At 49.3% G+C, this 115,343-nt stretch carries 101 protein-coding genes, 2 tRNA genes and 2 pseudogenes (2 of these 105 cut by a window edge); 31 read left to right on the forward strand and 74 right to left on the reverse strand.

Features of this window, described 5'->3' with window-relative positions; genetic code table 11:
- The 3 genes from I2I11_RS00245 to I2I11_RS00255 all read left to right on the forward strand — a co-directional run.
- Positions 1-107, forward strand: the final stretch of a protein-coding gene (locus I2I11_RS00245; protein WP_196265663.1) for a T9SS type A sorting domain-containing protein. 2,119 nt of this gene lie to the left of the window's left edge; only the last 107 of its 2,226 coding nucleotides appear in the window; its start codon lies off the left edge, out of view; its stop codon occupies positions 105-107.
- Positions 104-493: a hypothetical protein gene (locus tag I2I11_RS00250; protein WP_196265664.1), complete on the forward strand. Its 390-nt coding sequence runs from the start codon at positions 104-106 to the stop codon at positions 491-493. The genes I2I11_RS00245 and I2I11_RS00250 overlap by 4 nt, the downstream gene beginning before the upstream one ends.
- Positions 494-910: 417 nt before the next feature.
- Entirely contained in the window at positions 911-1,621 is a 711-nt protein-coding gene (locus I2I11_RS00255; protein ID WP_196265665.1) for a toxin-antitoxin system YwqK family antitoxin, read from the forward strand.
- 33 nt (positions 1,622-1,654) lie between these two features.
- Here I2I11_RS00255 and I2I11_RS00260 read toward each other — a convergent pair whose 3' ends face one another.
- The 7 genes from I2I11_RS00260 to mfd all read right to left on the reverse strand — a co-directional run bounded on the left by I2I11_RS00260 (position 1,655) and on the right by mfd (position 10,496).
- Entirely contained in the window at positions 1,655-2,434 is a 780-nt protein-coding gene (locus I2I11_RS00260) for an amidohydrolase (RefSeq protein WP_196265666.1), read from the reverse strand.
- 82 nt (positions 2,435-2,516) lie between these two features.
- The gene (locus tag I2I11_RS00265; RefSeq protein WP_196265667.1) at positions 2,517-3,665 is read right to left on the reverse strand and encodes a methionine aminotransferase; all 1,149 of its coding nucleotides are present in this window, start codon (positions 3,663-3,665) and stop codon (positions 2,517-2,519) included.
- Positions 3,666-3,711: 46 nt separating this feature from the next.
- Positions 3,712-4,299 (reverse strand): uracil-DNA glycosylase family protein, encoded by a 588-nt coding sequence (locus I2I11_RS00270; RefSeq protein WP_196265668.1) that lies wholly within the window; start codon positions 4,297-4,299, stop codon positions 3,712-3,714.
- 396 nt (positions 4,300-4,695) lie between these two features.
- The gene (locus I2I11_RS00275) at positions 4,696-5,133 is read right to left on the reverse strand and encodes a hypothetical protein (RefSeq protein ID WP_196265669.1); all 438 of its coding nucleotides are present in this window, start codon (positions 5,131-5,133) and stop codon (positions 4,696-4,698) included.
- Between the two features lie 181 nt (positions 5,134-5,314).
- Positions 5,315-6,124 (reverse strand): hypothetical protein, encoded by an 810-nt coding sequence (locus tag I2I11_RS00280; protein ID WP_196265670.1) that lies wholly within the window; start codon positions 6,122-6,124, stop codon positions 5,315-5,317.
- Positions 6,125-6,498: 374 nt separating this feature from the next.
- Positions 6,499-6,909 (reverse strand): response regulator, encoded by a 411-nt coding sequence (locus I2I11_RS00285; RefSeq protein ID WP_196265671.1) that lies wholly within the window; start codon positions 6,907-6,909, stop codon positions 6,499-6,501.
- A gap of 215 nt (positions 6,910-7,124) precedes the next feature.
- On the reverse strand, positions 7,125-10,496 hold the full coding sequence (gene mfd / locus I2I11_RS00290; protein ID WP_196265672.1) for a transcription-repair coupling factor: 3,372 nt from the start codon (positions 10,494-10,496) through the stop codon (positions 7,125-7,127).
- Positions 10,497-11,039: 543 nt separating this feature from the next.
- On the opposite strand from mfd, the gene I2I11_RS00295 reads away from it, so the two are divergent.
- Positions 11,040-11,552 carry a hypothetical protein gene (locus I2I11_RS00295; protein WP_196265673.1) on the forward strand — a complete coding sequence of 171 codons (513 nt, stop codon included), beginning with the start codon at positions 11,040-11,042 and terminating at the stop codon, positions 11,550-11,552.
- A gap of 415 nt (positions 11,553-11,967) precedes the next feature.
- Complete coding sequence (locus tag I2I11_RS00300) at positions 11,968-12,564, forward strand: transposase (protein ID WP_196265674.1); 597 nt, start codon at positions 11,968-11,970, stop codon at positions 12,562-12,564.
- A 2-nt stretch (positions 12,565-12,566) separates the two neighbouring features.
- Here the strand turns inward: I2I11_RS00300 and I2I11_RS00305 are convergent, their stop codons facing one another.
- A complete protein-coding gene (locus tag I2I11_RS00305) occupies positions 12,567-13,034 on the reverse strand; it encodes a VOC family protein (protein WP_196265675.1) in 468 nt (155 codons plus the stop codon).
- Between the two features lie 259 nt (positions 13,035-13,293).
- On the opposite strand from I2I11_RS00305, the gene I2I11_RS00310 reads away from it, so the two are divergent.
- A complete protein-coding gene (locus I2I11_RS00310; protein ID WP_196265676.1) occupies positions 13,294-14,175 on the forward strand; it encodes an SGNH/GDSL hydrolase family protein in 882 nt (293 codons plus the stop codon).
- On the opposite strand, the pseudogene I2I11_RS00315 reads toward I2I11_RS00310, so the two are convergent.
- Positions 14,169-14,468 (reverse strand): annotated as a pseudogene (locus I2I11_RS00315) (hypothetical protein); the annotation flags it as partial. The gene I2I11_RS00310 and the pseudogene I2I11_RS00315 overlap by 7 nt on opposite strands.
- A 133-nt stretch (positions 14,469-14,601) precedes the next feature.
- Between I2I11_RS00315 and I2I11_RS00320 the strand changes: the two are divergent.
- Positions 14,602-15,546 carry a ketopantoate reductase family protein gene (locus I2I11_RS00320; RefSeq protein ID WP_196265677.1) on the forward strand — a complete coding sequence of 315 codons (945 nt, stop codon included), beginning with the start codon at positions 14,602-14,604 and terminating at the stop codon, positions 15,544-15,546.
- Positions 15,547-15,629: 83 nt separating this feature from the next.
- On the opposite strand, the gene I2I11_RS00325 is transcribed toward I2I11_RS00320, so the two are convergent.
- From I2I11_RS00325 to I2I11_RS00335, 3 genes are all read right to left on the reverse strand, one after another.
- Positions 15,630-16,265, reverse strand: a complete 636-nt coding sequence (locus tag I2I11_RS00325) for a hypothetical protein (protein ID WP_196265678.1) — start codon at positions 16,263-16,265, stop codon at positions 15,630-15,632.
- Between the two features lie 387 nt (positions 16,266-16,652).
- Positions 16,653-17,204 carry a lipocalin family protein gene (locus I2I11_RS00330; protein ID WP_196265679.1) on the reverse strand — a complete coding sequence of 184 codons (552 nt, stop codon included), beginning with the start codon at positions 17,202-17,204 and terminating at the stop codon, positions 16,653-16,655.
- A gap of 12 nt (positions 17,205-17,216) precedes the next feature.
- Complete coding sequence (locus I2I11_RS00335) at positions 17,217-17,648, reverse strand: GNAT family N-acetyltransferase (RefSeq protein ID WP_196265680.1); 432 nt, start codon at positions 17,646-17,648, stop codon at positions 17,217-17,219.
- Between the two features lie 223 nt (positions 17,649-17,871).
- Between I2I11_RS00335 and I2I11_RS00340 the strand changes: the two genes are divergently transcribed.
- From I2I11_RS00340 to I2I11_RS00350, 3 genes are all read left to right on the forward strand, one after another.
- Entirely contained in the window at positions 17,872-18,369 is a 498-nt protein-coding gene (locus I2I11_RS00340; protein WP_196265681.1) for a YajQ family cyclic di-GMP-binding protein, read from the forward strand.
- Positions 18,370-18,442: 73 nt separating this feature from the next.
- Positions 18,443-19,240: a TerC family protein gene (locus tag I2I11_RS00345; RefSeq protein ID WP_196265682.1), complete on the forward strand. Its 798-nt coding sequence runs from the start codon at positions 18,443-18,445 to the stop codon at positions 19,238-19,240.
- 367 nt (positions 19,241-19,607) lie between these two features.
- On the forward strand, positions 19,608-21,926 hold the full coding sequence (locus I2I11_RS00350; protein WP_196265683.1) for a M28 family peptidase: 2,319 nt from the start codon (positions 19,608-19,610) through the stop codon (positions 21,924-21,926).
- A gap of 54 nt (positions 21,927-21,980) precedes the next feature.
- Here I2I11_RS00350 and I2I11_RS00355 read toward each other — a convergent pair whose 3' ends face one another.
- The 5 genes from I2I11_RS00355 to I2I11_RS00375 all read right to left on the reverse strand — a co-directional run bounded on the left by I2I11_RS00355 (position 21,981) and on the right by I2I11_RS00375 (position 27,491).
- Complete coding sequence (locus I2I11_RS00355; RefSeq protein ID WP_196265684.1) at positions 21,981-22,637, reverse strand: hypothetical protein; 657 nt, start codon at positions 22,635-22,637, stop codon at positions 21,981-21,983.
- Positions 22,638-22,766: 129 nt separating this feature from the next.
- Positions 22,767-22,952: a hypothetical protein gene (locus I2I11_RS00360; protein WP_196265685.1), complete on the reverse strand. Its 186-nt coding sequence runs from the start codon at positions 22,950-22,952 to the stop codon at positions 22,767-22,769.
- A gap of 120 nt (positions 22,953-23,072) precedes the next feature.
- Positions 23,073-24,074 carry a dipeptidase gene (locus I2I11_RS00365; RefSeq protein ID WP_196265686.1) on the reverse strand — a complete coding sequence of 334 codons (1,002 nt, stop codon included), beginning with the start codon at positions 24,072-24,074 and terminating at the stop codon, positions 23,073-23,075.
- Positions 24,075-24,199: 125 nt separating this feature from the next.
- The gene (locus I2I11_RS00370) at positions 24,200-26,662 is read right to left on the reverse strand and encodes a TonB-dependent receptor (protein ID WP_196265687.1); all 2,463 of its coding nucleotides are present in this window, start codon (positions 26,660-26,662) and stop codon (positions 24,200-24,202) included.
- A 289-nt stretch (positions 26,663-26,951) separates the two neighbouring features.
- Positions 26,952-27,491, reverse strand: a complete 540-nt coding sequence (locus I2I11_RS00375; RefSeq protein WP_196265688.1) for an RNA methyltransferase — start codon at positions 27,489-27,491, stop codon at positions 26,952-26,954.
- A 530-nt stretch (positions 27,492-28,021) separates the two neighbouring features.
- On the opposite strand from I2I11_RS00375, the gene mutS reads away from it, so the two are divergent.
- The 5 genes from mutS to I2I11_RS00400 all read left to right on the forward strand — a co-directional run bounded on the left by mutS (position 28,022) and on the right by I2I11_RS00400 (position 33,019).
- A complete protein-coding gene (mutS, locus tag I2I11_RS00380; protein WP_230679812.1) occupies positions 28,022-30,649 on the forward strand; it encodes a DNA mismatch repair protein MutS in 2,628 nt (875 codons plus the stop codon).
- Positions 30,650-30,973: 324 nt separating this feature from the next.
- Positions 30,974-31,046, forward strand: a tRNA-Gly gene (locus tag I2I11_RS00385).
- An 84-nt stretch (positions 31,047-31,130) separates the two neighbouring features.
- A tRNA-Leu gene (locus I2I11_RS00390) sits at positions 31,131-31,214 on the forward strand.
- Positions 31,215-31,439: 225 nt separating this feature from the next.
- Positions 31,440-32,402, forward strand: a complete 963-nt coding sequence (locus I2I11_RS00395; RefSeq protein WP_196265689.1) for a hypothetical protein — start codon at positions 31,440-31,442, stop codon at positions 32,400-32,402.
- A gap of 137 nt (positions 32,403-32,539) precedes the next feature.
- Positions 32,540-33,019 (forward strand): hypothetical protein, encoded by a 480-nt coding sequence (locus I2I11_RS00400; RefSeq protein ID WP_196265690.1) that lies wholly within the window; start codon positions 32,540-32,542, stop codon positions 33,017-33,019.
- Positions 33,020-33,142: 123 nt separating this feature from the next.
- On the opposite strand, the gene I2I11_RS00405 is transcribed toward I2I11_RS00400, so the two are convergent.
- Both I2I11_RS00405 and I2I11_RS21485 read right to left on the reverse strand, forming a co-directional pair.
- Positions 33,143-33,424, reverse strand: a complete 282-nt coding sequence (locus I2I11_RS00405) for a hypothetical protein (RefSeq protein ID WP_196265691.1) — start codon at positions 33,422-33,424, stop codon at positions 33,143-33,145.
- A gap of 1 nt (position 33,425) precedes the next feature.
- The gene (locus I2I11_RS21485) at positions 33,426-33,650 is read right to left on the reverse strand and encodes a type II toxin-antitoxin system HicA family toxin (RefSeq protein WP_196265692.1); all 225 of its coding nucleotides are present in this window, start codon (positions 33,648-33,650) and stop codon (positions 33,426-33,428) included.
- A gap of 278 nt (positions 33,651-33,928) precedes the next feature.
- Here I2I11_RS21485 and I2I11_RS00415 point away from each other — a divergent pair, with 278 nt between their 5' ends.
- A complete protein-coding gene (locus I2I11_RS00415) occupies positions 33,929-34,966 on the forward strand; it encodes an SMP-30/gluconolactonase/LRE family protein (RefSeq protein WP_196265693.1) in 1,038 nt (345 codons plus the stop codon).
- Positions 34,967-35,097: 131 nt separating this feature from the next.
- Here the strand turns inward: I2I11_RS00415 and rodA are convergent, their stop codons facing one another.
- The 30 genes from rodA to I2I11_RS00565 form a co-directional block, all read right to left on the reverse strand.
- Entirely contained in the window at positions 35,098-36,420 is a 1,323-nt protein-coding gene (gene rodA, locus I2I11_RS00420) for a rod shape-determining protein RodA (protein ID WP_196265694.1), read from the reverse strand.
- Complete coding sequence (mrdA, locus tag I2I11_RS00425; protein ID WP_196265695.1) at positions 36,384-38,210, reverse strand: penicillin-binding protein 2; 1,827 nt, start codon at positions 38,208-38,210, stop codon at positions 36,384-36,386. The genes rodA and mrdA overlap by 37 nt, the downstream gene beginning before the upstream one ends.
- On the reverse strand, positions 38,211-38,738 hold the full coding sequence (locus I2I11_RS00430; protein WP_196265696.1) for a hypothetical protein: 528 nt from the start codon (positions 38,736-38,738) through the stop codon (positions 38,211-38,213). It lies immediately after the preceding gene.
- Positions 38,728-39,594, reverse strand: a complete 867-nt coding sequence (gene mreC / locus I2I11_RS00435; RefSeq protein ID WP_196265697.1) for a rod shape-determining protein MreC — start codon at positions 39,592-39,594, stop codon at positions 38,728-38,730. Before mreC ends, I2I11_RS00430 begins: the two co-directional genes overlap by 11 nt.
- A 9-nt stretch (positions 39,595-39,603) precedes the next feature.
- Positions 39,604-40,629, reverse strand: coding sequence for a rod shape-determining protein (locus I2I11_RS00440; RefSeq protein WP_196265698.1), 1,026 nt, complete (start codon positions 40,627-40,629; stop codon positions 39,604-39,606).
- Between the two features lie 500 nt (positions 40,630-41,129).
- Positions 41,130-42,653: a bifunctional phosphoribosylaminoimidazolecarboxamide formyltransferase/IMP cyclohydrolase gene (gene purH / locus I2I11_RS00445; protein WP_196265699.1), complete on the reverse strand. Its 1,524-nt coding sequence runs from the start codon at positions 42,651-42,653 to the stop codon at positions 41,130-41,132.
- An 18-nt stretch (positions 42,654-42,671) separates the two neighbouring features.
- Positions 42,672-43,277, reverse strand: coding sequence for a phosphoribosylglycinamide formyltransferase (purN, locus tag I2I11_RS00450; protein WP_196265700.1), 606 nt, complete (start codon positions 43,275-43,277; stop codon positions 42,672-42,674).
- 72 nt (positions 43,278-43,349) lie between these two features.
- Complete coding sequence (locus I2I11_RS00455) at positions 43,350-43,877, reverse strand: YcxB family protein (protein WP_196265701.1); 528 nt, start codon at positions 43,875-43,877, stop codon at positions 43,350-43,352.
- 76 nt (positions 43,878-43,953) lie between these two features.
- Complete coding sequence (locus I2I11_RS00460; protein WP_196265702.1) at positions 43,954-44,337, reverse strand: SRPBCC domain-containing protein; 384 nt, start codon at positions 44,335-44,337, stop codon at positions 43,954-43,956.
- 275 nt (positions 44,338-44,612) lie between these two features.
- On the reverse strand, positions 44,613-45,329 hold the full coding sequence (locus I2I11_RS00465; RefSeq protein WP_196265703.1) for an SGNH/GDSL hydrolase family protein: 717 nt from the start codon (positions 45,327-45,329) through the stop codon (positions 44,613-44,615).
- Positions 45,330-45,551: 222 nt separating this feature from the next.
- The gene (locus I2I11_RS00470) at positions 45,552-46,013 is read right to left on the reverse strand and encodes a hypothetical protein (RefSeq protein WP_196265704.1); all 462 of its coding nucleotides are present in this window, start codon (positions 46,011-46,013) and stop codon (positions 45,552-45,554) included.
- Between the two features lie 164 nt (positions 46,014-46,177).
- Entirely contained in the window at positions 46,178-46,684 is a 507-nt protein-coding gene (locus I2I11_RS00475; protein WP_230679813.1) for a PaaI family thioesterase, read from the reverse strand.
- A gap of 163 nt (positions 46,685-46,847) precedes the next feature.
- Positions 46,848-47,756 carry a geranylgeranylglycerol-phosphate geranylgeranyltransferase gene (locus tag I2I11_RS00480; protein ID WP_370582911.1) on the reverse strand — a complete coding sequence of 303 codons (909 nt, stop codon included), beginning with the start codon at positions 47,754-47,756 and terminating at the stop codon, positions 46,848-46,850.
- 58 nt (positions 47,757-47,814) lie between these two features.
- Positions 47,815-48,009: a cold-shock protein gene (locus tag I2I11_RS00485; RefSeq protein ID WP_196265706.1), complete on the reverse strand. Its 195-nt coding sequence runs from the start codon at positions 48,007-48,009 to the stop codon at positions 47,815-47,817.
- Between the two features lie 119 nt (positions 48,010-48,128).
- Positions 48,129-48,626, reverse strand: a complete 498-nt coding sequence (locus I2I11_RS00490) for a KdsC family phosphatase (RefSeq protein ID WP_196265707.1) — start codon at positions 48,624-48,626, stop codon at positions 48,129-48,131.
- Between the two features lie 419 nt (positions 48,627-49,045).
- A complete protein-coding gene (iscX, locus tag I2I11_RS00495) occupies positions 49,046-49,288 on the reverse strand; it encodes a Fe-S cluster assembly protein IscX (RefSeq protein ID WP_196265708.1) in 243 nt (80 codons plus the stop codon).
- Positions 49,289-49,386: 98 nt separating this feature from the next.
- Positions 49,387-49,716, reverse strand: coding sequence for a 2Fe-2S iron-sulfur cluster-binding protein (locus I2I11_RS00500; protein ID WP_196265709.1), 330 nt, complete (start codon positions 49,714-49,716; stop codon positions 49,387-49,389).
- 116 nt (positions 49,717-49,832) lie between these two features.
- Positions 49,833-50,615 carry a Rossmann-like and DUF2520 domain-containing protein gene (locus tag I2I11_RS00505; protein ID WP_196265710.1) on the reverse strand — a complete coding sequence of 261 codons (783 nt, stop codon included), beginning with the start codon at positions 50,613-50,615 and terminating at the stop codon, positions 49,833-49,835.
- Positions 50,612-51,142 (reverse strand): glycosyltransferase, encoded by a 531-nt coding sequence (locus I2I11_RS00510; RefSeq protein ID WP_255531264.1) that lies wholly within the window; start codon positions 51,140-51,142, stop codon positions 50,612-50,614. The genes I2I11_RS00505 and I2I11_RS00510 overlap by 4 nt, the downstream gene beginning before the upstream one ends.
- A 108-nt stretch (positions 51,143-51,250) precedes the next feature.
- Positions 51,251-53,851 (reverse strand): cytochrome c biogenesis protein CcsA, encoded by a 2,601-nt coding sequence (gene ccsA, locus I2I11_RS00515; RefSeq protein WP_196265712.1) that lies wholly within the window; start codon positions 53,849-53,851, stop codon positions 51,251-51,253.
- Positions 53,852-53,955: 104 nt separating this feature from the next.
- Positions 53,956-54,378, reverse strand: a complete 423-nt coding sequence (locus tag I2I11_RS00520; RefSeq protein WP_196265713.1) for a cytochrome c maturation protein CcmE domain-containing protein — start codon at positions 54,376-54,378, stop codon at positions 53,956-53,958.
- Positions 54,379-54,486: 108 nt separating this feature from the next.
- Complete coding sequence (locus tag I2I11_RS00525; RefSeq protein ID WP_370582894.1) at positions 54,487-54,753, reverse strand: CcmD family protein; 267 nt, start codon at positions 54,751-54,753, stop codon at positions 54,487-54,489.
- On the reverse strand, positions 54,740-55,405 hold the full coding sequence (ccsA, locus tag I2I11_RS00530) for a cytochrome c biogenesis protein CcsA (RefSeq protein WP_196265714.1): 666 nt from the start codon (positions 55,403-55,405) through the stop codon (positions 54,740-54,742). The genes I2I11_RS00525 and ccsA (I2I11_RS00530) overlap by 14 nt, the downstream gene beginning before the upstream one ends.
- Before the next feature lie 229 nt (positions 55,406-55,634).
- Positions 55,635-56,282 (reverse strand): heme exporter protein CcmB, encoded by a 648-nt coding sequence (locus I2I11_RS00535; RefSeq protein ID WP_370582912.1) that lies wholly within the window; start codon positions 56,280-56,282, stop codon positions 55,635-55,637.
- Between the two features lie 375 nt (positions 56,283-56,657).
- Complete coding sequence (gene phoU / locus I2I11_RS00540) at positions 56,658-57,335, reverse strand: phosphate signaling complex protein PhoU (RefSeq protein WP_196265716.1); 678 nt, start codon at positions 57,333-57,335, stop codon at positions 56,658-56,660.
- 260 nt (positions 57,336-57,595) lie between these two features.
- A complete protein-coding gene (gene pstB, locus I2I11_RS00545; RefSeq protein ID WP_196265717.1) occupies positions 57,596-58,360 on the reverse strand; it encodes a phosphate ABC transporter ATP-binding protein PstB in 765 nt (254 codons plus the stop codon).
- A gap of 8 nt (positions 58,361-58,368) precedes the next feature.
- Positions 58,369-59,226: a phosphate ABC transporter permease PstA gene (pstA, locus tag I2I11_RS00550; protein WP_196265718.1), complete on the reverse strand. Its 858-nt coding sequence runs from the start codon at positions 59,224-59,226 to the stop codon at positions 58,369-58,371.
- Positions 59,219-60,094 carry a phosphate ABC transporter permease subunit PstC gene (gene pstC / locus I2I11_RS00555; RefSeq protein WP_196265719.1) on the reverse strand — a complete coding sequence of 292 codons (876 nt, stop codon included), beginning with the start codon at positions 60,092-60,094 and terminating at the stop codon, positions 59,219-59,221. The genes pstA and pstC overlap by 8 nt, the downstream gene beginning before the upstream one ends.
- Positions 60,095-60,248: 154 nt before the next feature.
- Positions 60,249-61,259, reverse strand: a complete 1,011-nt coding sequence (locus tag I2I11_RS00560; RefSeq protein ID WP_196265720.1) for a PstS family phosphate ABC transporter substrate-binding protein — start codon at positions 61,257-61,259, stop codon at positions 60,249-60,251.
- A gap of 182 nt (positions 61,260-61,441) precedes the next feature.
- A complete protein-coding gene (locus I2I11_RS00565) occupies positions 61,442-62,626 on the reverse strand; it encodes a porin (RefSeq protein ID WP_196265721.1) in 1,185 nt (394 codons plus the stop codon).
- Between the two features lie 490 nt (positions 62,627-63,116).
- Between I2I11_RS00565 and I2I11_RS00570 the strand changes: the two genes are divergently transcribed.
- The gene (locus I2I11_RS00570) at positions 63,117-65,918 is read left to right on the forward strand and encodes a TonB-dependent receptor (protein WP_196265722.1); all 2,802 of its coding nucleotides are present in this window, start codon (positions 63,117-63,119) and stop codon (positions 65,916-65,918) included.
- A 37-nt stretch (positions 65,919-65,955) separates the two neighbouring features.
- The gene (locus tag I2I11_RS00575; RefSeq protein WP_196265723.1) at positions 65,956-67,314 is read left to right on the forward strand and encodes a T9SS C-terminal target domain-containing protein; all 1,359 of its coding nucleotides are present in this window, start codon (positions 65,956-65,958) and stop codon (positions 67,312-67,314) included.
- Between the two features lie 605 nt (positions 67,315-67,919).
- Here I2I11_RS00575 and I2I11_RS00580 read toward each other — a convergent pair.
- From I2I11_RS00580 to I2I11_RS00620, 9 genes and pseudogenes are all read right to left on the reverse strand, one after another.
- Positions 67,920-69,512 (reverse strand): glycoside hydrolase family 43 protein, encoded by a 1,593-nt coding sequence (locus tag I2I11_RS00580; RefSeq protein ID WP_196265724.1) that lies wholly within the window; start codon positions 69,510-69,512, stop codon positions 67,920-67,922.
- A 95-nt stretch (positions 69,513-69,607) separates the two neighbouring features.
- The gene (locus I2I11_RS00585; RefSeq protein ID WP_196265725.1) at positions 69,608-70,129 is read right to left on the reverse strand and encodes a VOC family protein; all 522 of its coding nucleotides are present in this window, start codon (positions 70,127-70,129) and stop codon (positions 69,608-69,610) included.
- Positions 70,130-70,403: 274 nt separating this feature from the next.
- Positions 70,404-71,234: pseudogene (locus I2I11_RS00590) on the reverse strand (alpha/beta hydrolase); the annotation flags it as partial.
- Positions 71,235-71,318: 84 nt separating this feature from the next.
- Positions 71,319-72,449: an alpha/beta hydrolase gene (locus I2I11_RS00595; protein ID WP_196265727.1), complete on the reverse strand. Its 1,131-nt coding sequence runs from the start codon at positions 72,447-72,449 to the stop codon at positions 71,319-71,321.
- 76 nt (positions 72,450-72,525) lie between these two features.
- Complete coding sequence (locus I2I11_RS00600; RefSeq protein WP_196265728.1) at positions 72,526-74,271, reverse strand: glycoside hydrolase family 43 protein; 1,746 nt, start codon at positions 74,269-74,271, stop codon at positions 72,526-72,528.
- 678 nt (positions 74,272-74,949) lie between these two features.
- On the reverse strand, positions 74,950-77,292 hold the full coding sequence (locus I2I11_RS00605; protein ID WP_196265729.1) for a DUF7133 domain-containing protein: 2,343 nt from the start codon (positions 77,290-77,292) through the stop codon (positions 74,950-74,952).
- 371 nt (positions 77,293-77,663) lie between these two features.
- Positions 77,664-79,457: a RagB/SusD family nutrient uptake outer membrane protein gene (locus I2I11_RS00610; protein ID WP_196265730.1), complete on the reverse strand. Its 1,794-nt coding sequence runs from the start codon at positions 79,455-79,457 to the stop codon at positions 77,664-77,666.
- Positions 79,458-79,488: 31 nt separating this feature from the next.
- Complete coding sequence (locus I2I11_RS00615; protein WP_230679814.1) at positions 79,489-82,956, reverse strand: TonB-dependent receptor; 3,468 nt, start codon at positions 82,954-82,956, stop codon at positions 79,489-79,491.
- Positions 82,957-83,107: 151 nt separating this feature from the next.
- The gene (locus I2I11_RS00620) at positions 83,108-84,136 is read right to left on the reverse strand and encodes a FecR family protein (RefSeq protein WP_196265731.1); all 1,029 of its coding nucleotides are present in this window, start codon (positions 84,134-84,136) and stop codon (positions 83,108-83,110) included.
- Between the two features lie 252 nt (positions 84,137-84,388).
- On the opposite strand from I2I11_RS00620, the gene I2I11_RS00625 reads away from it, so the two are divergent.
- The gene (locus I2I11_RS00625) at positions 84,389-84,919 is read left to right on the forward strand and encodes an RNA polymerase sigma factor (RefSeq protein ID WP_196265732.1); all 531 of its coding nucleotides are present in this window, start codon (positions 84,389-84,391) and stop codon (positions 84,917-84,919) included.
- A gap of 505 nt (positions 84,920-85,424) precedes the next feature.
- On the opposite strand, the gene I2I11_RS00630 is transcribed toward I2I11_RS00625, so the two are convergent.
- The 4 genes from I2I11_RS00630 to I2I11_RS00645 form a co-directional block, all read right to left on the reverse strand.
- Entirely contained in the window at positions 85,425-86,417 is a 993-nt protein-coding gene (locus tag I2I11_RS00630; RefSeq protein ID WP_196265733.1) for an AAA family ATPase, read from the reverse strand.
- A gap of 98 nt (positions 86,418-86,515) precedes the next feature.
- A complete protein-coding gene (locus tag I2I11_RS00635) occupies positions 86,516-87,001 on the reverse strand; it encodes a hypothetical protein (protein ID WP_196265734.1) in 486 nt (161 codons plus the stop codon).
- Between the two features lie 299 nt (positions 87,002-87,300).
- Positions 87,301-87,687: a hypothetical protein gene (locus I2I11_RS00640; RefSeq protein ID WP_196265735.1), complete on the reverse strand. Its 387-nt coding sequence runs from the start codon at positions 87,685-87,687 to the stop codon at positions 87,301-87,303.
- Between the two features lie 279 nt (positions 87,688-87,966).
- Positions 87,967-89,070 carry a hypothetical protein gene (locus tag I2I11_RS00645; protein ID WP_196265736.1) on the reverse strand — a complete coding sequence of 368 codons (1,104 nt, stop codon included), beginning with the start codon at positions 89,068-89,070 and terminating at the stop codon, positions 87,967-87,969.
- A gap of 41 nt (positions 89,071-89,111) precedes the next feature.
- Here I2I11_RS00645 and I2I11_RS00650 point away from each other — a divergent pair, with 41 nt between their 5' ends.
- From I2I11_RS00650 to recO, 4 genes are all read left to right on the forward strand, one after another.
- Positions 89,112-89,429: a 2Fe-2S iron-sulfur cluster-binding protein gene (locus I2I11_RS00650; protein ID WP_230679815.1), complete on the forward strand. Its 318-nt coding sequence runs from the start codon at positions 89,112-89,114 to the stop codon at positions 89,427-89,429.
- Positions 89,430-89,523: 94 nt separating this feature from the next.
- Positions 89,524-90,117, forward strand: a complete 594-nt coding sequence (locus I2I11_RS00655; RefSeq protein WP_196265738.1) for a thymidine kinase — start codon at positions 89,524-89,526, stop codon at positions 90,115-90,117.
- A 302-nt stretch (positions 90,118-90,419) separates the two neighbouring features.
- Positions 90,420-92,741, forward strand: a complete 2,322-nt coding sequence (gene porZ, locus I2I11_RS21385; protein ID WP_196265739.1) for a type IX secretion system anionic LPS delivery protein PorZ — start codon at positions 90,420-90,422, stop codon at positions 92,739-92,741.
- A complete protein-coding gene (gene recO, locus I2I11_RS00665; protein WP_196265740.1) occupies positions 92,742-93,455 on the forward strand; it encodes a DNA repair protein RecO in 714 nt (237 codons plus the stop codon). It begins immediately after the preceding gene.
- A gap of 27 nt (positions 93,456-93,482) precedes the next feature.
- On the opposite strand, the gene I2I11_RS00670 is transcribed toward recO, so the two are convergent.
- From I2I11_RS00670 to I2I11_RS00685, 4 genes are all read right to left on the reverse strand, one after another.
- Complete coding sequence (locus tag I2I11_RS00670; RefSeq protein ID WP_196265741.1) at positions 93,483-93,953, reverse strand: OsmC family protein; 471 nt, start codon at positions 93,951-93,953, stop codon at positions 93,483-93,485.
- A gap of 223 nt (positions 93,954-94,176) precedes the next feature.
- Entirely contained in the window at positions 94,177-94,755 is a 579-nt protein-coding gene (locus tag I2I11_RS21175) for an FKBP-type peptidyl-prolyl cis-trans isomerase (protein WP_230679816.1), read from the reverse strand.
- Between the two features lie 31 nt (positions 94,756-94,786).
- Positions 94,787-95,731: an FKBP-type peptidyl-prolyl cis-trans isomerase gene (locus I2I11_RS00680; protein WP_196265742.1), complete on the reverse strand. Its 945-nt coding sequence runs from the start codon at positions 95,729-95,731 to the stop codon at positions 94,787-94,789.
- 31 nt (positions 95,732-95,762) lie between these two features.
- Positions 95,763-96,785, reverse strand: a complete 1,023-nt coding sequence (locus I2I11_RS00685; protein WP_196265743.1) for a DHH family phosphoesterase — start codon at positions 96,783-96,785, stop codon at positions 95,763-95,765.
- Between the two features lie 231 nt (positions 96,786-97,016).
- On the opposite strand from I2I11_RS00685, the gene I2I11_RS00690 reads away from it, so the two are divergent.
- A complete protein-coding gene (locus I2I11_RS00690) occupies positions 97,017-97,436 on the forward strand; it encodes a nucleoside-diphosphate kinase (protein WP_196265744.1) in 420 nt (139 codons plus the stop codon).
- Between the two features lie 246 nt (positions 97,437-97,682).
- Here the strand turns inward: I2I11_RS00690 and I2I11_RS00695 are convergent, their stop codons facing one another.
- Positions 97,683-98,060 (reverse strand): LysM peptidoglycan-binding domain-containing protein, encoded by a 378-nt coding sequence (locus I2I11_RS00695; protein ID WP_196265745.1) that lies wholly within the window; start codon positions 98,058-98,060, stop codon positions 97,683-97,685.
- Between the two features lie 217 nt (positions 98,061-98,277).
- Between I2I11_RS00695 and I2I11_RS00700 the strand changes: the two genes are divergently transcribed.
- Positions 98,278-98,691 (forward strand): hypothetical protein, encoded by a 414-nt coding sequence (locus I2I11_RS00700; protein WP_196265746.1) that lies wholly within the window; start codon positions 98,278-98,280, stop codon positions 98,689-98,691.
- A gap of 194 nt (positions 98,692-98,885) precedes the next feature.
- Here the strand turns inward: I2I11_RS00700 and I2I11_RS00705 are convergent, their stop codons facing one another.
- Both I2I11_RS00705 and dxs read right to left on the reverse strand, forming a co-directional pair.
- Positions 98,886-99,662: an alpha/beta fold hydrolase gene (locus I2I11_RS00705; RefSeq protein WP_196265747.1), complete on the reverse strand. Its 777-nt coding sequence runs from the start codon at positions 99,660-99,662 to the stop codon at positions 98,886-98,888.
- A 187-nt stretch (positions 99,663-99,849) separates the two neighbouring features.
- Positions 99,850-101,766 (reverse strand): 1-deoxy-D-xylulose-5-phosphate synthase, encoded by a 1,917-nt coding sequence (dxs, locus tag I2I11_RS00710; RefSeq protein WP_196265748.1) that lies wholly within the window; start codon positions 101,764-101,766, stop codon positions 99,850-99,852.
- Between the two features lie 647 nt (positions 101,767-102,413).
- On the opposite strand from dxs, the gene I2I11_RS00715 reads away from it, so the two are divergent.
- Positions 102,414-103,184 (forward strand): segregation and condensation protein A, encoded by a 771-nt coding sequence (locus tag I2I11_RS00715; protein WP_196265749.1) that lies wholly within the window; start codon positions 102,414-102,416, stop codon positions 103,182-103,184.
- 127 nt (positions 103,185-103,311) lie between these two features.
- A complete protein-coding gene (locus tag I2I11_RS00720; RefSeq protein WP_196265750.1) occupies positions 103,312-104,373 on the forward strand; it encodes a lysylphosphatidylglycerol synthase transmembrane domain-containing protein in 1,062 nt (353 codons plus the stop codon).
- Between the two features lie 227 nt (positions 104,374-104,600).
- On the opposite strand, the gene nhaA is transcribed toward I2I11_RS00720, so the two are convergent.
- Complete coding sequence (gene nhaA / locus I2I11_RS00725) at positions 104,601-105,785, reverse strand: Na+/H+ antiporter NhaA (protein WP_196265751.1); 1,185 nt, start codon at positions 105,783-105,785, stop codon at positions 104,601-104,603.
- A gap of 489 nt (positions 105,786-106,274) precedes the next feature.
- Between nhaA and I2I11_RS00730 the strand changes: the two genes are divergently transcribed.
- A complete protein-coding gene (locus tag I2I11_RS00730) occupies positions 106,275-107,417 on the forward strand; it encodes an FAD-dependent monooxygenase (protein WP_196265752.1) in 1,143 nt (380 codons plus the stop codon).
- A gap of 105 nt (positions 107,418-107,522) precedes the next feature.
- Positions 107,523-108,044 carry a hypothetical protein gene (locus I2I11_RS00735; RefSeq protein WP_196265753.1) on the forward strand — a complete coding sequence of 174 codons (522 nt, stop codon included), beginning with the start codon at positions 107,523-107,525 and terminating at the stop codon, positions 108,042-108,044.
- Between the two features lie 408 nt (positions 108,045-108,452).
- Here the strand turns inward: I2I11_RS00735 and I2I11_RS00740 are convergent, their stop codons facing one another.
- The gene (locus I2I11_RS00740; RefSeq protein WP_196265754.1) at positions 108,453-108,728 is read right to left on the reverse strand and encodes a hypothetical protein; all 276 of its coding nucleotides are present in this window, start codon (positions 108,726-108,728) and stop codon (positions 108,453-108,455) included.
- Between the two features lie 185 nt (positions 108,729-108,913).
- Positions 108,914-109,903 carry an aspartate-semialdehyde dehydrogenase gene (locus I2I11_RS00745; RefSeq protein WP_196265755.1) on the reverse strand — a complete coding sequence of 330 codons (990 nt, stop codon included), beginning with the start codon at positions 109,901-109,903 and terminating at the stop codon, positions 108,914-108,916.
- Positions 109,904-110,147: 244 nt separating this feature from the next.
- Here I2I11_RS00745 and I2I11_RS00750 point away from each other — a divergent pair, with 244 nt between their 5' ends.
- On the forward strand, positions 110,148-111,977 hold the full coding sequence (locus I2I11_RS00750; protein ID WP_196265756.1) for a lamin tail domain-containing protein: 1,830 nt from the start codon (positions 110,148-110,150) through the stop codon (positions 111,975-111,977).
- A gap of 200 nt (positions 111,978-112,177) precedes the next feature.
- On the opposite strand, the gene I2I11_RS00755 is transcribed toward I2I11_RS00750, so the two are convergent.
- A complete protein-coding gene (locus tag I2I11_RS00755) occupies positions 112,178-113,386 on the reverse strand; it encodes an alpha/beta fold hydrolase (RefSeq protein ID WP_196265757.1) in 1,209 nt (402 codons plus the stop codon).
- A 236-nt stretch (positions 113,387-113,622) separates the two neighbouring features.
- On the opposite strand from I2I11_RS00755, the gene I2I11_RS00760 reads away from it, so the two are divergent.
- A complete protein-coding gene (locus I2I11_RS00760) occupies positions 113,623-114,444 on the forward strand; it encodes a sulfite exporter TauE/SafE family protein (RefSeq protein ID WP_196265758.1) in 822 nt (273 codons plus the stop codon).
- 110 nt (positions 114,445-114,554) lie between these two features.
- Here the strand turns inward: I2I11_RS00760 and I2I11_RS00765 are convergent, their stop codons facing one another.
- A protein-coding gene (locus I2I11_RS00765) for a lipase family protein (protein ID WP_230679817.1) crosses the window boundary here: on the reverse strand, positions 114,555-115,343 show its 3' portion. It continues 330 nt past the right edge of the window; the window shows 789 of its 1,119 coding nt (coding positions 331-1,119); its start codon lies beyond the right edge, outside the window; the stop codon is at positions 114,555-114,557.

Here is a 115,343-nt window from a genome sequence, read left to right on the forward strand (position 1 = left end):
GCCGCATACACAGTATTCCGCTGCAGCATCTGAAAGCAGGCTTGTATGTGGTGCGCGCCACGGCCCCATTGGGCAAGCATGCTACGGCTAAACTGCTGGTGAGATGATGCAAGCTTTCCTGCTCCTGGATTTAACCGCAACTACCGCTTTCCGGCAGCCACTTCTGGCGCAGGTAAAACAGGTATGGCCGGAGGTGGCAGCACTGGATGCAGATGCAGCATCTGGGGAGTTGCTGCTGCACTATGCCCTGAGGTTGCTGCGCGATGCTGATAAAGCGGTGGTGCTGGTGCAGGCAGACGAAAGTATGCTGGGCTTTGGCAACGCGATGCCGCTGATAGAGGAACTGCTGCTGCCACAGGATGGAAGAGTTATTTTGCTGCTGGGCCGCTACCCGCGCCTCGAACGCATGCTGCAGGCGCGGCCTTACCTTGTTTTTAAACAAGTGGAGGATGAGGCAGAAGCTTTGGAAGAATTAGCGTTATACCTGTCGTAACTGGGTTGCTACTGAAGCGGGTGAATGTACAAGCAACTCTGCTATTAGTTTATACTTCTGCAGCCAACTACTTTTCATCTTAAACACCTCCCGGAGCGCCTGTCACGGTTTCAGGGCACAATGCTGAACAGCATCTTTAGCGAGGATGATACAGGCAAGCCGGGTTTACTGTATCTCCGTACTTGCTGCCCCGGCTCATACTTATTCCCGGGGAATAGTACAAAACAATATGGCGCAGTGTTTATTAGTCTTTCAACTTAAAATTCTATATATTTAAAATGTTAAAACAGGAGACAAATATGTCTCTCAAACAGGCTGCTGGGACCATACCGCTTTGCATTGGGTTTTCTTTCGCACACAGTCAAAACGATTTATCAGCCATAACAGAACCCTGTACCTCACTATAAAACCGCAGCTATGAACAGCGCCGTAAAATTTGTTTGTGTGTTTTTTGTTTTGCTTCTCCCGCTTGCAGGGTTCGCTCAGAAACTGAAAAAGAAGAAGATTTCTACAACGCTGACCGAATCATACAATGTGCCGGAAGATGATAAAAAGACAAAGCAGGGGCCTTATGTTGTGATGAATGAAAAGGACGTGGTGCTGGTGCAGGGGCAGTATAAGGATGGTATGAAAGATGGCATCTGGACATATTTTAATGAGAATGGGCAGGTAGTGCAGAAATATGACTTCAGCCACGCCAGGTTGTTGTACGATGCCAGAGATTCTGTTTCTATAGTGCGTACCGGCTTTGAGCTTATGCAGAAAGCAGCAAAAGGAGATACCATTCAGGTGCCCTACAAGATTGGAGGTTCCAACTATGGCTTCTATCTGCTCTACGACCGCAAGGATTTGCCCGAGGAAGTGACCAGGCAGGTACAAGGTATGGTGATGACCTATGCTTTTACTATCTCAGAAACGGGCAAGCTTGAAGACTGGACAATCAATTATACAGGCCCTTATTACAACAAAACGATAAAGCAATCCCTCAAAAACCTGCCCGACGATGCCTACGAATTTTCTGCGGCTAAATTAAACGGGCAGCCGGTGAGGAGCAAGCTTTATTATGCCATCAGCCTCGACGTAAATGTGCATGTGGTCAGGAGGTTTAACGACGTGGTTACTTATTAACGGGCTTCCCGGAAACGCTTCTTCGTGTTTTGTTTAGCTGCCAAGGGTAAAGCTATCAGCATCCAGGTGCGCCGGAAAAGCCTCGCGATATTCTTTCAATTCCTCTCTGTTTAAAGCTATAGTATAGATGCCTTCTACTTCAGAGGCTTCCAGCAAAGTATGGCCTTTGGGGTGGATGATAGCAGAGCCGCCGGAGTAAGGGTGTCCGTTGCCATCAGTGCCCACGCGGTTCAGGCCTGCAACATAGGCGAGATTCTCGATAGCGCGTGCTTTGAGCAGTGTGCGCCAGGCCTGGTGGCGTGCCTTTGGCCAGTTGGCTACGTACAACAGCAGGTCATAGGCTTTGTCGCCCGTGTTGCGGCTCCACACCGGGAAACGCAAATCGTAACAAACCAGCGGACACACTTTCCAGCCGTTTAAATCCACTATCAACTGCTCGCTACCGGCAGCATAGGTATGGTGTTCTTTTGCCATCCTGAACAAATGCCGCTTGTCATACCTGGCATAGCTGCCATCGGGGCGCACCCACAGCAGGCGGTTGTAGTAGTTGCCCTTTTCCTTTACGATTACGCTTCCTGTGATTACGGCCTGATGTTGTATGGACAGCTGCTGCATCCAGGCCAGCGTTGGACCTTCGGCTTCCTCGGCCAGTTCGGCAGCGTTCATACTAAAGCCGGTGGTAAACATTTCGGGCAGCACAATCAGGTCGGTGGCGGGAGCGGCAGCAGCCAGTTTCTCCGAAAACATCCGGCGGTTAGCTTCCGCCTCCTGCCAGTGCAGCGTGGTTTGAACAATAGTAACGCGTAAATCCATTTTAATCGTTAACTGCTTTTCGTGCTTAGGTGTGATGGAGTATAGAGGAGCCCTCAGCAATTTAACAACCGTCAATTGATCATCAAAGGCTGCTTAACCGTTCTGCTGCAGTGCGCAACGTGTCCTCGCTTTTGGCAAAGCAGAAGCGCAGATACTTATGGTCGGTTTTGTCGTGGTAAAAAGCGGAAACCGGTATGGCTGCCACGCCGGCCTCCTGCACCAGCCGTTTGGCATACGCCACATCGTACTCGTCCGTAATTTTATCATACTTTGCCAGCTGGAAATAAGTGCCGGCAGAAGGCGTCATCTCAAACCCGGAATCCTGCATTTGCGCACAGAAGAAGTCACGTTTCTGCTGATAGAAGTCCGGCAGCGTCCGGTAGTGTGCCTCATTGTCCAGGTATGCGGCAATGGCCATTTGCAGGGGGGTAGCCGTGGAGAAGGTGATAAACTGGTGCATTTTACGCAGCTCGGCGGTGAGTGCCGGTGGCGCTATGGCGTAACCAATCTTCCAGCCGGTGGTATGATAGGTTTTCCCGAAAGACGAAATCACAAAGCTGCGTTCACGCAATGCGGGTAGCTGCAGTGCACTGAAATGCGCCTGTCCGTCAAAAACCATGTGCTCGTATACTTCGTCGCTGATTACAAGTATGTCGGTGCCGTCAATCAGGTTGGCCAGTTTTTCCATGTCGGTCTTCTGCATCACAGCACCGGTCGGGTTATGGGGCGTGTTGATGATGATCAGGCGGGTACGGGAAGATATGCGCTGTTTCACCTGGTCCCAGTCCACACTAAAGTCCGGGAGCGCAAGCGGTACATAAATCGGGGAGCCGCCGCTCAGCCGGATGGCGGGCGCATACGCATCGTAACAGGGCTCCAGCACCACCACCTCGTCACCGGTTTTTACCACAGCCATAATAGCGGCAAACAGCGCTTCTGTCGCGCCGGAAGTTACAGTTACTTCGTTGCCCGGGTCAGGCAGCCAGCCATACATCTTTTCTGTTTTCAGGCTGATTTGTTCGCGCAATACCGGCATACCGGCCATGGGCGCATACTGGTTAAAGCCTTCACGCATGTACCGGGCTACCAGTTCTACAAGTGGCTCCGGACAGTTAAAGTCCGGGAAACCCTGTGATAAGTTAATGGCCTGGTGCTCCTGGGCAAGTGCCGACATTACCGTAAAAATACTGGTGCCAATATCGGGTAGCTTGCTGCCAGGATAATTTATCATAAGTTCAGGTTAAATGCGAATTAAGATACAGTGAAGATAGCATACTTTAACTTTGCTGCAACAGTTCCCGCACCAGCTGCTGCAGGGCGGGCACGGCGTCGGCCTCAAACCAGGGGTTACGCCGGAGCCAGAACTGGTTGCGCGGCGAAGGATGCGGCAGCGGCATATAGCGTGGCAGGTACTCATGCCAGTTTGCTACTGTTTCGGTTAGGTTGGCCTTCGCAGACTTTTTCAGAAAATAGTCCTGCGCATACTTGCCGATGAGGAGTGTAAGCTCAACGTCGGGCAGCAACGCCAGCAACTGCTGATGCCAGTGCTGCGCACATTCGGGGCGCGGCGGCAGATCGCCGCTCCTGCCTTTGCCGGGGTAGCAGAAGCCCATCGGTATAATAGCCACCTTTGATGCATCGTAAAACAGCTCAGGCCCTATGCCCAGCCACTCGCGCAGGCGCTTGCCGCTCTGATCGTCCCAGGGTTTGCCGCTGGCGTGTACTTTGGTGCCCGGCGCCTGCCCTACCAACAGCAATTTGGCTGTAGCACCGGCACGCAGCACCGGCCGTGGTCCCAGGGGCAGGTGCTCTGCGCAAATGCGGCAGGCCTGCACCTGCTGTAGTAAATCCTCCAGTGCGTCCATAAGTATAAATCGAAGGGGCAAAGGTACAAAGTATAGCTGATGTATAGCAACAGCTTTTGCCGCTACGCGTGATGTATGGGATGCCTGGCCAGCTTTGCCGGATGTTACTGCGGAAGATACATGTAAAGGAAGAGAGGTAATAAGGCAGTAAGCTATTCTCAAGTACAAAACAGCAGCAACAAAGCTTTGTCGCTCACATCCTGCCATTCTGAAAACAGCCTGTGCATTACCGGTTGTCCGCCCGAAGTATGATTTTCAGGATTACAGAATTAAAAAACATATACCTGCCTGATGTTACCGGCACTTACCAGGCAGCAACAGCGGCTCAAGTATAAACCAGTGCCTTACAAACTGCCCCACTCATAATTATGAGCAGGGCAGCGATGTATGTATCTCTTATCTACGGCGGCGTTCATCATCCCAGTACTCGTCGCGGGGTGGACGGCGATCATTCCGGTGGTGTGACATAGAGGGGTCTTGTTGCCAGCGATCGTTGGCATGCTGGTTACTGCTATGGAAATGCACATCCTGCTGCCGCCATATAGGTGGCCTGTCCTGATGCTCCTGCTGCCGGTCATCATACTCCTGCCTGCGCTGATCGGGTTGCCACTCGTGGCGGTTGTGCAGGCGTCCTTCTCCGGGCGGATGGTTTTCCTCGTGCGAGCGCCACTCATTCCGGCGTGAAAATAGCGGTGCCGGATCACCCCAGCGGCTCCTGAAATCATGAAAATGATCATCCTCATATGGTTGCCGTTCATCTCTTCTTTGCTGCTGCTGGTATTCCCAATGACGTGGGTGGCGTGGATCGCGTGGATCGTTTTCGTGGTACTGCATGTGTGTTAGATTAGGTACAACAATACTTTTGGTGATTTATACTTGTTTGTACGACATGACAGGGAGGATGTTTGAGTGAACGGGCAGCAGTGCATAAAAAGGAAAGCCGGCTCTACGCCGGCTTTCCTTTTTAATTTAAAATCTACTATCAAAATTACCTAATCTGAGGTGCTATACGGTATTACCTGCGGTAACGTTGGTTCCGGTCGGTATCGTTGTAATAATTGTCGTTTCCGGAGTCCGTTTCATCAGCCCAGCGCGGCCCGTTCTCATAACCTTTGTTATAGTTGCGGTCGCGGAACACCTCAGAGCCGCGGCGCTCCCGATCAAAGCGGTCGTGCCGGGCGTGGCTGTGCGGGGTGTAACCGGGCTCATCAGAATGCATAATGTCGTTCCAGCCATCTTTTACGCGCTGGAAAAAGCCACGCTGATCGTGCTGGTGATCAGGCCTGTCAGGGGTATAGCGGCCCTCGCGGTACCAGTTATGCGAACCGCTGCCGTAGCGGTAATCATCTTCTTTGTAACGGCTGCGGGTGCCCGGGCCTTCACGTCCGGCAGTATCGTTGTTGTAATTGTTCATGTCGCTGTAGTTGCCCGGTCTTGATCTGTCATCAAAGCTGCCCTGATAGTTATAGCTGCTGCCGTGGCCGGTGCGGTTGCCATGGTTGATCATAGACTGCTCGTTGCGGTAAGGGCTGTCTGGACGGTTGCCGTAATGCTCGTTCTGGTTGCGGGAACGCTCATAAGTGGGGCGTTGCTGGTTTTCGCGGCTATAGTTGTTGCCGTACCGCCGCTCCGGTGCGTCCTGTGCGCCATGGCTGCTGGGCCCGGTATGGAAAAAGTTGCCCGCATCCCATTTCCGGTTGTTGTCGCCACGGTAGCCGTAGCGTTGCGAAGACTGGCTTTGCTCTTTGTCCTTTTGGTATAGCTCGCGGCCAATACGTTGGTTTTCACCGCCTATGTTGCCGTTTTCTTCTGGGTTATCTGTCATAGCTCTGGGTTTGTTAGATTGAATAGTACAAATGAAATGTTGCCGCTGCCGCGGATTTATTTGTACGATGTTCTGTGGCTATAGTTGGTTCGGCGCCCTTTGAGCGGCAAAACCACAGGAATCTTCCTGTATACTTTAACTATAGTTGTTGTGGCAGATTTGTGAGAAATTTATACCTGTGCAGGCTGGAGAGAGGCGGAGGAATTCTGGGGTAACAACTAACTCTGCCCGGTAGAACTGCATTGCCGTATAGGCCGTTGTTTAGCGCTTACTGGTGCTTTTACAGGCAAGCCATATTGCGGCAGCTATTGTTAGCTGGTGAAAACATACTTACGGACGAAAGTACCCGCAAATTCTGCTTTGCTGCATACCGGTTAATCGAAATACTCGCGTAGCAATTCGCGCACGTCGGGCTCTGTCAGGGGTTTGGATACGTGCCGGCGCACATCCGGAAAGGCCTTCAGTCTTTCCAGATCATAAAAGCTGGCAGAAGAAGTCAGCATCAGCATGATGCTCTGCTGCTTCTGCGCCTCTGGTAACAGCTGGTATTGCTCCAGAAACTCAAAGCCATCCATTACAGACATTTTGATGTCTACAAAGATCAAATCCGGGTAAGCATAATCGTCCAGGCTGGCATATGCTTTTTCCAGGTACTCAAGCGCCTGTTCCCCGTTCGTTACTACCCTGATGTCAGAAGCTACATTCATGCGCGACAGCAACCGGTGGTTCAGGTAGTTGGTTGTTTCATCGTCGTCGATCAGTAGAATCGTATGCAGTGTTTTCATATTTAACTGGCTAATACTGCTTTCATTTTTCTCAAATATAAGTATAATTTTTTTGCCGGTATTCGATGCGCCTGTTGTCTTAAAGCATGTGCCGGCTTTTATCCTTATACCTGGTCTGCCGATGTTTTATCCCTTTTTCTGGTACCGTTTGGCCCTGTATAGTGCCTCCTGGCATGATAAGAATTTGCATCCTTTTCGGGCAACTATGGCACTAATCACGCTGATGTAACAGCTGCCACACCCAAGCCTTCAAATACTTCCTTCGCCTCCTGTATACTTCGGATGTCCTCCACGGTCACGACCAGTTTGTGCTTGGCTTCTTTCAGGCGGGAGCGGCGCGAATGCTGCTGCACATACTTGAGGATGTTGCCAAACGTGTCGGACTGGAAGTAGGCATCGTTGTTTTCGGACGGAATATAGCCTTTCATCACTTCTTTTTTGATGGTAAGCTTTTCGAAGCCAAGTTGCTGGGCCTGCCAGCGCAGCTTTACAATATCTACCAGCTTCTGCACCTCTTCGGGCAACGGACCGAAGCGGTCTACGATGCTGTCGCGCAGCTTCTCCAGTTCCTGCAAATCTTTGGTGCTGTCGAGTTTGCTGTAGAGACTCAGGCGCTCGGAAATATTGCTCACGTACCAGTCCGGTATCAGCACTTCCATATCGGTTTCAATACTACACTCACGCACCGGTTCAATAAACTGCTCCAGGTTGTCTTTCAGGAACAGGTCTTTGAATTCAGTTTCTTTGAGTTCTTTGATGGCATCGTCGAGCACCTGGTGGTACATCTCAAAACCGAGGTCGGTGATAAAGCCGCTCTGCTCGCCACCCAGCAAGTTACCCGCTCCCCGGATGTCCAAATCGCGCATCGCAATCTTAAAGCCTTCGCCCAGGTCCGAAAATTCTTCGAGCGTGCTTAGGCGCTTGCGGGCATCGCTTGGCAAACCGGCCACCGGCGGCGTGAGCAAATAGCAATACGCCTTTTTGTTGGAGCGCCCCACTCGGCCGCGCATCTGGTGCAGATCCGAAAGTCCGAACATGTGTGCGCGGTTGATGATAATGGTGTTGGCGTTTTCGATATCAAGGCCCGATTCGATGATATTGGTACTGACCAGCACATCATACTCGCCGTTCACGAACTTCATCATGCGCTTTTCAAGCTTCTCGGGTTCCATCTGGCCGTGCGCGTAGGTTACCTTGGCATCGGGCACGTGGCGCAAAATCATGGCGGCAATCTCTTCGATGTCTTTGATGCGGTTGTGCACGAAAAAGACCTGTCCGCCGCGCTTCATCTCGTACACCACGGCATCGCGAATCAGTGTTTCGTCGAACACGTGCAGCTCTGTTTTGACCGGCTGGCGGTTGGGTGGTGGCGTGGCAATCACGCTCAGGTCGCGGGCGCCCATCAGCGAGAAGTGCAGCGTACGCGGAATCGGTGTGGCCGTGAGCGTGAGCGTATCCACGTTGATTTTCATCTCGCGCAGCTTTTCCTTTGTCTTCACGCCGAATTTCTGTTCCTCGTCCACAATCATCAGCCCCAGGTCTTTGAACTGCACATCTTTGCTCACGATGCGGTGCGTGCCAATCAGAATGTCGATTTTGCCTTCTGCCAGTTTCTTTAGCGTTTCTTTGGTATCCTTGGCGGTTTTAAAGCGGTTGATATAATCCACGGTTACCGGAAACTGCTCGAGCCGTTGGTGGAAGGTGCGGTAGTGCTGCATGGCCAATATGGTCGTGGGCACGAGCATGGCGACCTGCTTGCCGTCGCAGGCGGCTTTAAAGGCAGCACGTATGGCCACCTCGGTTTTGCCGAAACCCACGTCGCCACACACCAGGCGGTCCATCGGGTGTGGCTGCTCCATGTCGGCCTTCACATCTTCAGTGGCTTTGCCCTGGTCGGGGGTATCCTCGTAAATAAACGACGACTCCAGCTCCGCCTGCAAAAAGCCATCGCGGGTATACGCATAACCTGGCGCGGCTTTGCGCTTGGCGTATAAGCTAATCAGCTCGTGCGCAATGTCTTTAACCTTGCTCTTGACCTTCTTCTTTTTGTTTTCCCACTCCGGCGAACCCAGCTTGCTCATACTTGGCGGACCGCCTTCTTTGCCGCTATACTTGCTTATTTTGTGCAGCGAGTGGATGCTGACATACAGCAGGTCATCGTCGCGGTACACCAGCCGGATGGCTTCCTGCAAACGGCCACCCACTTCCACTTTCTCCAGCCCGGCAAAGCGGCCGATACCGTAATCCACGTGGGTTACATAGTCGCCGGGCTGCAGCGAACGCAATTCTTTCAGCGTCATCGCCTTGGATTTGGAATGTCCTTCTTTGGCCTTGTGCTGGTAAAAACGGTCGAACAGCTGGTGGTCGGTGTAACAGGTAATTTTTAGCGTCTGGTCGATGAAGCCTTCGCGCAATGAAACCGGCAGGTGCTGAAACCGCACGTCGTGGTCCAGCTCATCAAAAATCATGGTGAGGCGGTTTATCTGGCGCGGCGAATCGGTGGCGATGATATTCACAAAGCCATCGCCCTGCTGCTCGTGCAAGTCCTTCACCAGCCGCTTAAAATCTTTGTTAAACGAGGGTTGCGGCTTGGCCTGCAACTGTATAACCTCGGCACTTTTAAAGTAAAAACGCTTGCCGATTTCGATGACGTTGAAGTTATCCAACAGCTTTTTAAACTGCTTTTGCGTCTGAAACAATTGCTCCGGGTCCGACACAATCTGGGTACCACCGCTGCCGGCCAGCATCTTTTCAAACGCAAACGAAGCCTTTTCAAAATATTCCTCAATCACGTCCAGCGTCAGGCGAATATCCTTGAACCAGATGTTCGTGTTTTCGGGCAGGTAATCCAGGAAAGCCTCACGGGTTTCCTGCAAGAGCTTAGTTTGTACGTTTGGTATAATCGAAATCGCTTTCTTCGTCTCCACGCTCAGCTGCGTATCGGGGTCGAAGGTGCGGATGCTTTCAATCTCATCGCCGAAGAGTTCGATGCGGTAGGGTAGGTCGTTGGCGTAAGAGTATACATCTACGATGCCGCCGCGTACGGCATACTGGCCGGCCTCGTACACAAACTCGGTGCGCTCAAAGCCATACTCGGCCAGCATCTCGCTCAGGAAAGCCGTATCCAGTTTTTCGCCCACCTTGGCCCCCAGCGTATTCTCCACCAACGATTTCTTATTGATCACTTTCTCCGTCAGCGCCTCCGGGTAGGTCACGATGATTTCGCCTTTGCCGGTTTTCTGGTTCAGGCGGTTGAGCACCTCGGCCCGCATGAGGATGTTGGCGTTCTCAGTATCGTCGAAGCTGTATGGCCGCTTGTACGAAGTCGGGAACAGCAGTACCTCCTTCTGGTCGCCGAGCAGGTTTTTGAGGTCTGTATAAAAATAAGCCGCCTCCTCTCTGTCGTGCAACACATAGAGTTGGTGCTGTTTATTTATCGTATACACCGCCGAAGCCAGCACCGCATCCAGGCTGCCTGCCATGCCTTTTAGTTGCAGGCGGTACGCTTTGTTGGCTTTCAGCCGTTCGGCAATGGTTTGCACCACGCTGTCGAGGCGGTACAGCTCTAAGAAATCTTTAACTTTCATTCAATTATATAACAAAACAGCAAAGGCAGAATAACAAAACAGCAAAGGCAGAACACAGGGCTATCGTATAGCCGTGCTCTGCTGTTTCTTTTTACAAAGATACTACAAGATAATGTTTTATCAGAACTGTAATGAGGGGGAGAAGGTTGCGTAGTGCTAAAAGAAGGATTGTTGATTTAAATAATCATAAACATATTACCGGTTAACTCAGAGTTATCTTAACAATATATAGGAGTTGAGCCTAGTTGTTAACAGTGTCTTGCCTCTATTTATGTGTCTTAGTTTATCTTCGTGTTTCCCTCTTGGCTTTCCTTTGTGTTTTCATCTTGTCTTACCTTGTATGTAATGTAATATCATAAGTTGTCTTGAGAACATGCTCTAGATAAGACTTATTATCTAATTATTTCTTATAGTCTTGTATGAAGCAGGATAGATGTATATGACACGGGTTTTGGGGCGGCCTATTTTTTAATAAAATCTTCTTCCCGTCTTGTTTCCTATTCATATGCCTTATATCTTTGTGATACATTAATGCATTGTTCTATGAACGCGGAGATTAGACAAGAACTAGAAAGGTTAAAGGAACTAATAAAGAAGGATCTAATAGCCAAGATAGAAAGTATAGATGATATGGTTGATTTGATGCAACTGTATAACTCTATGTCAAATATTCATGCTGAAGATTCCATATCCTCGACTGAAGATATACTTTCAGATAAGCCTGAAAAATATCAAGCTTATAACAACCCAAGTAGCTATAGACATAAAGTTGTTAGTGTTCTAAAAATAGAGAATAAGTTTCTAAATATTAATGAGATTAGTAACATTATACATAAGCTGGAACCAGACATTTCATTTGAACAAATAAAAAAAGGTGTTAGTAGTGCTAAGTCTAATCTAATCAGTAGTGGTGCGATAGTGAAGTATGTTGTAGGATCGTCTAATCAAAATAGCTTTTATGGAAGTAGTAGTTGGTTAGACGAAGATGGAAATCCTAAGCCTGAACATATGTATAATGAAGAAAGCTTGGTTGTAAAAGAAGAAGTGAAGATATAAAAATGGGTAGCTGTAGCTACCCATTTAAAACACTGAGAAAGGTGGTTAAATGTGAATTAAGCATATGACTCATGCCACATTAGAGTAGCAGATCGCTAAAATAGCCTCATTAACTATTTTGGAAAGTTGCCATTACCCACTCTTTCTTTAGTACAGGTTTGGTGTCCGCCTTTAAAAGGCTGTCTCTCTGAGACAGCCTTTCCTGTTTAATATCACAAAGATAACTATGTTACACTAAATATACAATATACTTATTCCCTCCCATGCCGCAAGTTTAGCGTCAGTGCAATTTGTGGATTTACAAACTGGTGTTATCAGTAGTTCAATTTTACAAGCTAGTCATACATTACGGCCCTCGTAGGGACAGGTCGCGACCTGTCCCTACAAACATGGTTTGGTGTCGTATACTTCATACATGACACGCCCAGATCGGAAACTGAACAGGTTATGTGATTTTGACTACAGCCAGGATGCTTTATACTTCGTGACTTCATGTGTGAAGGACAAAATATGCGTTTTCGGCGAAGTGGTTGACGAGGAAATGCAGGTGAACGAGCATGGACATATTGCAGAACGGCAATGGTACTGGTTGGCAGAGCAATATCCGTATGTTATTTTACACGCCTTTGTGGTGATGCCAAACCACATGCACGGCATCATCGAAATTGACAGGGAAAATAGTCCTGTAGGGACAGGTCGCGACCTGTCCAATCGTGCACCGATAACAAACCATGAGAAAACAACAACTGGTGCTTTGCCAACACAGAAAATCAAGTCCCTGTCAGCACTGATGGGCGTGTATAAAACTACGACATCGAAATTGGTACGCTTGGCGGGCTTGCCCGACTTTGCCTGGCAGCGCTCCTTTCACGATCACATCATCCGGCACAACAGCGCCTATATTCATATAAGGAATTACATCCAGGAGAATCCGGCGAAATGGCAGCATGATATGTTTTATCTGCCGGAGAAGCAGAGACGCCACGGCAAGTTAAAGCCATCATCAGGATAGCGCTATTTGCCGGGCCTGTCGTTGTTGATTTCAATCCAGTGGCCGTCCGGGTCCTGGAAGTAAATCTGCTTCACGCCGTCTACGCGGATGGTAGGGGCTTTTTCGGTTCCGGGCCAGTTCGTGTATGCCACTTTATGTTTGTCGAGGTTCGCGATAAAGTCCTCCATAGATGCGACGCTGAAGCACAGGTGGTCGTTCTTATCGCGCTTTATGTTTTTTTCTGCGCCCTGTATCAGGTGCAGCTGACCGGCGTCTCCGATGGTGAACCAAGTATGGCGTCCGTCGTGAAACGGCTCCGGTATTTCTTTGAGCTGCAGTACATCTTTGTAAAAGGCCGTGCTCGGCCCCAGGTCGTGCACGTAAATGGCGATGTGATTGAGCATCAGGGGCGATGAACTTGTCTGGGCGTTTGCGGTATGTGCCGCAAAACCGAGCAGGCAGAGAATTAAAAGATTAGAGAGGATTCGCATATAGTGTATAAAGTAAGGATACGGGATAATCCGACAGCAAGAAAGCAAAAAAGTAGGAAACCCGTTGGCAGTAGTATGGTTTTTATGTGCTGCCCTTGATGCAGCCGGATGATTATGGTGTTTTCTAAGCTAAAAAATAAAAATCAATTAGCAGAGAATCAGGTATAAAAATGAAGTTTATACTGTAGCATAGAGCGAAGTATAACTAATTTGGTAAGCAGCAGTTTATCAAATTAATACATCAGCAAATTTACTTGGTATGGAAAGTATAAACGAACTCAAAATTGACCTGGAGGAACAATCGCTGCGGGCTTTGCTGAATACGCAAACCCATAAAGACTGCAAACTGGTGGCAGAGGGCGACTCGTGGTTTGCTTACCCGCTTGTGCAAGACATCATCGATCACCTCCGGCAGATGGGCTACGCCATAAAGAACCACAGCAAATCGGGCGATACGCTGGAGAACATGGTGTATGGCACCGGCTTCAGTATAGCAGACCGGGTACACCGCGCTATCAACTATGGCCCGATTAGCCTGATTGAAACCCTGCGGTCGGTTAAAAACCTGCAACCCCGGTTTGTGCTGCTCAGCGCGGGCGGCAACGATGTGGTGGGCCCCGAGTTGACGCAGTACCTGAACCACAAAAGATCAGGGCTGCCGCTCTTTCGCGAGAGCTTTTTCCGGGGCAGCATAGATGGCTATATCAGAAGCGCTATCATTACTTTTATGGAGAAAGTATGGTCGGTCGATCCGCACATACATATTATCATGCACGGCTACGACTATGCCATCCCGAACGGAACGCAGTATGAATTTGCAGGCATCAGCTTTGCGGGACCCTGGGTGCTGCCGGCCTTCGCCAGAGAAGCGATAACGGACAGGGCGGAGCAGGACCAGATTATACGCCAGCTGGTAGATATTTTTAACGAACTGCTCATCAGCCTCGACAACAGCCACCCCAATTTCCACCACATAGATTTAAGAGGAATGTTTCCGGACGAAGCCCAATGGCACAACGAAATCCATCTGAAGAGCGAAGAGTATGCCCAGGTAGCGGCCTTGTTTCATAAAAAGATAGTGGAGATACTGAACTACAATCCTGTTACCGTGTGGGGCAATGCAGCAGCTCCAGGTCAGTAAGGGGCAGGCGAAAAAGTTATACGATACACGCGGAAGCTGCGCATACTACGGATTTTTGCTGTTATTGGATCTAACTTGCGCTCGCCTATCTGCTGGCGCCACATGGCGTAGTATAAGCCTTTTTGAGCCAGCAGCTCGTTGTGGCTGCCTTGCTCCACAATCTTTCCTCTCTCCAATACATAAATAATGTCGGCGTACATGATGGTGGAAAGACGATGGGCAATCAGGATGGTGATTTGCTCGCGCAAAGCAGATATCTCGCGTACAGTGGCGGTTATTTCTTCTTCGGTGAGGCCTTTGGGCTGTGGTTTGCATTTCAAAATTACCAGCTTACCTGCTGAGCCTGTAAATCAAACCGGCTTATACCTGATGCACGTAGTATAAAAGTTAGTATGCGCAAAGATAAGCGCCATACAATACAATAGAATGGAAAACAGGCACACAGACAAGTATAAGATTCTAATTCTCGGGATTGGCGGCATTGGTGGCTACTTTGGCGGGAAACTGGCCGCACATTACAGGGATTCTCCGGAAGTGGAAGTCGGCTTTTTTGCCCGCGGCGCCCATGCCGATGAAATAGCGAAAAACGGCCTGCAGCTACACACCACGCAGGGCAACCTGACAGCCCGGCCGGCTTATGTCACCGATAATCCGGATGCTCTTCACCCTGTTGATTTGCTGATCTGCTGCGTGAAAAGTTATGATCTGGAGGACAGCCTGCAGCGCGTGCGCCCCTGCATCTCTGAGAATACCATTATCCTACCGCTGCTGAATGGTGTGGATGCGCCGGCCCGCATCCGGGAAATGTTTCAGGGCACGGAAGTATGGGAAGGCTGCGTGTACGTGATAGCACGGTTAGCAGCACCCGGCATCGTAAAAGAGAAAGGCGGCATGGGCCTCTTATACTTTGGATCTTCAGAAGCGAGCCCGGATAAACTGCGCCGGGTAGAAAGTGTTTTCCAGGCCGCAGGTGTCAGGGCAGAGGCGGCGGTAGATATACTGCACACCATCTGGGCCAAGTTCCTGTTTATTTCTGCCGTCGCAACGGCCACCTCTTACCTGGATACCAGCATGGGCGCCATCCTGGAAAAGGAAGACAGCAGACAATTGCTGCTGCGCTTGCTGGGAGAATTGCAGGCGGTAGCAAAGGCAAAGGGCATTATACTCTCAGACGATATGATTCCGGCGATGCTGCAGCGGATGGCTTCCCTGCCTTATGGCACGACATCATCCATGCACAGCGATTTTCAGAAGGGCGGCAAAACAGAGCTGGAGTCTTTAACCGGCTATGTGGTGCGCGAAGGCGAAGCGCTTGATGTGCCGGTGCCCACGTATGCAAAGCTGTATGCAGCTCTAAAGGGGAGAAGCTAACAATACAGCATGCGGGTAATCCGGGATCTTTTATACTTGCAGAGCTGTAATATTTTGCATTGTAGCAGTATACACCCTGGAGCTTACTCGGCCTGGCCTGGTATAAAGTTGAGCGCATTGTCCAGGGTATAAAAAATAGTGCGTGTGCCGCCGGAGGGGCAGCAGTTGGCATCCGTATCGAGGTAAACGGGGAAGGTGCGGACAAGGCGGTTGCCGGCTACCTGAAATTCGTCGTGGCCCATGTACCCCTGCTGCTGCTCAGGTGTTAGTTCGGGCATGTGGAGTTCGCCCCAATACTGGTTGTCGAACTCATAGCCGTAAACTTTGCCATAGCTGCCTGTGCCACCGCCGTTCAGAAAGACCAGCAGTTCCGGCTTTTTGTTGCCGTTCAGGTCCGTTATTACACTGTTGGTAACGGTGCCTTCAATGTCCTCATCGATGCGCGACGGCTGCTGTCCTTCACGCTCCAACTGGATGGTGAGGTGGCGCATGCTGCCTTCGCCGGTAGTGGTTACCAGAAAATGCATACTGCCGGACTCCAGTTTCTTTTCATAGCTGATGATATCGCTGGCTGGTTTGGGTGCCGGCTGCTGCGCTAAAGTGTCAACTGTTTCGGCAACAGGAGCTTCAGTATTCGTTTCCCTGGCTGCGTTGTCGCTGCTGCAGGCTGAAAAGAGCGCAAGAGAGAGGTAAAGTATAATCCGGGAGGTTGTTTTCATAAGGGGTGCTTCTGATGCTTTAATTCTAATTCATCAATTAAATATACAGGAATATCAATGTTTCTGCTGTCTGCGTAGAAGCTAATCTCAAATTTACCATCAGGACGTTTACTGCTTCCAGAGATGTCAATATAGTTTCTATAGTCTTTCGTTTTTTTCTTTAAATGCATCTGCAATATTTCTGAGTCCGGCAATGCATACTTAGAAATAAGTGCTCGGATGAATTCATGAATACCCTGCCCTGTTATCAGCCCGGTAGATAATCTTGCCGTAAAAAGGTTTTAGCCCTTCGCAACAGTCAATTTGCCAAAGCTCAGATGCCATCGAAATACAAATTAGACCAGAACGTTTAATGCTTTTCGGGAAAATACAGCCTTGTTGCTGCCTTTAAGTATGGCAGCTCTGGTCAGTTATTTCCAGCTGTTCTACCGGGAAGCCTTCCTGCCGGGCCTGCTGCACTAAGCGGTGGTAAATGTCGTGATTTAACACAGGCGTACGGGATAATATCCAGAGGCTTTCACGGTCTGGAGCACCTACCAGCACATGTTGATAGTCTGGGTCCAGTTCCAGGATCCAATAGTCGCCTTTAAAGGGCCAGAAGAACTGTACTTTCAGCTTACTGCCGCCGCTGCCTTTTACCGGGAAAGCTTTGCCATGTGCTTGTTTCACTTTGCCGCCGGCACCGCCTTTGCGGCAGGAGTTAAGCACGTCCACATAGCCATCCGGATTTTTTGTATACTCGGCATACACGCAGTGGCACCCTTTCTCAAAGCGTTGCGGCAGTTTGGCAATCTCGTACCAGCGGCCCTGGTAGCGGTCCAGATCTACGGAAGGTACGGTGCGCAGCGGGGCATTTTTGCGTTGTTTGTCGCTGGTAAGTACAAGGGCGGCCAGCAGTACAGTGCCAGCGCCAAGTATGGTTTTCGTGTTTTTGTTCATAGCAAAACAGGCTTAAAGCTGTTTGGCCATTTTGTAGTGTTGGATGGTGCCAAACAGCAGGTATGATTCTTCTACTATCTCATACCCGTTGCGGCGGTAAAAGTTTACGGCATAGTCGCGGGCGTGCAGCACCATGGTGGTGGCTCCCATCTGGCGGGCGCGGTCGTTCATGTACGTTAGCAGCAGGTTGCCCAGGCCCTTGCCCTGCTGGTCGGCGCGGATGCCCATAAAGCGGATTTGCCCCTCCTGCGGCGTGTTCAGGTGCAGTCGGCAAACGCCCAATGCTTGTCCTGCCTCATCTACGAGCATGGCGTGCACGGCGGTGGCATCGTCCTCCACGCGCTCACTGCCTTTGGGTTGGCCCCAGGGCTCACGCAGCGTCTGGTGGCGCAGCAGGTAATATTGCTCAAATTCTTCGGGAGAGGCGGGTTCTTTTATTTTCATTTCTTCAAAAGGCTGAACTATTGAATGGCTTAATGGTTAGCTTCACGGTTTTGGTTTTCCTTGCATCCCGGAAAAAGTAATTCCGCTTATCATCAACCGTGCAGCAATTTAGCCATTCAACCATTTAATAATTTAGCTTTTTACGCCTTTAACCATCCAACAATTAAATAACTTTGTTGTCTTTAAACCGTGTAATCTAAATTTAAGCTTAAACGACAAAACTATGGCATCTTTCGACATTGTAAGCAAAGTGGACCCGCAGATTATGGACAATGCCGTAAACACTGCCCGCAAGGAAATTATGAACCGCTATGATTTCCGCGACACCAAAGGCAGCCTGGAGTACGACAAAAAGGCCAGCGAGGTGCACATCTCTATGGAAAACGACATGCGCGTGCAGCACACCGAAGACGTGTTGATCGGTAAAATGGTGAAACAGGGGCTGGATGGCACTGCCCTGGACTTTTCGAAAGAAGCATACCAGTCGGGCGCGATGATAAAGAAGGACATCAAAGTGAAGGCGGGCATCGACAAGGAAACGTCGAAGAAGATTATGAAGCTGATCAAAGACAGCAAAGTGAAAGTATCGGCTGCCATTATGGAGGAAACAATTCGCGTAACCGGCAAAAAAATAGATGACCTGCAGGATATTATCGCCGTGCTGCGTGCCAATACCGAAGAAATAGGCATGCCGCTCCAGTTCGTAAACATGAAATCTTAATGGTTGCGTCGTTTGCCGCCAACCATTTAACAACCAACAACTAACAATCCATCAATAACTAATAACTACTACTATGGAGATTTTTGCTAATCCCGATACCTGGATAAGCCTGCTGACACTAACTTTTATGGAGGTGGTGCTCGGGATAGATAACATCGTGTTTATCTCGATTGTGGTAGGCCGCCTGCCCCGCGAGGAACAGGCCCGCGGCCGCACCATCGGCCTGATGCTGGCGCTGGTATTTCGTATTATACTGCTGCTGGCCATCTCCTGGATTGTGAGCGCCAACACGCCGTTGTTCACTATTGATGTACCTTTTGCTGCAGAAGATTTTGCTGTGTCGTGGCGCGACATTATTCTCTTTTGCGGGGGCTTGTTTCTGCTGGCTAAGAGCACCACCGAAATCCACAACAAACTGGAAGGCGCCGAAGAAGAGCATGGCGGTGGCAAGGTGCATACCACACTCTCGAAGATACTGGTGCAGATTGTACTCATCGACATCGTGTTTTCCTTCGACTCCATCCTGACCGCCGTGGGACTGGCGCAGGAGGTGCTGGTGATGATTATTGCTGTGATTCTGGCCATGGGCATTATGCTGGCTTTTGCCAGGTATGTGAGCGATTTCGTAAACGAGCACCCGACGGTAAAAATGCTGGCGTTGTCGTTCCTGATTCTGATTGGCTTTATGCTGGTGGTGGAGGCCTTCCATGGGCACATCCCGAAAGGCTATATTTACTTTGCCATGTTCTTCTCGCTGGTGGTGGAGATGCTAAACCTGCGGCTCCGCAAAAAGACTCAGCCGCCGGTGCATCTGCGCCAGAACGAAGTACTGGAGCCAGATACAAAACAGCCTGCAGAGCGGAAGGTATAGCGTGCCCCTGTGCTTGTTGAAGTATAACCACCGCAGTATTTGCGGATTGTAATGCTATCTTATACGCCGGTGCAAGCTTGTAGCTCGCATCAGCCATACGGTTCCGTTTTCCCCTGCAAGATTAATCTCGCAGGCATTAAGTACAGTACATATTCTCAAGTATAAAGCAGAAAGCGGCGTTGCCTATAGCAGGTAACGCCGCTTTCTGCTTTATCAGAAATAATTTATATATTGGATGGATAGTAAGCAGGTAAATTAATTCGATGTTCTTCGGTTTAGTAAAAAGTTGATATCAGTAGTTCATCTTCAAATTTATACATCTTCAGATTCTCAAATCTACATATAGCTGCTATAAACCATCTTTCTTATGCGCAACAGGAGTAACGTGCTTGCGGCTTTTCTGCTGATTACGCTTACCGGACTAGCCTGGCTGAGCTTATACCTGCTGCAGCCGCCCGAAGCCAAACCTACAGATGCGCCTGCTACAGAGTTTTCAGCGGCAAGGGCCATGCGCTATGTACGGCAGATTGCACAAGCGCCTCATGCCATGGGTACCACCGCCCACGCCAAAGTACGCGGCTACCTGGTGGGGCAAATGCAGGAACTCGGGTTGCACCCGCAGGTGCAGGAAACGAATGTGGTAAACAATGTCGGTGCCGTCTCATACGTCGGGCATGTATACAACATCATCGGGAGGCTGGACGGCAGCGGCGGTGATGAACAAGCCATCCTGCTGATGGCCCATTACGATTCGCAACCCAATGCGCTGGGCGCCGGCGATGATGGCGCGGGCGTGGCCGCGCTGCTCGAAACTGCCCGCGCACTGCAACAGGGCGCGCCGCTACAGCATGACGTCATTTTCCTGCTGACCGATGGCGAAGAGTATGGCTTGTATGGCGCACAAGGTTTCCTGAAACATCCGTGGGCGAAGCAGGTGGCGCTGGTGCTGAACCTGGAAGCACGCGGCAACAGCGGCCCCAGCATGACTTTCGAGATGAACCCGGAGAATGGCTGGATAGCCCGGCAGTTTGCAGAAGCGGCGCCTTACCCGTTTGTCAGTTCGCTGGCTTACGAGATTTACAGCCGCATGCCCAACGATACAGATTTTACCGTTTTTAAAGAGGCCGGTTACTCGGGCCTGAATTCTGCTTTTATTGATGGATTAATGCACTACCACAAACTGACAGATTCTCCCGAAAATCTAAATCAAAACAGCCTGCAGCAGCACGGCAGCAATCTGCTGGCGCTCACGCGGCACTTCGGCAACATCTCATTAGCGCATACCAAAGCGCCCGATGCCGTATTCTTTAATTTTATAGATGGCTGGGTGATCAACTATAAAAAAGACCTGAACATACTTTGGCTGGCCCTCACGACGCTGCTGCTGGTAGTAACCTTTATTGTAGGCAAGCGGCGTACCGCGCTTACAGTGTGGCAGGTGGCCGGCGGATTCTTTTTATACCTGCTGATGCTGGTCATAGTGGTGGGATTGTTCATTCCTGTCAACAACATGGTGCTGGGCCTGCTGCCATACTCCCATCCGTTTAATGGCGTGTTGTATAGCGCCAATGCATTTTTTATTGCTTACCTGTTGCTGGCGCTGGGTCTGTTTCTGCTGCTGAGCCGGGTGGCCTTGCGCTGGCTGCGGCTGTTCTCGCTGCTGATGGGTGTGTTTATACTTTGGTTTGTGTTGCTGCTGGCGCTGTTCCTGGCGGCACCGGCGGCCGGTTACCTGCTAATGTTTCCGCTGTTGTTTGCGCTGGGCGGCGTGCTGGTGGTGTTTCTGCTGGATCTGCATCAAAAGCCCAAAAGTCCTGGCTATAGTATGGTGCTGCTGCTATCGGTGGTGCCGGCTGTTTTTTTGCTGATGCCAATCGTGCAGGTGGTGTTTGTGGCTTTTTCGCTGCAGCTGTCTGTGGCCATGGTAGCCTTGTTCGTGCTGCTGCTGGGTCTGCTGCTACCTTTGCTTGCCACCATTGGGCGTGGCTTTAACTGGCGCGGCCTGCCAGTGCCGGCACTGGTGCTGCTGTTGCTCGGAAGTATAGAAGTAGCCTTGGCTGCAGCACATGAAAAACCTACGCCTGAACGCCCGCTGCACAGCCATATCAGCTATTTCCTGAACGCCGACACCAACAAGGCGCTCTGGATATCAGCCTTCCGGAAAACAGATGACTGGAACAGGCAGTTTTTTCCGAATCCGGCTATGGGCACCTTGAAAGAACTATACTCGATGGCCGGTATTCCTTACCTGAAAAACGAGGCCAAAGCGTTACCATTGGCTGTTCCGGTAGCTGAGGTGGTGCAGGATATTACAGCAGGAGATACACGTGTATTGCGTTTGCATCTTTCTTCGCCACGCGGCGCGGCACACCTGGAAATGGTATTGCAGCCGGAAAATGCAACAGACCTGGTTTCGGCAGAAGTAAACGGGGAGCCACTGTCCCTGCAGCCATCTTCAACAGAGGAGGGCCCGGCTTATTTTGTGCGATTGCATGGGCTTCCGCCTTCTAAAGATGCTATGCTGGTCCTGCGCTTAAAGGCGGGCGGCAACATCCGGCTGCTGCTCTACGACCAGACAATAGGCCTGCCACAAGAATTGATAAAGCAACCGAAGCCCGCTTACATCATCCCTGAGCAGGGCCGCGATAATAACCTGACAGTGGTGCGGAAGAGTTATACTTTCTGAAAGCGGGATGCTGGTTATGTATGAATTCAGTAAGGCCGGCTTCTCAGATAAAATTTATTTCCAGAGCTCAGCAGCTTTATGGGCCATCCGGAAAAATAGATCCTTCTCCAGGCCAGCTACCTGACGGGCCTGCTCTTCGGTGTAGCCGTTTTCCACAGCATTCAGATAGTCATAGTATAGCTGGGCCAGTTCCAGAGAGTCGTCCTCGAAGCAGTCTGCCAGTTCTTCCCGCTCCAGCTTTTCAGGCTCAAAAACTTTAGAAGGATACAGCTTGTCGAGCTGATAGATAAAGTATTTTTGCTGCGTTTTGTCGGGCCTACCGCCCAGAAGCTGATCCAGTGGCAGATCCTCCTCGTCATCATACTCCTCCAGGTCATCTTCCACAGCCACGGGCTCATACACAATCAGGTCGTGGGTAGTCAGTTCCAGGTACTCATTAAACTGCTCTTTGATGGGAATAAGCGTAGGAGCCTCGTAGGGCTGGTTCAGGACGTTGGCTACGTGCAGCGCAATTTCATCGCCCTTGTCGCCGGCCGCAATCAGGATCTGGTTAAACTGGGTGAAATCACAACCCAGGTATACGAATTTATACTCATCGTCGAGTACCGTAAAGCACCACAACGTGATAAACTCCGTGTCGTCAATGACAACGGTGTCGATGTAAAGCTCATTTATCTGTATGTAGTGCGGCGCGTATTCCTGAGCATCCATGGGCTGACCGGGTTATATATCACAAAGTATTGAAAAGCGTCCTGACTGGTGCAGTGCAGGTGCAGTTAAAAGCGTATACGGCAGTTTGCCGCGTAAGGAAATTTTCTGTACATAAAATTCGGCAACGGCTTAATCGTCGTGGCGGCAGGCATAATAAATGATGCCGCCAACTACAGTCACTGCCACGCGGATAATCCAGCCAGTGGTTTCACCCCACTGGTTTACCCAGTTAAGCACCACCAGGTTAGCACCCGTAAACTGCAGTAAAAGCGATACAAGCCCGGCCAGAAAAAGAAGTAATCCGAGGAATTTCATAAAAACGGTTTAAATATTACATTACCGGTACAGCCTTAACAAGAAACTATAAATATAGGTTTTTGCTAATTAAGACAGGAGTACGGTTATCCTGGTAAAAAAGTTGTTACGCGGGCAACACTAAGCCCAGATACGCTCTATGAAAGCTTGCACATTTCTGTAAGCCAGCTTCCTGAGCTGCTCTGATGGCAGTTGCTCCTGCAGGCGGTTCAGGATGTACGTATAGCTGGCGCCGGCCTGCTCGTGCTCTTTAAAATAGAACGGAATGCGCGACAGATCCGGGTTGTCGAGGGTATAAAAATAATCGGCCCCAAAGCACAGGCAGTCCTGTGCGCCCTGCTCCAGGCCATACCTGATGTGGTGCAGCAGCGCTTCCGGGTCTTCGTTGTGCAGGAAAGCACGCAGAAAGTTTATGCCGATAAGCCCTTGGCGGTGAATGATTTCCTGTGTCAGTTCGTCGGGCAGGTTGCGGTTGTGCGCCCAAACCGGCCGGAAATTGGAGTGGCTGGCGATGACGGGAATGGCCAGCTTTTCGGTGTCGATGTGCGTCAGGATATCGTGTGCCAGCGCATCAGACGTATGCGAGAGGTCTACGGCAATGCGGCGGCCGTGCAGGTAATCGAGCAGCATCCGGCCATCGGGCGTAATCCCTTGTGTCGTGTTATTACCACCGCCGAAGCGATTGGCCGCATGATGGGTAAAGCTGATGTACAACAGGCGGCCGCAGTCTTCAATTATCTTCTCCAGGCGCTTAAAGCCATCCTCCAGCGGCTCGCTTTCTTCGCAAAAGCCTGAGGCATTCTCGATAGCAGCTATCATACTTGTGTTGGTCTGACTTTGAAGCGCCTCGTGCAGACTGGTCACATTCGTTACTGCAGTCAGGCAGTTTCCGGCTGCAGCCAGCTGTTTAAACATCTCGCTTTGCAAAGCGGCGTAGCGGGTGCTGCCAATCTCAGTAGCCGTGTAAATGGCCATCACCTGTAGCTTTACATTTCCCTCGGTTAGCGCAGGCAGGGCACAACCGATATCGGTTACTTTGTTGATGTCCGGTTCGGGGACATCTGTCAGGTACACGAGCAGATCGCAATGTGTGTCGATGATGGGAAGGCGGGCTGGGTGCATGTTTGCTTGTTTTGGTTAGCTGTTGATACGCAGCAAAAGGCTTTACGGCAACAGAAGTTTATTTTTGTTTCGCCGCAGTGCCATACTTGTTTCCGGATAAAAACAGAGCTACCCGAATCCATTGCTCAATACTCCATTTCTTCATCCGGCCCTTCCTGCTGGTTGTTCTGTTGTCTGCGGTTTTGCGGGTTGTTGTCGCTGTTGAGGCGGTATGTGAATCCGAGGTAAATAATGCGGCTCTGGCGTCGGTTTTCGCTCTCCGTCCTGAACCCCGGGCCATAGCTTAGAAAGTTGAACTGGCGGGTATTAAAAATATCTGATACGCGCAGCGAAATGGTGCCGTTCCCCTTCAGTACATCTTTCTTCACGCCCAGGTCTGTGCTGAACATTTGCTCCATACGCCCTTGTATGTCAGCAGATGGCGCGCGGTAAAAGGCGGAAAGCTGTATGTCCATATCTTTCCACACGGTCATGTTGGAGTTTGCTTTTGCGTTCCAGCTCAGCTGGCTGTTGCTCAGTTCGGTGTCTCCCTGGGTAGTGCTCAACTGCGTTCTGAAACCCGACACGCTGCCGTTCAAGCGCCACCAGTTGGTTACCGGGTAATTAATACCCAACTCCACACCGTAAGAGGCATTGCTCGAGAGATTAAGAAAAGTAGTTTCGGTGCCGGGTATAGAGTCGCCATTGGACACAATGATGATTGGCGTCCTGAACCGTTCTATCTCGTCGGTGGTGTGCCGGTAAAAGACGGTGCTGTTTAACGAAATATTGCCCCAGTACCTGATATAGCCAAGCTCCAGCGAATTGACAAACTCCGGCTTCAGGTTGGGGTTGCCGTAATCAACGTTAAACCTGTCCGACCTGTCGACAAATGGATTGAGGAAACGGCTCCGGGGCCGGTTGATGCGGCGACTGTAGCTAAACTGCACCTTGTTGTTCGCATCAAAGTCGTTGGTGATAAACAGTGTCGGGAACAGGCTGAAGTAGTTGTTATCTGTAACGATGTCCTGGGTGCGCTGGTCGGAGGTGGTAAAAGTCTGCTCCGCGCGCAGGCCAAACTGGTAGCTGATGGTTTTAAACTTATTGCTATAGTTGGCATACACGGCGTGTACCATTTCGTCATACACAAAGTGGTTGCTCTGGTTCAAATCATACTCCAGGGCGCCTGTGGCATTGTTCAGGTTAAAGAACCGCGAATCCTCGTCCAGCCGCTCGTACGTGCTCCGGAAACCGGTTTCGAAGCGGCTGTCTTCTGAGAGAGGGTGCACATAGTCTGCCTTGGCCACAAACTCAGTATTGCTGTCGTCTACGAGCGTTTGTTGTACTTCCGTGAGATCCTCAAACCCTGTTTCGCTGAAGTTGCTTTCTTCGTCATCCACATTGGTATTAAACACCAAATCAGCGGTGAGTTCCTGCCCTTTCCGCTCAAATGTCTGCCGGTAACCCAGCGTCAGGTCCATGGCTTGTTCATCCTCCACCTCATCGGTGTTGCGCAGGCTGGTTCCCGTTACGAGGCTGTTCGCATCTAAAAAGCGGTAGTAAATGTTGTTGGTGCCTTCGTCTTTGCCAAAGCGGTACAAAGCCGATGCAGAGATGGTATGCCGGGGAGTAAGATAGTAATCGGCGCCAAAGCGGAAGTTGTGCGAAATATCTGTACTATTCCGGTCGCCTTCCTGCTGGCGGTAACTGGTGCTGTCTACCAGGCCGGCTTCATCAAAGTAAGAGTTGGTGGTAAAGCTGTTGCTAAAGCCCGGCCGGGTGCGCTGCCTGAAATCATACCCGCCGTTGAGCGACCATTTGTAGTAGCGGTAATTCAGGTTAAGGGACGTGTTGTAGTTGTCGTAGGTGCCGGCCGTAACGGAGGCAGAGCCGTAAAAGCCGGGCTTCTTTTCTTTTTTGAGCACCAGGTTAATAATGCCCGAGGTGCCCTCCGGGTTATACTTGGAAGACGGATTGGTGATAATCTCAATGCTCTCGATGAGGTTGGCCGGTATCTGATCCATCGTCAGGTTCGACAGCGCAGAACGTTTGCCATCTACCAGTATGGTTACGTTGGAGCTGCCCCGCATACTTACGTTACCGTCGATATCCACTGTTACGGAGGGGATATTCTGCATCACTTCGGCCACAGAACCGCTTTGCGCTGCAATGTCCTGGCTCACGTTTACTACCTTTTTATCAAGGTTATATTCCACCAGCGCCCGCTCCGTTGTAACCTCCACTTCGCTGAGCCTGGTTGCGGAGGCTTTCATAGCGATACTACCGAGTGCTACTGCGGTGTTGGCGGCTGTAACAGCTATGTCCGGAACAAAGCGGGTCGGGTAACCTACCAGCGACGCCCGAAGTATAAACCGGCCCAAGGGCACACGTTCCAGCACAAACCTGCCTTCCACATCGGAAGTGGCGCCCGTTACAAGACTGGAGTCTGAGGCGGAGAGCAGCACCACGTTGGCAAAGCCGATGGGCGTGTTGGTCTGGCCCTGCACCAGGGTACCCGATATGCGGCCCGATGCGGCCGGCTGGTTCTGCGCACGCAGCAAAGGCGATAGCAGCAGTAAAAGACAAAGTATAAAAGAAGCCGTTTTCATAGTATAGAGTATCGTGCGCTGTAGCCTAAGAGGCTGAATGGTACATGCCTGAATCCACAACCGCGGCTCCGGAGCATATTCAAAAAGAGCAGGAATTACAGGAGCCTCATGGCTGCTTCTGACCTGACCGAAAGTATGACAGTTAGCAAAGCGATAGGTTTAACGCTTCAGGAAATTTTATAGGATATCAGGCTAGTTAGCAAAGCGCTGCGAACTAGCCTGATATGCGGCCAGTCGCCCGTTTGGTTGAGCAGAACGGCATTTCAGAGCGTGTGGTTTGAGGTATAAATTATACTTGCCGGGCCAGTGTTTTGCTTAGGAAGTCCCACACCACCACGCCTGTTGCAACCGAGATATTCAGCGAGTGCTTGGTACCAAACTGCGGGATTTCCAGCACCACATCCGACAGGCTCACCACTTCCTGCGCCACGCCAAATACTTCGTTGCCCAGTATAAACGCGTACAGCTTGCCTGCCTGCGGCTGAAAATCGTTTAATTTGGTGCTATTCTCGGCCTGCTCCACCGAGCAGATGGTGTAGCCTTCTGCCTGCAGGTTTTTCACCAGTTCCAGTGTATCCGGCACGTGCTCCCAGTCTACAGATTCGGTGGCGCCCAGGGCTGTTTTCTCGATGTCGCGGTGCGGGGGTGTGCCCGTAATGCCGCAGAGGTATACTTTGCCGGCCATAAACGCATCGGCGGTGCGAAACACAGAACCCACATTATTCAGGCTGCGCACATTGTCGAGCACCAGCACGAGTGGTATTTTTTTCTTATTTTTGAATGTCTCAACCGAATCGCGGTTCAGATCATCCATCGAGAGTTTACGCATTCTTTAGCTATTAGACGCTGGACATTAGATGTTAGACTTTCTTTTTGTAGCGTTATTACAAAGGTCAGGCAGCGAAGGCAGAAATCAAATTGATTGATAATTGTTGATGGGTTAACTGCCGGATAGTTGATTTTATTATCATCATGTTCCATGCAAGTAAACGAGTTCTCTTTTGGATCTGTAATCCGCAGTTAACAAAATCAGCAATTACTATGAAAGCTAGACATTAGCCAAGTGCATTTTATGACGCTCCACTGTTTGAGCGTTCAGCGAGTGGGGGTAGGGGCCCTCTCTTTTTCTTATCAAGAAGAAAAATAAGGCCCAGCCGGCGAGGCGAAAAACTAACTAAACACATTAAGGTTGAAGTGTAACAGTAAACCCGTTTCTATTATGTTGCTGCAACGCTCAAACGTGACGTAGTGGAGACACGGGCTGCAAGCCCGCGCCAGCGAAGGGACTAAAGTATAGCAAAGTATAAACAGGATTCTATACCACAAGCAAGTATAGCGCATCCAAAGTATAAACCAGGTATGAAAGCAGAAAGCACAGGCACCGTTACCCCGCTGATGAAGCAGTACAACGCCATTAAGGCGAAACATCCGGGCGCGCTGTTGCTGTTCAGGGTAGGGGATTTTTACGAAACGTTTGGCGAGGACGCGGTCAAGGCCAGCAAGATACTGGACATTGTGCTGACCAAGCGTGGTGCAGGCTCGCCCTCGGAAGTGGCGCTGGCCGGTTTTCCGCATCATTCCCTCGACACGTACCTGCCCAAACTGGTGCGGGCCGGGGAGCGTGTGGCCATCTGCGACCAGCTGGAAGACCCGAAATCAGTGAAAGGCATTGTGAAGCGCGGCGTAACGGAGCTGGTAACGCCGGGCGTGTCGTTCAACGACCAGGTGCTGGAGCGGCGCAGCAACAACTACCTGGCGGCTGTGCACTTTGGCAAAATGGAAACAGGCATTTCCTTCCTGGATATTTCTACCGGCGAGTTTATTGCAGCCCAAGGCGACAAAAGCTACATCAGCAAGCTGCTGCAAAGCTTGTCCCCGGCGGAAGTGCTCTTCAGCAAACGCGAAAAAGACACGTTCACCGACCGCTACGGCCCCGACTTTCGCTATTATGCGCTGGAAGAATGGGTTTTCAAGTATGATTTCGCCTACGAATCGCTCACACGCCAGTTCAAGACCACCTCGCTTAAAGGCTTCGGTATCGAAGGAATGCAGGAGGCGATTATTGCGGCGGGCGCTATCCTGCATTATTTATCTGAAACGCAGCACCACGAAATCAGTCATATCGCCACTATTTCGCGCCTGGAGGAAGACAAGTATGTATGGCTCGACCGCTTTACGGTGCGCAACCTGGAGCTGCTGTTTCCGCAGCACCACGAGGGCGTGCCGCTGATTCAGGTACTCGACCAAACCGTAACGCCGATGGGCGCGCGCCTGCTGAAAAAGTGGGTGGTGTTGCCGCTGAAAGATGTGGCCCAGATTCGGCGCCGCCTGGATACGGTGGAAGCTCTGACAAGGAACCCGGAACTGCTGGACGCGCTGACACAACACCTCAAAAATATAAACGACCTGGAGCGCCTTATCTCAAAGGTAGCCGTACGCCGCGTGAATCCGCGCGAACTGATGCAGCTGGCCAAAGCGCTGGATGCCATCGTGCCTATTCAGAATGCACTGGCGCTGAGCGATATTCCGGCCCTGCAAAAGCTGGCGGCGCAGCTGGCGCCCTGCGACGGCCTGCGCGAGGAAATCAAAAACGTGCTGAAGCCGGATGCGCCCATGCTCGCTAACCAAGGCAACATGATAAACGACGGCGTGGATGCCGAGCTGGATGAGCTGCGCACCATCGCCTTCTCCGGAAAAGATTACCTGGCGCAACTGCAACAGCGCGAAGTAAAGAATACCGGCATCAGCTCCCTCAAAATCGCCTTTAACAAAGTATTCGGATATTACCTGGAAGTAACGCACGCGCACAAAGACAAAGTGCCGGCTTCCTGGATTCGCAAGCAGACCCTGGTAAATGCGGAGCGCTACATTACGGAGGAGCTGAAAACCTACGAAGAGAAAATCCTGAATGCCGAAGACCGCATCTATACCATCGAGTTCAACCTGTTTAATGAATTGGTACTGCAGGCGCTGGATTATGTGGCGCAGGTGCAGCAGAATGCCAAGGTTATCGGTGTAATCGACTGCCTGAGTTCTTTTGCCGGAATAGCGCTGACCAGCAGGTATGTGAAGCCGGAGGTAAGCGACAGTCATGTGCTCGACATCAAAAAGGGCCGCCACCCGGTTATTGAAAAGCAGTTGCCGCTGGGCGAAGCGTACGTGCCCAATGATATTTTCCTGGACAACGAAGAGCAGCAAATCATCATCATCACGGGCCCGAACATGGCCGGTAAAAGTGCCCTGCTCCGTCAGACCGCTTTGATTGTGCTGATGGCCCAGATAGGCTCCTTTGTGCCGGCAGAAGCGGCCAGCATCGGTATTATCGATAAGATATTTACCCGTGTGGGCGCTTCGGACAATTTATCAAAAGGCGAGTCGACGTTTATGGTGGAGATGACCGAAACAGCCAGCATCCTCAACAACCTCTCAGACCGCAGCTTGGTACTGATGGATGAGATTGGTCGCGGCACCAGCACCTACGACGGCATTTCGATTGCCTGGGCCATCGTGGAGCACCTGCACAACCACCCCAAGTATAGAGGGAAAACGCTGTTTGCCACACACTACCACGAGCTTAACCAGCTGGCCGAAGACCTGCCGCGCGTAAAAAACTATAACGTGTCGGTGCGCGAGGCGGGCGGCAAAATCCTGTTTATGCGCAAACTGGTTGAGGGCGGCAGCGAGCACAGCTTCGGCATACACGTGGCGCAGATGGCGGGTATGCCGAACAGCGTGGTGCTGCGTGCCGACGAAATCATGCACCACCTGGAGCAGGAAAAAGTATCGGAGCAGGCGCCGCAGCAGCGCATGAAATCGGTCCCGAAAAGCAATTACCAGCTCAGCATGTTCGAGCTGAACGACCCGCAACTGAGGCGTATGAAAGAGCTGATGGAGCAGCTGGACATCAACACCATTACGCCGGTGGAAGCGCTGCTAAAGCTGAACGAACTCAAGCTGCTGCTACAGGACAAGCCGGAAAAAGTGTGATAGCAGCGCAAAGAACTTCTTTCGCTGCTATTTCGACATTCTTGCGGCGACAGCCGAAAGGAGCCTACGCAGCTGTGAGGAATCTGTGTAAGAGGCTTCAGGAGTAGGTACTCTGGAAGGCTATTACGGTATAGATTATACTTCCTGCTTCTGTGTCGCGGTCGGCAATGCATCGGGTTCAGGAATTGGCATGAAACTTTATCATTGATAATCAGCTGCAAATGCCGGGGAAGTAGAAAATATTTGCGCCAACTCTTGACAAGTCAGATTTTGTCTATATCTTTGCATCACTAAATCACTACGGCGGTTTGGTGAAAGATAAAAGCGGGAGTAGCTCAGTTGGTAGAGCGCGACCTTGCCAAGGTCGAGGCCGCGGGTTCGAATCCCGTCTCCCGCTCCGCGAAAATAATAACCGAAGACGTTGTGCTGAACAACGTCTTTGTTTTTTGCACGAATTGCTTCAGGAACGCTCCTGAAGTTTGCCGGGATGGTGGAATTGGTAGACACGCAAGACTTAAAATCTTGTGGACGCAAGTCCGTGCGGGTTCGATTCCCGCTCCTGGTACGATTTAAAGCCGCTTATACGTATGTGTAAGCGGCTTTTTTATGTTTGGCCCTTTTCTTCCTTTGTTTCTCGTCTGTTCCTTTCTTCAATTCTATTCATTATATTCGGGTATGACATTAAAATGCTTTCTCAGCCTTAGGTCAAACGTCCATGCAGCACATATCTAGAAGTACCTGAGCAGCAGATGAAGGCAAAGCACAGAAATGCTTTACTCGAAATTATGATATGATAAAAAACAATAAAGGCTCCAATACAATTTACTCAGTAGGTTGCCTACAGATTAAAGCTTCAGGAATAAAAAGTAATACTCTAACGTATGATTGGCCTTCAAAAAAGAGTAAATGGCTTGGAAGCTTAGAACATCAAGAAGTTGTAAGGCTGGCAAGGGAAAAAGGAGAGTTAACTATATGGGAAAGTGCTACAAAAGACATCTTAGACAATTTTGAAATGTATTTTGATTATGCCTGTAAACATAAGCAACCTGCTATTTTGGTTAGTATTCACTATGTTTGTATAGGTGGCTTTATGGATTCATTTCTATTTGAAGGAAAATCAATGTTATATGCTGCTCAATATAACCAGGCTGATGAGTTAATAAAGAAGTGCTTACAAACAATTGAAAAAGAAATAAGCGCCTATCAAAAAGTAATAAATTCTGTTATCGCTAATGAATTTTTAGAAGAGCTGTTTACATTTAGGGAGCACATGGGAAACCTTTTAAGGAAATCCAAAGAAGTTGAACTAACTGCCTATACTCTACAAGAAAATACAAATATAGAAAGTAATGATGTATCAGTTCAGAAAACACCAAAATCTAAATCTATTAGCTATGTATGGCAGGGCAAGCCAGAAGAAATAGACACGCTTTACAGCCAATTGATAAAAGACGGCTATTTGCCTGCAAGTACAGATGCAGAGAATTTCAAAGCACTTTTTACAGGAAAGACATTAAGCAGTATAGAACCTTTGCAATGGCTCAAAAATAAGAACCTGTTAGCCTACTTAATAGATGAACTTTATGATATTGGCAAAATGCCTTCTGATACAAACTACTGGAGTATAGCAGAAGCCTGTTTTACAGACATTAAGAACCTGAAGCAGATTAAAATAAACTATCTAAACAATAAGAATCAGTCTAAGCCTAAAGGGTTTGAAAAAATTGATACTATACTAAGAGAAGTAAAATAGTTTACCAGCCCTTTACCACCGCTTTACCAGTAAATACCAGTCTATTCTTCTCCTTGTCTCACTGGCCTTTCTTTGCTACTGTTATAACAGAACAAGGATTGGCCAATCCATTTCTACAACTTTTAAAGTATAAAGGAATGGAATCACAGCAGTTAAGTGGTACGAAAAAGAAACAATTTCTAAAAGTAGAAACTGCAGGTAAGTCGCCGGAGTTATTGAGCAGCCTTAAAGAAAAGATGCTCCAAGCTATCCATAGCTTTCTAGATATCACAATTGATGGTGTTGATAACAAAACGATTAGAGAAGAGGCAAAAGAGTTTAGTCATGCACTGCTAAAATATGGCAAAGACAAACTTGAAAAGGCAGGTTTTGAGAATGACAAAATACGGACAGAGATAGACTTCCTGTATTCCCAAAAAGAGAAAGAGTTTGCTGAAGCCAGGAAATTAAATGCGGAGGCACGAAAAGCAGAGTTTGAGAACGCTATCAGCCAACTACAGCTTTCTCTTAAAATAACCAGAGTTATGCTGATCAGTGAGTCGGGAGAAGAAGCTTTAGTTCTGGTAAAAGATGTGGAGCAGTTTATCGAAATTTTAGATGATTTTAAATACCCATAGTTTCAAGCTCAATGGAGGGATTATAGGGAATCTGAGACACTTCCGGCGACATCAAAAATTAAAAGAAAAGGCACTGTTGCTAATCTGCAGCAGTGCCTTTTAGTTATTATTATACGCCACAGTTCAAGATTGTTCTGCTGCAACCAGTTCCATGTGTTTGCCTGTTGTCATATCAAAGACCAACTGGAATTGGTTTGCTTCTAACAGCGTATGCTGCTCATAATTTTTAAGCGGCACTTTCTGATTAATATAATCTTCCAGAATAAGTTCGCTTGCCTCAACAGCAGTAGGCTTGATGTCTTCATGCTTATAGCAATGCGTGTATATCTCATCTGTGTCGAGGCAGATGATAGAATAAGCTTCCTGCTCCTTTGTATATTCGTAAGTCAGTGTTAAGAGGGCCATCTTATTTTTCTCCTTTGCTTTCAGCTAAACTAACACTTTTCTTTATGCTGTTCAAGGTTCCGGTAGGTATATTGTTATTGCCGTGGTCGGCCACTATGCAATTTATGCCATTTTTCCGGTACTTCTTGTGACTGCCTTTCTGCGAAACAAAGTCCCAGCCGTTACGGTTCAGCTCCTTTATAACCTCTTTAGAAGTCATAGGCGACTTCCATCTGTAGTTGCTCATATCTGCAATTTAGCACGCTCTTCAACCACTTTCTTTTATCTCAACTTATTTATACTTCAGTATCTGATATGTTTGTTAAAAACACCATTAAGGGCGAAAGAAGTACTGCTAAGGTAAAATGAAATTGTTCGGCTTTAAAATTAACCATAAACTTAAAGCCCTTATACTAACAAGTTCCTGCTGCCATACTTTCCTAACGACTTTTTAAACATGCACAGCAGCCAGGCTTCGGAAAAGACAGAATAATTGCGTTTATTGGTAAAACATCTTAGCCCTGTATGCCAATGACTTGCGCTGCATCTTTCAAACGATCGTTTCGGATCTTACTGCTTATTGGCCTTATTGCCTGCCGGGGCGCTGGTGTGTATAGCCAAACAAGCGAAACCTATCCGAAAGGAACAATAGAACGGGTAAGCCCTGAGCTGGATGCCATAGTCAGCAAAGAGGCAAAGGTCGAAGTTATTGCCGATGGATTTACATGGGTAGAAGGGCCTGTGTGGATAGAAAGCCAGAAGATGCTTTTAGTTTCGGATGTATTTACAAACAGTATTTACAAATGGACAGAACAGGAAGGCAAACAACTATACTTAGAACCGTCGGGGTATACTCAGGCGAAACCGAGAGCAGGAGAGTTGGGGTCGAATGGCCTGGCAATAAACCTCAAAGGGCAGTTGCTGTTGTGCCAGCATGGCGACAGACGTGTTGCGCTGCTGAACTCATCTATACTTAATCCCCGGCCGACTTTTAAAACGCTTGCCGCTACTTATCGTGGCAAAAAGTTTAACAGCCCGAATGATTTAGCTGTAAGAAGCAACGGAGACATTTACTTTACAGACCCGCCATACGGCCTGGAAAAAGGGATTGATGATCCGTTAAAAGAGATCCCATACCAGGGCGTGTATAGAATTTCGGCAGCAGGTAAGGTTACGCTGCTTACCGATACCATCAGCCGCCCGAATGGCATAGCTTTTTTCCCTGGTGAGAAAAGTTTGCTGATAGCTAATTCAGACCCCGAAAAGCCTTACTGGTATGCGTATGACCTGAACGATAAGGGTGAACTCGTTAAGGGGAGATTATTCCATGATGGCTCCAGGGCTTTTCAAAAAGAACCAAGAACGCCGGACGGAATAAAGATTGATAAAAACGGAAACGTTTTTGCGCCCGGACCCGGCGGCGTATGGATCTTCAACGAATCGGGCGATGTACTTGGCAGAATTAAAGTGAATGTAAAAACGTCGAACTGCGCCTTTGCAAATAATGATAAAACGCTGTTTATTACAGCTGAACACTACCTGCTCAAAGTAGATTTAAGATAACATTAACAGCACAAAGCTTTTCCTCTTGTAGATAGGATGCAAGTCCTAACCCAGATTTAGGGAACAAGATTGTAGCCATTATAAAAGGCTCCAGGCCTCCTGGTTGGGGTGTAGACTGCAAGAAATACAACTCACCTCACCAGCTCCTGGCTGCGGTTGGCATCGATGGCGATGAGGATGAACAGCAGGATGGTGAACGACCACAGCGAGGAGCCTCCGTAACTGAAGAAAGGCAGCGGAATGCCCACCACCGGCGCGAGGCCAATCGTCATACCTACGTTTACCAGAAAGTGAAAGAAGATGATGGAGGCTACGCAGTAACCATAGGTGCGGCCAAATACCGATTTCTGGCGCTCCGCGATAAAGACGATACGGATTAGCAGCAGCATAAAAATGCTAATCAGGATGGTGCTGCCCAGCCAGCCGTGTTCCTCGCCAATGGTGCAGAAAATAAAGTCGGTACTTTGTTCGGGCACGAAGTCGAACTTGGTTTGTGTGCCTTCCAGGAAGCCCTTTCCCCAGAAACCGCCGGAGCCAATGGCGATCTTCGATTGCGTTACGTTCCAACCATAGCCCAGCGGGTCGGCTTCGGGGTTAATGAGCGCCTTGATGCGGTTCTGCTGGTGCGGCTGCAGGATGTTGTTCACAAAATAATCGACACTGAAAATCATACCCACTACGGCTACCCACAGCACAATCATGGTTTTAAAGCGGCGTAGCAGGCGGTAATCCAGCCAGGTAGCCAGCGCCATCAGCAGGGTGATGCCGATGATCAGGTATAGTTTGGGGACGAGGAGCGTCAGGATAAAGATAGCAGCTGCGGTGCCCCCTACAATCAGGATGAGCGGCGACATGCCCTCGCGGAAGTAGGCCAGCACAAACGCCGCGAACACCAGCGCAGAACCTGTCTCGTTCTGAAGTATAATGATAAGGGGCGGCAGCAGCGTAATAGCGGCCAGCTTCATCTGGTCTTTGAAGTTCTGCTGGCGCAGGCTTATACTTCCCAGGAATTTGGAGGCCGCCAGCGCCGTGGCAAACTTGGCCAGCTCGGCGGGCTGCAGGCGTATGCCGCCCCCCAGGTCAAGCCAGGAGCGGGAGCCGGCAATGGGTTTGGCAATCACCAGTGTAACAAGCAGCAGCAGGATGATGGTGCCGTAAATAGGGTAAGCCAGGTGTTCGTATACTTTGTAATCTACCACCAGCAGCACAAGTATAAGCAGCAGCGAAGCGCCTATCCACACCAGCTGCTTGCCTGAATTGATATCGAAGCTGAGAATGTTAACCACATTATCCGGGCTGTAAACGGCGGCATAAATGTTCATCCAGCCCAGGCCCACCAGCAGGAAATACAGGAGCACGGTCACCCAGTCCATGTTCATGAGCATGCTGTTAGACGTGCGCCGGCTTTGCGGGGTTACTATTCTACCTCCAAGTACTTTCGGCTCAACACCCATTTTTCCATTGGCTTTCTGGACACGGAGTCCGTTAAATACTTTTCTATCATCAGGCCTGCAATTGGCGCGGCCGATTGTGCGCCGAAACCGGCGTTCTCTACATAAACCGCAATTGCTATCTTGGGATTCTCGCGCGGCGCAAAGGCGACAAACACAGCGTGATCTTTGCCCTGCGGGTTTTCGGCGGTGCCGGTTTTGCCACACACCGTAATCCCCAGCTTCTCGAGGTTGGCGTTACGGCCGGTGCCGGAGGCCACCACATCGGCCATACCCTGTATTACAGGCTCATAATATTTCTTGTCGATGGTGGTATGATGCTGTTCTTCATACTGCGGCAGCGGATGCCCGCTGTTGCCAATCGATTTGATCATGTGGGGCGTAATATAGTAACCCCGGTTCGCCATAATAGCCATAAAGTTAGCCATCTGCAGGGGGGTTACGCCGAGTTCTCCCTGGCCAATACTGAGCGAGTAAATGGTTGAGAACTTCCAGCGGTTCTTTCCATACATATCGTCATACATACCCGGTGAGGCAATGATTCCTTTTTTCTCGTTCGGCAGATCTACGCCCAGCTTTTTGCCGAAGCCCATGCTCAGAATTTGCTCCCGCCAGTGCGCCAGACCCAGCGATGTATCTTTGTAGGTATTCCGTGATCGGCCCTGGTTAACCTCTGCCCGAAACGCCTGGTAGAAGTATGGATTGCATGAATACTTGATGGCAAGCGCCAGGTTAGACGGAGCGGGGTGGCCGTGAGCGCACTTTATCAGGCTTTGGTTGCAGGGGAACCCTGTTTCGGGTGTAATAATGCCATCCTGTAAAGCAACCAGTGCCTGCGCCAGCTTAAAAATAGAGCCCGGCGGGTTGCTGCTCGCCATAATAGGCCGGTTAAAGAGCGTCTTGTTCGAATCGGTGAGCAGCGCCATGTAATTTTTGCCGTAGTCTTTTCCTGTAAACAGGCTTGGGTCATAAAAAGGCGCAGAGATGTAAGCCAGGATCTCGCCGGTGGCCGGCTCAATCGCCACTACGCTTCCCTTGGCGCCGTTCATCAGAAACTCGCCATACTCCTGCAGGTCCAGATCGATGCTGCTGGTCAGGTTCTGGCCTGCTACCGAGAGGGTATCATAGGCGCCGTCTTTAAACGAGCCTTTCTCGATGCCGCGCACATTCACCATTTTATACTTCACACCGCGGCTGCCCATCAAATACTTTTCATACTCCAGCTCGATGCCGCTCTTGCCAATGTAGTCGCCGGGACGGTAGCCGGTGTAGGCCGGGTCATCCAGCTGTTTGGGGCTGATTTCGGCAATATAGCCAAGCGCATGCGCCAGGCTGGCCTGCGGGTAGCCGCGCGCCGTGCGGGCGTTGATAAAAAAGCCGGGAAAATCTATCAGGTTATCCTGGATGTGGGCGAACTCCTGTGTGCTCAGCTTCTGATAAAAAGCAGAAGGTTGTACGTACGAAAAAGCGCGGGCTTTTCTGAAGCGCTCCCGCACGTCTTCGAGCGGCAGGTTAAGCAGGCGGCAAAGGCGCAGCGTGTCTACGTTTTTGGCCTCCTTGGGGATCAGCATCAGGTCGTATACCGGCGTGTTCTGCACCAGCAGTTTGCCGTTGCGATCGTAAATCAAACCCCGGAAAGGATACTGGATAACGGTTTTGATGGCGTTGGTTTCAGCCGCCTGTTTGTAGCTGCTGTCTACCACCTGTATGTAAAAAAGGCGCAAGGCAAAAAGTGCTCCTATCAGCAGAAAGATGCCTTGTATAACGTATTTTCGATTCTCTAAGTAGTTCATTTATACTCTGGTCGCTCTTTTGGACGGGAAGAACAGTAGTTGCAGAATAACCATCACTACACCCGTAAATAATGTGCTGACAAGAACTTTCAGTAAAGTATGGCCCGCTTCGGCAAAGCTGACAGTTTCCAGGAAAAAGACAGCCGTATGATGCACCAGCAGCAACAAAAAAGTATAAGCCATAAACCAGCGTACACCCATCACATGTATGTTCACCGAGTCACCTGTATCGTAACCATCGCGTGGCGTCAGAAGGTTCAAAACAAGCGGCCTTAAAAATGCAAGCAACACGCTGGCAGCGGCGTGTATGCCCATGGTATCATAAAACACATCTACTGCAAAGCCAACGGCAAAGCCCAGAAAAAGCAGGAATACACGGTTGAGCTGGATGGGCAAAAAGAGCAGGAACCCAACATAGATAAAGCAGAAACCTACCCCGAAGATGACCAGGTTGTCCATCAGCAGAATTTGAAGTGCCACGAACACCACAAACTGAAAGATATTTCCGATGCCGAATTTACTGTTCATCTGTAAGTATACCTGCGTTTTGTTCTAGTTTTATGCGCTCGTCCTGGTGCGGGTTTTCCACCACATACACGTAAGAAAGCTGTGCAAAGTCAACTGATAGTTTTACACGGATAGTATAAAAGCTCTTGTCCGATTCTTTTTTTACGGAGCTGATGGTGCCCACCATCACGCCTTCCGGAAACACCGTGTTGAAACCGCTGGTTACTATCGTATCGCCTTTAACCGGATTGACATGCAGCGGAATGTACTCCAACTGCGCGGTGCGGTAATCGCCGCCAGGCCATTTGATGGTGCCGAAGGTGTTGTCGCGCTTTATTTTGGCGGACAGCAGCATCTGGGAGTGCAGCAGCGACGTAACGGTGGCGTAATGCTCCGACACTGTTTTGACGCGCCCCACTACTCCATTTGAGGCAATAACACCCATGCCCGGCTGTACCCCGTCGGCGGTGCCGATAGACAGTGTCAGGTAGTTGTTGGTGCGGCGCACGGAGTTATTGATAACCCGGCCTGCGTGCAGGATGTAGGGCAGCACTTGGGCAGTATCGGAGGGAGCATAATACGTCGTATCGAGCTGCCGGGTGCTGTCGAGTTGCGCCATTGCTTTATACTGCAATACTTCCTCGCGCAACACGGCATTTTCGCGGGCCAGTGTGCTGTTGATGGAGGCCAGCCGGAAATAATCGGTTACACCGCTCTGAAACTCCAGTACCTGCCCCACATACTTGTTGGCAGAGTTGAAAAAGGCTGCGCCCTGGTACGTGTTGTAACGCACAATCAGGTATACGCACAGCACCTCCAGCAACACAAACACGAGGAATGCACGGAACCGGTATATGAATGCAAAAAGATTCCGCATGCCACTCTGTTACGTCAGCAGGACGTTTTTGAATCCTTCTATACTTTTGATGGCAGCGCCTGTGCCGCGCACCACCGCTCTTAAGGGATCCTCGGCAATGTGAATCGGTAGTTTTGTTTTTACGGCCAGGCGCTTGTCGAGGCCGCGGAGCAGTGCGCCGCCACCGGTCAGGTGAATGCCGTTATCGTAAATGTCAGCCGAAAGCTCCGGCGGCGCAATTTCCAGCGCTTTGAGCACGGCTTCCTCAATTTTGGAAACAGACTTATCCAGGGCAATGGCAATTTCCTGGTAGGTTACCTTGATAACTTTCGGGATGCCCGTCATCAGGTCACGGCCACGGATTTCATAGTCTGCCGGCGGATTTTCTATTTCAGTGAGCGCCGCGCCTACTTCAATCTTAATTTTCTCGGCAGAACGCTCGCCAATCAGGAGGTTGTGCTGGCGGCGCATGTGGTCCAGGATGTCTTTGGTGAACACATCACCGGCAATGCGGATAGACTGATCGCATACAATACCTGAAAGGGCAATCACCGCAATTTCGGTTGTGCCGCCGCCAATGTCCACAATCATGGAGCCAATCGGCTGCTCCACATCAATACCGATACCGATAGCAGCGGCCATCGGCTCCTGTATCATCCATACTTCCTTGGCCCCGGCGTGCTGGGCCGAATCGCGTACAGCCCGTTTTTCTACCTCCGTGATGCCCGACGGGATACAGATAACCATGCGGTGCGATGGCTGAAACAGGCGGCGGCCGGTATCAATCATCTTGATCATGCCCCGGATCATTTCTTCCGCCGCGTGGAAATCGGCAATTACGCCATCTTTCAGCGGGCGGATGGTTTTGATGTTCTCGTGGGTTTTCTCGTGCATCTGCATGGCACTGCGGCCAATAGCCAGCACGCGGCCCGTGGTGCGATCCACGGCAATAATCGAAGGCTCGTCGACTACAATTTTATCATTATGAATAATCAGGGTATTGGCGGTACCCAGGTCAATCGCTATATCACTTGTTAAAAAATTGAATAGTCCCATTTGGAAGAGGTATAGGCCTGCACTGCCTAATTATATTTTGTATATAGAATATTTCTGTTCAAAAACTTGAAGCAAAATTAGTGAAATTCAGCGGAATTAATAATGCCGCTGCTTTTCTATGGCAGGAATATATTTTTTATAAGGATCACAAGCACTGTTTTGTGGAGTATAACGGCCGGAGAAGTACAAAATTGAGTGCGACAGAATTTATCTGCCGGAATGCTGCAGGGCAGGTGTGCACACCTGCGAGGTCTTTTGTGGTTTATGACTCTAAGTCCTGCAGGTAGCCTGAATGAAGTATAAGTATGAAGTATAAGAAAGCACCCGCTGGTGCGAGCTTGCAGCTCGTTCCATTATATCTTCAGGGCTTAAAAGTACGAGCTGCAAGCCCGCACCAGCAAGTTATTGTTTCGACTATACCTGTAACCGGAAGTATAGGTATAAAAAATCCCTGGCTTTGGAACAGGCCGGGGATTTTAGAAAAACAGGGAATATGGATTTTAATGCTTAAAGTGGCGAACGCCCGTCATCACCATGGCCATACCATGTGCATCGCAGTAAGCGATGGAGTCCTTATCTTTAATGGAGCCGCCGGGTTGCACCACTGCTTTGATGCCTGCTTTATCGGCGATCTCCACGCAATCCGGGAAGGGAAAAAAGGCGTCGGAAGCCATTACTGTTTTGCTCACGTCGAAGCCGAAGTTCTTGGCCTTCTCGATGGCCTGCAGGAGCGCATCCACGCGCGATGTCTGGCCTACGCCGCTGGAGAACATCATTTTATCAGTAGCCAGCACAATGGTGTTGGATTTGGTGTGCTTGCATACCTTGGCAGCAAACACCAGCGCTTTTTTCTCTTCGGCAGTTGGCTCGCGTTTAGTTACGGTTGTAAAGTCGGCTTCTGTTTCGGTGGCTAGATCCTTGTCCTGTTCAATTACGCCGTTCAGCAATGTTTTGAATAGTTTCTTCGGAAGCTCCACATCCTTTTGTTTCAGCACAATGCGGTTTTTCTTCGAGCGCAGCAATTCCAGTGCATCTGCATCGTAGTCCGGGGCAATTACCACTTCAAAAAACAGCTTGTTCAACTCTTCGGCAGTGGCCAGGTCGATGGTTCTGTTGGCGATAATCACACCGCCAAAAGCAGATACCGGGTCAGAAGAAAGTGCCAGTAAATAAGCTTCTTTGATGGTGCCGGCAGTGGCGCAGCCGCAGGCGTTGGTGTGTTTCAGGATAGCCACGGCCGGTTCCTCGAACTCAGCGCCGAGCGCTACGGCAGCGTCTACGTCTACCAGGTTGTTGTAGGATAACTGCTTGCCATTGAGCTGCTCAAACAAATCGTCGAGCTTGCCATAGAAGGTGCCTTTCTGGTGCGGATTTTCGCCGTAGCGCAGCGGCGTGCTCTCGCGCAGGCTTTGTTTAAATACCGGTTGCTGATCCTCGCCGTTCAGGTAGTTGAAAATATGCGTGTCGTAGTGCGAGGATACGTCAAAGGCCTTTGCCGCAAAGCGTCTGCGGTCTTCCAACTCTGTGGCGCCATCGTTTGCTTGCAGCAATTCCACCACTTCGTCATACTGATCGCGCGACGATACAATCAGCACATCTTTAAAGTTCTTGGCTGCCGCACGGATAAGCGAAATGCCGCCAATATCGATTTTCTCGATCACGTCTTCCTCCGCTGCCCCGGATGCCACTGTTTCCTCGAAAGGGTATAAATCCACTACCACCAAATCAATCGGCGGAATGTTATACTGCGCACGCTCCGACAAGTCGCTTTCGTTGTCGCGGCGGTGCAGGATACCGCCAAATACTTTCGGGTGCAGCGTTTTCACACGGCCGCCAAAGATAGACGGGTAATCCGTAAGGTCTTCAACAGCGATAACTTCGGCGCCCTGCTCTTCCAAGAAAGCCTGTGTGCCGCCCGTGGAACAAATGGTGACATTGTGCTGCTTCAGGAGCTCCACAAGTGGTTCCAGGCGGTCTTTATAGTATACCGAAATGAGTGCGGATTTAATTTTAACAGATTGCATGTGTGTTGCGTGTATGGTTTAACGGTTGTTTTTAGATTGCTTCGGGGCTGTGAGCAGTTGCTCTACCACCAGCGGCAGGTGCCTGTGCTCGAGTTGCAGCACGCGGGCTGCCAGTTCTTCGGGTGTATCGGTGGGCAGTACGGGGCAGCGTGCCTGCAGTATAAATTCGCCCTCGTCGTAGGCCTCGTTGATGCGGTGGATGGTGATACCCGACTCCTGATCGCCTGCCTGCACCACCGCGCTGTGCACGTGCCGGCCGTGCATGCCTTTGCCGCCATAATTGGGCAGCAGGGCAGGGTGTATGTTGATGATTTTATCCGGAAACGCCTGCAGCATATTTTTCGGCACCAGCCACAGGAAGCCTGCCAGTACGATCAGGTCAGGTTCGAAAGCCTGCACCTGTTGCAGCACTTTATCGGAGTTGTAAAAGTCATCCCGCGAAAACAAAAGAGCCGGGACGTGGTAGGTCTCGGCTCTTTTAAGGGCGTGCGCATTCGGGTTGTTGGAGAACAGGGCAGCCACACGGATTTCAGGGTGATGTTCGAAGTGCTCCAGCAGGCGCTGCGCGTTGCTCCCCGAACCCGAAGCAAAAATGACTATGTTTTTCTTAGCTGGCTGTTCCAAAAGTATAAACTTGTATTGAAGCCGCAAATATAGCGGATTTGCCCGTAGAAGCCAGCGCCACAGGTATAAGAATTATGCGGAGGCAGTACGGAAGGGTGCTTTTTTCTTCAGCTTGGGCACAGCCGCCATGATCTCTCTGAATCTGAAAATTTGTTCCGGGCTGAACGTGTCCTTCGGTACCAGATGCGCGACTTGTTTACTCTGATAGATCAGGAACCAGCCTTTCAGTTCCTGTACCTTGTATACTTTGTCCCAGCTTGTTGTGGAATTAAAGGTTTCGCCCTGTATTATTATCTGCTCCGGCGTAAATGTATACGTCATGTTTTCCTGCAGATTAGCATGGGAAAGGAAATTTTTCCGCGCACTCCGGTACACAGTGAAAGGTAAATAGAAAACAACAACGGTCCCAAAGATCAGCTGGAAATAAGGCGGCCCGTCTATACTGTTCCATACACTCGCAAAGTCTAAAATGCCCGCCGTTAGCATTGTTACGCCAATAAAGCTGATGAAAAGCATGATAAACTTACGATAGGTAAGCCTGAACATGAGCCGGATGTACTTCTCCAGAGTAAGTTTAGATTGAATGGTTATTTCCTGCATAAAGCTGTTGGTAAAGCCAAGAGATACAAAAACAAATATATAAAATATATTATATAAATCATCAGGAGATCACCCGTTACTCTTCCTCGTAAAACTCGATAAGCGAGCCGAAGTAGCTCTCGTCCCATCCTTCTGTAATGTCTGCATAGTCCTGGTCGGGGATGTTGAGGTGCCTGAGTTCTGCAGACGTGCCCTGTTTGTGCGGGTGCAGCTTGATGGTAACAATAGAGCGCTCCGGCTGATCGCCGAAATACCACTCCTGCACCAGCATTTTGCCTTCCTCAAACTCCAGGTTTTTGCCTACAATGCTGCCGTCCCACAGCGAGAACTCAGATCCGGGCTCTGTCGACATCTCGGCCTTGTCGCCGGTCCACAACCGGAGGGTATCAGGGTTGGTAAGCGCAAGGTATACTTCCTCCGGTGAGGCAGGAATGATGTAATATTTCTTGTAGTCTTTCATGGTTGTGGTGCTGGATATTGCTTTTGTTAATATGAGCGATTATGAGCGGTAAAAAGGGCTCGTGTAGCCGGTGAATGAGGCGTAGCCAAGTATAAAAAATGAACTGTGTGGCTGCTGCACAGCTCATAAATCAAATTTTGAGCTTTCTGTAATGGCCAAGGATTTTCAATCTTAACCAAATACTTCCAATCGAAATATATAATCCATTATATAAACAGCGTTGTGCAACAGCCATCCTTGTTGTGCGTAGGTTTTTAACCGCTATTAATCTCAGATTATGGAAAAGCGAGGAACGACACCTGTAGTTCGCCAAGTTTTTTATATCCTAATACATTCATATGAATAGGGTCGCGGTAGTATAATTGCTTATTGTATATATTGTATCCGCCTAAAAAGAACTGATCAAGAACAGGTATTCCATGAAGCAAGCAGATCTTCTTTTGCATTTCAACGTATTTACCCATCCCCTCTGCATAAAATGGATCATATCCACCCCGATCATTGAAGGCTTTACTTGATGTAAAAAGATATATAACAGCCTTGGGATTTATCTCATAAATTCTTTTGATACAATAGTTAATTCCTCCTGCCTGGGAAGTTAATTTTTTCTTATCATAACCATCAAATTCTGTATAGTCTGTGTAAGAGCCCACCTCTCTATGATTTGTATAGTCATTTGTTGAAGCCCAAAGGATGTAAATATCAAACACACCGGCTTCATCTACCTGTTGTTGAACAGATTTTCCCTGTAATGAAGAAAAGCCTGCCCCAGGTACTCCATAGTTGGTAATAGTCATTCCTAAGAATTTTTCCCACATACTTTTGGCGCTATCACTTTCAGGTATCACAGAAACAGAGCCACCAAAGACTGCTACAGATTTTCCATAATTGAAGGATTTTTCAAAAGCTAATTTCTCAGTCCTGTTTTGTGAAAATCCATTAATCGAAATTAAAAGAAACAAAATAACCAGATAATGTATGCTACCTCTCATAGTAATATATTTAATATGTTAAATATTGATCCAAGACATGGTCCCGTTTTAAATTCTTATTTTTCTCTTTTGCGTGTCAAGATCACTAATGTGTATCGTCTCAATTTGATAGGCTACTACTTAGTAAGTATACTACTGCCAAACTTACGCAGAACGGCTGGTATATAAGGTGATCGAGGCGATAGCGAAGGTTGAGCATGCATTGTGTTGGCACATGTAGCTTTAGATTTTCTTTCTTTTCTCTATCTCTTCCCTGCTAAGGTCGAAGTGTAATGGAGTAGTGTCATATATTGGGCTGTCGTAACCGCTAATGATTTTATTTCGAAAACTTCTTAGGTCAAGTATTCGAAAAGTCCTTTTATACTGCGTCCACTCGCTTTTAATCACATCAATTACTGAAAGCTGCTGTATCGTGCCTTTGAAAAGGGTTCTATTCCAAATCGGTATAGCAACCATATTTCCTTCAGGATTCCATATTGGAGGCCCGCCGTACAAACCACTTAACTTGTGCCTTTTATTGTCGCTATCACACCAATAGCATTCCCCTGCCAAAGGGCTTCCCATTGCAAGCTCTATTAACTCACTATATTCAATCCTATTCTGCTTATTAGGAGAAAACATCTGCTCATCAGCATTGTAAAATGCCCAAGGCCTTAATAAATGGTTTTCTGTTTTCTCTCCCATTTCTATATGTGCCAACTAAAGTATAAACGGAATTACTCCGTTTATACTGCCAAATATAGATGGATAAACGAAAGAAAGCTTTCGTATTAACATAAGTAAATCATACCGTAAAAGCAGTTCTGCCTGGCTGCTATCTACCTAAGTATAAATCCGGTTTCTACTTGCTATCCCAGCAGCTTGCTCTTGGCCTTCAGCGACCAGGTATAACGGAACTCCGCCACTTGTTCGCCCTGCTCGTCCAGGCCGATGCTGGTGGCCTGAACAGTGGTGGGCTCACCGGTAATTTTTGCGGTTTCCACGGCTTGCTGCACCCGTTTGCCGTCCTCGCACACAAACGTAATCTTGCCCGTAGCTTTCTTCGTAAAATCGGCATCCATGTGCACCACCAGCATCGACACGGCCGGGTCGGATTTATGAATGTACATCATGCAGAGCACGCCCGTTGAAAGTTCGGCGGCCATGCTGAGGCAGGCGAAATAAATAGAGCCAAACGGATTTTTGTTGAGGTACTTGTACGGGATACTGACCGTGGCGCGCTCGTTGGTGAGCGAGGTAACCTGCAAATCGGCGAGGTAGGCCATGGGCAGCCGCGACAGCATAAACAGGCGGAACTTGGCCGGCGAAGCAACCAGTTTGCGGAAGTCTTCGGCAGATGTGTTTAAAGTAACCATAGAGAAGGCCGGTTAAAAGCTACAGCTTATACTTCGTTTCCGCAGTCTGCGGTTTGGTAGCTGTTAAATATACGGGTTTTGAAGTATAAACAGGCTTTAAAATCCTGAAATGCTGCCTGTGACTTTTATTTTGCCTGTGCCCGGCACTTGCAGATTACCTTGGTTAACCTACCAGCAACATCGACAAAATCCCTGTCAGCATAATAAATTTGTTCAGGTTGCTGAGGTAGGCGAAGTCGCGGCGGCGGTCGGAGCGGGCCAGTTTGATGACCAGCCAGATGCTGGGCAGCAGCACCAGCAGCAGCATGTAGGAATCAAACAGCAGGGCAGTGCGCCGGTGAAAAACCACCACCAGCAGGAAGGCCAGGAATAGTGCCACCAGCGGATACAGTACCAGCTTGGTATTGCGGATACCCGCCACAATCGGCAGCGTGCGGCAGTCGAAAGAAGCATCGCCTTTCATATCTTCCATGTCCTTGATAATTTCTCTGATTAAGGATATCAGGAAAGCAAAAAGGGCATACCCCAGCGTTATTTTGTTCAGGGCATCATCATAAACAGCCACCACCAGCAGCATAGAGGCAGACAGCAGCGCAATGACGACATTGCCAACCAGCAGCATTTTTTTCAGACGGGCAGAGTATCCCCACAGCAGCAGCACGGCACCCATGTTTATGAGGCCCACAGGTATAGCTAAAGCCAGGCCGATGACTACGCCGGCGGTGGAAAGCACCAGGTGTGCAAACATAGCGCGGCGGCGGCGGATGGCTTTGCCCACCAGCATGCGTTCGGGCTTGTTGATGGCATCGATTTTAACGTCGTAATAATCGTTGATGATGTAGCCGGCCGCTGCGATTAGCACTGTAGAAAGGGTAAGTGCGGCAAAGCCCGGCCTGGCAACCATGCCCCAGTTTACGCCCGCCACGAGCAGGCAGGCCTGCACCAGCGCCTGGCTCAGCACAATCAGCACCAGGTTAGGAAAACGGATAAGGCTCAGGTAAGCTTTCACGTAAATAGAAAGTGTGGTATGCGAAGTGTAAAGGTATGGCTGTGCGGCGAAAGCACAAGGTATAAAAAAAGCTCCTGCGGCAAACAGGAGCTTTTTCTGTAACGGATAGTGTAAACTGTTATCAGATTCTTTTCACGTTTACAGCGTTAATTCCTTTTTTACCTTCCTGTGTGTCGAACTCCACACGGTCATGCTGCTGAATTTCTACGCCGTTCAGGCCGGTTACATGCACAAAGAAGTCTTCGTTTGTTTCGTCTTCCGTGATGAAGCCAAACCCTTTAGACTCAATAAAAAACTTTACTTTTCCCTGTTTCATAAAGATGAATAATTAATGGTAATAAAATCCTCCGGTAAGGTAAAAATTATAAACTGCATACGCAATAGCAATTAAAAGAAATTTTATATTGAATTGCAGAAAAGTATGATAGTGCTGGCTTACCAGGTATCCTGTGCTTTCATTACCAGTTCCAGCAGTTCCCGCACGGCGCCTCTGCCGCCATCTTTGGCTGATACAAACATACTGATAGTTTTAATATCGTCGGCGGCATCGGCCGGGCAGGCCCTGAACCCGCAACGCTGCATCACTTCCATGTCGGGCATGTCGTCGCCCATGTAAGCTGCGGTAGCCGGATGGATGCCCTGCATGTATAAATAGTCCTCCAGCGTATCCACTTTGTCTTCCGAACCCAGGAAAATGTCTTCAATACCAAGCTGCTCCAGGCGTTTGCGCACACCCGGCTCATTTTTGCCGGAGATGATGGCGACGCGATAGCCTTGCCGGATAGCATGTTTGATGGCAAAGCCGTCTTTGATGTTGAAGGCCCGCACCTGCTCGCCATCGGCAAAGCAGTAGAGCAGGCCATCGGTCAGCACACCGTCTACATCAAAAATAAACGTATTGATCTGTGATAAATCTGTCTGTGTGATCGACATAGGCGAAAAGCTAAAGAATTGTTTGACAAGAGACGAAAGTAAGTAAAAAGGACACAAGTATCAGGATGTTAGACACGCTTGTCTCTATACTTGGGTCTGGTTTAAGCAAGCTTCTTTTTTGTCCTCCTCTGAAGGCGGTGGGGATGATTACATGTGCTGATAATCATCCATAAGTATAAACATCGGAAACTGCTTAATAAAAGCAGCGCAGTTTGCATCTTCCGGCCGCTTCTCATCCCCCTTCTCTCCTTCAAAGAGGGACTTTCCTGCACTACGACTTCCACGCCCTTCGTAACGTTAATAAATCACCTTAGCTGGAAAGCCCGTCTGTATGCGCAAAAACAAAAAAGGTTCTTTACCGGAAAGAACCTTTAAAGGCATTTAGTTAAGTGACAACATACTTGCAGCGGAGTTGGAATTTAGTCCTGATTGTCGCGCCACTCATATACCCAGGCCGATTGTATCTGCTCCAGGTGTCCTTCGTTGGCCTGCTCGCGCGTGCCTTCAAAGTTGGGCAGCGACAATATCCAGTCCAGCAGTTCGGTAAAGCGGATGCGGTAAATTTTAGATTCGGAGAAGTCGTCGCCGAATTTTTCGTAGAGTGCCATGGCGATGTCCTCGTGGTCGCTCCAGGTCATAGGTGGCTCGTAGCTTTTATTCATTATTTAAATAGTTTAATGGTTATAAGGCTGAATGGTTTTAAAACGCCTGAGGTAATCTGCATGAGAAGCCCAACAATCTAACCATTCAACAATTTAGACTAATGCCCCAGAAAATCCTGCCCCGGAATAGTAACAACCACATCTTCGTTGCCCTGCACCACACATTGGCAGGCCAGGCGCGAGTTAATGCGCGGGTCTACGGCGCGATCAATATAGTCTTCTTCTTTGTCAGAAATTTCCGGCAGGTCGCCCATGCCGGCCTCAATGTATACATGGCAGGTACTGCAGCCGCACACGCCGCCGCAGTTATGCTGTAATTTAATATCATTGTTTAGCGCCACATCCAGCACCGATTCCCCTTCTACCGCCGGATGCGATTGGTCTGGTGAGCCGTCTGCGAACTTATAGGTTATATTTACAACTTTCATGTGTGTTCTATAATTAGGCTGCAAGTTACAAAGCCTGCCTGCCGGATCAAAGTATGGCATTTATATGCCTTTAGCTGATAAACCGGCAAAAGCGGCAAATGGTTGTGCGGTTCGGGTTATACTTTGTTTTTGGTGGCCTGTATGCTGTCAGTCAGCTGCCGGTAAAGTTCGCTGTAGCGCGGGTGCTGTGCCAGTAGGTGCAGGTGCCCGGCAATTACGTTTTCGTCGTGGCGCACAGCAGGGCCGGTTTGTACTTCAAATGGCGGGTGCAGGGCCGCTTTGGCAATGGTTTCGTGGATAAGAGGCTGCAGCAGGCCTGGCGGCAGGTTTGCTTCCTGCAGTAGTTCGCGGCTGATGCCCAGCAGGTGATTCGTGAAATTGCAGGCAAACACAGCAGCCAGGTGCAGTTGCCGACGTGCTTCGGAACTTACGCGCTGCACCTGATCGCTTATACTTTGCGCCAGTTGTTCCAGCTTTTGCAATGCCTGCTCGTCCCGGGCTTCAATTAAAAGAGGCACCGCTTTAAAATCGACGGCTTTGGCCTTTGAAAAGGTCTGTAAGGGGTAAAAAACACCAGTCCGGGCTCCGTTTATATCCTCCAGTATAGCCAATGGTTGCGAACCGGACGTATGCGCAACCAGCGTGCCTGGCGGTACCTGCAGTTGTTGCGCTACTGTAGCAATAACTGCATCGGGCACCGCAATAAGTATGATATCAGCGGCCATACCTGCAAGTTCGGCAAGAGAAGCAACTGGCTTTGCTGCCGGAAGCAGCCGGGCCAGGGCTTCGCGCGAGGTGGCGCTACGGCTGTAAACCGCTGTTATCTCGTGCCCGGCGGCGGCAAGCGCCTGCGACAGGTGCCAGGCAACATTACCTGCTCCGATAAAGGCTATTTTCATGGCTTGTAAATATGATTCTCTATAACATCCTGGTAGCATTGCAGCAGTTGCGGCAAAACGGCTTTCGAAGAAAACCTGTTTAAAAAGTCCTGCCGGATGATGTTGCTGTCGTAACTTTTATAGTTTTTGATCATGTTTAGCATGGCCGCTGCAAGTGCATCGGGATTGTTCTTTTCTACTAGCAAGCCATTAAAAGGTGTAACTATACTTTCAGGGCCGCCGCACTTGGTGGCAATTATGGGCTTTCCGCAAGCAAGTGCTTCTATGTATACGATGCCCATAGATTCGTATAAGCTCGGAAGTATAAATGCCTGACAATGCTGAAATTCCTTAACAGCCTGTTCTCTGGTCAGCTCTCCGAGCCATTCCACATCGCTGGCTATATCTAAAGTTTTAGCTAACTGTTGATAAGCTTTGCTATGCGGGCCGGAGCCGCCAATCCTGAATTTTACAGAGCCTGCCCGCTGCCGGAATTTATTAATGGCGTGCAGCAACAAATTAAAAGATAGTCGGCTGACTGATACCAAGAGGGAGTAACAAAAACGTTCATAGCCGCTGCTTTATCAGGGCTAAGGTAAACAAAAAAGCCCTTGCATGCGCTGCAAGGGCTTCCTGATTTTATACTTAGGCGTAGTTTACACTGCCTGTGCTTTGCGTTTGCTGCCAAGCTTTACGCTTGGTTTAGGCGCCGTCTTAGGGCCATCCTGGCTGCGGCGCACAATGGCCATGATAAAGCCGATTGCCATAATTAAAGTGCCTATCCACAGTATGTTCACGAAGGGTTTTTCCATTGCCTTCAGGATTATCCATTCGCGCTGCGTGGTGTTTACGCCAATCTTAAAGCTTTCGGTAGCGGGGTCTATGTTCAGGAGCGTAACACGCAGGCCTAAATCGCCGATTTCCTCGGGGTAATAACCGGCCATGCCATCCTTGAAAATAAGCAGCGGATGTACGTGGTAATTTTTCGTTTCGCCCAGAATCTGCATGTCTGCCTGCACCGCGATATCGCCCTGCTTCAGTTCCACACCCGGCACCTTGTTCACCATCTCCACGCCATGGAAAACAGCAATGTAATCGTTCAGGATAATGGTGTCGCCCATGGCAATATCATACTCTTTCATGGTGCTCCACTCTTTTTCTTCCGGCGCAATAGACGATACGTGGGTATACAGGTCTCTGTCTATAAAGCTTTTGATAGCTGGGGAAGCCAGCAGGCCCATGTTCGGGTTTACCTGTGCGCGTGGGTACAGCAGGAATGCCTTGCCGCTTTCGCGGTTCTTATACTCCAGTTCGTAGTAGGTGTTTTCCGGGGAGCTCAACTCCAGCGTATCGCCTGTTTTATAGTATACTTTGTCGCCTGCTTTTACATCGGCACGGGCAATGGCTTTATATGGATCAGCCGTGCGGAAAAGTATCTCCTGGTTTACGTAGCCTGGCACGCCCGCCACCTCAAAAAACTTGCCGCGGTAACTTACACTATACTTGTCCATGTCTACGGGCGTGTTGCGCCACAGGAGCACGTTGTCGCGGTTTACCTCATCCGGAAACTCGCGGGAGTATAACAGGCCGGAAGTGTTTTGGGAGATGATCTTGGAATAGCCCGACGAGAAAAGTATACCTATCAGCATCAAAGCAATGCCGATATGCGATACGGCACCACCGGATAAAGCCACCTTTTTGTGTATCAATCCAAGTATAATGCTCAGGTTGGCAAACACCGAGAAGAGCGAGGCTATCAGCAGGGTAATGTAAACCCAGTTATCCAGCTTAAAGGGTAGGATATCGAATTTGTTGGACAGGATGATGATAAGGCTGGAGAACAGCAGCGTGAGCATGGCCGGCATGGTGATGGCATCCACAAAGCTGGCTTTGTCTACTTTGCGCCACCACAGCAACTGGGCTATACCTGAAAGCAGAGCTACCACCAACCCTGCCCACAGCTGGAATTTGGTATAGTGTGCAATCTGGTCGGCGGGCAGTGCGGCGTTTGTGTCGATGCCGATAAAGCCCATAAACGAGTTATAGACAGGTATAGACGTGGTAGCCAGCACCTGGAAAGCCGCCAGGCAAAGCACCGCAGACCCTATAAATATCCAGAACTCGCCGTTGTAGGTGGTCAGTTCTTTTTCTGTAGCCGGAATCTTTTTCCAGTTGTATACCAGCAAGCCAATGGCCAGCACCGCAAATGCGGCCAGGTAGGTAAATAACTGCCCCGATAAACCAAGATCTGTAAAGGAGTGCACGGAGGCGTTTCCTAAAATACCGCTTCGGGTAAGGAAGGTAGCATAAAGCACCAGCAAAAAAGTCGTAATCACCAGTATAAAGCTGGCGCGCAGGCCCTGTCGGCTGCGGCGGTAAGCCACCATGGTATGAATAGCGCCTACCAGCACCAGCCACGGAATGTACACAGCGTTCTCTACGGGGTCCCAGTTCCAGTAGCCGCCAAAGTTCAGGGTTTCGTAGGCCCAGTAAGCGCCCATTACCACACCCACGCCCAACGTTACGCCGGCAAAGTGCGCCCAGGGCAGGGCAGGCTTAATCCATTCTGTAAACTTACCTTTCCAGAGGCCGGCCATGGCAAAAGCAAACGGCACCAGCGTAGCAGCAAAGCCCAGAAACAGGGTTGGCGGGTGAATCACCATCCAATAGTTCTGCAGCAGCGGGTTCAGGCCGGTACCGTCCTGAGGTACGTAGTTCGGGTCCATCTGAAACACAGGGGCATCGGCCATAAAGTCGCGCATCAGAATGAAAGGCGAGGAGCCGATTTTTACATCGCCCAGCACCACACCTAGGATCATGGAGGTCAGGAAGATTTGCACAAACGAGAACATCGCCATCACAGGCGCTTCCCATTCTTTACGCTTTTTGCCTACATTCATCAGCATCACTCCCAGCATTACATGCCAGAAAATCCAGAGCAGGAACGAGCCTTCCTGACCTTCCCAGAAGCAGGAAATCATGAAGTGAATGGGCAGGTGGTTGGAGGAGTGGCTCCAGGCGTAATAATACTCGTAGCGGTGCGCATAAATAATGTTGAACAGGCTGAAGATAATCATCAGCACGGCCGCGCCATGTACGTAAAATGCGCCACGCGCCAGGTTGCGCCAGCTGGTATCGCCGGATATTTCTACTTTGGCGCGCGCCGCCATAAAGTAAGCGAGCGAGGATACTATGGCTGTTACAAAAGCCACAATCACACTGGCATGGCCAATATCCCCAATCAGCGTATTTATCATTTTGAAAAGTTAGAGAGTTAAAAAGTTGGCGTGTTAAAGAGTTGGAAAGTTAAAGATGCTTCATTTAAACTCTTTAACTCTTAACCCTCTAACTCTAAACTAAATTACAGGCTTGCAGTCTTGTTGATGTCTTTCTCCACGTATTTGGACGGGCACTTGAGCAGGATTTTATCCGCTACAAACACATCCTGCTTCATGTTGCCTGTAATCACCACTTGTTCAGAGCGCTCGAAATCCTGTGGCTTAGGGTTAAAGTAAACCACGCGCTGCTCTACTTTGTTGGTGTCTACCAGCGTGAAGGCAAAGTAATTCGGGTCTACCAGCGGGTCGTACTGCATGTTTACAATGTGGCCCTGAGCATCCTTTTTCAGGCGGCCTACTACGTGCACTTTGCTGTTATCGCCGTCGTGCGCGCGTTCAATGGCTTCGCCGAAGGTAACGTAGGTACTGGCGTCGCCGGCAGTAGACATGATAATCATGATGGCCAGCCCGATAATGATGATGCCGAAGATGTGTGACTTTTTCATCCTTTTTATGGTAATCGTATAAGTGCTCTTGTGCTGTTAACCTAACACGCATCCGTGAAATAAAAATCCACAGCGGCGGTTATTTTTATACTTGTTATACTAATGCAATCAGCGGTTAACGTAATCGTCTTTCAGCTGCTTCTCCAGCTTGCTTACTTTGCGGTCCAGCGAAACCAGGTAGATAAGGATACCTCCCAGAACAGTTACCAGCACGGCCACCACTACATAAATTTTGCCATCCTGGCGCAGCGTATCGGCCATCTCTACATTCGTTTGATCTGCTGCACCGGGAGCAGCCTGTGCCTGTACACTTTGGGCGCCTGCTGTGGCGCAAAGTATAAAGCACCATACAGCCAGTATTTTAAACAGTTTCATATAGGCGTTGTTTCAGTAATTCTAATCTTGCTTTTACATTCACTATCCAGACGCCCAGCAGTGTCCAGCCGATAACGGCAGGGTAAAATACCAGGCGCAGGCGATTATCAAGGTCGTAGGAGTTAAAGCCGGGATTGCCGCCGTTGCCGGGGTGCAGCGAATCGGTGAGGCGCGGCAGGATAAACAGCAGCGGGATTAAAGCGAAAAAGGCAAAAATGTTGTACACTGCGCTGATGCGGGCGCGTTGCTGCTGCTCAGCAAAAGAACTGCGCAGCACCAGGTAAGCAAAGTATAGCAGCAGGCCGATGGCAGCCGCATTTTGCTTCGGATCGTTGCTCCAGTATTCGCCCCAGGTAAATTTGGCCCACTCCATACCGGTAATAATACCCAGCACACCAAACAGAATGCCCACTTTGGCTGATTCGTAGGCAATCACATCGTTTTTGATAGTAGGGTTACGCAGGTACTTAATGGAGTATACTACCGATACCAGCAGGATAATGATCATCCCGAACCACATCGGCACGTGGAAAAACAGGTTCCGGATGGTTTCGTTGAGGATGGCCAGCCGGGGAACCTCCGTCAGCAAGCCCGCTGTTACGGTAAACACCAGCAACAAGGCAGCCAGTATTTTCCACCAGTAATTTTTCATATTCTTTTAGATGCCAGATTTTAGACGTTAGATACCAGACATGTTTCTACAATTTAACCTTTGTTAACTGTTCCTGATATTACAGCTATTCTCTATGCCTTTATTGAAACAAAAATTCTATCAAATTTGCTCTATTTAGCGCTACATTTCTCAAATATAGCGCTTATGCCTCATGCGCTGGCTTTTAGAATGTGAAATCTAGTGTCTAATGTCTAACATCCAGCGCCTTTCATGAACGCCAAAGGTACGGGAATAAGATATAAGAAACAGTGACAACAATCATGTTTATAGCAAGCAGCGTGAGCAGTTCGTCGAGACTGAGGCTCCGGTCGAGGCCATCCAATGCGTTTTTTGATAGCTTGATGAGCATGAGCAACATGGGCGCCATCACCGGAAAGCCAAGTACGGCCATTAAAGTGCCGCTGTTGGCTGCTTTGGAAGCTATACCCGAAATCATGGTGAGAGAGGTGGAAAAGCCAACGGCACCCAGCAATATGGTGAGCAGAAACATAGGCACGTCCTGCACCGGGTTGCCCAGCACTACCGCATAAAATACAAAGCAGATGAGCGCCAGCACCAGCATCAGCAGCGTGTTGTAAATGATCTTGGCCAGTATAACGCCCTGCGGACTCACGATGGAATAGAAGTATAGGAGCCGGCCACGGTTTTCCTGCATAAAGCTCTTGGCAATAGCGTTTACGGACGTAAACAGCAGTATAATCCACAGCACCGCGTTCCAGACTGGCACTAGGCCCTGCCCGCTGATGGAGCGGAGGCCAAAGCTAAGATAGCATACAAACACAGTGCTGCCCACGTATAACAGCATGCCATTAAACGCATACTTCTGCCGCCATTCCAGCACCAGGTCCTTCTGAATCAGGTATAAAATTTCTTTTAGCAGCACTATTCTGTTGTTTTGCTGCAAAGGTAAGGCACAATTTACTGCAAAGGTAACTTTGGGCTGCTTATTGTTGATTGTGAAATGGTTGTTTACTGCTGCTTTCAAACAGTTCATACCTTGTTTATGCTACAAGTCAGAAGCTTGTGGTAAAGTATGATAGCAAGTTTCCAACTTGCGTCTGTAGGATTGTGGGTAACGCAAGTTGAAAACTTGCCCCAAGAAAAGCCACAAGTTGAAAACTTGCGGCATGTATAGGCATGTATTATCAAAGTATAATTAAAGTATAAAAGCACGAACCGCTCCGGCCCGTGCTTTTATACTTTAATTATGGTTAAGTATGAGCTTAACCTTTCAGCTACCCTTCTTCTTCTTTTTAACTCGATGCCTCACCACTTTGGCATCACGGTAGAAGATGATTTCCTCGGCAATATTGGTGGTTTGGTCGCCAACGCGTTCCAGCTTTTTAATGAGGTTGTAGAGATGCAGGCCAACTTCTATCTGCTCAGGATGCTCACGCAAATACTTCGCCAGCACTTTGTCGGACTGGCGGTAGATTTTGTTCAGGAGCTTGTCCTGCTTCAGGATGAGGCGCGCTTCGGCCGTATTGGAGCTGAGGAAAACTTTGCGCGTGCTGGAAAACATAAACAGGGCTTTTTCATACATCTCGCTGGTACGTGTTGCGTCCAGCAGTTCCTGCGGAATAGGCTCCTTTAGTTTGGTAACAATGCGGCTGATACCTTCGGCCGTATCGCCGATGCGCTCCAGGTTGTTGTTTATTTTCAGGGAGGCCAGCACCTGGCGCAAATCTACAGCCAGCGGGTTAAAAAGGGCAATAAAGTTTTCGCACTGGCGGTCGATCTTGATGTCGTAGCGGTTTACTTTCCGGCCAAGCTTCATTATTTTCTCCGCCAACACGACATCCTGGTTGAGCAAAGCTTCGCGGCCGCCGGCAAGCTGATATTCTACCAGGTCCCACATTTCCAGGAGCTTGTCCTGCAGCGCTTTCATTTCTACATCTATGTGCGGCATGTTTTTTCTGTATGGCTTTGATGATGAGATTTATACTTGTAAACGGGAATGCATACTTCTATAAGTATAAGCAACAATCAAATTATACTTTAGTTAAATAAAAGGACATAAGTATCAGGAAGTTAGATACAAGATTATCTTCTATTTTAGAATATTATACTTCTTAGCGAAGTGCTTAAAGTATAAAGTTAAGTTTGTCTGATTACTTATAATTCAAAAGTCTTGTGTCTGATGTCCTCATACTTTTGCCTTTTAACGCATCAACCGAAGCGGCCTGTAATGTAGTTTTGTGTACGGGTATCGGACGGGCTGGTGAACAGTGTCCTGGTTTTAGAGAATTCTACCAGCTCCCCGATATAGAAGAAGGCGGTATAATCGCTCACACGGCCCGCCTGCTGCATGTTGTGCGTCACAATCACGATGGTATACTCATGCTTCAGCTCGTAGATTAGCTCCTCTATTTTAGCCGACGAAATAGGGTCCAGCGCCGAGGCGGGTTCGTCCATCAGCAGCACCGACGGCGAAATAGCCAGCGCGCGCGCAATACACAAACGCTGCTGCTGGCCGCCGGAGAGGGCAAGCGCCGATTTATTGAGGTTATCTTTTACCTCCTCCCACAATGCCGCCTGGCGCAGCGATTTTTCGGCTGTTTCTTCCAGCACTGCTTTGTTTTTGATGCCCTGTATTTTCAGGCCATACACCACGTTCTCAAAAATGCTTTTCGGGAAAGGATTGGGTTTCTGAAACACCATGCCTACTTCCTTGCGCAGTTCATCCACACGTATGTTTTTGTCATAGATGTCTTTGCCATCCAGCAGGATATCGCCTTCGGTGCGGAAGCCATCTATAAAGTCGTTCATGCGGTTAAAGGTGCGCAGAAACGTGGATTTGCCACAGCCCGACGGGCCGATGAAAGCGGTTACGGCTTTTTCTTCCATGCCAATGTTGATGCCTTTGAGCGCGTGGAAGTTGCCGTAGTAAGCATTGAGGTCTCTGGCCTGCAGCTTGTAGTTCTTTTTACTCATGGATAGTTTTACCACTTTATTTTTTTCTGCTGCCTGTTGCGCAGGTATACGGCAAGGCCGTTCAGCAGAAACGTAATCAATAACAAGACAATAATGGCCGCTGCCGCGTTGGTCTGAAAGCCTGCCTGCGGACGGGAGGTCCAGTTAAAAATCTGTATAGGCAACACCGTAAATTCATCCAGCGGCGAGGCCGGGGTAAAAGGCACATAAGCCAGCGCACCAATCACAATGAGCGGCGCCGCCTCGCCCACTGCCCGCGACAGCGACAGAATTATACCTGTAAGTATACCTCCGAAAGAAGCAGGCAGCACCTGGTTCCATATGGTTTGCCATTTAGAGGCACCCAGCGCAAAAGAACCGTCGCGGATACTACGCGGCACTGCCTTGATGGCCTCGCGGGTTGTTACAATAATAATGGGCAGGATAAGCAGCGACAACGTACAGGCCCCGGCCAGCAAACTGCCACCCATATGCATCTGGCGCACAAAAATCTCCAGGCCCAGCAAACCATAGATAATGGACGGCACGCCGGCCAGGTTCGCAATATTGATTTCCAGGAAATTGGCCAGCCTGGTTTTCCGGGCATACTCCTCTAGGTATATGCCGGCGCCCACGCCCAGCGGAAAAGCGATAATGGCTGTGAGCACCAGAATCCAGAGTGTGCCGGCCCAGGCGGTAAGGATACCGGTCCGGCGGGCGCGCCGCGAGGGCAGGTTCATAATAAAATCCCAGTCGATACGGGTTAAGCCTTCTTTCAGGATATTGAACAGAAAAATGGCCAGCACCACCAGCCCGATAAAGGTGCAGAAGATGCCAAACACCTGAAAGGCTTTGTCTTTGAGCCTGTTGCTTTCGGAGTTAGTCATATTTTTCCTGGTATTTCTTTTTTATCCAGAAGCTGATGTTGTTCAGCGCAAATGTGAAGATAAAGAGCGTGATGCCGGCGGCGAAAATAGTTTTATACTCCAGCGAACCATGCGGCACATCGCCCAGGCTTACCTGCACAATATAAGTCGTAATCGTTTCGATGGGCACCAGCGGGTTAAGCGTAAGGCGCGGTTGCTGACCGGCGGCAATGGCCACAATCATGGTTTCGCCTACAGCCCTGGAGATAGCCAGTATAACCGATACCATAATACCCGAGGAAGCTGCCGGCACCATTACGCCAAAGGCAGTTTGCAGGCGCGTGGAGCCCATGCCATAAGCAGCCTCGCGCAGCGACTTGGGCACGGCGCTAATCGCATCTTCGCTCAGCGACGAAATCATCGGAATAATCATGATGCCCATCACCATACCTGCAGACAGTGCATTAAATCCGGCCAGTTTAGGTATGAATGATTGCAGAAAAGGCGTTACTACCGTGAGGGCGAAGAAACCATACACCACCGTGGGGATGGTAGCCAGAATTTCCAGCAGGGGTTTTACGGTTTGCTTCAGCCGGGCATGTGCGTATTCATTCAGGTAAATGGCAATGGTTAAGCCAATCGGCAGGGCTACGGCAATAGCAATAGCTGTGGTCAGGAAGGTGCCGGCTACCAGTGGCATAATGCCAAACTTCTTCACGGCAAATAGCGGTGTCCATTGCCTATCCGTCAGGAACTCCACGATGGAAACTTCCCGGAAAAAGCTGACCGACTCCGACAACAACACCCATACAATACCAATGGTAATCAGGATGGTAATGACGGCAGAGAGCCACAGCAAGCCTTCGATAATTTTTTCTGATACGCGCAAAAGAGTTTTATTTTAAACACAAGTATAGCAAACCTATACGATTGCTATACTTGTGCGGTGATTACTTTATGAGCCTGCAAGCCCTGTTTAACTAAAAGACAAATGAAGTATAAAGCACTTCCTTGCAACGACATTATACTTCAGGCTGCTTGCTTTACTCTTGTTTGGCTGTTGTGCTGTCAGGTTCATCGCTTTTCACAAAAGCATCAAACTTCTGCTGCTGTTCTTTATACTTCTCAGCCGGAAGCGGAATGTAGCCTACTTCTTCGCTTAGCGCAGGGGCATTTTCCAGGTAAAAGTTTACGAAATCAACTACTTCCGGCCGTTGCGCCGCTTTGGAGTTTACATAAATAAACAGCGGGCGCGACAGCGGTGCGTAAGAACCATCTTTTACTGTTTCCTGCGAGGGAAGTATGGCACCTTTGCCGTTGCTGTCGTTCTGGTCGTCCACCGGCACAGGCTTCAGTTTGTTCATATTTTCCTCGTAGTACGCAAAGCCGAAGAAACCGAGGGCAAGCGGGTCGGTTGATACGCCCTGCACCAATACGTTGTCGTCTTCAGAGGCGGTATAATCGCCGCGGCTGGAGTGGCTTTTGCCTACAACTGCTTCTGTAAAATAATCGTAAGTACCGGATTCTACGCCCGGGCCATACAGGTGAATTTCCTTGTCGGGCCACTCCGGCCTAATCTGGTTCCATTTCTTGATTTTACCCTGCGCGGCGGGCTCCCATATCTTTTTCAGTTCGGCCAGTGTGATATCCTTTACCCAGTCGTTCTCCGGATTTACAACCACCGTCAGGCCATCGTATGCTACCGGAAGCTGTACATAGCTGATACCGTTTTCCCGGGCCATATTGTCTTCAGCCGGGCTCATGGCGCGGGAGGCATCGGCAATGTCAATATCGCCGCGTGTAAACTTTTGCATACCGCCGCCCGTTCCCGACACGCCGACTGTTACCCTTACGTCCGGCGCCTCCAACCTGTATTCCTCTGCCACGGCTTCTGTAATAGGATAAACCGTAGATGAGCCATCTATCTGTATGCTGCCCGACATATCCGAGCCGCCTTCTCCATTTCGGTTGTCGCCGCAGGCGCCAAGCAGGAGTGTGCTGCCGAGCAAAAGGGTAAGGTTGTATTTTGAATAATTTAACCTGAAGTTTAACATAGGTTCAGAATTAGGATTCCTTTTATGATGATGATCTTAAATGAAAGGCTGCCTTTTATACTTTAAAATACGAAAAGCTGTTGCGGCTGTGTCCCTGGTGCTGCCATAGTGTTGTATTTTGTACAAAGGTGGTGTCGTGCAGCCGCAATTCCGCAGGGGCACTGTTATCTTATTGTTAAGTTTTACAGAGCCAGTTCAAGTTGCAGCCGGACCTGGTAATCATCGTCTGCTGCCGGAAAGGTGCTCATCGTTACATCGCTTTGTACCTTTAAGCTGTGCCCTACAATATACTTAGATAAGCCGAGCGTGTACTGTTTTTCCGGAGCGCGCATAGTTATAGCGGCAGGCTCGTAATTGGTGTAGCGGCCGGCAATTTCCCAGTTGCTTTTAAACAGGTAACCTGCCTGCACGTTAAAGGCATTGCCCGTTACATAAGCCTCTTTTACGCTGCCATCATCGTTGCGGCTCACAACCGGCCCATTCTCTGCTTTACTGGTGGCATACTCGGCCATACCTGAAAACCCGCTGTACTTGAACATGGCATCCACAAATACTGTCTGTAAATCGCGTGGCTCGCTCAGGAATTTGCCCAACTGCCCACGTTCCCGCACAGCGCCATCGTTGTAATCATAAGCGGCAGCAAGCGCCAGCTTCGGCGTAGGTTCCCGGTAAATATCACCGCCGACGTACTCGCCTTCGCCTTCAAACTCACCGAAGGGCAGCACTTCAATGCGGGCTGTATAATCATGGCCACCAGTATTTTCTGCGGTGATATCACGTCCTTCGCCCATCGCAACAGAAGCAATTTCGCGGAAGATGACATTACCGCTTTCATGCTGGTGGTGCAATTGTATGCCCATGTCACGATCCAGGTTAAAGCGGGAATTAAGCAGGCTGCGGTCTACGAACTGCAGTTTTTGAGAGGATAGCAGGGCCTCTCTGTTGCCCGGAAGTTTGGTTTGACCTGCCCAAAGGGACAAGGCCGGCGTTAGCTGCCAGGCAACAAATGCATCCAGAACAATATTGTTGGCAAAATTCTGCTGCTTTATCAAATCACCGCCAATGTCGCGATTGCTCAGGCCCAGCTGAATTTTATAGGTGAGGCGCGGGCTGTAGGCAAAGCCTTCGAACTTCAGGCGGGCCCGGCGCACCTGAAAGCCATCATCCCACTCGTTGCCGTTTTCATCTTTGCTGCTGGCATACAACAACTGAAACCGTGTGCTGAACTTAAGGCTGAAGGAGGAGTCGGCTGCCACAAACTGCAGGCCTTTGCCAAACCTGGAGTGATTAACAGTTTGCGCCCGGGCAGCGCCAAACACTAAGCAGGTAAAGAGCACGAGGCATGCCCTCGTTAATTGCTTTTGCACAATTCTTTTAGTTTAGGTGAGAAATATGTTAAAGTCGTGACACTTTTATACTTCTATGCAGGGGAAGTGCCTTTGTGTTTCAGCTACAGAAGCTTCCCGCCAGCCATTCAGATCCAACAGAGTTCAGCTAGTCAGGCTGCAACTGCTGTTGGTGCCGGGTTGCGCTGCAAAGTACGGGCATGCACATTACCCCGCGGTTACTGCAATGTTAACTAATTGTTAAGATGTTAAGAAATGGTTGGCCGTGATTTGTAATATAACAACCTGATATACAAGTATACTGAAGATTAATTACTGGGGTGAGGAGAGCCCCGGCAGAGCCGGATGGCAGATTTAATGTTATGCTAACAGACCGGTAAAGTATAGGTAACGCAGGGTTAATCTTTTTATAACATGGTGCGCTGATACTTAATGATAGCATAACGATGGGGTAAAAATAGCTTAAAATCAGCGATCTACTTTTGCAGCGAGACTAAACAACAGTAGATCAATGAAATTTCTCTTCACACTTCTCCCTATTATACTTACCACGGCCGTTTCCGTGCTTGCCCAACCAGGTACGCTTAAAGGTAAAATAACCGACAAAAATTCCGGAGAAGGGATTATCGGGGCAGTGGTGTTTATAAGAGGCACATCCAATGGCACTACCACTGATTATGAGGGTAACTATATGCTGCCGCTGGCGCCGGGCACTTATACAGTATCGGTTACTTTCGTTTCTTATAAGTCTTCCGAAAACGCTGGTGTTATCATCACGGGCGGTCAGACCACCACGCTTGATGTGCCGCTGGCAGAAAATACCACCGAGCTACAGGCTGTGGAGATTGTAGGTGCGCGCCACACCAACACAGATTTAGCGCTGATGCAGAGTATGCGTGCAAGCGAGGTGGTGGTAAGCGGCATGGCTGCCGAGCAGATTGCCAAATCCATGGACCGCGACGCGGCCGCTGTGGTGCGCCGCATTCCGGGTGTAACCGTGATGAACGACAAGTACATCGTGATCAGAGGTATGAACCAGCGCTACAACACGGTGCTGCTCAACGACGCGCTTGCGCCCAGCACCGAACCCGATACGAAAGCTTTTTCTTTTGATGTGCTGCCTACGAGCGTGATAGACCGCATCATGATTTATAAAAACGGCTCACCGGAGTTGCCGGGCGAATTTGGCGGCGGCATCATTAAGATATATACCAAGAGTATGGTGGACGAGAACAGCACCTCGGTCAGTTTGTCGGGTTCATACCGGGCAGGCACTACGTTCAGGAATGGCTTTCTTACTTCGCAGGGCGGCAAAACAGACTTTATCGGCTTCGACAACGGCGGCCGTTCGCTGCCAGCCGGTTTTCCTGCCAGGGTAAATGCCAGCAGTACCCCGGACGGGTCGGAGAACCCTGGGCACAAGTTGCCAAACACCTGGGCTCCCGGAAGTATAAGAGCCCTGCCTGACCTGCGCTTTTTGCTGGGCTTGAACCGCCGCTTCGATGTAGGCGGTGTGCGGTTGAGCAACATTTCGGCCGCTTCCTACACCCGTACCACTACCTATACCGAAGGCTCCCGGGATTCTTATGGCGCTTACCGGCCCGAAACAGGTGCCAAACCAGAGTATAAGTTCCAGGATAAAATCTATACGCAAAGTGCCCGCATAGGGCTTGTGCATAACTGGACAGCCCGCCTCAACAATAACAACAAACTGGAATTCCGCAATCTGTTTAACCAGATGGGCAGCAGCGAGGTACTCATGCGCTCCGGGGAGGACTATGAAAATGGGGAAGATGTGAAGAACTATGCTCTGCGTTACGAGAGCCGCACCATTTATACCAGCCAGCTGCAGGGCACCCACGACCTGAATGATGGCAACACCACCCTTACCTGGACAGGTGGTTACGCCTACTCCAACCGCAATGAGCCGGACTACCGCCGTTTCCGGACAACACGCAGTCTCGGTTCTGAAGAGCCCTTTATACTTACTTACAAAAATACGCCGAGCTTAAACGATGCCGGCCGTTATTATGCCAAACTAAATGAAAACAGCTTTACGCTGAATGGCCAGGCCGAGCACCGCTTCAGCACAGCAGATGCTGCGGCTGAAAACACCCCTAAAATCAGGGCGGGTTTTTATGCCGAGTGTAAGAACCGCGACTTCAGTGCCCGCTTCTTTTCTTATCGCCCGGCTAACACCGAGAAGTTCGACAACAGCCTGCTGACGCTCCCTTTTGACCAGGTGTTTGTCCCAGAAAACATTAACGCCACAACCGGCTGGGAGTTGGTGGAAGACTACAATCCGCAAAACAATTACAAAGCATACAATACCTTGCTGGCAGTTTATGTTGGAGGCGTCTTGCCGCTGACACCTAAATTATCGGCATCCGGGGGCTTGCGCGTGGAGCATAATAACCAGGAACTACAGGCAACGAACTTCGATGGCACGGCGCTTAGCCGCTCAAACAGTGTACTAAGCGTGCTGCCGTCTGCCAACTTTACTTACGCGCTTAACAAGCGCAGCATGCTGCGCGCCGGGGCAAGTATAAGTGTGAACCGCCCTGAATTTCGGGAACTGGCGCCCTTCATGTACTATGATTTTGTGAACCTGCTGGAAGTAAGCGGTAACCCTGATCTACAGACGGCCACCATCTTCAACACCGATCTCCGCTACGAGTTTTACCCGAATCCCACAGAAATCCTGTCGCTGGGCGTGTTCTACAAGTACTTCAGCAAGCCTATCGAAACCGTGTTTGAGAATACGAGCGGCGGCAACAGCATTACTTCCGAAAATGCCCAATACGCCACCAGCTATGGCGTGGAGGCAGAAGTTAAAAAATCGCTGCTGAATTTATCGGAATCGAAATTTGTACAGAACCTGTCGCTGGTGTTGAATGCCGCCCTGATAGACAGCCAAGTAAAGCTGAGCGACAGAGACGCCGCCAGCCAGGACCAGAACCGCGTGATGCAGGGGCAATCGCCTTACGTGGTAAATACCGGCGTTTATTACCAGGATGATAATGCGAAGCTACAGTTCAGCTTGCTCTACAACGTGGTGGGGCAGCGCATTTTCGCCGTAGGCAACAACCTGCGCCAGACCGTGTACGAGCTGCCTAAAAACGTGATTGACCTGTCTGTAACCAAAGGCTTCGGGAATTTTGAGCTCAAAGCGGGTGTCCAGGACATCCTGAACCAACAGACTCGCCTGATGCTGGATCTGGACCGCGATGGCAAAATAACCGAAGTAGATAAGTCTTTCCGCAGGTTCCGCCAAGGCCAGTACAGCACCCTCGGCCTGACCTATACATTCTAAATCAGACAAACAACTCAAATTTAAAATCTAAGAAAGTATGAAAAAGCTATTGAATTTAATATTGGTGGCCTTTGTAGTTAGCCTTGTTGCCTGTAACAACGAAGATGACAACAATACGCCGACGCCTGCAGGTACGGCGTTTACCACGTCACAGTCTAATGGAATGACGGTGGTGTCCGGCTCTACAGAAGAAGACTTCACCATGATGGCGGATAAGAAATATCTGCTAAACGGGTTCGTGTCTGTAAAAGACGGCGCCACGCTGACCATAGAACCGGGCACCGTGATCATGGGCGACAAAGACTCTAAAGGGGCCCTGATAATTGAGCGTGGCGGTAAAATTATGGCCAATGGGACTGCTGCCAAGCCCATTGTCTTCACTTCGGCACAACCGGCGGACCAGCGCAGGCCAGGCGACTGGGGCGGCGTGATTATACTTGGCAAAGCGCCCGTAAACCTGGGTGCCAACGCTAAAATTGAAGGCGGGGTAGACCGCGAGTACGGCGGCACCGACGCCAACGACAACTCCGGCTCTCTAAAGTATGTACGCATTGAGTATCCTGGAATTGCATTTCAGCCCGACAACGAGATCAACGGTCTGACTCTGGGCGGTGTTGGCGCCGGTACAACCATCGACTACGTGCAGGTGTCTTACAGCGGCGACGACTCTTACGAATGGTTTGGGGGCACCGTAAACGCCAAACACCTGATTGCCTACAGCACCGTGGACGATATGTTTGACACCGACAACGGCTACTCTGGCAAACTGCAGTTCCTGGTAGGCATCGCTAACCCGGCACTGGCTGACGTATCGGGCTCCAATGGTTTCGAATCTGACAACGATTCCAAAGGAACAGATGCAACGCCGCAGACTTCTGCCGTGTTTTCTAACGTGAGCTTGTTTGGCCCGCGTGCTACTGCTGCCTCAACTTTTAACGAGCAGTTTGGCCGGGGCCTGCATATTCGTCGAAACAGTGCCATCCAGGTATACAATACAGTGGTGGCGGGCTGGCCGACAGGCCTTCTGCTGGATGGTGCCGCTACGCAGGCAAACGCTACTGCCGGTAAGCTTAAAATACAAAACACAGTTATCGCGGGAGCTCCTGCCGGCAAAGAACTAACCGTAGAGAAGGATGGGTCTTATGATGTGGTTACCTGGTTCAACGCATCCGGCAAAGCGAACACCATCGTGGCAGATAACGCTGCCTTGGGCCTGGGCGGAGCATTTTTCTCTGCTAACGAGCCAGACTTTACAACAGCTGCACAACTGCAGGCAGGCGCCAGTTTCACAGGCTTAGACAGCTTTTTTGAGCAGGTAAATTATATCGGCGCTTTCGGCGTAGAAGACTGGACCAACGGCTGGGCCAATTTTACGCCGAACAGCACCACCTACTAAAGCATGAAAAAATTGATTGCACATGTATGGGTGAGACATGCGTTGCAGTCAACAGCGGTACGGCTTAGTCTCCCGTGCTGCACGAAACCCGCCCTGGTGGCGGGTTCTTGTTTTTAGCTTTCTCGCAAAGGCAAAAGGAAAAGCCTTTAAAAAGAAGGGACATGAATGTGTACGTCGCAGGAGCGAAGCAGGAAGAAATCTAGCACAAGTATAACAACCTGCCCTATGCAGCCAATGCCATTGCACCCACCTCTGCCATCTTTTTGTCTGTGCCGCCGGATAGCTTGTTCAGCAAAAATAACCGGAATAAAATTTTGAACATGCCCCTTATCATTAGATGGAATAAAACACATGCCTGATCTGGAGAGCCTTAATATACGGCGAAAGGAGGCAACGAAAGCATGTCTATTCATGATAGCCAAATTTAACACTTTCAGTAAACCGGCCTGTTTAATACCAATATTAAGTCATCTATCTATGCGCATTTAATACTCCATTAATTGGGGAATCTCCACTGTTATCTTCCTACCTTAAAGTCAAATACGCACAAGCGGTTTGCTATTGGTATTATCAAAACCTTAAGGCACTACTGTACCTCCTGGTTTCTACTTTGCTGATTGGGCTTTACTCCCATCAGTGATTTTGTCCTTTATATGGAAGTAGTCAAAGTCTACATAGCCGCTTGACGTTTTAGTAGCATAGTTGAACAGGCCAAAGCGATACCCCATAAAATGTGGCAGGGTGTACTCCATGTGCAGCTGTGAACCTATCTTCTTCCATGTCTTGCCATTAAGGCTATAATAGAAAGTGGCCACATCTCTGCGATCATTAAAATCTCCTTCTGCTTTCAGGTATACCTTTCTTTGATTGAGGGGCACACTTTCCGCTACAACCGGATTACCCGATTCGGCATTAACCATCACAATGGATTTAGCGCCGTTCTCATATTTGACGCCAACCAAGCCATACTTTTGCTGCAGGAGGGCAAGACCAGCAAAATCACCCTCTTTCATGTTCGATACATCGATAGCAGTTGAACCAGCGCTTTCCGGCCCGATTGTTCGCTGGGTTAGCGTGTTTCTGACCTGCAGGAAGTCCTTGTCGACACGGCCGGCTTTCAGTCTCAGATGGCCTTTTCGCTGGGTAACAGACCAAAGCTCATTGACAGGATTGTGGTTCCACTGCCATACCAGCGGCAATGCGGGTTCTCCTTTTTTGCGGGTAAATTCATCAGAGGCCACAATACCCGGAATCAAGCCTTTGCTGGCCGGAAGGTTCAATTTGTCGGGCACTTTTCCATCAATGCCCAACACGGGCCAGCCATCCTCCCATTTCACCGGAACCAGGTAGGGAATACGGCCTACCGCTCCGTAATCGCGGAACAGGTATGCATACCAGTCACCATCCGGTGTATCGATTAGTCCTCCCTGCGCCACCCCTTTATCCTGAAAGGCCACCCTGCCTTCGTAAGGGCCTGTTATCTTATCCGCCCGGTGAACGATAACAGTGCGCATGCCGCCTTTGGGCCAGGCGATGTTAAACAGGTAGTACTTCCCATTCACCTTAAAAAGCTGAGACCCTTCGGCAGGCAACCCTACATTGAGACCGGCAGGTGCGGTTGCGTTTTCTATCAACACCCTTTCCGTTCCAGGCTTTATACCTGAAAGATCGTCCTTCAGTTCTACCATCTTTAGCTGTCCGCCACCCCAGATCATGTATACCTTTCCGTCATCATCAAAAAATAAAGTATGGTCATGCAGGGAAGGCTCAAAGGACTGGGCTTTCCAGGGACCATGTTCTATATCTTTCGTCGTGTAAATGTAGGTCTTCCCGGTAGTCTGGGCGAAGGTGGTTACATAATAGGTGCCGTCGTGAAATCGCAGGCTGCTGGCCCAGGAACCCTTCCCATAGGCATTTTTCCCATTAGCCAAATTCAAAGCGTCCACATCACCCAGGGTATCATACGCATAGTTCACCAACTCCCAGTTAACGAGATCTTCAGACTTCATGATGGGCAACCCAGGGCTCATATGCATGGTGGTACTGCTCATATAGTACGTGTCACCCACACGTATCATGGCCATGTCGGGTACATCGGCATGAATAATAGGGTTTTGTGCACCCTGCCCTTGAGAAGTCAGTGCCGTGAACAGGCAAACAAGGGTAAGAAAAACTGGTTGCAAAAGCTTTTTTATCATTGGGGTTGTTCGCTTTCTTTAAAGTAAGACCGCCGTGAGGAAATATCGTTCTCTTTATTGCAGCCTGAATGTGTTTAATGGTGTCAGGTTATTGATTATTCCATTGGCCCGATGAGTTCTATAAAAGTCCCATCGGGATCCTGTACCAAAACGAAGTGTGTGTTCTGATTTAAAGGTATGGGCGTACTTCCCAGGAAAGGAATTTTCATCTTCTTCAACCTTTCGATTACCGGCTTTAGTGCTTTTACATTAATGGTGATGTACTGCACCCCTGTATCATCCTGGATAAACTTTTGCCTGGGGTGAGAGGCTTTTTTGCCAAAGCTCATAAGCTTCCATTCGTTAGCTTCAGGGCTATTCTCCAGTTTCAGGACTGTTACAGCAGCCGGAGCACCATTCGAAAGACCCGAACGCTTTGAAAAATCGTCTTCGATCGTAAAACTATAAGCCTTCACCATACCAATTCCATTCATATAAAAATCTAACGAACGGTCCATATCAGACACCACCACACCCATGCCGATTAACTTGCTGCTAAAGTTGGATTGCGCATGAGAAGCAAAAGCTATCAACAGTGCTGTAAGCAGGAAAGAATATTTTATTACAGATTTTTTCATGTGAGTTAAATTATAAAAGCTTCAAGGGTATATATAACGAACGAGCTCCATCTTACCTGCCCTTCCCGTTTGTCTGCAGCAGGGCATGAAGTGGCGGACGCAGCAGGCATGAGCTCATGAGAGAGGCTTTCCAGGAGCGAGAATAGCTGATACCACGGGCTGATTTTCGGCGAAACTTCTCAGGTCTTTGTAGTTGGCTGTCATTATCTGCACATCTTGCCACCTGTGGGCTTCAACCCTAAATGCGATCCATTCTGAATGCCTACACCTATTGCCTGAACAGCAACTGGGAAAACAGGTACAAGTCGTTCTTCCACACGTTGAAGTCGTGCCCGCCTGGCTCCACGAAAAAAACATGGTCAACGCCGTTGCTTTCCAGGTAATCGTGTGTGCGTTTACTGAAGCTCATAAGGCGGTCCTCAGTGCCACAGGAAATCCATAGCAACTTTAGTTTCTTTTTTGCTTCTTCCGGGTCAGGGAGCAGTTTCTCCGGCTCCTTGGTATTAGGTGCAGCCGAGAAGCTTCCCACCCAGGCAAATTTATCCAGGTTGCCCAAGCCAAAGTTCAAAGACTGGCCGCCTCCCATGGATAAACCGGCAATGGCACGGCTTTCCCGGTCTTTACGCACCGGAAACTTTTTCTCTACATAAGGAATCAAGTCGTTCAGCAGGTCTTTCTCAAAAGTAGCAAAGGCCTGTACCTTCACGCTGTCAAAAATGTTTCCCGTTGCCCGGTCGTCTTTCATGGCCCGGCCGTTCGGCATGACCACAATCATGGGCTGTACTTTTTTCCGGGCATATAAATTATCCATAATTACCTGGGGCTGCCCGCCATTCAGCCATTCTTTTTCGTCGCCGCCAATACCGTGTAACAGGTACAGCACCGGGTATTTTTTACTTTTAGAAAAACCGGGAGGCGTATATACCAACGCCCGGCGTTTGGTGCCAACCGTTTTGGAGTCGTAGGTGATGGTATCTATTTTACCATGCGCTATATCAGGTTGTATAACGTCAAAGCCCTCGGGGGCTGCTTTTTCGACACCCTGGGCTTTGGCCGCCACATTAATCAGCATAAAGACTGCGAGTAGTGTATATAACTGTTTCATATCTAGTAGTTATTAATCTTTATCAGTGGCCATTGGAAAACAATGGCTTGGCGCGCTGAATTCTGCTTAGCTATATATGTTGCGTTAGTTTTTGAAGAGCAGGGGGGCAAACTCCCTAAGGCTGCGGCGCCAGGTCTGAAACTCGTGTGCGGTACCCTCCGAAACATAAGAAACAGCATTGAAACCGGCCGCTTTGAGGTCCGTAGCGGCTTTTTTCACCCTGTCCGGATTTTCCTTGCTGCCGCTGCTCAGGAAAATAAGCTTCACTTTGGACTTGTCCTTAATTTCCTCCGGCGTATATACGCCTCCGCTCATCAATCCATAATAACTAAAAACGTCGGGCTTGTTAAGCGTGATAGCATGTGTTTCAAATCCACCCATCGAAAGGCCGGCCATGGCACGGTTAGATGGATTGGCCAATGTGCGGAAGTTAGCGTCAATATATGGTATCAGTTCATCTACCAGCACGGTTTGAAAAGGCTCTATTTTGAAACTTCTTAAACCGCCCGGCGCGCCTGGCTTGATATCGTTCGTCATGCCGTAGGTCATCACGATGATGAAAGGCTTTGTCTTGCCTTCGGCAATCAGGTTATCCATGATTAGATTGGCATGGCCCTGGTTACTCCAGGCAGTTTCGTCCTCGCCCCATCCATGCTGCAGATACAATACAGGATACTTGGTTTTTGTGTTTTTCTCGTATCCCGGTGGCGTGTAAACAAAAGCGCGTCGTGAGGTATTGGTGCTTTTGGAAGGGAACAGCGCTTGCTGCACATGACCATGCGGCACATTTTTGAGCGCGTAAAAGTCCTGGTCGTGGGCGGGTATCTCAATGCCGCTCTCCCATCGGGTAGAGCCATAGTAATTCAGGGTGCCGGGGTCATTGAATTTCCCGCCATCTACGGTAAGATGATAGTAATGAAAACCTTCATCCATTGGCCCTGCGGTGGTGCCGGTGAAGAAACCGTCCGCCGATTTAGTAAGAAGCGTCCCTCCTTTCCCACCCAGCCCCAGGCTCACCCTAATGCTGTCGGCTTGTGGCGCTTTTATCCGAAACCTTGCATATCCTTGCGAATTGACCTGCGGAAACTCCTGTCCCGGTTGGTTTAAAACGGAAGGCTTGAAATCCTCCGCTACGACAGGCTGATTCGTTTGCGCTAACGCAATACCACTGGTTAAAACAGCGGCAAACAGGGTTGCTAAACACTTCGTTTTCATTGGCTTATATTGTATGGTGAAAGATTTTGAATTCCATCTGGCAGGCAAGTATCCTCAAAAAAGGATTTGCGCTTCGTTAAGGCCGTATGTCATTGGCAGAGGTTGCATACAACCCAATAAGCGCCCCGGTGAAACCACCTGCCACGTTGGTGGAAAGAATATCACCGGAAACAGTTCCCCCAAGAGTCTTAAAATCCTGATTACCGGTTGCGTAATTGAACCTGTAGTCGTCTCCCTGCGCCACTACCTGTAACTGCACAGGTTTACGGGCATCTATTTTCTCACTGGCTAAAATCTTAGTTTCGCCCTTTTCGGTTCTGGCCAGCACCAGATAGCTGTCCTTTCCTTTTTTGGTGACACCAAACACGTAATTAAACTTCTCGCTCTGGTAACACGCGATACCCGCTAGGTCCTTTTCTGATTTCGGCATATAGTTTAGGGTAACGGTTGCAACAAAGGCATTATGCTGCTGCCGTTGGAACAAAGCCGATATGGGCGCTACCTCTTTGATGCTTTTTGCAAAAGGCGTGATTTGCAGGCCTTTTTTGCCTGTGCTGATGAACTCCTCACGCGGCCCTCTCATGCCAATCCAACGGTAGTCTAAGGTTTTAGCGGTAAAGTCATCGGTGAAGGTGAAGTTGCCGTTCGGGAAGAAACCGTTCTGCCCGGTTTGGTTTTTCACGCCAGCCGGGGTTTTCAGCTTAGGCTTCAGGGGCACCAGTCCGTTTTCAAATACCGGAAACTCCCCACTCCAGTCTACCGGCAGTATGAATGTTTCGCGCCCGGTGTTTACCCGATCCTTTTCGTTGGGACGGATACCTAAAAACACGGCGTAATATTTACCGTCAGGGCCTTCTGTTAAATCCGCATGCCCGGTCCAGTCCATTTTATTGGGCCTGTCCTCTGGGAAATACCGCTGGGTCAGAATCGGGTTGTTATTAGCGGGTATATATGGCCCCATGACGTTGTCACTGACAAAAATTACTTCGCTGTGATTGTCGCCTGTGCCGCCTTCGGCGCACATCAGGTAATAACGCCCGTTTTTCTTATATATGTGCGGGGCTTCAATCCAGATGGGTTTTTGCGAAATATCAGTACCCCCATTCACAATAATTTTATCAGTGCCTGGCACTACTTTGTCGTTTTGAACGTCGTACTCCCAAATCTTGATTACCCGATGCCCTTCGTAAAGTGCTTTACCTTTTGGTGGCGCATCATTATGTACCACATAGGCTTTCCCGTTATCATCGAAAAAAAGCGATGGGTCAATGCCATCAAACTGAAGTTTTATCGGATCGCTCCATCCCTTTGCCGGATCTTTCGTCTTCACCACTATATTACCCATGCCCCCGGAAAACTGGGTGGTTATCATGTAAAAAGTGTCATTATTCTTGTTATACTTAATATCAGGAGCATAAACGCCAGCCGATATACCTGAGTCCTGTACCTTTAGCTGGGAAGGCCTGTCCAGCACGTGCCCGATTTGCTTCCAGTTCACTAAGTCATTGGAATGAAAAATCGGCACTCCCGGAAACATGGCAAAGGAAGAATTTACCAGGTAATAATCATTGCCCTTGCGTGTAATGCTGGGGTCAGGATAACAGCCCTGCAGAATGGGTGTATAAAACTCGCCTGGCTGCAGTGGATTTTCCTTGTATATCCGATCATCGCCCTGATAACTAAACTGAGTAAAAACCGGGGCATCTTTCGACGGCTTTTTAGCCTCTTGCGCCCATGTGTAAGAAGATAGCAACACGGTAACAAGGGCCAGCAATAAATGTCGCTTTTGCAGCAAAGAGAAATTGAAACTGTGTTTTTTCATTATTTGGTTTTGGCTGATACGCTATGGATGCAGTTATTGTAATCAAAGCACAGTGCAGACCCACAAGCTTTTGCAAGAACTATACCTACCAGCGCCCGCGAAGCCTATATGGCTTGATTATGCTTTCGCATTTAGAATGCAGTAACGATATATGCACTTCCCATACCTTCGCTAAGAGGCATCCGTTTCCTCCACGGCTACTCACACAGGCGGCTGGGAGTATTTTACTAAAGCAGGAACTATATACCCCATGAAGCAGTGGTTCTATCTTATCTATAACTGTATGAAGTACACTTTTAAACTTAAATAAAATAATATAGATAGCAAACCATTAACTCTTAAAATTTTACCACTTGTCTCCCTGTGCGCTATGGGTGGCTGGTCTTGCAATGATTTACTGCAGGCATACAGCGCGCTTGGTTACCTGACGCTTTGCCAATATAGAAGCCTACTGTGCAAATAAGCTGTGGCTGCCTATCAAAAAAGTCTCCAGTAAATCATTTGCAAGTCCAGACATTGGAGAAGCTTACCCAAGGCAACACGCGGGACAACTTTATACCTTGGGCCGATCCGCAGACGATTTCAGAGGCATACGCAAAACAGTCTAGCTTCACTGTATAGCTAATACCCTTCAAAGTCTCTTATTTCCCTCCTGATGTTATCTCTTGCAAAGATGGCTCATTGGCTGCTTGTAGCTTCCAGTTCCACTAGGGTCCAAGCTTTCTTTCTGTTAGCATCTTCCGCTCTGATCTTCCTAATTTCTTCTGTTGTAACAACAGGTGACGGAGCTTTTCGGAGTGTAAGGCCTGAAGCTCTGCTTTCCGCAACTGGCGCCATCCCCGGAATATCACCAGCCGGGCGGGGTGCTTTGCCTCCAAACTCGAAGCGGACATAGCTTAAAACAGAAGCTATCCATTCGTCGCTGTTCGCTTCCATGGCAGGCATAATGCTGGAGTAGGTTTTGCCATCTACAGGACCTGACAGACCGTGCAGTAGAATCCTGGCTGCCGTTTTCTTCTCTGCAAACGCCAGGCGCTTCGAGTTTACCAGAGGAGGAGCCGGCATCCCGGCACCGCCAATCGCCAGTCCTTTCCCGTCAGCGCCATGGCAACTGGAACACAGCGATTTAAAAGTGACCGCACCTTTTAAAATTAAGCTTCTATCTGCTTCGGCCAATGTACCCAGCTTTCGGCCATATGTCCTGACTCCTTCATTCTCATCAAGGGCCGTTTTAGTGGCTACCAACATTTCGTTGCCTGCGCTTTCCGCTACGATATCCCTGACAATTTCTTTGGCCTTCTCTGATTTGCTATTGTACAGGGAGAGCAGCAGTTGCACCCGCACATCGTCAGCAGTATCGTTTTTAAGTGCCCCTACCTTTCTTATCATCTGCTCATCATTCTTCTTCAGGTAGGGCTCGCTGATCCACACAGCAGCTCTTCTCACCTGTGGATGCTCATCTTTCAAGGCCGCCGACAGTACTTCTTTATCAATTGCTCCTAGCCCTTCCAATGTCCACAGCGCATGAATTCTGGCTATGTGGCTGGGTTTCTTCTCCCAAAAGAGCAACATTTGCCAGAAAGAATGCGCTTCCATTGCCATGTTCCTCAGGGCAGGAACCACGGATTTATCCCCACGCGTAACGATCAGCTTTTGCGCTTCGTCGCGCCACCAGCCGTTCGGGTGATCCAGATAACTTAGAAGCTGCTTGCCCGGCTCATCCAGCATCTTTGGTCTTGGCCCCCGCTTGTAACCATCATGCACCACACGGTAAATGCGGCCGTGCCCGGTGTTCTTCGACAGGCCCAGGCTATCGATCTTCTGGCGCAGGAAGGACTCCGGCTTTGTCCAGTTGCCCTGCTGCACAATGCCGCGGTGCATGTCTACGATGTATAGATTCCCGTCCGGCCCTGTGGCAGAGTTAACAGGCCGGAAATTCATATCGGAGGAAGCGATAAACTCCTGCTGTCGGTAGGCATTCTCCAGCCTTACCTTCCCATCCTGGTTTATTACCTTGGCCCGCCGTACAGCCCGTGCCACTGGCTCGCACACAATATAATCCCCCACAAAATCCTCCGGAAGGCGGTCTCCCCGGAAGATCGATTGTCCGCAGGCAGCCGTAAAATGATTCAACGTATTATTGGGGCGTAAACGCTTAGGGCCGCCTTGTACGTCAGGAGTAGCAATAATGGGCCATACTTCGGCAAACGCCGCACTGTACTGGTCCGGGAAATCAAGCGTACCATAAACGGGGTTTATCTGGAACCCCATAGCAGGGATCTCTCCCCCCGCTCTGGAGTAGTAGAGGCGCCCGTAGTTGTCGTGCGTGACGCCCCATTGCCCGCCGCCGCCACTCACGATGGTGTCTACCTGTATGGTGCCATTCGTGTACCGGAAGCGCACCGGATCGTAGGTGACGTACATCCAGTTATCGAGGTTCCAGTCCAGCCCGCTTCGTTGGTGCTCCATGTTGGTGTCATTCAAAACGTACTTGTCATTTTGGTATACTACCTTCCTGACATCAGCTTTTCCGTCTCCGTCCGTGTCTTTGTAGCTGTAGATATTTATACTATTGGTTTCATTCACCAGCAGTTCCTTATTCACGCACTGCAGCATGCGGGGCAACAGAAGGCTATCTATGAAGACTGAACTCTTGTCCATCTTTCCGTCATTGTCCGTGTCCTCGAGCAGCGATATCCGGCTTCTGGGCTCCTGCTCGCCGGAGGCGTCAGCGTCCTGCATATAGGTAAGCATTTCCGCTACATACAACCTGCCATTCCCATCCCAGGCAATGGCTACCGGCTCCCTGATCATAGGCTCGCTGGCCACCAGTTCCAGGTGGTAGCCTGCCGGCAGGTGCATGGACTTCATGCTCTCTTCAGGCGATAAATAAGCTGCCGTAGGAGTCGGATCAAAAACTGGTTTTGCATACATCTCTTCCCGTTCGTTTTCATTTGGCTCCTGACAACTGAACGCCAAAGCAGACAAAGCAACAAAGCATGCTATATGGAGGTTCTTCATGTGACTTTGATTTGATTGTGGTGAAACAAAACCGGCGAAGTCGGCATTCTACTATCAAGCCTCATCCCGACAGCTTATGGCGAAGTGCTGCTTTCGTACTTATTTACTTATCGGCAAGCACGGCAATCGGGAACACCAGCTATCCTCAAAACCTGCTATACAGGAGCGTTCTTTATACTTTATGGCCGCCAATCCGGGGTTTCAGAAGAGGGTGCTGAATGCCAGCCTTCTGGACATCTCACTAGCTCCAATGTTACAAGGCAGTATAGGCTAGGTAGAGGGTATCCACAGCAGGTAACTTATCAGAGTTACCTGCTGTGTCCCTTAGCAATAACCAATACTACTTGTCAGTTTAATAAAATGCATAGAAATCAATAGCCCGGGTTCTGGACAATTTCCGGATTTTGATCGATTACGGCCTGGGGCACAGGATTTAAATACATTTTTTGAGTAAAAACATGCGGATGATTAAGCGGAACAGGTTCATAGATCCATACGCCTTTATTATCCGCAGGAGAAGAGTTTGTGATTTTCATGCCATGCCGTTCTTTGTTCATGACATCCTCGGCAACCTTCCAGCGGATAATATCATAAAACCTTTTGTTTTCAAAACAAAGCTCAACTCTCCGCTCATGGTGAATGGCCTTACGCATTTCATCCTGGCTCAGACCGGCCGGAAGGTCCGGGAGATCTGCTCTATGTCTAACGGAATTGATGGCATTATATACAGAAGGATCAGGCCCCACTGCTTCGTTCTGCGCTTCGGCATACCCCAGCAAAACCTCCGCGTAACGATAATAAATAAAGTTAGCACCACTTACCGGGCCGCCACCAGGGCGCACCAGCGGATTCAATTTCTTTTTAAAATAATAACCGGTGTTACCTACATCGTCAGTACCAAAATCAATTTGGTTTTTTGAGGGATGCACCTTATCAATGCGGGTGTAAATAGTATCCGCTATTGACATCCAATCCATTTTATACGGAGCACCGTCATAAACAATCCAATCGTAAAACCTTTCTTCACGGCCGACATAAGGGTTCTGCGGATCATAACCAGAGGCAGGATCGGTGATGGGTTTCCCGTTAGCCATGAAGAACTGATCCACCAGCTCCTGGGTAGGATCGTAATTACCCCAGGTATAATATACGCCATTAATCCAGACAGGACCTCCAAACTGTTCAAAAGACGATCCCATCGTATTCGCCACGACCTGCCTGTCCCAGACTACTTCCGGGTTGTATTCGTTACCCTCATACCATAAGGCGGATAGATCCGAAAACAAGGCATAAGGGTGTCCATCCCCATACTTATCTATAAACTCTTTAAAAGTTGCAGCAGCCTTAGCCCATCTGCCCGCATCATAACTTCCGTATCCTGCTACCTTGTTCGCATCAGCTCCTGCTGCCGGTTGAGGAGCATTAAAAGCAGGGCTGGCTGCATATAACTCGACCCACCCTTTTAAAGCCAGCGCCGCACCCAGTGTTGCCCGGCCTGCATTTGCATCACCGGCATTATATTTAACTGCTAACGTGTTGTTATTGATAATCGAATCTAGCTGGGATGTTATAAAGTCGGTTGTTACTTCGAAGGTACTTCTGGACTTATAAATTTGCGTACTGTCCATTGTTCTTCTATCCATTGCCTCTGTAATAATAGGAAGCCCTCCTAAATGCATCCACAGCTCGCTATAAAAATACGCTCTGAGAAACCTGGCTTCATCCAGCCGCTTTTTCATCCACTCCGGTGAGAAATTAGCTGCGTTCTCGTTTACCTTCTGTATGAAGGTGTTGCATTTTCTTATGTTAGTATAGGTAGTGGGCCAGTTGGTTAAGTCTGCCGGACCTGTGATCCCTCCCCAAACGGTATAGTTACTGGAAGATGGTTCTATAATGCCTTGCTTCCAGTTCCATGAAGTGTAGTAGAAGCCGGCATCATTATCATCGGTGAAATTGTCCAGGTTCTCGGGTTGGTTCCATTTGTTGGGCAGGCTGCCGTAAATGTCATTCAGGAAAAGGTCTGCATTTGCATCTGATGCCCACTGGGTATCATCGTTGAGTTTGCTTAAATCAGTATTTTCAAGAAAATCCTTATCACAGGAAACCATACTTATCAGTAACAGCCCGATGAACAGTATACTGCTGATTTTTTTTATATTCGTCATGGTCAGTCTCTTTATCAATTTGTAAAAAAAACTAGAAAGTTGCATTTAGACCCAAAGTATACACCTTTTGGTTAGGGTAGGCTGTTTCACGATCGGTATAACCAACTTCGGGATCCATAAAATTGAGCTTGCTTGTCGTTAGCAGGTTCTGACCTGAAAAATATACCCTTACCGCCTGTATCCTCAGGCTTTGCGTAATGCTCTGAGGAATTGTATAACCTAAAACAGCCGTTTTCAATCTAAGATACCCTGTATTCGCCATCCAGAAGTCTGAGCTTTGGGTGTTGTTGGCATAAGGCGACTGATTAGCCCGCGGATATCTCGCATCAGGGGTATTAGGAGTCCAATGGTTATTATAATATTCGTAAGATGAATTACTGTTATTATTATTAAACGGAATGGTTTGAAATCCCCGGATATCAAGGCTTGCCAGGGCCGAGCCCTGGAAAAACAGGCTCAGGTCAAACCCTTTCCAAGAGGCTGAAGGGGTAAATCCATAACTTATAAATGGATAAACCGGATAACCAATAACGGTTTCATCATTTGAGTCGATCTTACCGTCCGGCTTGCCTTCAGGCCCACTTATGTCTTCATACCTGATATCGCCCGGGTGCAAATCACCAAATTGTATTACGTCATAACCGTCTGCGGCATCAATGATGCCATCGTCGTTTTTATCATCAGCAGTGCTGAATAAACCCAGCGCGTGATAGCCGAATGGAGTGCCCAAAGGCCTGCCGGTCCGGCTACGATTAGGATCATTTCGCGTGGCACTGGTTTCGAATACCTGAAGCATTTTGTTCTTGGCATAACTAAAGTTGCCGTCCAGACTTAAACTAAGGCCATTATCAAACTGGTGCGAGGTGCCAAGTGTCAGCTCTATGCCGTGGTTGGACATGATGCCCTCATTCTCATCAGAAAGAGGTAAGCCATACTCAACAGGGACACTAACGGCCGGAGGCAATAACATGCCGGTCCTTCTTTCATGAAAGTAGTCCGCCTCAATATCCAGCAAGCCATTCCAAAGGGTAGCTTCGAAACCTACATCCGATTTTGTAGAGATTTCCCAGGTGATGTTGGGGTTCGCTTCCAGTGGAATATAGGTTCCCGGCACCATCGTTCCATTACCAAAAGCATAGGCGTTTCCGTATAGGTTGTAGCCGTTTAAGTATTGAAAAGCAGAACCGGCCAGGTTACCCGATTTACCCCATGATCCCCTTAGCTTTAAGAAGTTTATGAAGGAAGCATTGTTTCTGATAAAGTTTTCTTCGGACAGCACCCAACCCACAGAGAAAGCAGGGAAATAGCCCCATCTTTTATTGGGGGCAAAATAGTAGTGGCCATCATAACGGCCGGATGCCTCCAGCAAATATTTATTAGCGAAATTGTACCCGAACCGGTAAACAAAACCAAGCTGGCTTCCTGTGGACGAGGAGCCGCTGTTGTCGAAATCATTCTTATCTGAACTTCCCATGTTTAGTTCATCTACATTTACAGGGAAGTTATTCCGCCGGGCTGAGAAAAATTCATAGGCGTTGGTACGTGCTTCAGCAACTATCAAGCCTGTTACCTCATGCTTTCCAAATGTATTTTGATAATTCAGATAGCCCTGATACGTAAAATTCTGGCTTTTAGAATACTGTTGGTTCAGCCAGGTATAAGTGGCAGCACCTCCTTCAGACGTTGATATCTGCCTGGTGTAAGTATAGGGGGTAGTGGTGGTATCCTGGGAATAAAAATAGAATGGCGTGTGCCACGATTTTATCGTCCGCTGGCTGGGATCGTAGCTAAAGGTACCCTTAATGCTTAACCCTTTGATAAACGACAACTCCTGTTTAATGGCAAGTGTTGTTAATAAAGTGTTATTCGTGTTGTTTAAGTACCCCGCATTCAGAATTCCTACCGGAGAGTTACCGGCAAATTCGCCCCAGAGGTTATTGCTGTAATATAAATGGGCTAAAGGGATCAGCTTATATGCGCTGCGGAAAAGCTGCCCTGTGGAGACGGCGGCATCCACCGATTTGCTTTTTTCTATTGTTCCCAGTAAAGACAGGGACACTGTCGTGGTTTTGGTAGCCTCCGATTCCAGGTTAATATTATAGTTATACCGGCTGTAGCCTACCTGATCAAACATTCCGTCCTGTTTCAGGAATCCCAAGCCTGCATAATATTTTATCCTGTCCGATCCACCGCTTAACTGTACATTATAGTTTTGTATCGGGGCATTCATGTTTATAATGTCCCGTGTATCGGTTTCAGGATATCTGTCAGGATCTTGCGCATGCAACTGATCATAATTATTAATCAGGTTTTCATCATAAGGCAGTTGAGTACCTGTTGGGTTCTCGTTTAAATAAGCTTCGTTATGCAGGCGCATGTAATCCTGGGCATTCAGCATTTCAGGGTAGTAGGTAGGCGTTTGAATGCCATAATAGGTGTTAAATGATAAAGTTGGAGCACCCTTTTGGCCCTTTTTAGTGGTAATCAGAATTACACCATTAGCTCCTCCCAAGCCATAGGGAGCTACGGCGGCGGCATCTTTTAAAACCGAAACAGACTCAATGGTAGTGGGGTCCAGCTGGTTCATGTTGTCCCTGATAATACCGTCTACTACAATTAGTGGCTGGTTATTACCGGTAGTTCCAATGCCCCTTAAGTGGATGTCCGGGGCATCCGACCCTGGTTGCCCGCCATTGGGGCGCATACTTACCCCGGCCACTCTTCCGGCTATTGAATTGGAGATATTAGCCACCGGCGCCTCTTCCAATTCGTCTCCTTTTACCGAGGATACGGCTGCCGTTGTTGATATCTTCTTCTGGGTACCATAACCCACAACCACCACTTCTTCCAGCGCCCTGGTATCGTCGGCAAGCGTTACATTTACTGTAGTTCTGTTGTTAATGGGTACCTCCTGCGTCTGGTATCCTATGTAAGAGAAGACAAGCGTGCCTTTTCCATCGGGCACTGTGAGCGAGAAGTTGCCTTCCATATCCGTCGGAGCCGCCGTGCTTGTCCCTTGCAGCAGCACCGTTACGCCCGGCAGGCCTATCCCCTTTTTATCTGTAACACGTCCGGTCACCGTGATCTGTGCCTGCGCATTAGTTATGACAGCAGAGAAGCTTGCGGAGGGAGCTTCAGCCTTTGGGAGACGGATATGAATGTTATTGTTAATGAGCTTAAATTCCAGTCCCGTTTCTGCTGAAATTTGCTCCAGCACCTTGTTTAGCGGCTCATTCCTGACGCTTATAGACAATGCTTTTTTACCATGTAGTTCCTTCTCATCAAACGTGAACCGAAATGAGGTCTGCTTTTCGACACTATTTATGAAATCTTCCAGCGAGGCTTTCTTCAGCAGTAGCGTTACTTTGGAATTTTGTATGTCTGGCAGCACTTCCATGTCTGCTGCCGAGGCAGAGAAGACAACCGCCAGCAGCGCGAATGCTACAAACAAGGTTCTTCCTGCTCTACCTTTTAGTAAATAGTAGAAATTATTTTCCATAAATTTGGGATGTTTAATTTGATTGATTCTTTTAAACAACAGCCTCTCTGTTAAGAATATGCGCCAACAGACTTCTTATAGAGGCATTTACACCCGGTTCAGAATAGGACCGGGTGTCTTTATAGTATATTTTTAGTCATACTTTATAGAGTTAGTTAAACATGATTTTAATTTCATTGGCAGTTCTTCTGTAAGTAAAGCCCTTTACAAAGCCGACACCTTCCAGTACTTTTTCCAGGGTTTCATCTTCATATTCCCCGGTATAATTCCATGCTTCGTTCTGCATGCCTTGGCCATCCACTTCTATGTTCACGCCATACCAGTTTTCCAGCTTCTTTATCACCTGGTTCATATCGGCTCCTTTGAAGTACAATAAACCCTCTTTCCAGCCAAGCACCTCCTTTCTGTTAAACTCCGTTACAGCTTGTTGTTTTGATACTTTATTGTAGGAGAGCAATTGGCCAGGCACAAGGCGGGCTATTTGCTGCTCCTGTTGCCCCTGCTCCTGCTTATTTATCTTTACGATGCCTGTCGCCAGGGCTACCGTAGTAACATCATCGCACAAACGATAATTGATGTTGAAAGAAGTCCCTACAGCCTGGGTTGAGATGTTGCCGGTATGCACGATAAATGGATGTATTTTATCTTTAGCAACCTCAAAAAAAGCCTCGCCATCCAGTAGCACCTCGCGTTTATCAGTGACAAAGTCTTTTAGGTAGGAAACTTTGCTTCCTGCATTCAATTTTATCACGGAGCCATCAGGCAAATGGATTGTTTTCTTAACACCGGGTGCAGTCACTACCGTCGTATACTCTGCTACCTTTGTGTCAGGCCGGGAATTATACTGCACAAGTGCCACTATAAAACACAAGGGCAGCAGTACAGCAGCCGCTAACTTTAACCAGATCTCCGGCTCCCGCCAACGAATGGGTCGAACAACAGCAGATACTTCTTTCTCTTGCAACATGCCCAACTCATGCTGTTGCCTCTTGATCTGGCTAAATATGCTGCCTGCATCATGCTTCTCGCCTTTAGCCGGATCAGCCTCCTGCCACAGGCGCTGCAGTTCCTGCTCTTGCTCAACTCCCGGGTTCTGGGCCTCGAACCATTTTAACAAGGCTTGCACCTCCTCTGCCGAGCACTCTCCTCTGTAAAACCTGTCAAGCAAGTCTGCGTTCATCTGTTTATGTTGGTGTGTATGTATTACACTTATCCCCTCCACTGCACCACCTCTGCCAAAAAAATAATTAAGTACTTACTTTTGCTATTGCGCTTTTATCTTTTTTACTTTAAGATATAATCTTTCTTAGCTGTAGCTTTCGGAAAGCCGCATCCCCTTATTTAGTCCTTAACACTTCGCCATCAACATATTATGAAGACAGAAAGTAATATATGTTTGAAAAGCACCATAAGGGCCCTTAAAACAGGCGACATGAGCGCATTTGAAAGCCTTTACCAAAAATTTGAGCCGAAGCTATATGCGTTTGCGCTAGGCATGGTCAGGCAGCGTGAGGATGCGGAAGAAGTAGTGCAGGAGGTGTTTCTGAAAGTATGGGAGCGACGGGAGTTGCTGGATCCGGAACAGAACTTTGATGGCTATCTGTTTAGCATTGTCAAGAACATCGTATACAACAAAACGAGGCGGAAAGTATATGAACTTGCATTTACGCAATATTTAGCCGCAACAGGCACAGGTAAAAGTTGTTCTACAGAAGAAGCAATTGCTTACCAGGATTTGGCAAAGTTGTTGGAAGAAATATATGCGACGCTGCCTCCGGTGCGGCGACATATCTTTGTGATGAGCCGTGTAGAGGGCAAAAGCAACAGCGAGATTGCCCGGTTGCTGAATACCAGCAACAGCAACATTCAAAATCATCTAAACAAAGCACTTAAGCTTGTCAAGGAAAGGTTTAAGGGTTACGAGATTGTTTACGTCGCTTTTATACTTGTAAGCCTCTGTTAAGTACTTATAATAAAATACCCGACGCATTTTCCTGGTTGAAGTTGATGGTATGATTTTGCCCGGCTTGCCTGATAATCCTCTCGGGTTGTTGCCCCGAGCCTTGATTCGCTCGTAACCGAACTACTCCTCATACTTAATTTGAGGTGCGGTATAGGTGGGCAGGAAGAGAATGCCTCTTCTCCCCGTTGCAGAAGGCCAGCCGTGGCTCTTGCCAGGAGGCAAACTTGTTGTGGTAGGCCATATCAGTCATCTTAGTCTTAAAGATGCTCTCTGGATCTGCGTTCTATAAGGCAATTTCTTTCCGTCTCATATTCTGCTGTACCGGCATCCTCTACAACTGCTACAGGAAGGCACTGCAGTCATCCTGCACGCCCTGATCAGCGTGAAACAAGAGGGGGTGGAGCAGCGGCCTGTTTCTGATGGTTATCTGCCGGGCCGCTACGGTGGCCACATTGATAAATCTGCCTATCTAAAACCCATCTGTTAAAGGTAGCAGGTCCACGATTTAGCTGATAGGCACTTTACGAAGTATGGCTTCTATAAAATCCCGGGTGGCAATGCCGTCGGCTTCGGCTTCATAGTTCAGGATGATGCGGTGGTTCATTACATCGTGGGCCACTTCCTTAATGTCTTCCGGCAGTACATAATCGCGCTCATCAAAATACGCCACAGCCTTGGCTGCGCGGTTCATGGCTATACTTGCCCGCGGTGATACGCCAAACTGGATGTAAGGCGCAAAATCAGCCAAATCATACTCGGCGGGGCGACGCGTGGCGAACACCAGTTCAATAATGTAGCGTTCCAGGGTTTCGGAAATCTGTACCTGGTTTATTTCGTTGCGGATGTCGAAAATATCCTGCTTGGAAAGTACTTTGTGCACCGTGTCGTTGAACGACATGTTGGCCATGCGGCGCATGATTTCCAGTTCATCTGTTTTTTTGGGGTAGTCGATGTATACTTTCATCATAAAGCGGTCTACCTGCGCCTCGGGCAGCGGGTACGTACCTTCGTGCTCCACGGGGTTCTGGGTGGCCAGTACCAGAAAAGGCAGGTCGAGGTTGTAAGTAGTTTCGCCGATGGTTACCTGTTTTTCCTGCATCGCCTCCAGCAGTGCCGACTGCACCTTGGCCGGCGAGCGGTTTACCTCGTCGGCAAGTATAAGGTTGGCAAAAATAGGACCCTTCTTCACCTCAAATTTAGAAGCGTTCTGGTTATAGATCATCGTGCCGATAAGGTCTGAAGGGAGCAGGTCGGGGGTGAACTGGATGCGCTGAAAATCCAGGCGCAGCGCTTTGGAAAGCGAGTTGATAGTCAGGGTTTTGGCAAGGCCGGGCACGCCCTCCAGCAGGATGTGGCCGCCGGTAAACAGGCCGATGAGCAGGCGGTTTACCATGTAAGCCTGGCCTACCACCACTTTGCTCACCTCATTAACTACCTGCCTTATCTTTTGCTGATTGGCCTTTACTTTGTTCTGGTACGTCAGTTCTTCTGCTGCCATGCGGTATCCGGTACTTTAGCGCATAAATATAGCGATAATACGGCATTGTTGCCGTGTTATTGCGTATCAGCCGGGTAATAGGCAAAAAAAGCGCCCGGTCAGGCGCTTAAGCTATAAGCCGGCTGTTGTACCAGTGGTGGCCGTACCTCCTGTGGCTGCGGGGCCACATTATTCTGCTTTAGTTTGCTGATACGCTCCTGCTGCGCCTGCCGAACCATCTCTATGAGGCTGCCTGCGCGGCTTTCCTCCACTTCGAGAGGCAACACCAGCACTTTGTTTGCAGAGATAATGTGTATGCGGCGGTGGCGCGTCATCAGGAATAAGGTGATAAAGAAGCCGCTCAGCAAAGCAAAGGAATCATCGAAATAGATGCCAAAGGCAAACATGAGGCTGAGGAACAGGTAAAGACTATTGCCTGTGGCTTTTACCTTCCATCCTTCAATATCCTCCAGAAAAAGAAACTTATTGCTGCGGAGGGTCCAGGGGGCAAACCGCTGAATGACACGGTGGGTGGTGAGCGCCAGTTTCTTATCTACTGTCTGAATCAGATACTGCTCCCCATCTAATAGCTTTGTGTTTACCATTATTAAAGGGGTATTAAGTTTGTGAAATTTGGGTTTGGAGTAGCGTAGTAATGTTAGTATCACAGCTTTCGGTGTTGGTTCATGGATAAGATTCCAAAAGCCACCAAATGGTTGCATCTATTGTTCGTGCAAATATAACTTTTTTACCGGAGTTGCACGCTAAAAATTGCATTATAAATTCGATGTTTTTTTAAACAGCCTTTCTTTGACGCTCTTCGGTATTATTTTTTGGAGGCAGGAAAGAAGCGCTTTGCTCGTGCAAAGCGCTTTCTGGCAGGGCAGGCGTTTAAAATTTATACTTAGGATAGGTAAAGATCACCCTCAAAGCCATGTGCCCGCTGATTCTTAAAGCGTGCAATATCGGCCTGCATGTTATCGTAAATTTCCTGGATTTCTTCCGATTCCTCGGTCAGCGGTTTAATGTGTTCGCTCAGCAACTTGGCTGCCAGCGGATAAAACTTGGCGTCGTCCGTGTTTTTGGCATTAATCTTAAAAGAACTGACCGCATTTTCCAGCTTTTTCAGCATGGGGTACTTGGCTTTAAACTCCTGGATGGTGTCGCGGAGTTTCTCCCGTATCATCAGGTATAAATCCTCCTCAAACGTCATCCCAAAGTCGTCATCCTCTTCGTCATCATCAAAGCTGTTGTGGGCGAAGTCGTCGTCGTAATCAAAATCGTCTTTCATGGCTGATAATAGGGTTATATTAGATGGTACGTAATGTTATGGTCAAGCTGGCCGAGCGGTAGCTTTAAACGCGGTAAAATACTAGCTAACATTTCACCGGCAAACAACGCGGCTGCATAATTAGCACTTCAGGTCCTTATTTGCAAAACGTACGTACTCTCTTTCGGTGTGTTTCATAAGATTTAATAATTGCACCAAAAACAGAAAGTCCGGCCCGCCTGTAAATTTAAAAATAACAATAGTAAAAGTCCGCTGCAGCCGACTTTTGCTATTGTTATTTCAGGCAAATTTGCGGTCAATAAGGCGGAGCAGTTTCTGGAGGTGTTCCTGCTTCCTGCTCCAGTCATACTTGCCGGCCAGTTGCTGCTGCACGTACTGGTGGGCCTGCGCTGCACTGGGCATGGCGTCCAGCGCCTGGATGGCCTGGTAATAGGTCATGTTATCGCCTTCGAACAACTCGTTGATAAAGCTGAAGCGCTGGTTAATGGAAATAGAGTTTTTGAGCGAATCGATTTTGCGGTTGCTGTGGGCATCAGCCAGCGAGGCTGCGGGCGCCTTCCGGAAATTGTCGTTGAGGGTAGGGCGCTTGCCGGCTGCATTGTCCTCGTCCTCGTCTGCGTCGCCGCCGGACGAAATATAAACCGGCCGGGCGGGCGCCGATGCCTCGCGCTGCGTCTGGTGTATGGGTGCAACCACGTCTTTCTCCTCGCGGGGCGCTGCCGGTGTTGCTTTTGCCGCTACCGGCGGTTCGGGTGCCGGGCTTGTGCCCAGAATGTCCTGCTCTGAAACAGGCAATAGGCTGTTGAAGCGCGCTGCCAGTTCGCTCAGGCTGCTGCGGCGGTTCTGGTTGGCGTTTACGTACAGGCTGAAGCGGCTCAGAATATATTCGCGGTCGCGGCTGGCAGGCGAAAGCGTGTCTATAAATCCGGCAAACAGCGGCTTGTCTACATCAATGTATTTTAGGTTTTCCTGCAGTTTGGGCAATGTAATCTCCTCCTGTATGCGCAGAAACTTCTCTTCAAAAGTTGTTACCGGGTCCAGCACCAGCAGAAAGGTGTCGTAAATGGCTTTTTGCAGCAGCGCCTCAAACGCGTGGCGCTTCATCAGGATCCTGCGCGAGAGCACATTCATAAAATGCAGCAGGGCTTCTTTTACTTCCTCGTTTTCATAATCGAAATAGGGACTGCGCAGGTTGGCCATTTCGTGGTGCCACTTGAGCAGCAACTCCTTTATCACAAAAAGATTGACCTGTTTGATGGGAGTAAAGCCAATCAGCTGCGGGCCGTTCAGGGTGTCGTAAGAGGCAAAGTGGCGGTCGCACAGCAGATTTGCCAGCTGCTTGCTGTACCGTTCCAGGTGTAATTGATTATATTTGTCTTCCATGGGGTTTTCCTTCGTCCGTAAAGATAAAAAATAATATGCCAATGTTGATTGTGCAAAACCTCAGTGGCCGCAAAATTCCGGTGGCACCGGGACAAACGTTGCTTGGGGCCATACAGGAGCAGCACATCGACTGGATGCATGCCTGCGGCGGCAAAGGGCGCTGCACTACCTGTCGCATAATCGTGCAACAGGGACTCGATAATTTCGGGCCGCTTACCGAGGCCGAACTCCGCTACCGTGCCAAAGGCCGCCTGAAGAATAACGAGCGGCTGACCTGCCAGTGTACATTGGCGCACGGCAATGCCACCGTAAAAGTGCCGGACCAGACAAAGCTGCCACACCTGGCTTATAGTAGTTAAGAAGTTAAAGGGTTAAATTACTGATTGTTGGGATATTAGTAAAAATCATCTAAGCTTTAAGACATTGCACATTTAATAAATCAGCACATTACTAATGTTTATAGAACCACGCACAGGCAACGGGAACAACACACACCGGAGAGGCTGGATAGAAGTAATCTGCGGCTCCATGTTTTCGGGTAAAACGGAGGAACTGATCCGCCGGCTGAACAGGGCCAAAATTGCAAAGCAGAAAGTAGAGATTTTTAAGCCTGCCCTCGACAAGCGTTACCACGATTTGGATGTAGTGTCGCACAACGACAATGCCATCCGCTCCACACCTGTTGATTTTGCGCACGACATGCTGCTGCTGGGCGGCAGCAGTGACGTGGTGGGCATTGACGAAGCACAGTTTTTTGATGATGGCCTGGCGGAAGTATGCGTAAAACTGGCCAACAGCGGCGCCCGCGTTATTGCCGCCGGCCTCGACATGGACTATCTCGGCAACCCTTTCGGGCCCATGCCTGCGCTGATGGCCGTGGCCGAGTATGTAACCAAAGTACATGCCATTTGTGTGCAGTGCGGTGATATTGCTACTTACTCTTTCAGGAGTGCGGCTTCGGAAAATCAGGTGCTGCTGGGCGAAACCGATTCGTATGAGGCCCGCTGCCGCCATTGCTTTCTGGAAGGTATGAAAGGTAAGAAGTAGATTTTAAAAGCTGAATGGCTGAAGGTTATTTTGGATGACTATCTTATATTTCAATTAGCTTGCTGTTTCAGATTTGAGTTACAAGGTACGAAAGACCTCGCAGCGTGCGCAGCTCCTGCGAGTGCCTGCACCCTTGATTTGTTTAATTATCATGACTGATATGATCTGCAGGTTGCGTGAAGTATAAGGAAAATGTAAAGTATAAATACCCGGACAATCATCCGAATCACGATAAATCAAAGGTGCAGGCAAAAGATGCTTCAGCAACTTTTCCTGCTACATACAAAGTATAATTTATACCTGTGAAACGCCGCCCTATACTACAGCTAAGACCATCTTGCGCGCTGCTTCAGCCAGTGTTGTGGCTGTGGCTTCTGGTCTGGGCGCAGCCGGGCTCTGCACAAAGCCATTTACCTCTTGGGGGCTGGCAACTGCACGTGCCTTACCGGCAGGGCAAAGCAGTGGCTTCTGCCGGCGATAAAGTATACCTGGCATCGCAGCAAGGGCTTTTTTATTATGACAATGCATTTAATGCAGTGCAACCCGTTACAAAAGCAGATGGCTTGCAGGAGCAGCAAATCAGCGCCATGCAATACGATGCCGGAACGGAAACACTCGTCATCGCTTACAAAAATACCAGCATCGATTTGCTGCGGGAAAATGAAATTATCAGCATCAATGATATTTACCGCAAAGCTGTTCCGGGTGTTAAAGCCATCAATCAAATTTATACTTATAACAAGCTGGCATATCTTTCCTGCTCGTTTGGCGTGGTGGTGCTGGATTTGCAGCAGCTGGAAGTCCGGGAAACGTACAGCAACCTGGGCCTTGGCGGCGAAGCGGTAAACGTGCAGGCAACCGCCATACGCCGCGACAGTATTTTTCTGGCTACAGATAAAGGGATACTTGCCGCCCCGCTAACTGGCGTCAACCTGCAGGATTTCCATAGCTGGCGCAGCGTAAGCAGGGGCCTTGATACGCCGGGGCAGGTGAACAGCTTAGCCGTTTTCAACCAGGACCTTTATGCAGGCACCAACACGCAGGGTGTTTATGTATTACAGGAACTGGGCTGGCAGCCAATACCTGCTGACGCTGCAGTTAACAGTATTTCAGCTTCGGATAATTACCTGGTGATTACTTATGCAAACAGCGTGTCGCTGCTGGATAAAGCCGGGCACACCATCGACCTGGAACCGGAAGTTCTGAAAGCGCCACAGGAGGCTATAGTTGGTACTGATGGCCAGGTATGGGTGGCAGATGCGAACGAAGGGCTGGTAAAAATAGATGTAAACCTTGGTACTGCCACTGCTTTCGCCCCGAATGGCCCTTATGCAAACGACAGCTTCCGGTTATATGCCGCCAAAGGCAAAGTATACGCTCTGAGCGGCGGCTACAACGCGCATTATCAGCCACAGGACAGCTATAACGGCTTTTATGTATACGCCGATGGTCTCTGGCAAAGCTTCAATAAATATACATATCCCAACCCCACCGACCTTGCGCCTGCCGCTGATATTGTGGATGCCGTGTATAACCCCGTAACCGGCAAGCTATACTTTGCCAGCTACGGCAGTGGTTTGCTGGAGTGGAGCGGCCCGGGAAATAACAAACTCTACAGTGATGATAACAGCCCGCTGCTGGCTGATGAAACAGAAAGTGTGCGCCTTACCGATTTGGCCGTTGATGCAGAAGGTAATGTATGGGTGGTAAACCGCAGCCGGCAGCCGAATGCGCCAGGCGTGTATGCGCTGCAGCCGGATGGCACCTGGACGTCTTTTATACTTCCGGGCGTGGCTGATGGCAGTAATTTAGAGTATATCCTTGTTGATGATAATGGCAGGAAGTGGCTTTCTACGGCGCGGGAGCAAAATGCACGCACTGGTCTGGTGGTTTTTGATGAGAAGGAGAACCAGGTGCGCTATCTATCCACTGGGGAGGGAAACGGCGGCCTGCCAGACAACGCTGTTTACAGTATGGCAAAGGATCTGAACGGCGATATCTGGGTAGGGACGGGCAAGGGCGTGGGTGTGTACTATAATCCGGCTTATGTGTTTGAAGAGCAGGTATACGATGCTCGTATTCCGATTATAGATCGCAGGCCGCTGCTGGACGGGCAGGCGGTGCGAAGCATTGCCGTAGACGGCGCCAACCGCAAGTGGATGGGCACCGACAAGGGCCTCTGGCTCTTCAGCCCCGACGGGGACGAACTTATTTATCATTTCACCACTGAGAACAGCCCTTTACCTTCCGACAAGGTCTTGTCAGTAGCTGTGGAGCACCGGTCGGGCGAGGTGTTTGTGGCAACAGAGGCGGGTATGGCCTCTTTCCGCTCCGACGCTACTACTACCGAAGGTAAGCCCGAATGCGCGGTGGTGTTCCCCAACCCCGTTCGACGCGACTATACCGGCCTGGTAGGTATTTCGGGTTTGCCCAACAACGCCGATGTGCGCATCACCGATATTGCCGGGATGCTTGTTTATAAAACCCGCGCCACCGGCGGCACCCTTGCCTGGAATGCCCGCGACTACAATGGCAGGCGCGTGAAAGCAGGCGTATACCTGGTGATGAGCGCCAGTATAGATGGCAAGCAAACCTGCATCAGTAAAATAGCCGTATTGGAATAAATGCTGGTTAAAACAAGGGGCGTTGTGCTCAACTATATTAGATTCCGGGAATCGTCCATTATCGCCAAAGTGTACACCGAGGCGCTGGGCGTACAATCCTATATCGTAAACAGCGTGCGTAAGAAGGGGCCAGGCGCACGACTGGCATTGTTTCAGCCTTTCACGTTGCTGGATATGGTGGTGTATACCTCGCGCAGCGGCGGACTTACGCGTATTTCAGAGTATAAATCGGCGCACCCGTTCGCCACTATTCCATTCGATATCCGCAAAAGCAGCATTTTGTTGTTTCTTTCAGAGATGGTGTCGCGCACGGTGCGGGAAGAGGAGGAAAACCCGGCGCTCTTTCATTTCCTCTACAACGCCATTATCTTTTTTGATGCGCAGCAACAAGGCTATGAAAATTTTCACCTGATTTTTCTGCTGCAGCTCAGTTCTCATCTGGGCTTTAGTCCCGGCTCCGGTGCCGAGATTGTAGAGCAAGTGGCATTTACGGCCAACGCACAAAGCGCTACCCCGGCGCCTGCCGTGCTGGCCATGCAGGCGCACGAAGTATACTTTAACCAATTGCTGCACCACCCGGATCAGGTAACTATTCCCAACGGAAAGGTGCGGCGGGAACTGCTGGATGTCCTGATTCGCTACTACCAGCTGCACGTAGACAAGCTGGGCGAGATAAAGTCACTGGCTATACTATCAGAAGTGCTGGCCGAGTAGGTGTGCCGGCAAGTATAAGCAAACCGCTTAGGATGTCTTGCCTGTTGCCTTGTGGCTAACCATAAAGTTTACCGAATTAGCTATAAAACAAAGCTCATTGGCTTTTTTATGTAAATTGCTCAGTTTGTCAATAGAATTTTGGTCTGTTACAGTTACGACAGGGTTTAACGTTACTTCTTTAAATTTTCCACCACCATTGTCTGTTCCCGCCATTATACCTACCGGATTATCAATGTAATCTGTAACGATAACACCGTTGTCTGCACATAAATGTAAAAACCAAAGCATGTGGCAACTTGAAAGTGACGCAAGTAAAAGTTCTTCCGGATTATATCTTGTCCTATCGCCACGAAATGTAGGGTCAGAAGAAGCCAGAATGTCGCTCTTATTGTCGGCCGAAATGATATGACTTCTCTCATAAGAACTGTAATCCAATGTCCCCTTTCCTTGATTTCCTGTCCACTTAATTGTCAGTTTGTAAGTATGTTCTTTGTTCATTTTCCTGTCTGTTGTTGTCTTAACCGTGCTACCAATTTAAAAGCCCGAAGCAGATGATTGCAAGTATACTTTCATACGCGTTACTCCCTTTTGATGGAGGGCCCATTAATCCTGTTCCATAAGCGCGTTTCACATCCTTTTGCACATAGCCAGGTATAACAAGTATAAAATAAAAGGGCGGCACTGTGGTGCCGCCCTTTTTAATAATTTAACCTGAAGAGTCCTACTTGGCGCTCAATACTTTGATATCAAAAGACAGTACCGTATTGGGCGGAATAGCACCTTGACGGGGGCAAGGACCATAAGCCAGGCCCGAAGGAATATAAAACCTGGCCTCTTCTCCAACTGTCATCAATGGCAGCACTTCGTCCCAGCCATCGATTACCTGGCTGGCACCCACCACAAACGAAAGCGGTGCTCCTCTGTCATAAGAAGAGTCGAATTTGGTAGAGGCGTCAAACGTTGGCTTGTCTACAAACTTGCCCAGGTAATGTACCTCTACAAAATCCCCTGTTTTCACCTGCGCGCCCGTGCCCGGCGTCAGCACAAAATAGTGTATACCAGATGCAGTTTCCTGCATGTTGGTGGTATCTATGTTATTTTCCCGGAAGTATGTTTTTATTCCTTTTATATCGGCTGCTTTCTGTGCGTCTTTTTCTTCCTGTGTCGGATAGCAGGGAGATCTGTAAGGATCTTCCACCTCGCCGCAGGAAGCCAGAGAGCCAACGATAAACAGCAACAGCAGCGCCTTCGGCAGGGCAGATGCTTTTATTTTATTCAGAAAGCGGGTTTGCAGGAACATGGTAATCGGGTATCAGGAAAAATATATAAGGTTACTTCTGTACATCAACCATCTCCACATCGAAGCGGAGGATGGAGTTGCCTGGCATTTGGGGGCCGCGATCCTGCTCACCGTAAGCCAGCGTGGAAGGAACCAGCAGAATAGCTTTGCTGCCTTTGTTCAGTTTCTGAAGCGCCTCATCCCAGCCGGGTATCACCTGGCCCTGGCCCAGCGTAAAAGTATAGGGCTCGCCTCCTTTGTAAGACGACTCCACTTCTTTGCCATCCAGAAAAGAAAGCTTGTAGTGTACGGTTACTTTGTCGCCTGCAGTGGCATCAGGGCCTGTGCCCGGGTCCGTAATTACATAGTATACACCGGATTCTGTTTTCTGCACATTCTCCAGGTTATTTGCTTTAATGTAATCTTGTATTTTAGCATCGTCGATTTTCAGCTGCTCCTTGGCGTGTGCCTGTGCATCCAGCATCTGCTGTTGCATCATTTTCTGCTGGGAGGCCATTGCTTCTTCCTGCGACTGCACTGTATCTACCTTGATAAAGAAAGTCATCTGCGAGCCGGGCTTAATGAAAGGCGGCATGGGCTGGCCGCCAAATGTTTTGGCGAACAGGGAATCAGCGCTGATTTTAAACACACCGCTGTCGCCGGGTGATAACATCATCAGGGCATTCTCCAGGCCTCCTTTAAAGGAAGGCTCCATTACCGGAATCATCAACGGCGTTTTCTGGGTACGGGAGTCGAACAGCACGGAGTCATCTGCATTTTTATACATCATCTGCATGGTTACTACCTGCCCTACCTTGGCACCGGTAGAGTCGCTGGGAGCAACTTCGCCTTTGTTTTCATAGGCGCCTTTGTCGTTCTTTTCGTAGATTTTATACGTCAGGCCTTCTGAAGTATGAAACTCGTCTTTTTTGCCGCAGGATTGCAGCATAAGGGCGCCAGCAAGCACTGGCAGCAATAATTGGGTTTTAGTCAGCATTCTTTTTTATAGGTTGGATTTTTTTCTGTTTTTAGCTGGCACTGGCGTGCGTTAGCTGGTCTTTGTAAAGCGGCAGCAGGCGCTCAAACTTATCGATGGTAGCCTCCAGGCTATCCAGCGACATGCCGCCGGCGGCGTTTTTGTGGCCGCCGCCATTAAAATGCTCGCGGGCAAACTCGTTTACCGAGAAATCGCCTACCGAGCGGAACGACATTTTTACGGCTTCTGATCGGTCGATGATGAGGGCAGCAAAAACAATGCCTTCAATAGAAAGGGCATAATTTACCAAACCTTCCGTGTCGCCGGTCTTTGAGTCGTAAGCCTTGAGTTCTTCTTTTGTAATAGCAATATAGGCCGTATTGTATTCGTGCAGCACCACCAGTTTGTCTTTAAGGGCGTAACCCAGAAAGCGCAGGCGCAGTTCCGTAGAGCTGTCATAAATCAGGCGGTGGATGTTAGACGTCTGCACACCAATGTGCAGCAGGTCGGCAATGATGAGGTGCACGTTTTTGGAGGTGCTCGGATGGCGGAACGAGCCTGTATCAGTCATGATGCCGGCATACAGGCATTCGCCTATACTCGTATCAATCAAATCGGCATCGCCGGCCTCCTTTATCAGGTCGTACACCAGCTCGGCGGTAGCGGCTGCATTGGTATCAGAAAAGCTCAGATCGGCAAAATGCTCGGGCTGCAGGTGGTGGTCTATCATCACCTTGGTGCCTTTGGCCTGCCGGATGTACTCGCCCATCTCGTGTATGCGGGACAGACTATTGAAATCAAGGCAGAAAATAACCTGCGACTCGCCGATAATGCGCTGTACGAGAGCATCATTTTTCTCGGAGTATACCAGCACATCCTCGTTGCCCTCCATCCAGTTCAGGAAGTCAGGGTAGTCAGAAGGCGTAATCACTGTAACGCGGTGGCCTTTCTTTTTGAGGTATCCCGCCAGGCCCAGCGACGAGCCAAGTGCATCAGCGTCAGGCTTGTGGTGCGTGGTGATCATCACCTCTTTGGGCTCGTTCAGAAGCGTTTTCAGGGCATTAATATCGTGCATACTGTCCGTATAAATCCTCTGATTAATAAGGATATAAACCGCAAATTACAGAAGAAATTACTTCTAAAACAATAGTAACGTTTTTTGAAACAGCCTTTGTAAGGGCCGCCGCTTCCGGCGCGGGAATAATGCTTTGCCAAACTATAACTTAAAAATAGCCTATAATCAAACGAAATGCGCTACTTTTGCATCTTAAATTTGAGCATACAACCTTAAAACCATTCAACCAACATGGCCGGAAACATCACATTTACAATGATTAAGCCTGATGCAGTGGCAGATAACCACATTGGCGGCATTACCAACATGATAGAGGAAGGCGGCTTCCGCATCGTGGCAATGAAAAAAACAAAGTTGTCGGAAGAGCGCGCCGGTAAATTTTATGAGGTGCACAAAGAGCGTCCGTTCTACGGCGATCTGGTTGCTTATATGTCGTCCGGCCCTATTGTGGCAATGATTTTAGAGAAAGACAACGCGGTGGAAGATTTCCGTAAGCTGATTGGCGCTACCAACCCGGCGCAGGCCGAAGAAGGCACCATCCGTAAGAAATATGCCAAATCTATTGAGGCAAACGCTGTGCACGGCTCCGATTCTGACGAGAACGCACAGATCGAAGGCGACTTCTTCTTCGCTGCCGACGAGCGCTTCTAGTTAAATCATACCTGAGCAAAATAAAATCCCGCTAAGCCTTGTGGTTTAGCGGGATTTCTGCTTTCTGATGCAGTGTAATAAAACTGTGTATCAGCTCTTACAAACAAAGTATAGTTGTTGCAGAACTGCGCCGGGCATGTTTATACTTAAGCAAACCGGAGCCGCAACAAAACAGAAACACAGCATATCCACAAAAAGAAACCGGCTCCATCAACTGAAACCGGTTTTTAAACTCCTGATGATATTTTAGCTTCTCGGCACCGTGAGCCGCTGGCCGGGGCGTATCAGGTCCGGGTTATCGCCTATTTTGTCTTTGTTGGCTTCGTACAGTTTATGCCAGCTGTTGGCATCGCCGTACAGTTTTTGGGCAATCTTAGACAAAGAGTCGCCGCTTTGTACGGTATACACATCGTTGTCCGGGCCCGGATCGGTTATTTTCTGCTTGTCCTGCTCGCTGTAGAAACCCTGCTCAGGATGGCCCGGCGTACGCGATACAGAACCTGTGCCTTTGCTGACAGGTGGTGCGCCAGCTGGCTTCGGTATATCTTCTTTGGGCAGTATGTTGCTGTTTGCTTTATGCGCGGGCGCTTCTTTCCCCTTCTTTAAAAAATCAAATAGTCCCATATCGGTTTAAATTTAAGTCAGACATTTGGTTTGGCTGGCAAGCTGTTAGTTGCCAGTAGCTTCTGTTAAATACGCCCGGCGGGCCACATAGTTGTGCTGTGCAGCCGGACAGATACCGATATCAACTCTGCACAAGTTTTTGCCGTAAGCATTCAAGCCGCTGCCCGAGAAAGGCAGGGTTTTACATGATGTATAAGTATAAAGTAAAACAGAACATATGAAACCAACAATGTGGAAGAATTATTGGGCAACGCTGCTTTGCAGTTTGTTTGCGCTGGTGCTGGTAAGCTGTGGCTCCGGCGATGAAGCAGGTTCCGAGAGCATGATCTCAGGCGAAAGCAATAAAACATGGACTACCTCAAAAGAGGTAAATGCTGCCGGAGGTAAAGAAAAGTTGTCGGAAGAGGAAAAAGCGCAAAGCCTTCAGTTTTATGCTGATGGCCGTTTTGCCATGGGTGGCGGAAGTGCGCTGGAGACTGGTACCTGGTCGTTTGACCCGGCGGCTAAGCGGCTGTCGCTGCAGTTTGCAGACCAGAATGTTATTGAAAACTTTGATGTGCTGAAGTTAACCGATGACGAAATGCGCCTCAAAGCAGAAGACGGTTTTGAAATGTTGCTTGAAGCAGAGTAAATGATATAGCCAAAGTAGTGTTTGATTAATTTGGATGAAGCGGCAGCCCGTAAAAAAGCAGGCTGCCGCTTTTTTACAGGTGCGTATAACTGTTGCCCTGTAGCAGGCAGAATACAGTTTTATCCGGAGTTAGAACTCATGCCAGCTATCAGGCAGGAGAACAGGCTAATTAGCGAAGGGCTACGGCTTGCTGCTCAGCCATAAATTGTTTCGGCAAATTTCCGGATGGCATTGCAGGTTTCGCCGGTGCGCTCGAACATGCCCATGTGCCCTGTTTTTTCGAGGAAGTATACCACGCTGTAACCAGGCAAGGAGCATTGCTCCAGGGCTTTATCCAGCGGCACGGCGGCATCATCTTTCCCGAAAATAAACAGTACCGGAAACGCTGCTTCACGTAGCACATGAGTCCGGTCGGGGCGGTCGCGCATGGCGGCCAGAGCGCCGGTTATACCTTGCTGCGGTGTAGCACGGCCGATTTCCTTCATCATTTCAATCTCAGGTTTCAGGCGGCTACGATTTTCGCGGTAAAAAAGCGGCTCCACAAAAGGGTTGATAAAGCTGGCTACCCCATGCCGCTCCACGTAATCGATGGTTTTGTCGCGGTTTTCCTTTTTCTCATCCGTATCGGGCAGGGCGGAGGAGTGAAACAGACATAAACCATCAAGCATACTGCCATACTTCTCCGCAAAAGCCATACTTACGTAGCCACCCATCGAATGCCCGATAAGTATACATTTTTTGATCGCTAGTTCGTCCAGTTGCCGTTTCACATCGTCAGCCATACTTTCCATGCTATAACCGGCGGTGTTTTGGGTGTTGCTGCCGTGCCCGGGCAAATCCAGCGCAATGGTACGGAACTGTTCCTGCAGCGGCTTTATAAAGTCTGCCCATACCTGTTTGCTCTCGCAGAAGCCATGCAGAAAAACCAATGCGTCGCCGGTGCCTGCATCAATGTAAGTTGTGTTTGTCATTCTTTATTAGACGTTGGATGTCAGACACAAGATGTTAGATTCTCTTGAAAACATAAAGTAGGATATGTATTCCGGTATTGTAGGGACAGTCGCGACCTGTCCCTACAATACCGGAATACAACAAAAAACTCACAGGCCTGAAAGACACTGTGAGTTTTGAAAATCGTGATACGAATATCAGAATACGCTAAGCCTTCACTGGTACTCCCAACAGCTCGCGAACTGTATTTTCGATGGCTGCCGGGTCGAAACCGGCTTCTTTCTGCAGTTCTAATTGGGAACCATGCTCGAAAATGGCATCCGGAATACCGAGGCGTTTTACCTGTGCGGTGTAGCCGTTGTCGACCATAAACTCCAGCACGGCGCTGCCGAAGCCACCCTGGAGGCAGCCGTCTTCTACGGTTATCACTTTGTCATACTTGCTAAAGATGTGGTGCAGCAGTTCCGCATCCAGTGGTTTGGCGAATCGCATATCGTAATGGCCGGGCGTAATGCCTTCGTAGCGTAACTTCTTGCAAACATTCACGGCGTAGTTACCGATGTGGCCAAAAGTAAGTATAGCCACTTCTTCGCCTTCCTGCATCGTGCGGCCTTTGCCGACTTCAATCAGTTCGAGCGGTGTGCGCCAGTTGGGCATCACGCCTTCGCCCCGCGGGTAGCGGATGGTAAACGGTCCGGCGCCATCCTGCGAGGCGGTATACATTAGGTTGCGCAGTTCCTGTTCGTTCATAGGGGCAGATACCACCATGTTGGGCAGGCAACGCATAAAGGCAATATCGTAAGCACCATGGTGGGTAGGGCCGTCGGCACCGGCAAAACCGGCTCTATCGAGGCAAAAAACCACGTGCAGGTCCTGCAGGCAAACATCGTGTACCACCTGATCATAACCGCGCTGCATAAAAGTGCTGTACACGTTGCAAAATGGCACCAGGCCCTGCGTGGCCAGTCCGGCCGAAAAGGTTACCGCGTGTTGCTCGGCAATGCCCACATCAAAAGCACGATCGGGCATGGCTTTCATCATAATATTAAGCGAGCAACCGGACGGCATGGCCGGCGTAATACCCATTATCTTCGGGTTCTGTTCGGCCAGCTCTACCATGGTATGGCCAAACACATCCTGGTACTTGGGCGGCTGTGGCGTATCATAGTGTTTTTTGTAGATTTCGCCCGTAATCTTATCAAAGGTGCCAGGGGCATGCCACTTGGTTTGTTCTTTCTCGGCCAAGGCAAAACCTTTGCCCTTGGTAGTAACACAATGCAGTATTTTCGGACCTGAAATATGTTTTAAATCTTCCAGTACCGATACCAGATGATGGATATCGTGCCCGTCTATCGGGCCGAAGTAGCGGAACTTCAGGCTTTCAAACAGGTTGCTTTGCTTGAGCAGGGTCGCTTTCACGCCACTCTCTACCTTAGATGCTATCTGCTGCGCATTAGGCCCAAACTTGCTGATTTTGCCCAACACGTTCCAGATCTCATCGCGCACTTTGTTGTAGGTACGGGAAGTGGTAATGTCGGTGAGATATTCTTTCAGGGCGCCTACATTCGGGTCGATACTCATGCAGTTGTCGTTGAGCACCACCAGCAGGTCGGCGTTGGCGACACCTGCATGGTTAAGGGCTTCAAACGCCATGCCGCCCGTCATCGCGCCGTCGCCGATTACGGCAATGTGGTGGCGGTTGTACTCGTGCTTATACTTGGAGGCCACCGCCATACCCAGCGCTGCTGAAATAGATGTGCTGGAATGGCCTACGCCAAAGGTGTCATACTCGCTTTCTTTGCGCTTGGGAAAACCGGAGATGCCGCCATACTTGCGGTTGGTATGAAAAATGTCGCGGCGGCCCGTTAATATCTTGTGCCCGTATGCCTGGTGTCCTACATCCCATACCAGCTGATCGTAAGGGGTATTATATACGTAATGCAGCGCCGTAGTAAGCTCTACCACGCCCAGACTAGCCCCAAAATGACCGCCATGAATGGAAACAACATCAATGATATACTGCCTTAGTTCCTGGCTCACCTGCAGCAACTGTTCCGGCTTTAGTTTCCGGAGGTCGTCAGGGGTATGAATAGAGGCAAGCAGCGCTCCGGGTTTAACAAGCATAAAATTGTCTTTATAGACCTCTAACAAAAAAAAGCGGCCAAAGTTTATAATGCACGGAATTGTACTTTTTAAGCCGGACCGTAAAGTTAATAAAATAAAAAAAGCAAGCGTATCTTTTAGCTGCTTTCTCACTTGCGCACGGCAGCAGCCAGGCTGTAAAGTATACAAAAGGTATGTATAGCCCTGGTTTTACACTGCGGAGGCACAATAAGCTGGCAATAAAAGCCGTTGCCCCGACAGGACATGTAAGGTTATACTTTGGCAAGGCGTAAATGTTCTGAACGATGCAAGGTATGCCTTGGGCTACGGTAGGGACAATCTGCTTAAAATAAGTAATTTTGTAGCCGGGCTATACGTTGCCCGGCAAAAGGAACTATACTTAATCTTCCCTTCTGTCATTCTGAAAGGAGCCTGGTTGAAGGGCGGTTAAGCTGTAGCTATGTATAGATAAGCTTTTGTGGCTTGCCAAAAAGATTCTTTCAGAATACCAGAAGGATGGATGCAGATGAGGGCATGTAAAAAAGCAACAGAGAGAAAATTTGAGAACCATTTAAATAAAGACTTTATACCCTGTTTATACTTTTATTTATACCGGATTTACGCAGCCCTGCTACTTAAATACGTCCAGCTGTTTTAATATTTATAAAGTGAGTTTCGAAATTAAATTACCGTTATTTGAAGGACCGTTCGATTTATTGCTCTTCTTTATTGAGCGCGATGAACTGGACATCCACGACATTCCTATTTTCCAGATTACGAACGAGTTTATCGGCTATATCCGCCAGCTGGAGCAGCTCAACATCGAAGTAGCCAGCGATTTTATACTTACTGCCGCCACGCTGATGCGCATTAAAGCCAAAATGCTGCTGCCGCGCACCGAAAAAGATGAGGAAGGCAACGAAATAGATCCGCGCAAGGAGCTGGTGCAACACCTGCTGGAGTATAAAAAGTATAAAAGTGCGCTGCCCGAGCTAATGATCATGGAGGAGCAGCGCCTGGCCCAGGAGAACCGCGGCAACATACAGGCAGAACTGCAGCAGATAGCCAACGCCAACCACTTCGAGTATGAATTGCAGGATCTAAGCCTTTATAAGCTGATGCGTGTGTTTGAAAAGGTGATGGTGCGGTTTGAGGAAGAGCAGAACCGGCCCAAGCATACCGTAATCACGTATCCGTATACGTTGGAGGAGCAGCGCGACATTATTCTGCGGATGGTGCAGCAGCGGCGGCAGGTAGCTTTCTCGCAGCTTATTTCGGAGTTCCCGGATAAAATAGGCATGATTTTCAACTTTCTGGCTATTCTCGATATGCTGCAGCTGAACCTGATTGATGTAGAAGTAGGCGAAGGCTTCAATGACTTTACTATTATGCAGGCCGAAGGACAGGCAACACAGGTAACGCAACTGCTGGTGGAATAAACGGTAGCACAAAAATCAGGCATTTAGCCAACATTTCACACTCATTACCGAATAGTTAATAGCTTTGCGCGCCCGCGCCCTTGTTGGCAAAGCTGAAAAAGCCGCCGCAGCAAGCCTTAACACTTACATGGACCAGAACAAGAAGACCATACTTAAAAGCTTTAGCCCTGTTAAAATCCTGCTACCAGTACTGCTGGGGCTGGCCGCTACGGCGTGGCTTTTTATCAGAGACAACAAACTAGATGACCTGAAAGGTATATCGGAAGCGCACTGGGGCTGGCTGCTGGCCGCTGTGGTGGTGCTCATTATCCGCGATGCCGGCTACATGTACCGCATCCGGCATCTCACCAACAAGTTCCTGACCTGGCGCAACAGCATCGACGTGATCATGCTCTGGGAGTTTGCTTCGGCCGTTACGCCTTCAGTGGTAGGTGGCACCACGGTTGCCACCATCATCCTGAACAAAGAAGGTATTCCGCTGGGCAAATCGCTGGCTTATGTGATGTTCACGGCGGTGCTCGATAACATGTTCTTTATACTTGCCGCACCCATTGCGCTGCTGCTCACACAAGGGCAGGTGTTTCCTACCTTCGGCCTCGATGCATCGGATGTGGCGAAGCTGCAGTCAGCTTTTTATATCAGCTACAGCCTGATTGCCGTGTATACTTTTGCCATGATTTATGCGCTGTTTATTAAGCCACGGGCATTTAAATGGTTGTTGCTGAAAATTACCTCCTGGCGCCTGTTGCGGAAATGGCGCGTCAGTGCCTTCCAGCACGGCAACGAGATTATCTGGGCCTCGGAGCAGCTCAAAGGCAATACTTTCGGTTATTGGGCCAAGGCTATTCTGTCTACCATCTTTGTGTGGAGCGCCCGTTATTTCCTGCTCAACTGCCTCATCGCTGCCTTTGTAGACGTAAGCCTGAGCGAACACCTGCTCATCATTTCCCGCAACCTCATTTTCTGGATTGTGATGCTGATTGCCATTACGCCGGGCGGCGCCGGTATTGTGGAAATGGCTTTCCCGAGCTTCTTCGGCTTGTTTCTGGGCAGCTTCAGCAGCATTGTGGTGGTGCTTTACCGCCTGATTACGTATTATCCGTACCTGCTGCTGGGCTCATTCTTCCTCCCCAAATGGATTGCCAAAGTATTCGGTCATCATCCTAAAGAGAGCGAAGTACCGGTATAATTATAGCGGCAGAAGCCGAAAGGCATCGGTTTATACTTGTGGTGGCAGAGATTTATCCTTCATAAGTATGAGGCACTGCCACTACAAGTATAAAACAATATCAGCCAACAATACCACAGCGCTATACTTTGTTGCCCCGCTAACTAAAGCAAAGAAAGACAAGCCGTATTATGCTTTGCGGCTTGTCTTTCTTTGCTTTAGTGCGTTCCTGTACCTGGTTTAAGGATTTATACTTCCTGCGTATAGGCCGGCTTTCCCAGCCTTCTTAAAAACAGAAAGCCGCTGATACCAGATAAAAGCGAGGCTGCCAGGATAGAGAATTTAGCTTCGGTGTGCAGCGCCGGCTCGTTGAAGGAGAGCAGGGCAATAAAAATAGACATCGTAAAACCAATGCCCGCCAGCAGGCCCAGGCCCAGCACGTGGCGCCATGTAACACTTTGCGGCAGCACGCTAATGCCCAGCCTGGCAGAGAGCCACGACAAAAGCGTAATGCCCAGTGGTTTACCAATAAAGAGTCCCAGAATAATGCCCAGTCCCAGGGGGCTGGTCAGTCCGCTTACCATTTCAGGCGCAAGCTGTATATTGGTGTTAGCCAAAGCAAACAGGGGCATTATCAGAAAATTGACGGGCTTTGTGAGGGCATGTTCCAGCTTTTCCAGGGGAGATTCTTTTGTACCCGGTGTGGTAGGAAGTGTGAAGGCTGTCAGTACGCCGGCTACGGTTGCGTGCACGCCGGAGTGATGAACAAAATACCACATAAAAATTCCTGGCAGGAGGTAAAAGAACAGGTTCTTAACGCCCAGCAGGTTAAAAGCTATCAGCAAAGCGAAAGCAGCGCCGGCATACATAATATAATTCAGCTGGATATCGGCAGAATAGAAAATGGCAATTACCAGAATGGCGCCCAGATCATCTACAATGGCCAGCGCTGTCAGAAACACCTTCAGGCCCTTGGGGATTTTGTCGCCCAATATAGAAATAACTGCGATGGCGAAAGCTATATCGGTTGCCATTACAATGCCCCAGCCATTTGCTGTATTGGTGCCACTGTTAAGCAGCATATAGATAGCAGCTGGCATCAGCATGCCGCCAATGGCAGCAAAAACAGGGAGCGTCGCTTTTTTAAAGGAAGATAATTCCCCTTCAACCAGTTCACGTTTAATTTCCAGGCCTACCAGCAGAAAAAAGACAGCCATCAGGCCATCGTTAATCCACAGCAACACTGGGTATCTTAGCGCCACGTTTTCTGAGCGGTATCCAATTTCAGAGGAAAGTAAGTGTTCAAATTCATCTCCTAACGGAGAATTGGCAATGAGCAGCGAAACCGCCACACAGGCAATAAGTATAAAGCCACCGGCAGTACCGGATTTAAAGAAGTTACGGAAAACGGTAAGGTTAATAAGTCCAGACATCAGTATTTCAAATTACGGCTTATAAGCAGGAATATTTTTAAGATAACAGGTACTTAGGTAAGCACACAGCCTTTCCGGGACTCTTACGAGCGTTGGTTATTTGTTTACAGCAAGCCCCGGCTGTGCTTTAATGCCTGTGTCTGCCCCGCCACGTGTGCCTAAACAAGTATAGCATACGGTGTATTTGGTTTGCTGCACGGTGCAGCGCAACGACATAAACTGAACACGGAGAACAATTCTTTGTTTTATTATTTAACTTAACCTTACGTAGTTGCCGGTGCTAACGCTGATAAATCTATCACCTCCTGCAGGATAATTATAAATTGGGCGGGGCGCATGCTGAAAGGGCCACGAAGCAGATAATAGCACACCAATTAAGGCTGCTGCCGGTATGCCGCTAAAGCTTTTATTTTCGTTGCTAAAGCCCGGTGTCCGGCGCAATACCGTGTCGCAGAAACTAATTTTATATCCGGCAAACACATTTAAGCTATGAAAGCTATACTAATAGGCGGCGGAATAGGAGGGTTGTGCGCAGCCATTGCCCTGCAAAAGCAAGGTATAACTGCCACGGTATATGAAGCTGCGCCCGAACTTAAACCTGTAGGCGCGGGCGTGGGACTGGCGGCCAATGCCATACAGGGCCTGCAACGGCTGGGCGTGGCTGCAGAAGTAGTGGCGCGCGGCAAGCAACTCACGGCACTGGTGATGTTTGATGGCGCAGGTAACGTTATCAGCCACATGGACACGCAGCCCCTGAGCCGTAAGTATGGCATCAATAACTTTGTGATTCATCGTGCTGATTTGCACGAGGTGCTTCAGCAACATTTGCAGCCTGGCTCGCTGGTGCTGGGCCAACGTTGCGTAAGTATAAACCAGCACAACGGGCAGGTGCAGGCAGTTTTTGCAGACGGCACGCAGGCTACCGCCGATTTGCTGATCGTCGCCGATGGTATTAATTCGGTGGTACGGCGGCAGCTTTTGCCAGACAGCCGCCCGCGGTATGCCGGTTATACCTGCTGGCGGGCCGTGATAGAAAATCCGGGAGTTGAGATAAACAAGATGATTTCGGCGGAAACCTGGGCGCCGCAGGGCCGTGTGGGTATGGCGCCGCTCAAAGGAAACAGGATTTACTGGTACGCCTGCATCAATGCGACCGCCAATGATGAAGCCATGCGCCGGATAACGCCCGACGCCCTGGCTGCGCACTTTGCCGGCGTGCATCCGCCTGTACAAGCCATACTTGCCGCCACCAAACCCGAACAGCTTATCTGGAACGACATCCATGATCTGAAGCCTTTAAAGCAGTTTGCTTTCGGGCGGGTGTTGCTGCTGGGTGATGCGGCCCACGCTACCACGCCCAACATGGGCCAGGGCGCCTGCCAGGCCATTGAGGATGCCGTGGTGCTGGGACAGTGTCTGGGGCAGGAAGCAGACATAGCTGCAGCCCTGAAAAAGTATGAAAAACGCAGAATGGCCCGTACCGCTAAAGTTATCCGCTTGTCTAGGTTGCTGGGATGGGTGTCGCAATGGCAGCATCCTGTGCTGGCGGGCTTTCGCAATGTTGTTTTCCGTTTAATGCCGAAGCAGATAGACCAAAGGCAGATGGAAGACCTGTACCGGGTAGACTTTTAGCTAAAATTGTGCTATATTCCGGCTATACTTCGTCTGCGGCGCGCTAAAACTACCTGCGGGCGGTATCGGTAACCGACTTTACCTGACTGATTACAAGACAAACTTATGCTGAAAAAACTGCTGTTCTTCCTGTTCACATGTTCACTCCTAAGCTGCTCTGACAGCAACGGCGAGCTGCTTGATAAACTGCAAACTGCCGTTACCACCGGTGAGGCCGGCCCCAAAGGGTATAAAGTTGTGTCGATGGAGAAGCTTACTGATTTTGAATGGGATACGCTCTATTACTTTCAGGAACTGACCAATGCAAATTACATGAGTGAGGAAATTGGCTTTAGATGGAACGGGCCCGAAGTGCCCAACCTGCACCACAGGCTCCTGTTTGTAAAGGATGGCAAAGTCGCGTCGTTCGTGGATTATCCTTACCGCGATTTTCCGTTGGTAGTGTATGGCTGCAACGACAACAGGTGGATATACCCGCGCAGCAGCACCGATTTCGCCACTTTTAAATACTGCAGCAGCGGCGACACCGCCACCTATACTTTTATACCTGTAACCTGCGTAGAGAACCTGCGGGAGCTAATCGGGAAAAAATGCCCGGACGAGGCCGTAGCGGCAAAAGCAGAGTAAGGGGCTCTTCTTAGCTGGCGCAAGGGTTAAGCGCAGCGTCACTTGTGCCCATATATGCGTGTAAGTCTTCGGACTTACGTAGCGGAAATTCCGAAGGCTTGGTGTATGGTAGTGGTTCACTGAAGTCTGAAGACTTCCTGCCATGTGAAAGCACAAGTCCCGCTTCGCTAAAGACTTGCGCTATGGAGCTTGGGGAGTTATGTTTCAATTTTCGAATCAAAGCCACGCAAGAGTAAATAAGGATAATTGCCCCATAAAGTATAAGTTCTATCTAAAGTTAACATAACTAATTTCTTAATCTCCCGCTGTTTCATATATCTTAATCCACCCAAATAAAAAATGGGGACTTCTTAAGTCCCCATTAAATAATCTGCCGATGCACGTGTTAGGTGCGGCATCACACTCCTGTTATTTACCAGTTTGCTGGCCAGGTGACTGTGTTGCTGGTGATGGCGTGGTTGGTTGTGGTTTGTAAATAGCGCCAGTAGCAAAGTCTATAACAGCACCGGGCCAGAACAAAACAATGTCAGCAATCAATGCGCCGGCACGAACCTCCCGTTGCGGCTGTCCTGCAAGTGGTTTGGTTTTTTGATAGTCGTTAACAGGACCTCCGAATACAGTTGCGCAACTAGATACTGAGGCAGCAAGAAGCACAAATGCAGCGGCTTTAGTAAATTTTTTCATGTTGATGTTGTGTAAGTTTGTTGGTTAATTACAGAGCGAAATATTCTGATATTTATATATTAAAACAAACTTATATTCGCTGTTTATTTTAATGCGCAATTGTACTTGCAACTCATCAGATTCGGCAAGAGCGCGCATGCATCAACAAACAACTAGCAATCAACAACTAACAACCATCAGCCAATCTACACCAACCCCTTCTCCACCAGATATTCGGCAATCTGTACGGCATTGGTGGCGGCGCCTTTGCGCAGGTTATCAGCCACAATCCACATGTTCAGCGTGCGGGGCTGCGTTTCGTCCAGGCGTACGCGGCCAACCAGCACTTCGTCTTTGCCGTGTGCGTCCTGCGGCATCGGGTATTGCAAGTTTTTTACATCGTCTACTACTTTCACCCCTTCCGTCTCATCCAAAATGCGGTATACTTCGTCCAGCGTAAAATCCTTTTCAAACTCTACGTTCACCGACTCCGAGTGGCCGCCCATCACGGGTATGCGTACCGCCGTGGCTGTTACCCGGATCGAATCGTCGCCCAGAATCTTCTTCGTTTCCAGCACCATCTTCATTTCCTCTTTGGTGTAGCCATTGTCCAGGAACACATCAATATGAGGCAGCACGTTCAGGTCTATCTGGTAAGGGTATGCTTTGTCGCCCGTCTTGCCGGCACGCTCGTTCATCAGCTGGTCTACGGCCGCTTTGCCCGTGCCCGTTACCGACTGGTAGGTGCTCACCACAACACGTTTCATGTGCAGTTCTTCGTGCAGCTTGTTCAGGGCTACCACCATCTGTATGGTAGAGCAGTTCGGGTTGGCTATAATCCTGTCGTCTTTGGTCAGTTCTTTGGCATTAATTTCGGGCACTACCAGCTTTTTGGCCGGGTCCATGCGCCAGGCCGAAGAGTTGTCGATAACCGTAATGCCGGCTGCGGCAAACTTAGGCGCCCATTCTGTAGAGGTGCCGCCACCTGCCGAGAAAATCGCAATTTGTGGGGCGGCGGCAATGGCGTCCTGCATGCCAATCACCTTCAGCTGTTTCTCCTTAAACGACAGTTTCCTGCCCACAGACCGCTGCGAAGCAACCAACAACAACTCTGTTACCGGAAAATTGCGTTCTTCCAGCACTTTCAAAATTTCGCCGCCAACCAGCCCTGTGGCGCCTACAACTGCTATTTTCATCAATCTTAATGTGTTAATTTGATAATGTGTTACGGTGTCGATGCGTGATACAGGAATGTGAAGCTGTTAACTTTCTAACGCCATTCAGCAGCATGCATACCCAAAGCAGTCCGCTACTCGTAATGTTTCTGGAACTTACAGCAGCGGCCTGAGCTCACAGTGTCTTTCCGGCCTGTGAGTGTCTGAACAGGATGCTGTCCCTCACGCAAACGCAATTTCGTAAGTTTTCAGTAAAACACCGCCTATGAAACAAAATTTACTAAAAAACCTTACAGAATTTGCTACGGCAGCAACAGCCCGAAAGTATAAAAGGTGCAGTTTTGGTTTGTATGGGGTTAAAACCGGTATTGCAGCTTGCTTGCTTTTCCTGCTCCCGATTGTTGCCACCGCCCAACCGAACAAAACTTTCTCCGGCGGCAACCATGCCGAAGCTGTTGTATGGCCCGGCTATAATGAACTGCTGATTACCGAGATAATGGCCGATGAAACGCCAGCCGGTGGCCTGCCCGAACAGGAATATATCGAACTCTACAACCCGACTGATAAGGTGCTCACCCTGGCGGGCATCCGATACGCTGATGCGACTTCCGCTACAACGCTGCCGGAGGTGGAACTGCTGCCGAAGGAATATGCGGTGGTTGTGCCGAACACGCAGGTAAATAATTTCAGCCAATATGGAAAGGTTATCGGCATCAGCAACTTTCCGGGCCTGAACAACAGCGGCGAACTGCTGCAACTGCGCCGGCCTGACGGACAGCTCATTTATGCTGTAAACTACAGCGCAGCCTGGTATAAGGACAATGGAAAGAAAGATGGCGGCTGGAGCCTGGAGATGGTAGATGTGGCCAACCCCTGCGGCGGCGCAGAAAACTGGACGGCTGCCACCCACCCGGATGGCGGCACACCGGCGCAGGCCAATTCAGTTGCAGCCTCCAACCCTGATAATACGCCGCCTATACTTACAGATGCAGCGGCTATCGCGCCGGACAAGCTGTTACTCACTTTCAGCGAAAAGCTGGACAGTGTGCAGGCGGCAAGTATAGCTGGTTACAACGTCAGTCCGGGTATAACCATAGCGGGAGCGCAGGTGCCGGGACCGCTGTTTACGGAGGTTATACTTCAGCTGGCCACGCCGCTGCAGGAAAACCAGCTTTATACTTTAACTGTCGCAAGTATGGCCGACTGTGCCGGAAACCTCAACTCTCAACCCTTGCAGGCTACTTTTGCTTTGCCCTCTGTGCCCGCGCCCGGCGATGTGGTCATCAACGAGATCCTGTTTAACCCGCGACCCGGTGGCACCGACTTTGTGGAGCTGGTAAACCGCAGCGGCAAGTATATTAACCTCCAGAACTGGCAACTGGCCGGCGGCGACAGCACCAGCAACGCGAAAACAATAACGGCAACAAATTATATGCTGGCACCTGGGCAGTATGTGTTGCTTACCTCTAATCCAGGAAATATTAAAACCAACTATCCCGCTGCAAAAGAAGAGGCATTCCTGGCGATGGCAGCTTTGCCCGCTTACCCGGATGAAGCGGGGACAGTGGTGCTGCTTCAGCCAGATCGTGCGATAGCCGATCGGTTCGGGTACAACGAAGAAATGCACTTTGCCCTGCTGGACGATGTAAACGGCGTGTCGCTGGAGCGGGTGCGGCTGGACGGAGCAAGTATAGCCGGGAATTTCCACTCAGCGGCGACCACGGTATTGGCCACGCCCGGTTATCAGAACTCGCAGGTGCAGGGCGAGGTGCAGGCGCAGCAAATATTTGAGGTAGCGCCACAGATATTTTCTCCGGATGGCGATGGCTTTGAAGATTTCACCACGATCAATTACAAGGCAGATAAAGCAGGCCAGATCGCCAACATCACTATTTTTGATGCGCAGGGGCGGGAGGTCCGGAAACTGGTGCGGAATGAATTACTGGCTGCCGGAGGCTTTTTTCAGTGGGATGGCTTGAGAGCAGACGGTTCCAAAGCGGCTACAGGTTATTATGTGTTTTATATCGAGCTCTTTGGCTTAAACGGGGAGAAAAGCCAGTACAAAGCGAAAGTGGTACTCGGCGGACAACTATGAGCTTGTACGGCAGATAAGTATAATCTGTAAAAAGAGATGTGAGAGGAGTGAATATGTAAGTATAAACAGAAGCCGGAGAAAGGTTTGATTCTTTCTCCGGCTTCTGTTTATACTTTGATTAACATCAATTCAGATAGCTTTTGCCTGTTTTCCGGCATATAAGTACCAGAACATTGATGCTTATACTTTTAAATCTCCTGCTAAAATGTTTTTAACCACGGAAGCGCAGATTCCAGCATAGGCCCATAAGCATCTTCGTGGGTGCCGTTTTCGATAGGAATAAGTTTCGTTTGCTTGGCGCCCTCTGCCAGAAAACGTTCGTACGTTTTCTTTGAGTTTTGGTATGGGATAATAATGTCGGCTGTGCCATGGTAAAGGCGGGTAGGACTTTGCGGCGCCCAGTCTGTAAAGCTGTTGGCCTGCAGGGCATCCTTTAGCTGCAACTCTTTGCTCTCGTCTTTCAGGCCTTCGTAAAAGGTCGGGTTGAAGAGCTTTTTGGGATCAATCGGAAGCTGCTCGTTGATGGTATTGCCGTTGTTGATACCATTAAAAAGCGTGGGTATTTTAGAAGCATAAGGCTCCTGGAAGAAATCCGTTAAAGGGCGATCCCAGTCATTGGTGTTGTTGTAAGCCTGCAGCAAAAAAGCGAAGGATGCCGGAAAGTAATAAGGTTCGCCGGAAGTAACAAGCCCAAGCAGCGAGGCAACGTCATAGCCGCCGGCGCCGGCAGCAACCGCCGTTACCTCCAGGTCGTGCGCGGGGTTTGTTTCTATCTCTTCCTGCGCAGCCAGCGTTACATAGCCGCCCTCAGAGTATCCAATCAGAAACAGCTTGTCATTTAAGGCGACATCCTTTTCCTGGCAAAAAGTTTTAGCTGCTTTGATCATATCCACAACAGCAAGGGCAGAATGAAGCTGATCGTAGTAAGGGTGCAGCACAGACGCAGACTCACCATAACCAATGTAATCCGGCACAAGTGTAACATAACCTGCTGATGTCAGGAGCTCCTGCTCCGAAATGCCGCTGTAGTTAGACGGGGCCTCCTCGTTAGAGAAAATAGTGGCGTGCTGCATACTTATTATAGGAGCAGGTGCATCCATGTGCGGGATACAAATCAGGCCCGAGGCTTTTATCTGCTCACCCTTGTAGGTGGTATAATAAACCATTTTATAGGTAGATACGCCATACTTTGCATCATTTCTGAAGAGTGCATACTGTTGCGAGGACGCCAGCGACTGCAATACGCTCAGGGAAGCATCGGCCTTGAGCTGCGATGAAATATAAGCATCTGTTTCGGGAGTGGTGGTTCCTGCGTCCGGAGCCGGATCTTTTGTGTCGCAGCCGGTGCCGGCCAGTGCAAAGCTCATTATCAGGATATAGGTAAAGAATGATTTTATCACAATGTTCATGAATAAGGTATAGGTATAATACGACGTAAATATATTAATATTGTTATTTAAAACAGTATTATTTCGCAAATTAATTAAAATTGCTACGGGGTGCAAGTTCGTTACAAAGCTGCTGCTTCTTTAAGTAGGCCCTTTTACGTTCAAAGTTTTACTTTAGATAACAAAGCTGTTATCTTGCGCCAATTTTTTCTTCTATATTATAAAAAGCTGTTTTAAGCTTTCAGGATTATACTTCGGTGCAAGAAACAATTTACCTGTGCCTGTTTGCTTTTCTGGCAGGCTTTATAGATTCGGTGGTAGGCGGTGGCGGACTTATTCAGTTGCCGGCACTTTTCATCTTTTTGCCCGGCGTGCCGGTTGCCATGGTGTTTGGCACGGGCAAGCTTTCCTCCATTGCAGGCACCGGCTGGGCCATGGTGCGCTATGTGCGCAGTGTTAAAATCAATTACCTGGCCATACTTCCGGCAGCAGCAGCGGCGTTTGTGTTCTCGTTTCTGGGCGCCCGGGCCGTAGCGCACATCAATGCCGACCTGCTGAAACCAATTATTCTGGTATTGCTGGTGCTGGTAGCCATTTATACTTTCATCAGGAAAGATTTTGGCTCACTGCATGCGCCTAAACTCACAGTTGCGAAAGAAACGCTTTACGGGGTGCTGATAGGTATGGCTATTGGCTTTTACGACGGCTTTTTCGGGCCCGGCACCGGCAGCTTTCTCATCTTTATCTTTATCGGTATTTTCGGGTTTAACTTTCTGGCTGCTTCAGCGGCAGCGAAGGTCGTGAATGTGGCTACCAACCTGTCGGCGTTGCTATACTTTGGCTTTAAAGGCTATATTCTATACGAGGTGGCTGTTCCGATGGCGATTTGCAGCATGATAGGCTCGCAGCTGGGCACGCGCACGGCGCTACGGTGCGGTACAGGTTTTGTGCGCGTGCTGTTCCTGGTGGTGGTTACGGGCATCATCTTTAAGTTTGCTTACGATACCTATGGCTCCGGCGGCAGCGACTTTGCCCTGCTGCTGACTTCGGTGCAGGAGTGGTTTGGTAGTAAAGGATAAGGAATACGTCAAGTTGCCAGTGCAGGCAGAATGCTGACGGAGTATAAAAGTATAAGGAGCAGGAACGTCGCTAAGTTACCCGTTCCTGCGCCTTATAAAAAGCTCATCTGTCAGAAGCTTTGAATCCACGGGATCACTGACCGGAGCATGGGCTCAAAAGCGGTGCCGTGTGTACCTTCCGGTATGGGAATGAATTTCAACTGCATTGCCCCCTGTGCTGCAAAGCGCTCGTAAGTTTGCTTCGAGTTTTCGAAAGGTACAATCTCATCGGCTGTGCCGTGATACAGGCGTGTCGGGCTCTGCGGCACCCAGTCGTAAAAGCTGTTTGCCTGCAGCGCCTGTTTCAACGGCAACTCTCCGGCAGGCTTTTGCAGCGCCTCAAAAAAGCCGGGCGAAAAAAGAGTTTTCGGATCAGTAGTCAGTTGCCTGTTGATGGCGCTGCCGCCATTTGTGCCATCAAAGAGGTTGGGCAACCTGGAGGCATAGGGCTCCTGGAAAAAATCAGTTAAAGGGCGGTTCCAGTTGCTGGTGTTGTTATAAGACTGCAGCACATAAGCCAGGTACGACGGGTACGGGTAAGGCTTGCCGGCAGTCACCCCGCCCAGCATCGATACCAGATCGTAGCCGCCTGCCCCGGCTGCCGATGCGGTTACCTGCAGCCCATGTTCGGGGTGGGTTTCAATTTCCTTCTGGGCAGCCAGCGTTACGTATCCTCCCTCTGAGTAGCCTACCAGAAACAGCTTGTCGCTTAGCGGGATGTTTTCCTTCCGGCAGAACGACTTGCCTGCTTTTATCATATCAACCACCGCCAGGCCCGAGTACTTCTGGTTATAGTAAGGATGAAAAATGCCTGCGGATTCCCCAAAGCCAATGTAATCCGGGATAAAGGTAACGTAGCC

Source organism: Pontibacter rufus, from assembly GCF_015694705.1.
GTDB lineage: Bacteria > Bacteroidota > Bacteroidia > Cytophagales > Hymenobacteraceae > Pontibacter > Pontibacter rufus.

Excerpts from the sequence above, each read along its gene's own strand:
- I2I11_RS00250 (WP_196265664.1), top strand. The coding sequence starts at position 104 with ATGATGCAAGCTTTCCTGCTCCTGGATTTAACCGCAACTACCGCTTTC.
- I2I11_RS00255 (WP_196265665.1), top strand. The coding sequence starts at position 911 with ATGAACAGCGCCGTAAAATTTGTTTGTGTGTTTTTTGTTTTGCTTCTC.
- I2I11_RS00260 (WP_196265666.1), bottom strand. The coding sequence starts at position 2,434 with ATGGATTTACGCGTTACTATTGTTCAAACCACGCTGCACTGGCAGGAG.
- I2I11_RS00265 (WP_196265667.1), bottom strand. The coding sequence starts at position 3,665 with ATGATAAATTATCCTGGCAGCAAGCTACCCGATATTGGCACCAGTATT.
- I2I11_RS00270 (WP_196265668.1), bottom strand. The coding sequence starts at position 4,299 with ATGGACGCACTGGAGGATTTACTACAGCAGGTGCAGGCCTGCCGCATT.
- I2I11_RS00275 (WP_196265669.1), bottom strand. The coding sequence starts at position 5,133 with ATGCAGTACCACGAAAACGATCCACGCGATCCACGCCACCCACGTCAT.
- I2I11_RS00280 (WP_196265670.1), bottom strand. The coding sequence starts at position 6,124 with ATGACAGATAACCCAGAAGAAAACGGCAACATAGGCGGTGAAAACCAA.
- I2I11_RS00285 (WP_196265671.1), bottom strand. The coding sequence starts at position 6,909 with ATGAAAACACTGCATACGATTCTACTGATCGACGACGATGAAACAACC.
- mfd (WP_196265672.1), bottom strand. The coding sequence starts at position 10,496 with ATGAAAGTTAAAGATTTCTTAGAGCTGTACCGCCTCGACAGCGTGGTG.
- I2I11_RS00295 (WP_196265673.1), top strand. The coding sequence starts at position 11,040 with ATGAACGCGGAGATTAGACAAGAACTAGAAAGGTTAAAGGAACTAATA.
- I2I11_RS00300 (WP_196265674.1), top strand. The coding sequence starts at position 11,968 with ATGACACGCCCAGATCGGAAACTGAACAGGTTATGTGATTTTGACTAC.
- I2I11_RS00305 (WP_196265675.1), bottom strand. The coding sequence starts at position 13,034 with ATGCGAATCCTCTCTAATCTTTTAATTCTCTGCCTGCTCGGTTTTGCG.
- I2I11_RS00310 (WP_196265676.1), top strand. The coding sequence starts at position 13,294 with ATGGAAAGTATAAACGAACTCAAAATTGACCTGGAGGAACAATCGCTG.
- I2I11_RS00320 (WP_196265677.1), top strand. The coding sequence starts at position 14,602 with ATGGAAAACAGGCACACAGACAAGTATAAGATTCTAATTCTCGGGATT.
- I2I11_RS00325 (WP_196265678.1), bottom strand. The coding sequence starts at position 16,265 with ATGAAAACAACCTCCCGGATTATACTTTACCTCTCTCTTGCGCTCTTT.
- I2I11_RS00330 (WP_196265679.1), bottom strand. The coding sequence starts at position 17,204 with ATGAACAAAAACACGAAAACCATACTTGGCGCTGGCACTGTACTGCTG.
- I2I11_RS00335 (WP_196265680.1), bottom strand. The coding sequence starts at position 17,648 with ATGAAAATAAAAGAACCCGCCTCTCCCGAAGAATTTGAGCAATATTAC.
- I2I11_RS00340 (WP_196265681.1), top strand. The coding sequence starts at position 17,872 with ATGGCATCTTTCGACATTGTAAGCAAAGTGGACCCGCAGATTATGGAC.
- I2I11_RS00345 (WP_196265682.1), top strand. The coding sequence starts at position 18,443 with ATGGAGATTTTTGCTAATCCCGATACCTGGATAAGCCTGCTGACACTA.
- I2I11_RS00350 (WP_196265683.1), top strand. The coding sequence starts at position 19,608 with ATGCGCAACAGGAGTAACGTGCTTGCGGCTTTTCTGCTGATTACGCTT.
- I2I11_RS00355 (WP_196265684.1), bottom strand. The coding sequence starts at position 22,637 with ATGGATGCTCAGGAATACGCGCCGCACTACATACAGATAAATGAGCTT.
- I2I11_RS00360 (WP_196265685.1), bottom strand. The coding sequence starts at position 22,952 with ATGAAATTCCTCGGATTACTTCTTTTTCTGGCCGGGCTTGTATCGCTT.
- I2I11_RS00365 (WP_196265686.1), bottom strand. The coding sequence starts at position 24,074 with ATGCACCCAGCCCGCCTTCCCATCATCGACACACATTGCGATCTGCTC.
- I2I11_RS00370 (WP_196265687.1), bottom strand. The coding sequence starts at position 26,662 with ATGAAAACGGCTTCTTTTATACTTTGTCTTTTACTGCTGCTATCGCCT.
- I2I11_RS00375 (WP_196265688.1), bottom strand. The coding sequence starts at position 27,491 with ATGCGTAAACTCTCGATGGATGATCTGAACCGCGATTCGGTTGAGACA.
- mutS (WP_230679812.1), top strand. The coding sequence starts at position 28,022 with ATGAAAGCAGAAAGCACAGGCACCGTTACCCCGCTGATGAAGCAGTAC.
- I2I11_RS00395 (WP_196265689.1), top strand. The coding sequence starts at position 31,440 with ATGATAAAAAACAATAAAGGCTCCAATACAATTTACTCAGTAGGTTGC.
- I2I11_RS00400 (WP_196265690.1), top strand. The coding sequence starts at position 32,540 with ATGGAATCACAGCAGTTAAGTGGTACGAAAAAGAAACAATTTCTAAAA.
- I2I11_RS00405 (WP_196265691.1), bottom strand. The coding sequence starts at position 33,424 with ATGGCCCTCTTAACACTGACTTACGAATATACAAAGGAGCAGGAAGCT.
- I2I11_RS21485 (WP_196265692.1), bottom strand. The coding sequence starts at position 33,650 with ATGAGCAACTACAGATGGAAGTCGCCTATGACTTCTAAAGAGGTTATA.
- I2I11_RS00415 (WP_196265693.1), top strand. The coding sequence starts at position 33,929 with ATGCCAATGACTTGCGCTGCATCTTTCAAACGATCGTTTCGGATCTTA.
- rodA (WP_196265694.1), bottom strand. The coding sequence starts at position 36,420 with ATGGGTGTTGAGCCGAAAGTACTTGGAGGTAGAATAGTAACCCCGCAA.
- mrdA (WP_196265695.1), bottom strand. The coding sequence starts at position 38,210 with ATGAACTACTTAGAGAATCGAAAATACGTTATACAAGGCATCTTTCTG.
- I2I11_RS00430 (WP_196265696.1), bottom strand. The coding sequence starts at position 38,738 with ATGAACAGTAAATTCGGCATCGGAAATATCTTTCAGTTTGTGGTGTTC.
- mreC (WP_196265697.1), bottom strand. The coding sequence starts at position 39,594 with ATGCGGAATCTTTTTGCATTCATATACCGGTTCCGTGCATTCCTCGTG.
- I2I11_RS00440 (WP_196265698.1), bottom strand. The coding sequence starts at position 40,629 with ATGGGACTATTCAATTTTTTAACAAGTGATATAGCGATTGACCTGGGT.
- purH (WP_196265699.1), bottom strand. The coding sequence starts at position 42,653 with ATGCAATCTGTTAAAATTAAATCCGCACTCATTTCGGTATACTATAAA.
- I2I11_RS00455 (WP_196265701.1), bottom strand. The coding sequence starts at position 43,877 with ATGCAGGAAATAACCATTCAATCTAAACTTACTCTGGAGAAGTACATC.
- I2I11_RS00460 (WP_196265702.1), bottom strand. The coding sequence starts at position 44,337 with ATGAAAGACTACAAGAAATATTACATCATTCCTGCCTCACCGGAGGAA.
- I2I11_RS00465 (WP_196265703.1), bottom strand. The coding sequence starts at position 45,329 with ATGAGAGGTAGCATACATTATCTGGTTATTTTGTTTCTTTTAATTTCG.
- I2I11_RS00470 (WP_196265704.1), bottom strand. The coding sequence starts at position 46,013 with ATGGGAGAGAAAACAGAAAACCATTTATTAAGGCCTTGGGCATTTTAC.
- I2I11_RS00475 (WP_230679813.1), bottom strand. The coding sequence starts at position 46,684 with ATGGTTACTTTAAACACATCTGCCGAAGACTTCCGCAAACTGGTTGCT.
- I2I11_RS00485 (WP_196265706.1), bottom strand. The coding sequence starts at position 48,009 with ATGAAACAGGGAAAAGTAAAGTTTTTTATTGAGTCTAAAGGGTTTGGC.
- I2I11_RS00490 (WP_196265707.1), bottom strand. The coding sequence starts at position 48,626 with ATGTCGATCACACAGACAGATTTATCACAGATCAATACGTTTATTTTT.
- iscX (WP_196265708.1), bottom strand. The coding sequence starts at position 49,288 with ATGAATAAAAGCTACGAGCCACCTATGACCTGGAGCGACCACGAGGAC.
- I2I11_RS00500 (WP_196265709.1), bottom strand. The coding sequence starts at position 49,716 with ATGAAAGTTGTAAATATAACCTATAAGTTCGCAGACGGCTCACCAGAC.
- I2I11_RS00505 (WP_196265710.1), bottom strand. The coding sequence starts at position 50,615 with ATGAAAATAGCCTTTATCGGAGCAGGTAATGTTGCCTGGCACCTGTCG.
- ccsA (WP_196265712.1), bottom strand. The coding sequence starts at position 53,851 with ATGATAAATACGCTGATTGGGGATATTGGCCATGCCAGTGTGATTGTG.
- I2I11_RS00520 (WP_196265713.1), bottom strand. The coding sequence starts at position 54,378 with ATGAAAAAGTCACACATCTTCGGCATCATCATTATCGGGCTGGCCATC.
- I2I11_RS00525 (WP_370582894.1), bottom strand. The coding sequence starts at position 54,753 with ATGAAACTGTTTAAAATACTGGCTGTATGGTGCTTTATACTTTGCGCC.
- ccsA (WP_196265714.1), bottom strand. The coding sequence starts at position 55,405 with ATGAAAAATTACTGGTGGAAAATACTGGCTGCCTTGTTGCTGGTGTTT.
- phoU (WP_196265716.1), bottom strand. The coding sequence starts at position 57,335 with ATGCCGCACATAGATGTAGAAATGAAAGCGCTGCAGGACAAGCTCCTG.
- pstB (WP_196265717.1), bottom strand. The coding sequence starts at position 58,360 with ATGAGTAAAAAGAACTACAAGCTGCAGGCCAGAGACCTCAATGCTTAC.
- pstA (WP_196265718.1), bottom strand. The coding sequence starts at position 59,226 with ATGACTAACTCCGAAAGCAACAGGCTCAAAGACAAAGCCTTTCAGGTG.
- I2I11_RS00560 (WP_196265720.1), bottom strand. The coding sequence starts at position 61,259 with ATGTTAAACTTCAGGTTAAATTATTCAAAATACAACCTTACCCTTTTG.
- I2I11_RS00570 (WP_196265722.1), top strand. The coding sequence starts at position 63,117 with ATGAAATTTCTCTTCACACTTCTCCCTATTATACTTACCACGGCCGTT.
- I2I11_RS00575 (WP_196265723.1), top strand. The coding sequence starts at position 65,956 with ATGAAAAAGCTATTGAATTTAATATTGGTGGCCTTTGTAGTTAGCCTT.
- I2I11_RS00580 (WP_196265724.1), bottom strand. The coding sequence starts at position 69,512 with ATGATAAAAAAGCTTTTGCAACCAGTTTTTCTTACCCTTGTTTGCCTG.
- I2I11_RS00585 (WP_196265725.1), bottom strand. The coding sequence starts at position 70,129 with ATGAAAAAATCTGTAATAAAATATTCTTTCCTGCTTACAGCACTGTTG.
- I2I11_RS00595 (WP_196265727.1), bottom strand. The coding sequence starts at position 72,449 with ATGAAAACGAAGTGTTTAGCAACCCTGTTTGCCGCTGTTTTAACCAGT.
- I2I11_RS00600 (WP_196265728.1), bottom strand. The coding sequence starts at position 74,271 with ATGAAAAAACACAGTTTCAATTTCTCTTTGCTGCAAAAGCGACATTTA.
- I2I11_RS00605 (WP_196265729.1), bottom strand. The coding sequence starts at position 77,292 with ATGAAGAACCTCCATATAGCATGCTTTGTTGCTTTGTCTGCTTTGGCG.
- I2I11_RS00610 (WP_196265730.1), bottom strand. The coding sequence starts at position 79,457 with ATGACGAATATAAAAAAAATCAGCAGTATACTGTTCATCGGGCTGTTA.
- I2I11_RS00615 (WP_230679814.1), bottom strand. The coding sequence starts at position 82,956 with ATGGAAAATAATTTCTACTATTTACTAAAAGGTAGAGCAGGAAGAACC.
- I2I11_RS00620 (WP_196265731.1), bottom strand. The coding sequence starts at position 84,136 with ATGAACGCAGACTTGCTTGACAGGTTTTACAGAGGAGAGTGCTCGGCA.
- I2I11_RS00625 (WP_196265732.1), top strand. The coding sequence starts at position 84,389 with ATGAGCGCATTTGAAAGCCTTTACCAAAAATTTGAGCCGAAGCTATAT.
- I2I11_RS00630 (WP_196265733.1), bottom strand. The coding sequence starts at position 86,417 with ATGGCAGCAGAAGAACTGACGTACCAGAACAAAGTAAAGGCCAATCAG.
- I2I11_RS00635 (WP_196265734.1), bottom strand. The coding sequence starts at position 87,001 with ATGGTAAACACAAAGCTATTAGATGGGGAGCAGTATCTGATTCAGACA.
- I2I11_RS00640 (WP_196265735.1), bottom strand. The coding sequence starts at position 87,687 with ATGAAAGACGATTTTGATTACGACGACGACTTCGCCCACAACAGCTTT.
- I2I11_RS00645 (WP_196265736.1), bottom strand. The coding sequence starts at position 89,070 with ATGGAAGACAAATATAATCAATTACACCTGGAACGGTACAGCAAGCAG.
- I2I11_RS00650 (WP_230679815.1), top strand. The coding sequence starts at position 89,112 with ATGTTGATTGTGCAAAACCTCAGTGGCCGCAAAATTCCGGTGGCACCG.
- I2I11_RS00655 (WP_196265738.1), top strand. The coding sequence starts at position 89,524 with ATGTTTATAGAACCACGCACAGGCAACGGGAACAACACACACCGGAGA.
- recO (WP_196265740.1), top strand. The coding sequence starts at position 92,742 with ATGCTGGTTAAAACAAGGGGCGTTGTGCTCAACTATATTAGATTCCGG.
- I2I11_RS00670 (WP_196265741.1), bottom strand. The coding sequence starts at position 93,953 with ATGAACAAAGAACATACTTACAAACTGACAATTAAGTGGACAGGAAAT.
- I2I11_RS21175 (WP_230679816.1), bottom strand. The coding sequence starts at position 94,755 with ATGTTCCTGCAAACCCGCTTTCTGAATAAAATAAAAGCATCTGCCCTG.
- I2I11_RS00680 (WP_196265742.1), bottom strand. The coding sequence starts at position 95,731 with ATGCTGACTAAAACCCAATTATTGCTGCCAGTGCTTGCTGGCGCCCTT.
- I2I11_RS00685 (WP_196265743.1), bottom strand. The coding sequence starts at position 96,785 with ATGCACGATATTAATGCCCTGAAAACGCTTCTGAACGAGCCCAAAGAG.
- I2I11_RS00690 (WP_196265744.1), top strand. The coding sequence starts at position 97,017 with ATGGCCGGAAACATCACATTTACAATGATTAAGCCTGATGCAGTGGCA.
- I2I11_RS00695 (WP_196265745.1), bottom strand. The coding sequence starts at position 98,060 with ATGGGACTATTTGATTTTTTAAAGAAGGGGAAAGAAGCGCCCGCGCAT.
- I2I11_RS00700 (WP_196265746.1), top strand. The coding sequence starts at position 98,278 with ATGAAACCAACAATGTGGAAGAATTATTGGGCAACGCTGCTTTGCAGT.
- I2I11_RS00705 (WP_196265747.1), bottom strand. The coding sequence starts at position 99,662 with ATGACAAACACAACTTACATTGATGCAGGCACCGGCGACGCATTGGTT.
- dxs (WP_196265748.1), bottom strand. The coding sequence starts at position 101,766 with ATGCTTGTTAAACCCGGAGCGCTGCTTGCCTCTATTCATACCCCTGAC.
- I2I11_RS00720 (WP_196265750.1), top strand. The coding sequence starts at position 103,312 with ATGGACCAGAACAAGAAGACCATACTTAAAAGCTTTAGCCCTGTTAAA.
- nhaA (WP_196265751.1), bottom strand. The coding sequence starts at position 105,785 with ATGTCTGGACTTATTAACCTTACCGTTTTCCGTAACTTCTTTAAATCC.
- I2I11_RS00730 (WP_196265752.1), top strand. The coding sequence starts at position 106,275 with ATGAAAGCTATACTAATAGGCGGCGGAATAGGAGGGTTGTGCGCAGCC.
- I2I11_RS00735 (WP_196265753.1), top strand. The coding sequence starts at position 107,523 with ATGCTGAAAAAACTGCTGTTCTTCCTGTTCACATGTTCACTCCTAAGC.
- I2I11_RS00740 (WP_196265754.1), bottom strand. The coding sequence starts at position 108,728 with ATGAAAAAATTTACTAAAGCCGCTGCATTTGTGCTTCTTGCTGCCTCA.
- I2I11_RS00745 (WP_196265755.1), bottom strand. The coding sequence starts at position 109,903 with ATGAAAATAGCAGTTGTAGGCGCCACAGGGCTGGTTGGCGGCGAAATT.
- I2I11_RS00750 (WP_196265756.1), top strand. The coding sequence starts at position 110,148 with ATGAAACAAAATTTACTAAAAAACCTTACAGAATTTGCTACGGCAGCA.
- I2I11_RS00755 (WP_196265757.1), bottom strand. The coding sequence starts at position 113,386 with ATGAACATTGTGATAAAATCATTCTTTACCTATATCCTGATAATGAGC.